We start from the raw sequence: 115,343 nt of genomic DNA, 5'->3' as shown, positions 1-115,343 counted from the left end.
CCACTCAACCGCAAAGCCCTTGCCGCGTTGATTTGGATTTTCACGAACACATGCATATACTCCATCATAACTATTTACAACATCGACTGTACCATCGGTGCAATTATCGCAAATTACAAAAATATCATAAAGCTCCCGTGGATATTTCATTTTTTGCAAGTTTTCAATCAGTGCGCCAACAACCTGCTCTTCGTTATGAGCTGCTATCAGCAATGCGAATGTCTTTTTCGGTGCATGAGAAAGATCTTCTTTTTTACGCCGCCATCCGAAAAACGTTAAAAACAGCTGATACACACCTAGCAATGCAAATAGAATTTGAACCACAAACATAATCGTATTGAACATGCGGCATTACCCCTTTAGACCCCATTTTTTTTGCTTTTTTTCAGCATCCACCCGTGGCTGCCGTAAGCTTTTTATTATATATTTTCTCTTTGTATGAGTGTTTCTCTGCAAACACTCTCGGACCTTAATTGATTCTCCACAGAAACAACTTCTTTGTCAAAAGTTGAATTAGTCTTCATTGCGCTTAATCTCGGCAGAAAAACGCTTGCATTGCACACGGATGAATACATTACCTCCTTTTACGACGACTCAGCCTTATTTTCAACCAATTGCTAAGTTTTTAGCACTAACGTCCTTATTTACGTTAAAATGTGTGAAAATGTTTCTTAAATCGAAATAGGTCTATGTGACGAACAAGTGAACGAGAAAGTTCCGTTCCGACATCTTTTGCGGTTTCGACAGACCCTGTCACAACCGCGTGGAATTTGTCCATTACAGTTTTACCATCAAATGCACATTATTAAACAGTAATTTGAAATCAATATTTATTCCCTGTATTTGGAGTGGAAATAGGATACCGATAGACGAATGACAGCGCATTCTCATCAGGCAGCACCCATGGAAAGCAAGTTAGTGCTATAATACTTACTTATCCTTAATATAGGGACAAGAAATAGTTTACGCTCAGCGAACAAAAACATGCTAAAATTAAGTCTGGAATTGATAAATGTTATAGAAGTAAGCCACCGTTAGGAGGATGACAGCGATGGAACGAATGATAGGCTGGCTGAAAACGAGTGAGCAAAGATTATTAATTTGGGCAAACCGGAGACCTTCAGGGAGAAAAAGACATCGAATTCTGGGGAAATGGTTAAGCACGGTCACACATATGGGCGGCGCAACCTTTACGCTCGCAACCGCCCTTCTATATGCATTACTTGCACCTGCTCCTTGGAGCCTTACTGGGTGGCAATGCTTGACTGCGGTCGTCATAAGCCATTTGCCAGTAGCAATTGTAAAGCGTAAATTCAAACGGCTTCGACCTTATCAAGCGCTGCCTGATGTAAATACATGTCATAAGCCGCTTGTCGATTCTTCATTTCCATCCGGACACACAACAGCGATCTTTGCATGGCTAGTCCCTATATTGCTGACTAGCGGGATATGGATGACTCTGCTGGTGCCGCTTGCGTTAATAATTGGACTATCCGTTGGATGGTCAAGAATGTATCTAGGGCTGCATTACCCATCTGATGTTGCAGCTGGCGCACTGATCGGAACGATAACAGCTTTGGCAGTCAATTATTCTTGGGTATCCTCTGCAGTAGGACTAAATTAATTATCCTCGTCATCCGAATCATTCGATACGGATTCTGATGCCTCAGCTTCCTCTTTAAGCGACTTCTCATGTTTCGCTTCACGATGCTTCCGAATAGCCTCGGAGCCGATAACCGCTTCAACACGATAAATATTTTGTCCTTTTTCCATAAACTTCATCTCATATTCCGTAAACACAAGGTCCTCTCGAGGGCCTTCTTTGTGTAAATGAAGCGAAATATTGCGCATGATAAGCTCCATTTCCGCGAAGCTGTTCAATGAAAACTCAAACAGAGATTGTGAATCCGTCTTAAAGTGGATCTCGCCGCGCTCGTTGAGCAGTTCAATATACTTCGCAACAAGTCTTGGATGCGTTAGTCTTCTGCGCGCATGCTTAGCCTTTGGCCATGGATCGCTAAAATTCAGATGGACGCGCTCAAGCTCACCCGGAGCAAACATCGTCTCGATTCCTTCAATATTAGCGCGAAGCAGCGCAAGATTGGGCGGATGAGACTCCCCTTTTTGCTCCCATACGATGCGTGCCTTCTCGCTTGCGCGGCGAAGAAGCTCATCATACATGTCGACACCAATAAAATTGATGTGCGGGTAGCGCGCACTCATTTGACTAATAAAACGACCCTTGCCCATGCCAAGCTCTACATATATAGGCTGGTCGTTGCCAAAAAACTCACGCCACTTGCCTTTGTGCGGCGCAGCATCAAGCACGACTAGCTCCGGCTGACCCTCTAAACTTTCACGAATACCTTTTCTTCCTCTTAAACGCATATGCAGTGATTCCTCCATTTATCGTAGACGATGCAACGAATAGACTAGTCCTTATTGTGCCCAAGAAATTGAGCATTGTAAAGAGGATAGAAAAAAGCCGCAGCCAATTATCGGCGATGCGGCTTTCTTATCGTGTCATTGGATGTATAGTCGTTACAGCAAAAGCTGATACGGAATCGGAGCGTTCTCTTTCTGTTCACGCTCGTATGTTCCCACTAATACTTCATTCAACTTCTTGCGAGCGGAAATTTCTACACCATGATTATTGTGAAAGCGGACGCCTGTAAGCGCCATCAATTCTTTTACAGTCAGCTCAACAGTTACAGTATCGTCGCCGTGCGGGATTTTGGTTACATTATTCATCTCTAATCACCTCATCGATTTATTAGTAAGAGTATTTCCATTTAATCGACGTTTCATGAATGCAGGTACATATGGGCTATGTTAGGTTTATTTGTTGTTTTGTCGCACTTTTAATATAACACTTCATGTAAGGTTACGCAAGTCTAAAAACACCCATTTCAAAAAATATTTCCAATTAAAGCGTTTTCCGAACATTCAATATCTATTCACATGACAAACGTGGCTTTTCCACTCGTTTTTCGCTAAAATATAGGGTGTAGGTCTTGAATGAAGGGGAAAACGATGATTAAATTATCAACATCGCAACAGCAGCAGCCACTGCTTTGGGGCGATAAACGATTTCATACATGGAATTATGAAATGCATGAGCAGTTGGGAGGCAAGGTATTCAAGGTTACGCTTGATGCCGGCTTCACTTGCCCAAACCGTGACGGGTCCATTGCAAAGGGCGGCTGTACATTTTGCAGCGCTCGCGGCTCTGGTGATTTCGCGGGCAGCAGGCGGGACGACCTCGTTACACAATTCAATAAAATACGGGACCGTCAGCATCAGAAATGGCAAAATGCGCAGTATATTGGATATTTCCAAGCTTATACAAATACGTATGCGCCCGTTGAAGAGCTGAGGGAATATTATGAAGTCATTTTGCAGCAGCCTGGCGTTGTTGGTTTGTCCATTGCAACACGTCCTGATTGCTTGCCCGATGATGTAGTCGATTATTTGGCTGAGCTGAATGAACGAACCTACCTTTGGGTGGAGATGGGACTTCAAACCGTGCACGAATCTACTTCAGAGCTCATCAACCGGGCACATGATACGGCCTGCTATCTCGATGCCGTAAAGCGTCTTCGGGAACGCGGCATTCGCGTATGTGCGCATATCATTTACGGTCTTCCTCAGGAAACGCATGAAATGATGCTTGATACAGGTCGCGCCGTCGCCAAGATGGACGTGCAAGGCATTAAAATTCATTTGCTTCATCTCATGCGCAAGACGCCGATGGTACGTCAGTACGAGGCTGGTCTGCTTCAATTTCTTGAGCAGGATGAATATGTGAAATTAATTGTTGATACACTTGAGTTTCTGCCGCCGGAAATGATCGTGCATCGCCTTACGGGAGATGCGCCGCGTGACCTGTTGATTGGTCCGATGTGGAGCATGAATAAATGGTCAGTGCTGAATGCCTTCGACGGCGAGTTGAAGCGCCGCAATACGTGGCAAGGCAAGTTATGGCAGCAGGAGGTTTAGCGAGATATGGGTTTTCTATCAGTCCTAAGCATGGCTCACAAATGGATCAACGAGCGTACCTCACCGGGTGACATCGTCATTGATGCTACTGCCGGCAGCGGTGTCGATACACTTGCGCTTGCCGAGCTTGTTGGACCTAACGGCACCGTATATGCCTTTGATATCCAGCAGGAGGCGCTTGATCGCACGCAAGAGCGCCTTTCTTCCCTAAAAAATAACAATAAGCTTCCCGATATTAAACTTGTGCTGAGCAATCACGCAAGTATGGCTGAGACTGTTGATCCTTCTATTATCGGACAAGTCTCAGCCGTAATGTTCAATCTCGGTTATTTGCCGGGAAGCGATGATCTCACGATCATAACCGAGCCTGCAACAACACTGGCTGCGCTCGATGCAGCTATCATGCTGCTGCGTCCTGGAGGTATCGTAACCTGCGTATTGTATCCAGGGCATCCTGGCGGTGCTGAGGAAGCCGCCTCCGTAGAATTATGGGCAGAGCAGCTGCCTCAAACCCTAGCGCAGACCGTTATTTACAGGCAGACCCAGCGAAAGGCAGCCCCTTACCTTATAGCGGCCGAGAAACGTCCAACTGCTCGTTAATCTTTTGCAACGCGCTCACCTTACAGCTCTTTAAAGCCAATTGCTCTGAATGTTATTTTTAACTGAAGTAGAACGACATACTACCGATATGGGAGAGATAAATAATGACAGTAAAACCTTATCCATTACAATTTAAAGCAGAAATGAAAGAACGCATTTGGGGAGGACGCGCACTCGAAGGTTTTGGCCTTGAAATGCCTGAAGGCTCAATTGGCGAAGGCTGGATGATCAGTGATCACCCTAACGGCATTACAAAAGTAATGAACGGCGAGCTTGCTGGCGTTGGACTTGACCAAATTCGTGAAACTTACGGACCTGTATGGTTTGGCTCACAAGGCTTTTCCGAGAAAAACGGACGTTTCCCGCTCCTTATCAAGCTGCTAGATTGCAATGATGACCTATCCATTCAAGTCCATCCAACGGATGCATACGAAGGGCTGCCTGAAGGCGAGCTTGGCAAAACAGAAATGTGGTACATCCTCGACGCTAAGCCAGGCGCAAAAATTATCTATGGCCTAAAAGACGGCATTGACCGTGCGGAGATGGAAGCAGCAATCACAGAAGGCCGCATTATGGACGCGCTTCAAGAAGTAACTGTTGAAGCCGGTGATGCATTTTACATTCCCGCAGGAACCGTTCATGCTCTCTGCTCTGGCGTTGTTGTCGCTGAGATTCAACAAAACTCCGACACTACTTATCGCTTGCATGACTACAATCGCCTTGGGCTTGATGGTCAGCTCCGCGAGCTTCATATCGAAGATTCCCTTAATGTCATTGCCTATGAAGGCGCAGGCGCTGAGCGAATGAAAACAGACAGCGCAGTAGCTGGCCAGTGGCTGACCATCGCTTCTTCTCCTTACTTCATCGTTGAGAAAGGTATCGTAGCCGCACCTTGGAAGCTGTCCACGTCGCTTGATAGCTTCGTTATCCTTGTAGTTGCCGATGGTGAGGGACAAGTAAAATGGGCGGATGGCGAGCAATCCGTTAAAGCAGGCGAGTGCTTCCTCCTTCCAGCTAACCTTGGCAACTATGAGCTCTCCGGCAGCATGACTGTACTTCGCAGTATTGTACCTGCTTCTGTTTAATTTCATATTTTCAAACCAATAACAAAGAACCTCCAAACCCTTTTGCTTCATGGGTTTGGAGGTTCTTTTCATTTCAATCAGGACTACTTAATCATCGCTTCTTGACCAGCTTTAATCTTTAAAGTGAAAGGACGCGGCTTCGGTTTGCTGCTGCCCGCTTCAAGTGCATATAAAACTACAAGCAGGGTATGATGCTCGCGATCAACCTCTCCTGTAGCAAGGAATGCTGCAAGATCAAACGGCAGCTTCTCAATAACCGCATGTTTGTGAAGCTCCTTCTCGCCAAATCGCAGTGCTGCGAATTCAGGAGATACATCCTCTGGGCGATCCGCTAAGTGGCGCATCCAGCCGCTCCACAGCGACTTGTCCATCGTAAACTCCCACCAGATTTTGCGAGGCTTATAATTATGATTAAGGAAATAATCGTATTTCATTAGCCCCAGCACAACGTCCTTATCTAAGCGTTCGCCTGCTATTGCGAGTATCTCTTCTGGTGAAGCAGAAACTCTCTTCGTATCCTCTTGCAGTGCTGGCACATGCTCGAAGTTCTTCTCTGCTGAGATAGGCAGCGATCCAAGAAATGCCGAGAGCCGCGAGAACAGATCCTCCAGCTGATGGCCGATCTTTTGCCAGCCGCTTCGTTCCCAGAAATCGCCGAACGCCTGGAAGAAGTCGAATGGCGATGGAAACACACGATCAACTAAATAAAGCAGCGTATGATCCATTCGGTGCGCATTCCAATATTTCTCCAATACATCCTCTACCCGTTTAATGCGAACGATATCGCCAAATGGCATCAGATCATTGCCTAGCATTTCATAAGGCGATCTGTCCATATAAATATAGCCCCATTTATCTGCTTCACGGCGGAGACCCGTACCGCGCAGCATTTTGAGAAAGCCTAGCTGCAGCTCCTCGGGACGCAGCTCGAATACATCATTAAACGTTCCGCGGAACGTATCATAGTTTTCAAGCGGCAGACCGGCAATCAAATCAAGATGCTGATCGATTTTTTGAGAATTTTTCACTTTCATAACGGTACGCACCAGCTTCATCCAGTTCTGACGACGCTGAACCGCTTCATTTGTTGGATCATTTGTAGATTGTACGCCAATTTCAAAGCGGAATATGCCTGGAGGAGCATTTTCAGCCAAATAATCAAGCACCTCAGGTCTCATGATATCTGCTGTTATTTCAAATTGAAAAACACAGCCCTGATGGTTTTTGATCAAAAACTCAAAAATTTCAAGCGCGTAATCCCGTTTAATATTAAATGTTCGATCGACGAATTTAATAAGCTTGGCGCCTTTTTCGATCAAATACAAAATATCTGCTTTCGTCCGCTCCATATCATAATAACGAACGCCAACCTCGATACTGGATAGGCAAAACTGGCAGCTGAACGGGCAGCCTCGGCTTGTCTCAAAATAAACGACACGGCTTCCCAAATGAGGAATATCCTCCTCAAAGCGATGCGGGGATGGCAGCTCATTCAGATTCAGCTTGGGACGCGGCGGATTAATCAGCACCTCGACACGATCCTCGCGCTGCTTCCGATACGTAATTCCAAATACCATATGGTATTTGCCATCGCCTTCAATCTCAGTAAGCAAATGATGGAAGGTCTCTTCGCCTTCGCCCACCACGATAAAATCAACCTCTTGCACACGCTCCATCCAATAGTCCATATCATAGCTGACCTCAGGACCGCCTAAAATAATTTTGATTTCAGGCATGATTTTGCGCAGCATATTAATAACCGTAATCGTTTCTTCGATGTTCCAAATGTAGCAGGAGAATCCGACTACATCAGGTTTTCTCGAAAAAATATCGGACACGATGTTCATCACTGGATCTTTGATGGTGTACTCTGCAATTTCAATATCGAATCGATCGCCGCTAAACGCCTTCAAACAGCGCAGCGCCAGTGATGTGTGTATAAACTTGGCATTTAATGTGGACAGTACCACTTTCATAAGTAATAACCTCTCTAACTTAAGCATTTGCCTATAAAGCACGTTTGCGAAAGCCTTCAGTGCTTATAGCAAGATGCCTTCTATTGTACAGAAAAAAATCAAAAAAAAGAAGAGGCATCCCTTGCCGCAGATCGCAGCAGCAGATGCCTCCATTTTTTTACACTCTTACTTTAATATAAAGTTCATTTTTGAGCTGCATATCGATAATTGGATAACGAACACGCCATTTGTCGCCGCCAAGTGCTGTGACCTCGCCCGATTCAAAGCCGCGCGGCTCGAAACCATAATCGCGCTCGAAGGAAATGAGCACTTGAATTTTCTCATCCGGCAGCATCTTATGGAACTCATTCCCTAGATTAATTGCCCAAAGCCTGAGTTCCTGAGACATCGACGCCCCGTATAACATATAAAACCTAGGATCAATATCTGCTGTCAGTACGAGCCAGCCAGCGGAATCACGTTTGGCTTCCCACTTCGTAAACTTAGCCTCGCCTTCTGTAGTAGATACAGAAGAGAATTGATCTTTCAGCACCTTCTCGATATCAGCCAAAGGAGCGCCAACGAGCGTATCCGGCAAGCTTGAAGGTAAAAACTTGGCGTTCTTTATTTTCTCCTCTGTCACTTCGCTATTCAAACTAGCAGCATGAATAACGGATACAGCAAAATTCAAATCCGCGCTCGTCCCAGAGTATCCAAGCGTGGTGATACCAATAAGATCTCCGAACTCATTAAACAATGCCCCGCCTGAGCTGCCGTGATCGATCGGAGCACTTGTCTGAATGTATCGGATACCGTCTTCATAGGTGATGTTGCTAATCAGACCGTCTGAAACTGTATTTTGCAGTCCAAGCGGACTTCCAATGGCAACGACTTTGCCGCCTTTATACGAGTTTAACCCGTAACCTAGAACGACCGGCGGAATGTCAATTGATTTTTCTGTTTTAACAATAGCTAGATCTGCTGCCTTATCATAATGAACGACGCCTGTAATCTTCAGCTCATCACCATAAACATCCAGCATAGTAGCAGAGGCTGCATCTCCGATAACATGATAATTAGTAAGAATCAGGTTATCACCAATAACAACGCCGCTGCCTTGAGCGCGATTGGTCATAATGAGAACAACGCTCTCATCATATTTATCTACGATTTCTTTAGGAGTAAGTCTAGGAATGTTTTTCTGCTGCTCAAGCCACTCGTTGTATTCTGCTTGCTCGGCAGCCTCTTGCGATGTGATTCGAACCGCGTTAGCGGCTTTATCCCATTTCACATTTGCGTTAAGAGCTTCCGAGATGAACCGAACGGGTACAAACGTAACGCCTTTGCGAACGACAGCAGGTGAATCGAGCTTGACTGTTTTACCGTTAATGACCGCTTGCTTCATGCCTACTTTAAGAGAAATAGAACGATTGCCTTTACGTCCAATAATCGTCTCCGTCTTTCCTTCCCAAGTTACGGTAGCGCCCAGTGCTGTAAAAATATCGCGCATCGGAACAAATGTGACGCCTTTCTCTGCAAACGCGCCGGCTGATAGAGCTAATTTCTTGCCATCTACAAACACCTGCAGTTGTTGCGTCGATACGGCAACCGTCTTGCTTGCAGCGCTGGCTGCCGCTACAGAATCTACGCCAAGAGTTGACAAAGGGGCAAGCAATAACCCGGCAATGAGCATAGGACTTAGCATAGTCTTTATAATTTTTGTTTTCACGCGATCATTTCCTCCAAACTTTTCCTTTTTCACCATTTGGTAAATCTATCATTAATCCTACCACTCCTCTTAACTCTTTGTCTATTAGATCGAGATTCATAGAGCGTTGTTAAACTGCCAAACAGAAGATTAGAACTGAAGCCCATACTCATGGTATAGTAGGAGCATTGAATCTAGGAGGTTTTTTGGCATGCATAGGGGAAAAAAGCGCGGAGCTCCTCAATCACAAGCAGATAAGAGCAAGTCCTACCCGGTTAACGAACCGATGGAACTGCTTCCCTTTCTCATAAAAAATATTTCAGGTGCTGGACGCAATGTAGTGAAATCCATATTAGCGAACGGACAAGTATCTGTAGGCGGAAAATCAACGACCGCTTACAACTATCCGCTTCAGCCCGGTCAAACCGTTACGGTAGGCAGAGACCGGCCGCAGGATAAAATACCGTTGGAAGGGCTCGCGATCCTTTTTGAGGATGAGCATATTATCGTTATAAAGAAGGAATCGGGGCTTCTGTCCATATCATCTGATTCTGCGCCAGAAAATGAAGTGACCGCCTATCGTCAGCTTATGGCGCATGTACGGGTCGAAAATACGAAAAACCGGATTTACGTTGTGCATCGTCTGGATCGTGATACGTCAGGTGTCATGATGTTTGCAAAGAGCGAGGCGGTTCAGCAGCAGCTGCAAAACAGCTGGCAGGATTCGGTTCAAGAACGCAGCTATATCGCGCTTGTAGAAGGATTGGTTAAGAAGGAGCAAGGTACAATCAGTTCGTGGCTGAAGGAAAGCAAAACGCTCAAAATGTATTCCAGCTCCTATCCGAACGATGGTCTGCACGCCGTTACCCATTATAAGGTGCTTCGTTCCAATAAAAACTTCTCGCTACTCGAAGTGAATCTCGAGACAGGCCGAAAAAATCAAATTCGCGTTCATATGGAAGACATCGGCCATCCCGTTGTTGGCGACAAAAAATACGGCGCACGCACACGCATCATTGGCCGCCTTGGCTTGCATGCCCGCGTATTGTCCTTCACGCATCCGATAACCGGCAAGCTGGTCAAGTTTGAAACTGAAATTCCTAAGCTGTTTCTTAAGCCGTTTCATGTGACGGAGTAAGCAGCAGCAAACAAACAAGCACCAGTCGTTATACAGGAATGCCCACTGATTGTGAATCAGGCGGCATTCCCTAGTATAAAGCGGCTGATGCTTTTTTTTGTTATACTACTATGGATATTTAATCTATCTATGCAGGAGGAACAGTGTAATGCCACATTTATTATTCCGCGGAGTACCGTCCGAGCAGTTAAAATCTGTTTCGGCACCGCTTGCTGCTGAGCTTGCCGCTATTTGCGAGTGCGGTACCGATAATTTTACAATGGCTTGTCTGAATACGACCAGCGTTTTTGGCAGTGAGGCAGATGATCAAGGGTTTGCATTTATCGAGGTCGGCTGGTTCGAGCGGGGACAGCAAGTAAGAAATCGATTTGCACAGGCAGTTACCAAATACGTCAGCCAGATTGGCCTATCTGAAATTGAAATCGTGTTTCATGCCTATCGTGAGGACAGCTATTATATTAACGGTGAAACCGTATCGGAATAACCTCATTCCATCTTTCGTGTGATGGACGTTATTTTCCAGTTATCGTTGGAATCTTCCCACTCCCCGGAGTCCCAATCCAAAAGGTTTTGAGACTCCTCCATCTTTCTATTTGGCATGCTTGCTCCACGCCACATCATCGACATTTAACCAGCCCGCCCCTCCGGTAAAAGAGATAGAAACGGTGTCACCCATGTTCACGGATACTGCAGGCAGCTTAACTTCTAAATATTGCTCTTGTGCGTTAATCGCAAGCTCTTCAACCTTTGCTCCATTGATGGAAACCCCGATCATTCCACCAGCAGCGCTCGTACTCACTTTAGCAGAAAGAATATAGTCACCGTCATCAGCAGCCGAGAAGGTCTGTGAAACGACACGACCGTTGCCTGGGTCAACATACATTAAGTTGGAACCGCTGTAAGGACGGTTTGAGCCTATCCCCGTTCCGGAAGTAAATGACCAATACTGCTGCCCTTCCTCAAAGCCGCCGTTCTGAAATGATTCATGAACCTTCTGAGCCACCGCTGTTCCTGTACCGCTCACGACCGTATAATGTTTAAATCTTTTCATCTTATAGCCTGAATCCTCACCCGGAATAGAGTCGCTATTTTTGAAAATATAAGCCGCATCCTCATTTGGCCTCAGCTCAGGCTGCCCAAAATGGTATCTGCCGAATGAGCGAACAAACTGAAAGGGCTCGCCCGGATTGAAATAGTCGACTGTGCTTATAAACTGCTTCGGATCAATTTGTTCATAAAACAATACATAAATATAAGGCATCATCACTTGATCCGTCACATATATATTGCCTTCCGTTTCATCCGATGCGTACTGTACTGCTTCTCCAAAGGATTCATAGAAAAGCGGGCTTATTTGCTTCGCATAAGTCGTGAAGTAGTTAGCGCAGAAGAAAATAAAGAAAATGGAGAACGCCGCTATAACGATAGGGAAAGAATATTTAATCCGCTTATGCAGCCACATAAGGCCTGCAACTGCCAAGTATACCGTCGGATAAAAAATAATATTAATACGATTGATATTCACATCTGTAATCAATGTCATTAGAATTGCCGTTCCGAACCAGATAGCGATGACTGCTGTCTCTATGCGGAAATTATTAATCAGCTTCATAACACCATATAAGATGCCAATTCCGATCAGCGGTAATGCTAACGGATACATATACCCAAATTTAGGCATAGCATTCCACAGCAAACCATCATTTTGAGTCAAGTACATTTGCAAAAAAGATTTGAAATTGTCCGCAAACGTTGAGAAAAAATGACCGCCAAATGCGGTAGAGATTTGCTCTACACGAGGAACGGTTAGCTTAGGAATAGAAAACAGAAATTGTATCGTTGCCATGCCATATCGATTAATAAGAAGAAACAGACCGATAGGTGCTGCTAATATAATGAGAACTGCGCAATTCCAAAGCAGAACTCGAAGCTTGAACGTCTTTTTAACAACGAGCAGAGCCAAAACGCCTACTCCAAAAACAGGTACAAAAAAATAAGCCGTTCCATAAGCATAAAGCGAAGCGGCTAGTGTTAATGTAAAGCCAATCAGCCATTTCGGCTGCTGCAGCGCTTTGAACAAAAAAAACACTGCGATCAGCACTAGAGTAGGAAAAATATTCGACTCCAGCGCCCATCGTGACATCATAATATGCCAAGGGCATATGACGATAAAAAAAGCTGCAGCCGCAGCTGCATGCTTTCTTTTAAATAGCTGATTTGCAATCCGATAGAATAGCACCATGCTCAGTAGGCCAAATAAGATGCTAACCATTCGAACTGACAGTTCATTTAGTCCGAATAAATAGATAAAAGGCATAGACAGGTAAGCATAAAGCGCGTTCTGACCGCTTCCCCATGCAATAAGATGAACCGGCAGCGATATGCCATTGCGATCAATGCCATAATGCAGAATAGAATAAGCCTCATAGCCGATCGATGCCTCATCCTGATTCAAGCCGCCTGGTACGGCGCCCGCATATACCACTCTCACCGCAGCCCCAACTAGAAACAGAAGCAGCAATAATGGGTTCTTTTTTACCCAATCTATAAAACTAGTCATTACTATGGGTCACCGCTCCGCTTTTTGTAATCATATTCGTAGGACGAATAGGGTATAAATAGAAAAATAGAAGAGCTACAAGCAAAGCTATGAACGGAATGAAGCTGAGCATTGAACGAATGCCCCATACAGCCGCTTCCGCTTGAACCGCGTCCTTCACATAACCGGTAGCCTCCAGCACAACACCCAGAACAACAGCCTGCAGTGAAATTCCCCATTTGACGATAAAGCCGTTCATCCCAAAGTACATGCCCTCTCTGCGTACGTTTGTCTGCTTCTCATCCTCATCAATAATCTCAGACAACAGAACATCCAGCAAAACGAGCAAACCAGCTAAACCGATGCCGATCACGACCGCCGCCATGGCCGCAGTTGCAACGCTGGATACGAATAAAAATGGAATCGTTGCAAATGCGTAAATACTAACGGCAATCATAACGGTCTTGCGCGGGCCCCATCTCTGCAGTAATTTCCCCCATATGTAGACGCACGGGATGGCAGCGACAAAAATAGCGCCAAGCAAAATCGTATTGCTGCTATCTTCAGCTCCGAGAACGTATTTGGTGAAGAAAGGGATCGCCGCGGGCAGCATGGCAAAGGTAAACTGGACGAAAAAGCTGCCGATAACGAATAAAACAAACGCCTTATTCGAGAATGTGAATTTCAAGGATTGAACGAAACCGACCTCTTCACGCGAAACAACCATTTTCTCCTTGCTCGCCGATACCATAACTATAAAGAAAATAAGCGCGATCCCGGCAAAAATCGCTCCCATCGGTCCCCAGCCCATATTCGCATAAACGAGGGGAGGAAGAGCCACACCAATAATCATCCCCAAGATACCGAACATTTGACGCCATGAGGACACCGTTGCCCGCTCTTTCATGGTTGTAAACATTTCAGGGAAAAGTGCAGAATAGTTCAATACAACCATAACGAACATAATGTCATAGAGGAGCACGATCGTTAAGAAGTACCAGAACAGCGCTGATCCGGTGCCAACTGGAAACCAAATCGCAGTAAACAAGGCCACCAGCGGTACCATGCCAAACAGCATGTACGGAATGCGCCTGCCAAAACGGGAGCTCGTACGGTCGGAAATGTGTCCGAACAACGGGTTTAGCACCGCATTGACGATGCCGTGAATCACCATGGCCAGACTGATTAAAGTTGGTTTTACTCCAAGCACATCCACATAATAAAAAACGATGTAGGATGCGAAGGCCTGTGCAATTAAGTTGACTGATAAATTTCCCGAGCTGTAAGCTAATTTCGATTTGAAGCTTGCCATAGCCATAAATAAAACGCCCCCGGTTACGATGAAAGTCTATTATAAATTACATATAACTCTCTCATCTTACCGCACAAACCCTTTTTATTCCATAATTAACTTATTGAACAATTACTTCATTTTCACCATTCGGATATAAGGACTTCCGCTCACTAAAATCGTACCATCCTCAGTAAAACCAAGCTTTTTGTAAATCGCATAAGCTCTCGTATTTTCTGGCTCTACAATCAGCGACAGCCTGCTGCATCCAGCCTCTTCACCCTTCTGTTCAAAAGCGCTAATTAGCGCCTTAGCTATGCCCTGCCCCTGATAACGTTCGGCGACTGCGATGGAATCCAAGTAAAAGTCGCCTTCTTGTGCCTCAACGGCAATCGTTTCATCCGCACGCACACCTTTATCTCGCCCAGGACGTGTAACAAATGGCACATCCAGCTCTGCAGCTCCATCGCCTGAATAGCTAAGAAGCATTCCTGCAATGCCATCTTCTCTCCTATCGACAAGTACATGCTTATAGCTAATCCGATTGTCCTCGCGAACATAAAAATCGCCAAGGATGCGCTCTACTTCAGAATCATCCTCAGTTCCTGCCAATGTGTAGGCAATATGGCCGATCGCAGATAGCAGCAGCGGCATTACTTCTTTTAAGTCTTCTTTCACAGCTTGTTCAATCATGATGTCATCCCTCATTCTTTTAATGTTCTGTTATAATAAGTGAATATTATTCTTAAAGGTGATGAAGTAGTGAGTCATGTCTATTATACATTTCCCATAGGCATTCGGAACAGTCAGGTTCCTTTTGCCGAGCAAGCAGAAGCCAAAACGAGCCTTCAGCTTGTTGATCCAAGCCAGAAGGATGCCGGCTTCTTCCGATCTTTAGAGCAATTCGGCATATCGCTCAATAGGCCTCAAATTGCCGCAGTTCGCCATAACAAAGGAGCAGCGCTAACGCTGGCAGGAGCAGGATCGGGCAAGACGTCGGTACTCGTATGCCGAACAGCTTATCTGCTTGCTGTGCAAGGCGCCTTGCCGCAGCATATTTTATTAATGACTTTTTCCAAAAAAGCAGCCGATGAAATGCGAAGCCGCATTCGCGCTCTTCCTGTGCTTAATCCGCAAGCAGCAAGCGGCGTAGAGGCTCGTACCTTTCATTCCTTCTGCCTTCAACTGCTGCGAGGGCGCGGCTATCGCCAAGGCATTTTGGGTGAAACCGGACAAAAGCATATTTTTTTCAAACGTCTGATGCGGGAGCTTTTGCTGCAAAACGAATATGAGCCCGAAACCATTCTTGCACAGCTCTCCGCCATTAAGCTGCAGATGATCAACATCGAAGACCTTCCCGCTTCTACAACGGAGGAAAGAGAGCTAAAGCTGCTTTTCACCCGTTATGAGCAGTGGAAGAAAGAGATGGATAAATTCGATTACGATGATCTGCTGCTTGAAGCGTACAAGCTTCTGAGGGACGACAAGGCGCTGCTTGCTACCCTTCAGCAGCGCTTTCAGTACATCATGATCGATGAATTCCAAGATACGAATCAAGTGCAATACGTGCTCGTCCAAATGCTTGCCGACAAGCATCGCAATCTTATGGTCGTCGGCGATGACGATCAGACGATCTATTCCTTCAACGGTGCAAAAAACGATTATATATTGAACTTTGAGCATCAGTATCCAGGTGCAGCAACTTATGTACTGGATATTAACTACCGCTCAACGAGCACAATCGTCGGACTTGGAAATGCTATCATTCAATATAATAAGCTCCGCAAAGAGAAATCGCTCTTTGCTGTCAAGCCCAAAGGAGTTAGCCCCTCCTATGCACGGCTCAAGACGACGCAAGACGAGGCAAAGCTCATTACGGACACAATTAGCATGCAAATTGCTCAAGGCAATCGCTCCTTTGGCGATTTTGCTGTTTTATTCCGTACTGCGAGCAGCAGCAGGGCACTCGTCGAGCTGCTTCTTACAAAAGAGCTTCCATTTATCGACTTCGGCGACGGCCAGCTCTTTTATGACCAGTGGGCAATAAAGCCGCTAGTTGCCCATCTGAGGCTTGCAATGGATCGCCGCAATTTCGATGCGATGGAAATTTTGCTGCCCTCGCTTTATGTCAATCGGGAACAGGCTATGGCTTTCATATGGAACCAAGACAAGCAGCGTGCTAAGAAATGGCCGCTCATACATCTGCTTGAATTTCCGCAGATCAAAGAATTTCAGAAAGACAAAATCAAAGAACGAATCAAGCTTATTAAAGCGCTGGCCGAATTAAAGCCTGCTGAAGCTATTATGCAGCTTCGCCAATCCTTTTATGACCAATTTCTTGAAACGAGCAAGCGTCATGAAATGACGGAGCATAAGGAAGGTCTAAAGGAAGTGCTTGATGAGTTCGAGTCTGCGGCGAGCACATATGATACCATCGAAGCTTTTCTGGCCTACATTGATGATATTACGGACAAGCATGCTGCCGTGCAGCAGCTTCAAAAGCATAATCATAACCGCAGTGCGATATCTTTGATGTCCATTCATAGATCCAAAGGACTTGAATTTCCTGTTGTATTCGTCATCGGTGCCTCAGAAGGCATTTTACCGCATAGCTCTGCATTAGCTGCGGATAAGCATAGTGACCGGAGCTCCATTCAAACAGGCGACAACGCACTGGCAGAAGCGCTGGAGGAAGAAAGAAGACTCGCCTATGTTGCTGTTACTAGAGCCCAAGAGGAGTTGTATATCAGCTCCCCTGCTCTGTACCGGGGAAAACCAGCTGAACTATCAAGGTTCATCCGCTCTGCCTTTATGTCTGGTGAAGAAGAGGACGGTGATACAGAATCTGCTCTTGCATGGTTATGTACTAGCGATTCCTGCGAGGTATGGCAGCGTATTATTACGTACGAGGATTCACAATCAGAGACTCGTGCTTGCCCATTATGCCAGTCTCCAATGGAGCAAGGCACAAAGATATTGCCGAAGAAAAAGAAGTGAGGAGAAACGATTTGCAACATGAATGAACACCTAGTCCATTACCTTAAACTAGCTGATGCTGTGATCATCACAGATATAGAACATCATATTCTAGCAGTCAATCCGTCCTACGAGAAGGTTACGGGCTACTCATCACAAGATATAGCAGGGAAAAAGGCTGGCATCCTGCGAACATCCTATACACCAAAGGAAACGCATGATCAGATGAAGCAAGCTCTTAAACAAGGCTTGCCATGGTCAGGCGTACTAACAAATCGGCGAAGAGACAGCAGCATTTGGCATTCCTCCATTACCATAACACCTCTGCAAATCGAAGGGGTAACCTATTATATCGGTATTTTTCGTGAGCTGGAGAAGTTAAAGAGCGGCTTCTATTTACCAGAGGAGCGCATCGGCTCCATTCAAAGCTCGATGCTTAAGGTGCTCGCCATTTCTTGCGAAATTCGTGATCCGGGCATCGAGCAGCATCTCGTCCGTGTGCGGGATTTAACGGAACGGCTCACTCACTTCCATAATGAACGCATGCAATTATGCTGGACGGAGGAAGCCGTGAACCGCATTTCGCATGCGAGCATTTTGCACGATATCGGCAAATCAGGAATTCCGGAGGGTATTCTATATAAACCGGGTCCTCTCGCTTATTACGAACGAAATATTGTTGAGATGCACACCCAAATCGGCGTTGATATCATTGATAAAATTTATGCTGAGCTTACAGATGATTTATTTAAGCTTGAGCTCGAAATGGGTAAAAATATTATTTTATACCATCATGAAAAATGGGACGGCACCGGCTACCCGCATCAGCTTGTCGGAGAAAACATTCCTATTGAAGCACGTATCGTCAGCGTCGTTGATGTTTATGATGCATTGACCAGCACTCGTCCCTACAAAGAAAAATGGTCCGAAGAACGGGCGCTGGAATATATTAGTGAACAGCGCGGGCTGCATTTTGACCCTGAGCTCGTTGACTCCTTCCTTGCGCTCCATTCTAACGAGATGTAGCTACAAAAAAAAGCGCCAATCCCGTACATGGAATGAACCGTGTCCTCGATTGGCGCTTTATTTGTTTGTTTTATGCTCCATATAGCGCGTCGAACTCATCCTCTAATATAGACATTGTAATGAGATCATGAAACTTCCCATCCATAAACAAAGCGTCCCTCTCTACTCCCTCGCGGTGAAATCCGATCTTCTCATATACATGAATGGCGCGCGGATTAAAAGCGTAAACGCCGAGATGGATTCGGTGCAAATTCAACTTTTGAAAGCCGTATCTAAGCATGAGAAGCAGCGCTTCTGTACCATAACCTTTGCCGCGATGCTGCGTCCCTTGAATACCGATACGTATATTCGCGCTGCGATTGATCGTATCCATATCATTTAGTACAACCTCGCCGAGCAGCTCTCCTGTTTCCTTCAATATAATCATGGAATCAAATCGGTCTTCGTTTATGACGCTAATTTTGCGAATCCAAGCTTCGATTTCCTCACGTGTAAAAGCTTTTTGTGACCCTGTCAGCAGGTTCATCTCCGTATCTTGTAAAAAAGTTAAATATGCCTCTATATCGGACTCCTTTGCTGGACGCAATAATACCGAATTTCCCTCAATGATGTGTTTTGCATGTTGTGTCATCACAATAATCTCTCCTATTTTTACTCTCAGCATTAATAAATCAACTCATGATTTTCCTGTATATTATTTTGTGCGCAAAAATCCTTATACTTCTGTAGTACAGTGAAAATATCATCTTGTCCGGTAATCTCATCGTTGTCATCGAAGTATTGGAGCGCTCCCCCTAATATAAAGAGCGTCAGCACTTCCTCGACTTCCGTTGTGAGCGTATGAATATCTCCGGGCGGCTCATAAATAAAGGTTCCCGGGGTGGCTGCCCAATCGCGCCCCTCATATCGCCATTTCCCTTGAATGTTATACCCGATCACAGATCCGCCGGTATGCCTATGCTTGCCTAACACTTGATTGCTTTTTATTTTGAATAAATAAATCCATGTTCCCGTGCTCAGATCAAAACGTAAAGGTTTGAAATAACAGGTATGATTTTTATCAAAAGGAACCCATGGCAAATCATCTATTTTAAATATGCGTTCAGGCAGTTGAAAGGCTTCTGCTAATTTTACAACGGTCTCGTCAATTAACTTCAAATGAAGACACCTCCCTCATGATGATCCGCCAGTATACAATTTCAACAGTTTCAGCTTATCCGGATTTCTTACAATGTATAGATGGAGTGCGCCCCCCTGCACCACATGGAAAAGAGTAACCCCCTCGATTCCTTTATCTGATCGTAAAACAAGTCCCGTCTGACCGTTCAGAATTCTAAGCTCGGCTTTCACACTGCCATCAGCAAGTGGTCCTTTTTGAACCAAACCGAATAGAAACCGAGAAACGTTTTCGCGTGTTTTAATAGGATGAATAGCAGCAGACACTTTACCTCCGCCATCTGAAAGGAGTACAACCTCCTCTGCAAGCAGAGAAAGGACCTCCTTCACATTGCCCTCCGCAAGCTCCAATACAAAACGACGAACCCATTCTTCACCTGCAGGCTGCGCATGAACAGGTTCAGCCTCGGAAATCCCCATTTTGTCTCGCGCACGGCTCAGCAGCTTTCGACAATTGACTTCGCTTTTTTCTATTAGCTTTGCAATATCCGAATAATCGAAGCCCAGCGCTTCACGAAGCACAAATACGGCACGCTCCGAGGGGGTTAACCGTTCAAGCAAAACCAGCATTGCATAAGACAACAAATCGTGGTGAATAACGGCATCCAGTGCATCCGTCTCTTCTGTAATAATGGGTTCTGGGAGCCACGGCCCAACGTACCGCTCTCGCTGCTTTCGGGCAGACTTTAGCAAATCCAAGCTGCGGTTTGTCGCCATTTTGCACAAATAAGCTTTCGGCTCGGCTATGCTCTCTGGATCTATATCATATGCCTTCACGAAAACATCCTGCACGATATCCTCAGCGTCAGCAGCCGAACCCGTAAGCTGGTATGCGATTTTGAACAAAAGCGCTTTATATTGCAGGTAAAGCTCTTTCATTTCACCATCCCTCGTTTCATAACAAATGCTGCTTTTATCATTTTATGAGACTCGCATAATCCCAAGTCATTTTCCGTACCTTCCATCCAAGCTTCCCCGTTATGACAATGTCGAGGCCCCATTGCCTTGTCCATACCATTCCCCGCTCTGACCCGAGACCAAAACAGAAAAAATCAATATAGCTCTTGTGAACAGGTGCAGAATGACCCATTACATCTGCCGTTATGACCTTCCCCAGCCTATCTGCTTGTGCAGTCGCTTCCTTGCACGTCATCCCATCCGTTAGCCCACTCACAGGGTCAACAATTTGAGCACAGTCGCCAATGCTGTATATCCCAGGTGCTTCTTTCACACGGTAATTAGCGTCCACAATGACTCGACCATGTGCGGTAAGCGGCAGCCCCATGCTTCTGAGCATCGGATTAGGCAGTAAGCCAAGCGTCCAAATACATAAGCCAACCTTTAAAATCTCACCATCCGATAAGAGAAGCTCCCCTTTACTCTCACGAATAGCTTTGCGTCCATGCAGAACGGTCACTCCGCTGCCCTTAAGCAAGCGCTCCAGCTTCATGCCAACCTTTGCCGGTCCCTCCTGAAATAATCTATCCTGCGCATTTAGCAAGTAGAGAATCACCTCTGACGGATCAAGTCCGAGTGCACTTGCTTCCTTACGCAAAGCATAGACAAGCTCAGCAGATGATTCGATTCCACTAATCCCCGCCCCTGCAACGGCAACAGTCATCCATCTTTGACGCTCAGCACGGCTTGTTTCCTTTACCGCTTTTCTCAAGTTTTCATGCCAAAGCTCTCGAATATGAGCTGCGCTTGCGAGTCCAGTCAAGGCAATACCGCCCTGATCGGCATCGGGTTGACGAATAACGCTGCCTGCTGCCAATATGAGAATATCGTATTTTAAATTCTGCTCCTGCCCGCTCTTATCTTGATACAATAACCGCTTATTCCTTTTTTCTATGGTCACTACCATTCCTTGAATAAATTCCACGCCATCTGGAAACAAGCTGCCAAAAGGAACAACAATATTATCATCATGGACAGCCGGCTTGAACAGCAATACCTTCCGAAGATGGTATGGCTGCTTATCAATTAGAATTAAACGGAGCTTCCCATCTCCTAATTCCGGCTGCAATGTTTTTCGTATTGCCTTAAGGGCGTTAATGCCTGCATAACCACCGCCAATAATGACACATGTTATTTCCTTTTTCTCTTTCATCTCCATCAGCTCCTGTGCATGTTTGCACATAAAACGATGAGATAAGCTCTTTTGTGACATCTACTCTAAATTTCTAAAATACTCCATCTTGCTGTCGATAAATCCGTCATCAAAATCAGCTGCTCCGATCAACTCAGATTCACTGAAGCATAAGCTAAAGAGCCAAAGCTGTCTAAGCGCTACGAATATCGGAACAGCTTGAATATCATTTTCGCCTATAGATCTGATTTCTCTGTATCCGCAAATAAATGCATCCCAAAGACGTTCAACCTCATCTTTATCGTGCCTGCTATGAATTTCTCTTGCCAGTCTAAATTCTGCAATGTCATAAGCTCGCCAGCCATAACCGCAAATATCAAAATCATAATGCGTCAATGTCCCATTTTCCGTAAAAGCGACATTCGTATTGCCATGCAAATCCCCATGACAAATTCCAAAGTCCAGCCCTGCTTTCAGATGAATGTTAAGCTGATCTTTTAAGCGCATAACCAGCTCATATAGAAATTGATAATCCTCTTGCCGATTTTCCATATGTTTCTTAATTATGCGAAGCGGTTTGTCTATCAAATGCTCCAAATCGAGCTCTCCCCTTGTGTGCTCAGAGGTGAAATCGTCAGCAGCTTGATGAATTTGAGCAACGGATGCGCCAAATAGACGACTGTCTTCTGGATGCTGCATACGCTTTTCTTGACCATCAGCAAAACTAAACATTACTCCGTACTTCATACCCTCAGGGACCAAAAACTCATTAATAAATGTGCCGTCATTTTTCTCAATCGGTACGGACACGCTTATCCCTTTTGCATGAAGATCGTTTAATAAATCTAATTCAAAAGCAATCTCTGATTGGTTTCTCCGGTCGGCTCGGTACACTCTAAATATGTATTTGCCTTGCTCCGTCTCTAAAATATAAGTATCGTTCATCCCTCTCAGAAAATAGTGCAGACGAGCGGGTTCATGAATGCCATAGTGGGCTTTAATATGCGACAATAAAGCTTCGGTTGATAATAGCGAGTATGCTACAGGAAATAAATGCAATTGTACCTCATCCTTTTTCATTATCTATTTTATATCGTGAATCCATCCTAGCTGTTTGCAAATGATGAATCTATTCCATTCCACTATAACAAATTATTTGTGCCCGATCTGGTAGAGAATTACTATGATTAATTTTGCCCGCTTTATTGGTGCGGCTTGGGACACATGACGTAGCTCATGATAGCAGCAATGAATACACTACATACAAGAAGCGCGACAGGCAGACCTCAAAGGAGGAATCCACTTGGATGCATGGAATCAAAGCTATGAGCAGCTCATCTTCCTCCAGGATCGTTCTATCGGTTTAAAGGCAATTATTGCAATAGACAGCACAAAGCTTGGTCCTTCCCTCGGCGGTTGCCGGTTTTGGCAATATGCCAGCGATGAAGCTGCTGTCCTCGATGCGCTGCGGTTAGCGCAGGGAATGACCTATAAATCAGCGATCTCAGGTTTGCCATTTGGCGGCGGCAAAGCTGTCATTCTAAGCCAACCCGGTCAAAGCTCGCGGGAAATATTGTTTCGGGCGCTAGGCCAGCATATTCAAAACCTGCAAGGAAGCTATATTACCGGTATGGATCTGGGTACAGATGTTTCGGATATGGACTGGGTTCGCCTCGAGACACCCTATGTAACTGATGTATCAGGATCGCTCGGTGCAGTAAATGATTTCACAGCTAAAATGACCGCATACGGCGTTTTCCTTGGCATTCAGGCCTCTCTCAAAACGGTTTACGGTTCCGAAAATATGCAGCAAAAAATCATTGCCGTTCAAGGATTAGGAAAAGTAGGCTATCAGCTATGCCGCTATTTAAAGCATGCGGGCGCAGAGCTCGTTGTAACGGACGTTGATTCAAAACGAGTGAAGAAGGTTGTCGAGGAGTTTGGGGCAATTCCTTGCAAGCCAAACGTCATTATGCGCATACCTTGCGATGTCTTCTCGCCATGTGCCTTAGGTGGCATCCTAAATGATTTTACATTAGGCCAGCTAGACTGCAGCATTGTTGCTGGGGCAGCGAACAATCAATTAGCTGAAAGCCGCCATGGCGAGAAGCTTCATGAGCTTGGCATTTTGTATGCACCGGATTATGTGATTAACGCAGGCGGCATCATCGTAACCTCTGTTGAGCTTATTGGCGGGGATGCTGCGACAGCACAGCAGAAGGTTGAGAAAATAAATGGTACACTGATGAACGTATTTCAAGCAGCTGACGAACATGGGATTTCTACCGCAGCAGCAGCCAATCGAATAGTGGAGCAATTGCTTAAAGGCTGAATAACCACTCAATCGAAAAAAGGGGATGTATCGAAAGTAGATTTCTCTACTTCCGGCACATCCCCTTATTATTCATTATTGCGGTGTCCAGCTTAAACTGCTGGAGGAGTGAAGGAACGTCCAGCGAACTCAGCATCAAGCATATAGAATGCATTGCTATCCTTGTCGATGCGTTTCAGCTTATGGATAATGTTATCAAACAACGCCTCTTCTTCAACCTGCTCATCGATAAACCATTTGAGGAAGTTGATCGTTGCATGCTCGCGATCGTTGATCGCAAGGTCAGATAAATTATAGAAACGTTTTGTATTTTGCTGCTCATGTCCGTAACCTTGCTCGAAAGTGTCCAAAATGGAAGAGTATTCGTTATTCGGCTCTCCAAGAGCAGACAGCGTAGCACGACGACCACGGTCATTCAGAAACTTGTATATTTTCATTGCATGAAACCGTTCTTCCTCAGCCTGTACAATGAAGAAGTTAGCGAAACCATCAAGACTTTCACCTGAACAGTAAGCCGCCATTGCCAGATACACATGCGCTGAATAAAATTCAAAATTCATCTGTTCATTTAATGCTTCTGCTAATCCATCATTCATGCTTATGCACCTCAGCTTTCCTAGATTGTACTTATTCTAACATAAAAATAAAGAACGGCAAATGCCGTTCTTGTTAATTTATTGAAATTTAAGCTACCCGATCATTTTTTTCAATCGCTTATAGAGCTTCTCTGCGGACGGCGCGCTAACCGTCTTCGACTTGACCACGACGAAGCACTCTAGCTTGCAGGTTTTGCAATCGCCAAGGCAATCACTTTTTTTCTGCTTAATATCCGGATATCGATTTTTCATCGCCTTATAAACCGGCTCCAAACCGTTCTTGAGATTCCGTTTGCAATACTTAATCTTCTTCATAAGATACACCCCGCAGCGCAACGAAGGATTTGCTTCCTATTTAATGATAATGATTATCATCCCCGTTGTCAACTGCCGTTTTTGAGAACCTCTAACCCTTTAATCAGCTGACTGTCCTCGCGTCCAAGCTTCTCGCGTAGACGCTCCAGCAGCTTATACCCCGTTTTGTCATTGAAACTGCCCGTAGCCTCCAGCTTCTCGGCTTTTTGGAACTTAGTTAATGCTGCTGCTGTTTGTTTATCGAACATGCCTTCTTGTCCTGTAAGAGAATAACCGAGCTCCTTCAGCATCATCTGCAGCGTCTTTACATCCTCGCCATAGCTGCCTATCTTCATATGTGTACCAATCGCAAGCGGTCTTAGTTTCGTATATTCGGGAAGGGCTACTGCAAAATCCGGTGAAACGCCTGTTTTGTTAATCCAAGTGCCGCCCGGCGTCTTCCACTGCGCTTCCGTTAAGCTTAAGACAGAACCGTCCTTAAACTGATTAAAAGCTTGTACAACACCTTTGCCATACGTTTTTTCACCGACAACTGTTGCTCCCGCTGATTCCTTTAACGCAGCCGTCAGCACCTCGCTCGCGCTTGCAGATTGTCCATTCACGAGTACTACAATCGGCACTTTCCATTCCTTCTTCTGATCAGACTTATACGAAATCGTTTGCCGCTCATTTTTGTAAACGACATTCAAAATAACCTTGTTTTTTGGTATAAGCTTGCTCGCAATCTTAATAGTTGGCTGCAGCAATCCCCCGGGATTGGATCGCATATCCAGCAGCAATCCTTTAAGCGGCTGCTTCGCCTGCAGCTCCGTAATTGCAGCTTCAAATTCATCCGCAGTTTTCTCAGCGAAACGGCTAATCGTAACATGCCCGATACCGCCTTCAAGAAGCTCAGACGTTACCGTATGCACTGGAATAGCTTCCCGCTTCAGCTTTAATGTTATCGGCTCAACTTGATTCGGGCGCTGAATCTGCAGCGAAACTGATGTTCCTTCCTTGCCTCTAACAAGGCCAAGCAGCTCCTCAAACGTCTTTCCAGCCAGCTTCTGATTATCTACCGAGAGAATGATATCGCCCGTCAGTAAGCCTCCTCGCTCGGCTGGAGCTCCCTTCGTGAGCCCGGTAATGATGAACATGCCTTCCTCTTCGCGCAATTCAGCACCAATTCCATATATTTCGCCCTCATAGGACTGGGTATAGGCACTGCCCTTTTCCTCAGCCAAATATCGGGAATACGGGTCCTCAAGCGAGCTAACCATGCCTGCAATTGCGCCATTAATCAGCTTCTTCGGCTCAGCTCCGTTTAAATAGTCATTCATAATTTTGTTGTATGAAACCGTAAATTGCTTAAAGGTCGGCTCCTTGATCATCGGATACTGATTCCCCATCCAGAAAAACCCTATTGCAAAGCCAAGAGCAGTAAATAATACAGCTCCCATGACGCAGAGAGTCAGAAATCTTTGTTTTGCTGCCGCTGATGTAAAATAGTTCATCTGTTCATCTCCTACAAAGTTTTGTGAAGCAAAACTTACTTCGAAAGCATAAGCCTAGTTTTACGAAGTAAAACTTACTTCGTAAGCATAAACCTAGTTTTGTGAAGCAAAACTTACTTCGAAAGCATAAGCCTAGTTTTACGAAGTAAAACTTACTTCGTAAGCATAAGCCTAGTCTTGAATGTCTGGATCATTTTAGCTACAATCAACCTAATCAAAGCGCAAACGGCCAACGCCGTCTTTGGCGGCGTCTGCAATCGTTTCGCAGCGAAATATAAGCCTAGTTATACATGTAGAACTTATAACTTCTTATATTTAAATATAGAGAGCTGGAGAGGAGCTTTACCGCTAGTATGTATAAACTTATCGCGATTGATGTTGACGACACGTTATTAACGGATGACCTAACCGTAACGGAAGGCACGAAGCGTGCCATGGAAGCTGCTATTGCCCAAGGTGTAACGGTTACACTGGCAACAGGCCGCATGTTTGCTTCCGCTCAAAAAATTGCTAAGCAAATTGAACTCAATGTTCCTATTATTACCTATCAAGGGGCACTCGTCAAAACACTGCTTGATGGACAAGTCCTGTATGAAAGAAACGTACCGATTGATGCGGCTAAAGAGCTTCACGCTTTCGCTGAAGAGAACGGCTTGCACCTGCAGCTTTACGTTGACGATGAGCTTTACAGCACTCATGACAATGACAAAATCAAAGCTTATTCTAAGCTTGCCAATATCCCTTATAAAATAGAGCCTGACTTCAACAAATTGCTCGACTTTCCGATGAACAAAATGCTTATTATCGATGATCCGGCTCGCCTCGATGAAATCGCTGAGCAGCTTAAGCCTCTAATCGGTGATCGCGTGCATATTACTAAATCCAAAGCGCACTATTTAGAGTTCATGCATAAGGAAGGCACTAAAGGGCATGCACTGAAATTTATGGCCGAGCATCTTGGCTGTACAATGGACCAAACAATCGCCCTTGGCGATGCATGGAATGATAATGAAATGATTATCGCTGCCGGACTTGGTGTAGCAATGGGCAACGCCATTCAATCTCTGAAGGACATTGCAGACTATGTAACGTTGTCAAATAACGAGGAAGGCGTTCGCCACGTTATTGAGAAATTTGTGCTTAACGTCACTGAATAACAAGCAAGGAGGCGACTGCATTCATGAATTGTCCCCTTTGCAATGGGCCAAACGATTGTGCCATGGAAGAAAACAATGCAGCGAAAGATTGCTGGTGCTTCCAGAAATCATTTCCCAGCACGCTTCTAGAGGCCGTTCCTGAAGAGCTCAAAAACAAAGCCTGCATCTGCCGAAATTGCTTAAGCAAAGTAGTGGAAGAACAAAATTAAGAAGCTGTCTCTGGAAGGTAATCACCTTTTAGAAACAGCTTCTTTTTTTTAAGCTTGCTTATCGCGCTGGCACAAAAAAACGTTCTTCCACAGCACTTGCAGACAACGGCTTGCTAAAATAATAGCCCTGAATCTTTCTGCATGAATTGTCCGTTAAAATATCCAGCTGATCCTTCGTTTCAATTCCCTCCGCAATAACTTCCATGTTCAAATGCATAGCCATCGCAATGATGGTTGAAACGATCGCTCTATCATCACTGTTATTTGTAATATCACGGATAAAGGAGCGATCTATTTTAACTTTTTGAATCGGGAACATTTTCAAATAACTGAGCGAGCTGTAGCCTGTTCCAAAATCATCTAAGCTAATGCGAATACCATATTCATTCAACTGATTCAAAATGCTGCTGGACAATGCAGCGTCCATCATCATGCTTTCTGTTATTTCCAGCTCTAAATATTTCGGCTCCAATCCCGTTTCCTGCAGTATAGCCATAATATAATCCGCAAGTTTAGGCTGATGGAATTGTTGCGAAGACAAGTTGACGGATATAGGGATAAGCGGCCCTCCCTGTACATGCCACATCCGCATTTGTTTGCAGGCTTCGCGCAGTACCCATGTTCCCATTTCATAAATGAGACCGGTCTCCTCCGCAAGCGGTATAAAGACGTCTGGACTTAGAAGCCCCCTAGTTGGATGCTGCCAGCGTACTAGCGCCTCCATCCCAATCATCGCACGATCCTCTGTTCGGATTTGCGGCTGGTAATGGAGCAGCAGCTCCCCTCGTTCAATCGCTTTTCGAAGATCGCCCTCTAATTCGATTTTTTCTTGCAGCACTCGGTCGAGCTCGCCAGTGAAAAATTGATAATCGTTTTTACCTTTTTTCTTCACCTCATACATCGCTGTATCGGCATTTTTAAGCAGCTGTACAGCATCCTGTCCATGGCTAGGGAACAGGGCAATTCCGATACTTGCGGACACATAAAAATCACTGTCCTTTAATCGATACGGCGCTTGGATGCAGCTGATGATCTGTTCCGCTAACCGCTTAATCGTGTCTTGCGTTTCATAATTGCGGCACAGCAGCGTAAACTCGTCTCCGCCTATGCGAGCAAGCATAACGTCTTGCCCTGCAATAGCTTGTTGAATGCGTCCGCTAACTTCCTGCAAAAACTGATCGCCGACCATATGCCCGAGTGAATCATTTATAATTTTAAAACGGTCGATATCGAGTACCATTACAGCAAAATGCGAATCGCTTGTACTGCTCTGTTCAATGGTCTCAGCAATCTCTTGATTAAATTTGCGACGATTCGGCAAACCTGTCAATTCATCATGAAAGGCTAAATGATTGACTTTCAGCTGCGCCCGCTTCTCAGCGGTTATATCTTTAAAAATAATATAGCTGCCTACGACTTCACCATCCACAACAACCGGTACATTAGCTACGTTGAGCTCAATTCTCATGCCGTCAGCACGGATGATGGCGGTTTCGTGATTCACAGTCTCCCCCGCAAAGGATCTTTGAAACATTTGTTTCACACGTTCTTGATCCTCATGAACAATAATCCCGCTTAACGTGGATATCGATTGATGCATAACCTCCTTGCTGCTGAAACCTGTTATCTTCAAAGCATTCGTATTATGGCTAGTCACACGGTAATGCAAATCAACAGACACGATGCCATCCTGGCTATTTTCATATAAAGACTTGTACCATTTTTCATTTTGTTCAATTTCTGAGTCCTTATGGGCAAATCGCTTCGATATATAGATCCCAAACAAGGATAATCCAAGTGTAAAAAATATACCTAACGCAATAATGTAGGCCAGCCACGTTTGATCCAAAATAACGCCAAAAAACAAAGCAGTCTTATTGCTGGAATGAAAATTAGCTGCGACCATTCCCGTATAATGCATGCCAACTATCGCAGCCCCCATAATAGCGCCGCTTCCAAGCTTTTTCCACCATTGTCCTTTCTGTCGTCTATCCTTACGGAAATAAAACGATAGCCAAAGAGCTGCAATGGATGCGACAAACGCAATAAGAATAGAGAGCATAACGATAATCGGATTATAGGTTATATGTATAAGCATTGCAGACATGCCAACATAGTGCATGATCGTAATGCCTGTGGCAAGCAACAATCCGCCAGCTAGCAATTGCGATCTCGAAAGTTCACTACGACCGACAACATACAGCGCAGTAAAAGCCGCTCCAATCGCCGCAATTACCGAGATAAGCACGATAACCAAATCATATTTTATAGGGAAAGGAAGCTTTAACGCGAGCATGCCGACAAAATGCATTGACCAGATTCCCATCCCCTTAGAAGCCGCTCCAAACATAAGCCAGCTTAGCTTTGTGCTTCCTTTGGAGGTGCTCACTCTTCCTGCAAGATCCAGTGCTGTATATGAAGCCATGACTGCTATAATATAAGAGAAAATAACTAATAAACTATCATAGGTTCCATGAACATGCTCCATTAAATCCCCTCTATTCTATGTAAGATGTTTATCTGCGAGAGCATTCTTATATTATACAATAATGTTTTGAAACATTTTTGAAAATTTCGATGATGGCTAGACATGCAACGACCGCATAACCAAACAAAAAAGAGCCTCTCCCACATAGTGGAGAAGCCCTTCTTATAACTTTTATGAAGTTAAGATACAGCTTTATTTCTCCGTTTGCATTGACCCTTGCTGCATGACTTATAGTTGCCTGTAAAATCAAGCCGATGATCCGTCACTTTAAAGCCATACTCCCGTTCAATTCGCTGCTCTAGCTCGAGCAGCCAATCCTCTTTAATTTCTGTCAGTGAGCCGCATTCATCGCATATTAGATGATGATGCATATGCTCATGATCCTCACCGCGAAGATCATAGCGGGCTACACCATCCCCGAAATTCATTTTCTCAACAACATGAAGCTCAGCGAGCAGTTCGAGTGTCCGATATACAGTCGCTAGACCGATATCAGAGTTTTTCTGCTTTACGAGCATGAAGACACCTTCTGCACTCAAGTGATCCATTTCGTTCTCAAGCAGCACTCGCAATATAATCTCACGCTGAGTTGTCAGTTTATATCCGTTCGCCATCAAATGTCGATTTATTCGATCCGTTTCTGCTGTGATGTTTAACATGCAAAGCTACCTCCTTTTATTGAAAAGCCAGTACATGAATGCATTCCACTTTATGTAAAGGCTTACTTTTAGAATGATTATAATTTAATGGTAGTATACTTTTGCGAAATTAGCAAATACCATATATTAATAAGTGTTTAACCATACTCCTTGACACAAAAATCGTATTTCGAGTATGATACAAAATAGTTATTCGTAATAATTACAAATAGAAGGAGAGAACAAAATGAAAATTGGCATCCATCCCGTTTACCATCAAGTATTATTTTTTGATGTGAGCAGCGGCTACAAATTTTTGACGGGCTCAACCAAATCGTCCAATGAAAAAATGGAATGGGAAGATGGTAATAGCTACCCTGTCATTCGCGTAGATACAAGCTCCGCTTCGCATCCTTTTTATACAGGCAAACAACGCAATACCGATAAAGGCGGACGAGTTGACCGCTTCAACCAACGATTCCAACAAAAGAAATAAAAAATTAGTAATAATAATAGCTCCAAACAGAACCGTTCAATACGGCAATCTGTAAGGAGCTTCTTTCGTTTCTTATTTCAGCAGACAGACTACAGCACCGCAGAAATGCCGCCATCAATATTTACAGACGTACCCGTTACGAAAGATGCGGCTTCCGAAACGAGAAAACCGATAACATTTGCTGCTTCCGACGCCCTGCCAATTCGACCCAAAGGTATCCCATGGCGCTTGTCCGCTGAGAATTCATCCCAGCTAAGCTCAGGGCTCGCAGCTTGCCACATCCGCTCGATTTGTGCGCTGCGAATCAGCCCGATGCAAACTGCATTTACACGAATTTGATCCACAGCCAGATCCTTGCTCATCGCTTTGGTCAGTGCAAGGCCTGCCGCGCGGCTAACAGAGGTTGGGAGAGAGGAAGCACCTGGCGTTTTCCCGCCTATAGCTGTCACGTTGACGATAGCTCCTCCACCTGCTTTACGCATATAGGGAAGTACCGCACGCGCAAAATGAACCGCTCCGAGCAGCTTCAAATCGAGGTCCGCTGTCCATGCATCAGTCTCCACCTTCTCAAAAGGCTGCGCCGCAGAAACCCCTGCGTTATTCACAAGAATGTTGACACCGCCAAAGTGTGCTGCCGTTTGCTCAACCGCTCTTGCGGCATCTTCCGGCCGACTTACATCCGCGCTGATTGCCAACGCTTCTTTGCCTGTTCGTTCCTTTATAAGTGCTGCCGCGCTGCGCAGAGACTGCTCCTCCCGTGCAACAATGGCTACCTCAGCACCTTCCTCTGCCAGCAGCAATGCTGTTGCAAGTCCAATTCCTTTGCTCCCGCCTGTAATGAGTGCGATTTTTCCTTTTAGCCCAAGCTCCATCTATAACTCCTCCTTCTCTGCTGCTTTATCGTTTAAACTTTACTTCCCAACTGCTTTGATTACCTTTTGCACCTCATGGTTTATATCAATTTCTGAATGAGCAGGTAAATTTACAATAAAAATACCGCCAAACACTTGCTGCGACTTGCCTTGGCACTCTCGAATTTTATTTTTTAATAGTTTAAGTTCTAATGAATAAATAACTTCTTTGCTTAGCAGCCAATTATGCCTGGTGAACGTTGATTTCTCTATCGTTTCTATGTACATGGATACATCCTTGAATGCTCTTACGCGAATAACGTCTCCAAAGGCAACATTTTCAGTAAATACAGGATTCTCCTCAATGCGATACAGGTCATCACCCAGTTGTACAACGTCCAGTATCTCGACCTCTTGACCTACACCATCGAAGCAAAGATGTAACGGAATAAAATCTTGAATGCTTCTCACCTCTATGTTTATTTTCAGTGATGGCTCTTACCATTCACTCTAGCTAATATCCACATTCGAATAATGCTCCACCGCTGGAAATGGATCATAGAAATGATGCAGAAGACTCTTCCACTCCAAATATTCCGCCGATCCGCGAAAGCCAACGGTATGATCCTCCAGCGTTTCCCATCGTACAAGCAATATATATTTATTATCCTCTTCTAAGCATTTCTGAAGTTCATGACTGACGTAACCGTTCATGCTTGAGATAATTTTTGATGCGGCTTTGAAATTGCTTTCAAATTGTTCGGACAGCCCTGCCTTAACCTGCAATGAAGCAACCTCTAATATCATGATAGCAACTCCTTGTTAAATCTAGTTTTAGCAATAGCCTAGCAATCCTAATTAAGATGTTATGTATATATTATAAGTGGTACTGCAAATAAGGCAAAGAGTAAATCAAATGATAGAATATCTTGTTTTCCAAACTGTCTAATCGCTCCATGTGATCCGTAATTTTCAGAGCGAGTTCAATATAATCGATTCTTCCCCCTTAAATTGCGGCATCATTTACCGAAATCACCTGCGACCTTTGCTCTTAATCCGTATTTCCCGTCATGATCCGACATTTGTATTTGACTGTTATTTCATAAAAAAAAGCCCCAGAGAGTGGTCTCTGAGACTTCAATCGTATCCCTAAGTAGCTGGCTCCTCTTTAGGAGCGCATTTTTGAATAAGCGAGATTTGGCCTGCATGGATGCCGGTATGATACATCAAACGGCCAACAGCCTCAAGCGGCGTGGAGGGGCCGATCGGACAGTCCACGATTTGATGCCATTTCTCCTCCGGAAGCTCTTTCATTGCATCCATAAGATGATTGTTGGAGGATTCAAGCAGCTCAATAAGCTCCTGTAAATTATCATAGGTTGCTTTGCTCCCAGCAGCACCTCTGCTTGTCGAGATCTGCAATCCCTCCGGCATCTTTTTCCCGAAGAACCAGTCTGCGAACATATATTCAACCTCAGCGTTATGTCGAAGCATATAGCCAATGGAGGATGCTCCAAGCTGTAAAGACAAATCCTGCTCCGGCAATGCTTTGACCGTTTTATGGAATCTTTCTTGAATAGCACGCCAAATAGGCAGTACTGTTGTGATCGTCATAATAGAGTCCGCTCCTCTGCTCTTATTAAGCTTTCTTCGCTTGTGCATGCCCATCTCTTGCTACATGCTCAAATTTCTCGCCTGACAAGTCGATATCGTAAGCCTGGCCAAAGCCTGCTACATAACGGCCTTCCGAAGCCGTCAGCTCAAACAAAGAGAAATCAAGGCCGCGAAGCATGCCAATCATGTTTTTGCCGAAGGTTTGCTCAAACCGTTCAAATATCTCAATATGCCCTTCATTTCCGATATTAACCGCATTACAAACGAAGCGCGCACGCTGCCTAGCAAATAAATTTGTAGTCTGCGACTCATCCTCCAGCAGCATAACGTCCACTGATGGATTGGCTTCCATGTACCGGAAATGATGAGCGATTCTGCTAATATAAATGTAGAGCTTTCCGTTGAACTTCACAAAGGGAGCATAGGAAACAAAAGGTTTTCCCTCATCGTCAATTGTACCGAGCACGACAGATTTCAAGCTTTCCGTAAAGTTTAAATAATTCACCTTAATCATTTCAATATCCATCGCCTTCATTCGTCATCCCTCGCTTTTTATAAGACTTTTTTTAATACGTGAATTCGTGGACTAGCGTTTTCGGGCATTTGCTGAATTTCTGTTTCCACACCGTAGACACTGCGAATCAGCTCCATCGTAAAAACATCCTTCGGCTTGCCAAATACATGTTTATCCCCATTCTTAATCACACAAACCCTATCGCTATAAGCGGATGCATGGTTCAAATCATGCAGCACCATTATAACCGTCAGCTTCAATTCTCGATTTAGTCGTCGCACAAGTTCAAGCACTTCCAGTTGATGTGCGATGTCCAAATAAGTAGTCGGCTCATCGAGTAGAAGCACCTTAGGTCTTTGAGCGAGCGCCATAGCAAGCCATGCCTTCTGTGCTTCTCCGCCAGAGAGGGATACAATAAGCCTGTCTTTAAACTCCATCATGCCCGTCTGTTCAAGCGCCCAATGTACGACCTTATAATCTTCGGCATCCAGACGCTCATACCATTTCTTATGAGGAATTCGCCCATAACCAACCAATTCCTCTACTGTCATGTCAGACGGACTGACGTTCTTCTGACAAAGCATGCACAGCATTTGCGATACTTGCTTCGTACTAAGCGAGCGAATCTCTTGATCGGCAATACAGACGCGTCCGCTTTCGCAAGGAATCATTCGAGATACAGCCTTCAAAATAGTCGACTTTCCCGAGCCGTTCGGTCCAATAATGGACACCACTTCTCCCTCATTCACATCAAGAGAAAAGTCGCTCACTATTGTACGATCCGCGTAACGAATATTCAACGATTGGACCTTTAACAACTTAGACCCCTCCTTTTCGCATCAAATAGAGGAAGTACGGACCTCCTGCCAATGCCATGACGATACCTGCAGGCACCCCTACAGAGCCGAAGGCAGTCCGTCCAATCGTATCTGCCACTAAGAGAAGCAGTGCCCCAAGTATTAAGCTAAGCGGCAACGTGTGGCGATAATTTGTGCCAATTAATAAACGAGCCATATGTGGCACGATTAAACCAATAAACCCAACAAGACCTACTGTCGACACTGAAACAGCAGCTAAGTACACCGCCACAAAAGACAAAATCAAGCGGCTTCGATTAAGGTTTTGCCCCAAGTTATGTGCTACTTGCTCGCCTAAACGTAATATATTCGCTTGCCGAATACATAGAATCGCCGCAATCCATCCAATAATCGAATAGGGCAATATCATGAGCACATCGCCCATTCCTTTGCCTGCCAAACTTCCGTTCATCCATGCAAGTGCGCCAGGCAGCTTATCGCTGTATTTGATAGAGAGCAGGCCGATCATTCCTCCAAATACCGCATTTACGGCAACACCCGAAAGAATGATACGAACAGGTGTAAAACCTGTTTGCTTGTTCCATGCCCAAGTATAAACCATTCCGGCAGCAATACCGCCGCCAATAATTGCAGCTAACGGAATAAACGATGAATAGCTAGGCATGACTAGCATAATGAATAATACGGTAACCGCTGCCCCGGAAGAAACACCAGTTAGCCCCGGGTCTGCCAGTGGATTTAGCATAACCGCTTGCAGCAAAGCTCCTGATGAAGCAAGGTTCGCGCCGATAATCAAAGCAAGAAATACTCTAGGGATTCGAATATCCCAAAGCACAGAATTTGCCGCTTCATTCCCATTGCCTAATATCGCTTGAAAAGTAGAAGCTAGATCGAATCTTGCACTACCAAGCGCAACTGAGAACAAAATAGCCACAATCAGCAACAAAAATGAGAGAGCTAGAAGCGTGGCCGTTCTCATTTTTTTATTATCCGTCACCTCTAAGCTCCCTTTCATTAGTTATACAAAATTTTCGCCATATCTTGGTATGCATTTGGTGCATTTACTAACGAAGCTACTCCATATAAGCTATAATCAAGTGCAATCAGCTTGCCGTTTTTGAATGCGTTCAGCTTCTCCCATGCTCCGTTCTTCTTCACATCATCTTCAAGCTGCTTCGTAACAGCAGAAGGATCACCATGAGCAACTAGCAAAATAATATCTGGATTAGCCGTTACGATGCTTTCCATATCAAGTGGTACATAAGCATCTTCTTTTTTCAATACTTCTGATAATACGTTTTTTGCTCCTAGCTTCTTCGCCAAGCTGCCTACAAAAGTACTATCGTTCATGAACATTAATGATTCAGCAGAACCGAATAGAACCATTACGCTTGGAGCATCTTTGCCTTCGGAAAGCTTAACAGCTTCCGCTTCTTGTTCGCTCAGCTTCCGCAATACTTCATTCGCTTTATCTTCTTTCCCGTACACTCGACCTAGAACTACCGTGCTGAGTTTCAACTCGTCTAAGGAGTCCGCAGGTAAATAAGCTGTAGGTAAATTCGCTGGTTTAAAGGACTTATCCAAACTATCCTTAATAGAGCTTGGTCCAAGAATGACACCAGGCTGCAGCTTCGCAATTTGCTCTAGATCCGGCTGATGAGATGAGCCGATGCGAGGCAGGTTAACGAAAGCTTCTGGCAATTTGTTCTTCGTCGTTGGAACACCTGCTGTCTCAATTCCAAGCTCATTTAAAAGCTCAGCAATAGCTACTGATATGGTTACCGTTGATGATGGCACTTGGTTATTGAACTGTGCAATCAGTTCCGCTGCTTTTGTTTCATCTACTTCTATTTTTGAATCAGACACAGGAGTTTCCGTTGCAGCCGGGCTTGGCTGCTCTGTTTCTGTGTTTCCAGTCACCTGTTCTGGCTTATTTACATTGTTTCCGCATGCTACCGTAGTCGCTAATAATAAAGTCATAATACCAATCTTCCATCCTGCTAGTTTCACTTTATTTCCTCCTGTATGATAATGATAATTAGTATCATTATATTGATACCGTTTCTCATTATACAGCGAATGAAAATCATTTTCAATTAGTATTTTCGCTAAACTTTTATTTATTTAATTGTGTGGTTATTTCCCCATCCCCCCATCAGACATCCTCTTTTGATTCCCATGCTAAAGATAAAAATATCGAATAAAATCCTACGTACATTCGTCTCATCATACGCTGATCAAAATAAAAAAATGCCAAGGGCAGCTGTTCGCTCCTTGGCATGCTTTTGACTCCTATTGCCAGATCTAATCTTAATTTCCCCATAGCCTAGCTTCAATCAAGCAGCTCTTCCGAGCCATGCATGTCCATGTTATTGACATCCTTGCTCTATTTGATTACGCCTGCATGACAGATTGAGATGATTTCCCATACGGCTCCGCCAAAAAATAAGTGAAATCCTCGCGTTTATTCAAAAACTGCTCATATTGCACCAAAGCGATCTCATCATCCGGGTTTGTCTCCAAGTAGATTTCCAATTCCGCAATCGTTTCCTCAATTTCAAGTAGGATGTCCCTGTGGCTATGGCTCATCTGTGTACTTAGCTGTAAAGGCTTCCTTGCTTCGTTCAACTTATATGCCTCCTGTTGCCCTATTCTATTGTTTTGCAAAATAAAGGTGTACCTGCAACAATAGGGCTTCGTTAACTAAGATATTCAGAACTTCGTAAAAAAGAACCTCAATTCTCAAAAAAAGGGTAAACCCCTTTTACTCGCTGTAAAAAAAGAAATGCCATTTCCGTTATTATCCATCTTCCTCATGACAGATTCAATGGTACAAAATGATTAGGTTACCATTTACCTATCTCGACTATTTCCCAAGAAATGATCGAAAAACATCGATATATAAACAATTTTCTGCATGCTATTGATTCATCATTACCACAGCAGGGTATTCAATATTATCAAACTCACTGAGGGAGTGATTCAAATGACGACAAGGCAACAAAATTTAGAGATTGAAGAAAGACATGTTGAAAAGAAATCAGATTCAAGTTTAGTGGCGTCTACATTCATTAAATACGCTGCCTACATTATCATCTTCTTCGGGGCTCTCTACTTTCTTGTTCGATATGTATTTCCAATGTTTTAAACAAAATAAAAACAGGCAGTCTTTCAGCAGATTAAGCTGCTTGGAGACTGCCTGTTTCGTATGTACGTTTTTTAAAAAAGATCATCCGCAGTTTTTGAGATCATTGTTTGATTTCCTTTTATAAAATACTCATACTTGCCAAAATGCGCCAATGCCGCGCTGTCTGCTTCCCATACCCATTCGTCCATTTCGGTTTGACAGCGATGCGCACGAAACGCAGCAAGCTTAGCTTCTAACTTATGACGAACATCTATTTTGACAATGTCCTGCTTCGTGTAACCAAATCGTTCCGGAGCATTCATCATATCGCCGAAACTGATGAAATAGAGCGACCCTGGCTGCTTGCTGCGGTGGAAAGCGGTAGTTGTTGCTTTTCCAATTGCACAGTGATCAGGATGTCCGCCTAAAACTTCATGGAAAGTAAGGACTACATCCGGATTGATCTCATCCATGAGTACGCCTATTTTTGAGATGAGGCTCTCTGAATCGTAAAATTCAACCATCTTGTCACGGATACCAAAAAAAATAAGATTTTGTATGCCAAGTGCCTCGCAAGCGTTCCGCAGCTCTTTTTCCCGAATATCAGGCATAGTCTCTCGATTCACATAAGGCGGATTTCCCATTCGACGTCCCATTTCGCCTTTTGTCGCACTTACGAGAGTAATTTCAACTCCCATGCTTGCATACTTTGCCAATGTTCCTCCGCAAATAAAAGACTCATCATCAGGATGCGCAAACACAGCTAATAGCTTTTTAACTGCTTTTTCACTCATTCCGGAAACGGCTCCTTTCCAAGCTGCAGAGCAACGTTCATTCTGCCTTTATCATCGTAACCCGCCAGTAATAGCTTCCCATCCACCGTTGCTTCATAATGGGTGAGTGCTTCTGTACGCAGCCAGCCAAGCTCATCAAAGCGAAGAGCTATCCGGTATGAACCCTCCCCAGCAATATGAGCTTCAGTGAGGCTAACCTTGAAATTTCGGACAAAGACGAAAGAGGTCGCTTCACTATGAATATAAACTTCCTTGCCAATAAATGCTTGAAAAGCAGCGTTCAATTCTGAACTGTTTATTTTGATCATCGTCTCTTCATTCCTATTCTATAAATTTGATAGGAGTTGCCAGATAGGAGGAGTTAATAAAAAGGAGGAGTTGCTTCATGAGACCAAAGGCCTGATGTATGAACTCCTCCCCTTATAATACAATTCCTATTATCTGCTTACGAAAAAAGGCAATGTTTCGACGCCCAGCAAGCGCAGATAAATGAACAATTGACCTTTATGATGAATTTCATGATCCTTGCCATTCTCGAGCAAAACGATTCCAGCCATTTTCATGCCATGGAAGTCGATCTCTTTTTCTAATTGCTCATCCGTTAAAGATTCTAGCAATGCTTTCGTTGAAGCGGTATCCGCTGCTACGATCGCTTTCAGCTCTTCAATCGTTTCAGCTTGTTTAGCTGTTGAAGGAGGCGTGAACAAACCGTTTTTTACCGTTTGTGCGAACATGTCCATTGATCCATTGATATGGAGAACAAGAGTTGACAACGACATTGCCTTTTCCCAAGGCTTATATTGGAGGTTTTCATTTTGTACAGTATCAAGCATAGCAAGCAATACTTTACGATGATTCAACCAGTTTGTAACAAATACATTCATTGTTGACATAGGATAATACTCCCCTTTTTCATTCGAAAATTAATTAACCATAGAAAAAATAGTTAATAGCCTATTCATTATACAATGGTTGTCCGACAATTGCATTTTTCCTGAATAAACTTCTATTATTAATAACTTGATCCTCCTTAGTTGGTGTTATTATTCCACCAATTCCCTTTTACATTATCACGCCCTATTCCTCAGTTTTTATCCTTATCCTTATCTTTATCCTTGTGCCTCTCTTTCTTTCTCTCTTTTTCTTGTTCTTTTTCTTTTTCCTTCTGTTTTTTTCTTTCTTCCCTGTCCTTTTTCCAATCCCGTTTCTTATCAGAATCATCATCTTTGTTCGATATATTATTTTTTTCTTTTTCCTTATCCTTCTTCTTCGGCAAAAGATCTGGTGCCTTAGGAAAAGGTATAACCGGCTCATCCTTTAATGCATCTGCGAATAAAGCTTGAAAGACAACAGCCGCAGCCTTTGAGCTCGTCGACAAATAATGGCTGCTGTCACTTTGATCGTACCCAAGCCACACCGCGCCTACAAGCTGCGGAGTGTAGCCAACGAACCAATTGTCCTTTGCGCCGTAGCCTGTCGTGCCTAACATTTGTGTCGTTCCAGATTTTCCTGCAACTGGGCGGCCTTCAAGCATTGCAGCAGCACCCGTCCCATCCTTTATGACTCCCTCTAGCATAGCTGTCATTGTTCGGGCAATTTCTGGCTCCGTTACTTTCACACTGCCTTCACTCTGCTTGAATTCAGCCAGTACGCTGCCGTCTGCCGATTCGATGCGAGTAATGGTATGCGCATGATTACGAACGCCGTCACTTGCGAATACGCCAAAAGCTTCGGCCATCTGAAGTGGCGATACACCCTCATGAAGACCGCCGAGCGCAAGCCCCAGCGAGCGATCCTCATCTGTCAGAGGAATGCCGAAACGTGCCGCCGCATCCATTCCTTTTTCAATACCCATTTCGTTAAGCAGCTTCACAGCTGGTATGTTGTAAGAGTTAATAAGCGCTTCATAAAGTGACACTCTGCCATGAAAGGAGCCGTCTGCGTTTTTTGGCTCATAGCCGTTAATATTGATCGGTTCATCAACTAGATCATCGCTTGGCTTATAGCCAAGCTCCAGCGCAGGCGTGTATACCGCGATGGGCTTGATCGTTGAGCCTGGCTGACGGCTTAGCTGCGTCGCTCGGTTAAAGCCGCGAAATGGCTGCTCCCCTCTGCCGCCAACCATCGCCCGAATTCCGCCGTCACGCGGATCAATCAGAACAGCACCGCTTTGAATGAGCTGGTCTGCAGCACTATTTGGGAATAGAGATTCCTTCGCATATACCTGTTCCGCCGACTGCTGCATTTTCGTATCCAAAGCGGTATAGATTCGAAGTCCGCCCTGCAGCACTTCATTTTCCGATAACCCATATTGCGTCATCGCCTCACGAATGATCTGGTCCACATAATAAGGATAGTTGATATCATCTACTCGATTAGGCTTTGCGCTCAGTAATTTCACAGGCTCATGAATGGCCTTATTATATATATCCTCGCTAATTAGTGCTTGATCCTTCATAAGCTGAAGAACCACATTTCTTCGATCAATCGCTTTTTCTAGATGTTTATAAGGAGTTAGGGCGGATGGCGCCTTGATTAGACCAGCAAGGAGCGCTGCCTCCGCTACGCTAAGCTGATTTGGCTGCTTGCCAAAATACGTATGCGCCGCTCTATCGATTCCCCATGCTCCATCACCATAGTAGATCTGGTTGAGGTACTTCTCCATAATATCCTCTTTGCTGTAGCTTTCCTCAATCTTTTTCGCCAAAAGCAGCTCATCCCACTTCCGCGACCAGGTTCTCTCCTGCGACAAAAAGACATTTTTCGCGAGCTGCTGTGTTATCGTGCTTCCGCCCTGTACTGTCCCGCCTGATGTAATATTTGTCCAAATCGCTCGGCTAATTGCCCGCATATCCATTCCTTCGTGCTCGAAGTAACGTCTGTCCTCTACCGCAACAACGGCATCAACCATATGTTTTGGTATGTCTTCATAGGCAATCTCATCAATTTTATTGAAAGAAATACGGGTGGCTTCCGTTCCGTGCTGATCATACAAAATCGTAGCTGCCGGCAGCGGCACCTCAAGCTGTCCAATATCCTGCTTGCCGATCAGGAAACGAAATGCCCCCCATCCGCCCAAAGCAACGATGATCAACAAAGCTGTACCTATGATCAAAATGTATTTTATCCTTTTCATTTTCTTATTCGACGTTTTATTCGTCTTCATCATTTCTCCCCCTTGCCCTTGCTTCTCTCGGTTCTACATCATTCGCAGCGGAGTATCATTTTTAGTACGTTCGGCCCATGAAGTGCCTTTACGCACAAAAAAAAGCCCGGAAACTATGCCTGCTCCCCAGCATCTTTTAGACTTATTTTAACAATCGTAAACAAATCGCTCATATTTCGTTTTGTCGATGGCAGCATCATGCTTTCATCAAAAAAACCTCTGTGCTCTATGTCTCTCGTTTAAACGAGAGACATAGAGCACAGAGGTTTATTAAGAACTTTCCTCACACATCGTATTAAAGATCAGCGAGCACTTGATACCAGACACCTTTTTTGGAATAAAGGTTTTCTCTAACCTCAGACCAGCCGCCTAGGTATGAAATGTCAAACAATCCTTCCGGCACCACATAACGGTCTTTCGTATCCTCAGCTACCTTCTTGTCTACGGAGCGGAATCCATGATCCACAAAAAGGCGCTGCGCCTGCTCCGTTTGCAAAAAGGCAATAAAAGCCTCGGCTACCTTACGAACGCCATGCTTATCTGCATTTTTATCCACGATCGCTGCTGGATTCTCGATCAATATCGTGTCTTTTGGAACAACGATGTCATACTTGACGCCTTTCTTAATTCGAGCGAGCAACTCATTCTCGTAAGTGACGATGACATCTCCTACACCATATTCGAAGGCTGCCATCGATGCGCGACCGCTCTTATCAAGCGATTCCACATTGGCATGGACTGCTTTTAGAAAATGCTTCGCATATTCGGCATCCTTTGTACCCGTCTGCTCCTCTGACTGCTTAAGGCCAGCGCCATATATGGCATTAATGTCCCACTGAGCGCCGCCGGAAGTTTTCGGATTCGGATACAGCACCTTCACACCCTCGCGTGTTAAGTCATTCCAATCCTTAATTCCGAGCGGATTACCGGTACGAGTCCCCAATACTACGATGGAGTTCGTGATCATACCATTATTGCTCTGTGCCTTCCAGTCATGCGTAATGAAACCCGCCTTCGCTATTTTGTCGAGATCACCTTCCATAGCTAACACGGCAACGTCGGCTTCAAAACCTCCAGCGATCGCCCTTGCCTGCGTTCCTGAAGCCTCATACGATTCCTGAAATACGACCTTTTGCCCTGTCTCCTGCAGCCAATATTTTTGGAATGCAGGCAGCAAATCCGCGAAAGCATCCTTCACTACCGAATACGCACCGATTACAAGTGTAACATCGCCGTCCTGTACGGTAGACCCAGCCGCATGGTTACTCGTTTGCTCCTCTTTACTGCAGCCTGCCGATACGATCAGCATAACCGCAGCAAGCAGCAGCACGAGTATGCGCTGACTTGTTACCAGATTGATTTTCATATTCGCATACAACTCTTTCTACGTAGCATATTGGTTAAATATGAATAGGCATGGGGTCAACCTTCAACTTATTTTCCGCAATCCAGCTTTCGTTGTCATTGAATAAATAAGCCCGATGGACGAGTACCCTTACCTCATCTCCGGGATGGAGCACTTCTTGCTCCAGCGAACGGTACGTAATCAGCTTCGTATCGCCAACAAGCAGCTCAACCATCCACTCGCTGCCGCGGAAATGCAGCTGTTTTACTTTACCGGCAAGCGTAGCTGAAGCCAGCTTGATCTCGCCCGGTTTGCCAATCTCGATATATTCAGGCCGGATAAGCGCTTTGGTGCCCGGACGGCTCGCTGCATCCTCAAAACCTTTAAGCTCCGCGATATTGTCTACAATAGTAGATTCGCCAATAAAGCTTGCTACAAACGGTGTCTCTGGATTTTTGTAAATGTCCCACGGGCTGCCTTTTTGCTCTAGCTTGCCTTTGCTTATAATCATGATCTCATCGGCAACTTCAATCGCTTCCTCTTGATCATGCGTAACGAAAATCGATGTGATGCCGACACGCTCAATCATTTCTTTAAGCCATGTGCGAAGCTCGGTCCGGATCTTCGCATCGATAGCAGCAAACGGCTCATCGAGGAGCAGCAGCTGCGGCTCAGGCGCGAGCGCTCTAGCGAAAGCAACACGTTGGCGTTGGCCTCCTGACAGCTGATGGGCGTAACGATGCTCGAAACCCTTTAGCCCCGTAAGCTCTACCAAGTACATAACGCGCTCGCGAATTTGCTCCTTCGATTGCTTCTTCACCTTTAAGCCAAATGCGATATTGTCATATACGGTCATATGCTTAAAGAGCGCATAGTTTTGAAATACGAAACCGATGCCGCGCTCCTGCGGCGGAAGATCATTCACACGTTTGCCGTGGAACAGAATATCGCCTGAGGAAGGAGACTCGAGCCCCGCCAGCATTCGAAGTATGGACGTTTTACCACCGCCGCTCGGTCCGAGCAAGCCGATCAGATGACCTTTTTCGATTTCAAAGCTAACATCCTTCACTGCATGAAAATCGCCAAAGTTTTTATTTAAGTTCCGTACTTCAATATGCATGGCTTAATGCACTTCCTTTCGTTTTTTCGCCCATTCCATTAGCAGCAGCAGTCCAACTGAAAATGCCGCAAGAACTAGAGCCACGCCATTGGCGGCAACAACGTTAAAATTTTCAACATCTTGATAAACGAGTGTAGTGGCTGTTTGTGTTTTATTCATAATATTGCCGGATACGACGAGTACAGCTCCGAATTCACCCAGTGACCGTGCAACAGTCAATACTACGCCGTAGATAACCCCCCACCGAATCGATGGCCAAGTTACTTTCCAGAACGTGTACCAGGAATAAGCGCCGAGCGTTGATGCCGCTTCCTCCTGCTGTGCTCCAATCTCCTGCAGCACGGGCATAACCTCGCGTACCATTAGCGGGAACGTGACGAACAATGTCGCTAAGATCATCCCTGGCAGCGCATAGACGATTTTGAAGCCCGCATCCTCAAACAATGCACCGATAATTGTATTAGGTCCCAAAATAAGAACGATCATTAAACCGCCGATAACTGGTGATACCGCAAAGGGCAAATCGACTAAGCTGTTAAGCAGCCGCTTCATCCTTTTCCCAATCCATTCGGCCCGGACGAGATACATTGCTAGCATAATGCCAAACAACGTATTTAAGGCTGTAACGACAACAACGATAATTCCCGTCATCATAAGAGCATGCAGCGACTGCGGCCTAGTAATGCCTTCTACAAAGCCGCTCCAGCCATCTGCCCAAGAGCCTGTAAAGATTTTGATCAATGGCGCGATGAGCAGCAATCCAAAAATAATATAAGTTAATGTAATCCACAATCTTCTCATCATAGGTCGCCCCTCCTGCCTTGAATGAGGTTGACCGTCCATAAGATGAGGAAGGACAGCGTGAGCAGCAGCACCGATACAGCGGCGGCTCCCTGCGGATTACTGCTTTCAATTTCTCCAAAAATATAAACGGAGGCAATTAACGTCTTGCCTGGAATATTGCCTGCAACGAGCACAACTGCGCCAAACTCCGCAATTCCGCGGGAGAAAGCCAGCATAGCGCCGCTCAAAATTCCTGGCAGCATCGTAGGAAAAATAACGCTAAAAAACGTTTTCGCGCGCGTTGCGCCTAGCGTATAGGCTGCTTCTTCCTCTGATTTATCCATTTCCTCAAGCAAAGGCTGAATGGCACGAATAACAAAAGGAAAGGTAACGAACAGCATAGCGACAACAATTGCTGGCTCATGGAACACGATTTCGATGCCAATCTTTTGGGCTAGGCCGCCTACTAAACTATTAGGCCCTAGCAGAAGCAAGATCATTAGTCCGCCTACTGCTGTAGGTAATGCAAACGGCAGGTCAACTAGACTGTTGAGCAAACGACGTCCGGGAAAACGGTAACGAATAAGCACCCATCCGATCATCGTCCCCAAAAACATATTGAGTATCGTTGCGATAACCGCCAACTTTACTGTAAGCAGCACCGCTTTCCAAGCCAGTGGATCGGATACGCTTTCCCAGAAAGGGGTCCATCCAAGCGAAAATGATTGCGTGTAAATGCCAACGATTGGTAAAATAATTAAGATGACAAAATAAAGCATTATGGTGCTTCGAAAACCAAAACTCCACCCTTTACCACGAAACAAAGCATTCACTGTGACTTTACCTCCAGACCATCGGCTCGTGCCGTAGGTGTAGCAAAACAATTAAAAACACAATTCCTATTAAGATACTAGGTATTGATAATGTAGCATCCAAACTGGGATTAAGTCAATAATAAATTTGGAAATTCTTATTGCTTTTATAGCTTTTTCTTATGATTGTTCGTTACGCATGCCTCTGAGTACAAAGAAGAGGAGTATCAGCCTAAGCCGATACTCCTCTTCTTCTTATTCACCTTCAATATAATAGACCTTTTCTCCTTCGGAGAGGATCGCTTGTCCTTGTGTTAGATCGGTTACCCAAGCGATAAAAGCATCTGCTTTAGGCTCTTCCGGCAGGCAGCGCACGATGACACGATCGGTAAAATCCGTCCCGCCAACGCGTGTACCTTTCGTATGCAGCTCATTTTCCAGCTTGCCATACCAAGTGTAGTCCACATCAACAAATACTTCGCGGTGAAGCACATTGACGATTTCATCTGCTGCTTTAATGCCAGCTACAGCACCATCCGTATAAGCTCTAACGAGACCGCCTGCTCCGAGCATAATGCCTCCAAAATATCGCGTCACAACGACAGCGACATTTTTAAGCCCCTTATGCTTGATAACCTCGAGAATCGGCTTGCCTGCTGTACCGCTTGGCTCTCCATCATCCGATGCCTTCTGGAACTGGTCTCGCTCACCCACCATATAAGCCGAGCAGTTATGGGTCGCCTGCTTATGCAGCTGCTTAATCTCATTGATGAAGGCAACAGCTTCCTCTTCGGATTCCACTGGCTTCGCAAACCCGATGAAACGCGATTTTTTGATGACGATCTCTGCGCTAGCCTGCGACCTGACTGTTCTATACTTCTCAAGCATAGGCTATGACTCCCGTATACCGTTCAAGCCGGTTGATTACAGCCTTGCTTCCAGCTCGGCTTTTTCTTTCTCGAAGCCCGGTTTGCCAAGCAAAGCGAACATGTTCTTTTTGTATGCTTCAACACCCGGTTGGTCAAATGGATTAACACCCATCAGGTAACCGCTGATTCCGCATGCTTTTTCGAAGAAATACACAAGATAGCCGAATGTGTATGGTGTCATGTCTTTGATGTTGACGATAAAGTTCGGAACTTGTCCATCCGTATGAGCAAGAAGCGTTCCTTCAAAAGCCTTCTTGTTAACGAAATCCATCGTTTTGCCTGTCAAGAAGTTGAGGCCATCAAGATCCGCTGCATCGTGTTCGATAGCGATATGCTCAGACACTTCTTGAACTTGAATAACAGTTTCAAAAATATTGCGGTTACCCTCTTGGATAAACTGACCCATCGAGTGCAGATCTGTCGAGAAATCTACAGCTGCTGGGAAGATTCCTTTAAAGTCTTTGCCTTCGCTTTCGCCAAACAGCTGCTTCCACCACTCGGAAACGAAGTGAAGCGATGGCTCGTAGTTAACGAGAATTTCAGTCACTTTACCTTTGCGGTACAGCGCGTTGCGTGCTGCTGCATATTGGTAAGCTTCGTTTTCTGCAAGATTAGGGTTGCTGTATTCTTTGGATGCGTCTGCTGCACCTTGCATAATGGATTCGATATTGATGCCTGCAGCTGCAATTGGCAGCAAGCCTACTGCTGTAAGCACGGAGTAGCGACCGCCAACATCGTCAGGAATAATAAACGATTCATAACCTTCCTCAGAGGAAAGCTTCTTCAGTGCGCCCTTCTCGCTGTCTGTCGTTGCGTAAATGCGTTTGCGCGCTTCTTCTTTGCCGTATTGTTTCTCAAGTGCAGCACGGAATACGCGGAATGCAATCGCAGGCTCAGTTGTCGTGCCTGACTTCGAAATTACATTAATGGACCAGTCGCGGCCTTCAACCAATTGCAAAAGGTGAGTCACATAGGTCGAGCTGATGTTGTTGCCGGCAAACAAAACTTGCGGTGTTTTACGTTGTTCTTTTGGCAAAATATTATAGAACGAGTGCGACAGCGCCTCAATAGCTGCACGTGCACCAAGGTAAGATCCACCGATACCGATAACGATTAGAACTTCGGAATCCGATTTGATCTTCTCAGCAGCCTTTTGAATGCGAGCGAACTCTTCTTTATCGTAGTTAGTCGGAAGATCGATCCAACCAAGGTAATCTGATCCTGTACCTGTTCCGTTATGTAATTGCTCGTGTGCGAGACGAACGGATTCTGTCAAATAATCGATTTCATGCTGGCCAACGAATGCTAAAGCCTTGCTGTAGTCAAACTGAACTGTTTTGCTCATGTAAATGGAAACCTCCTAGAATGTTGTAAACCAATGTGGCTTCTACACCTGAAAATGCTTTTCAACTTAGCATCTACAATATCGGATTTGCCTTATAAAAACAAGCAACAAACGATGAAAAATTAATGAAGTGTCTGTATAATTAAACAAAAATCGATTCAAAGTGGAGGATATGATTATGAAGAAGATCGGATTTATCGGGTTAGGCGTAATGGGAATGGGAATGGCTGCTAATTTATTGCGCAAAGGATTTGAAGTTATCGTTTATAATCGGACTCCTGGCAAAGCAGAGTCCTTGCTCGCCTTAGGTGCCTCCGAGCTTGAATCACCGGCTGACGTTGCGCGTGCTGCACAAATCGTCATTACAATGATTAGTAATGATGCTGCAATCCGTGAAGTATACTTTGGTGAAAACGGTATTTTTGCAGGTGCTCGCGCAGGCATTACGCTAATTGACAGCAGCACGATATCTCCAACGCTTGCTAAGGAGCTTGCCGCAGCGGCGGATACTATTGGAGCAGTATTCCTAGATGCGCCGGTTACAGGCAGCAAGCCAGCCGCTGAAGGCGGTACACTCGTATTTATGGCTGGCGGCGATGCAGGCAAGATTGAAGAAGTCCAAGACGTTTTGCTCGCTATGGGACGTAAAGTCATTCCAATGGGCCCAAGCGGCAGCGGCTCCATTGCCAAGCTCGCCCACAATACGATTGTTGGCATCAACGTTGTGGCACTTGCAGAAGGCATGGCGATAGCAGCAAGCGGCGGCATTGACGGCAGCTCGTTCGTCGAGCTCGTTCAATCTGGCGGTGCAGCGAGCAGGGCAGCTGAAATGAAGGGACCAAAGCTGCTTGAAGGCAATTACGACGTTCAATTTTCGCTCGAGCTGATGTTAAAGGATTTAAGGTTATCCTCTGCCCTCTCGGACAGTCTGCATGTGCCGACTCCTCTGCTGGAAGCAACGAAGAGCCTATTCCAAATTGGTGATGCAATGGGACTTAGCCAGCTTGATATGTCTAGCGTAGGCCAAGCTTACGAGCAATGGATCGGCCGCAAGCTTAGCGGACGGGATTAATTTAAGAAGGGGTTGTCCGCGTGTATGAATCACTGTGGACAACCCCTTTTTCTTTGAAATACTGCTTAATAATATGGCGAGATCATTAAGTAAACAATTACGCCAGTAAGACTTACATACAGCCAAATCGGCATCGTCCATCTTGCGATTTTACGATGCTTCTCCACGTTCATCTGCAGCCCGCGTACAACCGATATTAAGGCAAGAGGAACGACAACAATCGCTAGCAGGATGTGTGTAATGAGGATGAAGAAATAAATCGAGCGAAGAACGCCTTCTCCTCCGTATTTCGTTGATTCTGTTAAATAATGATACGCTACATAGGAAACTAGGAACAGCGTTGTGGAGACAAATGCAGCGCCGATGAACGCACGGTGCATCCGAACATTTTTTTTCATAATCGCCGTTAGCGCTATGCAGAGTGCAATAAAAGTAAAGCAGTTAAAAATCGCATTCAGCAATGGCAAAATCGTTACGTCAAAGTGAATTTCTCCCTCGTACGCCGGCAGAAAAAACAAAACAGCTATCAGCCCGACAAGGACGATTGTTAAGATCGATATGAGCGGTGTATAGTTTCTTTCCTTCATCCAAAAAATCCTCCAGTCATGGAATACGGTGCATATAAATTAACTTTATCCGATTCTACACCTCAAAACAATTCGCTTTGAACACGTTTTGTCACGAAATAACGAATATTATAAGTCAATGCTGCGAACAGGCATTAAAAAGGCTTCTTCGCCGAAGCGAAGAAGCCTTTTTTTCAATATTTAGTGCTTACTCGTAAATATACGAGCAGCAATAATCCGAAACTTCAGCAACCTGAAGCTTGAATTTTGTGTTCGCAGGCACAGTGAATTCGCCTTCGCCTTGAATGTGCAGCCACTCGGTTTCACCAGGCAGTAGCACCTTCAAATCGCCAGCCAAAATTTCCATGATTTCAACGCAGTCTGTTCCAAACTCATAGTCACCTGGCAGCATGATGCCAAGTGTTTTTTTGGTGCCGTCAGCGAACAGTACAGCGCGGCTTGTTACTTTACCGTCGAAGTAAACATTTGCCTTCTTGACGATCGATACATTTTCGAATTGAGACATCGTAGACGTAATCTCCCTTATATATCGGATGCTAAAGCTTTGATGATCTATTGAACAAGCTATTACAGCAATGCTTTCACTTTGCTAACAACGTTTTCGACCGTAAAGCCATACTCTTTGATTACGCGATCGCCAGGTGCTGATGCGCCGAAACGGTCGATAGCAAGAATATCGCCTTGATCTCCTGTGTAACGCTCCCAGCCAAATGGATGAGCCATTTCAATCGCAAGGCGGGCTTTAACTTCAGGAAGAATGACGGAATTTTTGTATTCCTTCGATTGCTTCTCGAACAAATCCCAGCTTGGCATGCTGACAACACGTACTTGAATGCCCTCTTCTGCAAGAGCTTTTTGAGCTGCTACAGCAAGTTGAACCTCGGAGCCCGTTGCAAGAATTTGTGCTTGCGGCTTGCCATTTGCTGCATCAGATACAACGTATGCGCCGCGGCGCAGGTTTTCATGAACACCGTTCACTGTACCTTCAAGAATCGGCAGGTTTTGGCGAGTAAGCACAAGTGCTACTGGGTTGCCAGTGTTCTCAACAGCATAAGCCCATGCAGCGGAAGTCTCGTTGCCATCAGCTGGACGGATAACCGTTAGATCAGGAATGATGCGGATCGAAGCAAGCTGTTCAATCGGCTCATGTGTAGGGCCGTCTTCCCCAACTGCGATACTGTCATGCGTCAATACATAAACGACAGGCAGCTTCATCAATGCAGCAAGACGAACAGCAGGACGAAGGTAATCTGTGAATACGAAGAACGTACCGCCGAATACTTTCAAACCACTGTGAAGAGCGATACCGTTCATCGCAGCAGCCATACCGAATTCACGTACGCCATAATAAAGATTGCGGCCATCGTAGCTGCCTGGTTTGAATTGTGTCAAACCTTTCAAATGAGTCATTGTTGAGCTTTCAAGGTCAGCCGATCCGCCGAAAATAGTCGGAACGTTTTTCGCAAGACCGTTAAGTGCATTTCCTGAAGCTACACGAGTTGATACCGCGTTGTCCGCAGTTGTGTACACAGGAAGGTCAGCATCCCAGCCCTCAGGCATTGCGCCAGAGATAGCAAGCTCGAACTGAGCTGCAAGCTCAGGGAAAGCTTCTTTATAAGCTGCGAAGCTTGCATCCCACTGTGCATTTGCTTGCTCGCCGCTGCTTTTCACATCTGCAAAGTGAGCGCGAACTTCGTCAGGCACGTGGAACTGAAGTTCTTCAGACCAGCCGTAAGCTTGTTTCGTCAATTTTGTCTCATCAGCACCAAGCGGTGATCCGTGAGGACCAGCATGTCCGCCTTTGCCGCCTTTGTTCGGGCTGCCATAGCCGATTACTGTTTTTACTTCGATCAAAGTTGGTTTGGATAGATCTGCTTGCGCCTCAGCAACGGCTTTGGACAGAGCATCTAGATCGTTTCCATCTTCTACGCGAAGCACTTGCCAGCCGTAGCCTTCAAAACGTTTTTGAACGCTCTCGGAAAACGAAAGGCTCAATTCGCCATCAAGCGAAATATCGTTGGAATCATATAGAACGACCAACTTGCCGAGCTGCAGGTGGCCTGCGAAGGATGCAGCCTCATGAGAGACGCCTTCCATCAAGTCGCCGTCGCCGCAAATGGAGTATGTGAAGTGGTTAATAAGCTCGTGGCCTTCTTTATTGTAAGTAGCGCCCAGCTGTGCTTCCGCAATTGCCATACCAACCGCCATAGCGATACCTTGTCCAAGTGGACCCGTTGTTGCATCAACTCCAGCCGTATGGCCAAACTCAGGGTGTCCTGGTGTTAGGGAGCCCCATTGACGGAAGTTTTTCAATTCCTCCATCGGCAGATCATAACCGGAGAGGTGAAGCAAGCTGTAAAGCAGCATAGAGCCATGACCCGCAGACAAAACAAAACGATCACGGTTTACCCAAGTAGGGTTCGATGGATTATGCTTCATGTTTTTTGCAAATAATTGATAGCCCATTGGAGCAGCGCCCATTGGCATACCAGGGTGACCTGATTTCGCTTTCTCGATGGAATCGATCGCAAGTGTACGGATCGTATCGATAGAAAGCTGTTCAACCGACTTTTGTGAGACTGACATTACAATTTCCTCCTATGGTCTAAGCTTGTCTAATTTCATCTCGTTATATGGTTTCTAAAAACAACGATACAGCGTCATACCAGTACGCAATAACTTTGAATATTGTATCACTCTGCATGCTCGTTTTCCATCAAAAAAAATAGATAATTCGCATAAAAATACAGTTAGTTGAATACAACAGTTTTATTATTATGCACGATTACACGATCTTCAATATGCCATTTCACAGCTCTTGCGAGAACGACCCGTTCAATTGTCCGACCGATTCTTTTCAAATCATCGACGTTGTCACGGTGGCTGACGCGTTGAACATCTTGCTCGATAATCGGCCCGCCGTCTAATTCTTCTGTTACATAATGCGCTGTCGCGCCGATAATTTTTACGCCGCGTGTATAAGCCTGCGCATAAGGCTTGCCTCCAACGAAAGCGGGTAGGAATGAGTGGTGAATATTAATAATCCGATTTGGAAATTGTTCAATGAACTTAGGCGAAATGATTTGCATGTACCGCGCCAATACAATGATATCCGCTTTATCTGCAACAACTTCCATTTGCTTGCGCTCGGCTTCTTCTTTTGTAGTCGCTGTAACTGGGATATGGTAATACGGAATGCCAAAGGATTCGACCAGTTCGCGCATATCAGGGTGGTTGCTTATAACCATTGAAATATCGGCATCAAGATCCCCTGCCTTCCACTGCCAAAGCAGCTCTAGCAAGCAGTGATCCTCTTTCGAAACGAATACAGCAAGACGTTTCTTGCGGCTGGCACGGAATGTATGCCATTTCATATCAAACCGATCGGCTACTCTGGTGAAGTCCTCCATGAGAAGTGGAAGCTCCTTGTCCAGATCAACTAGATCAAATTCAAATCGGATGAAAAACATTCCGCCTTCCGGGTCCATCGTATATTGATCCGATTGAACGATGTTAGCCCCGTGCTCATATAAGAAATGAGAAACAGCAGCTACGATGCCCGGGCGGTCCGGACAAGAAATAAGCATGCGCGCACGCCCGCTCTTTCCACCTGCTTCAACGGTTATTTCAGATGGGGTGGATGGTGATGACATGGACTTCAAACTTCCTTTCGCAATGATCTATATGAATTAATGTTAACTTTAATTAAAGTCTAGCAAGCAGCTCTTTGCCGCCAAACCAAGCCGTAATACGCTGATTGATTTGTTCTTCTGTTAGTCCTGCCGGCAATGCTTCGCCTGCCATTACAAGATCGAACAGACGCTCCATCGGCTCGCGCGGGTCTGCTTTTTTTGCTTTTGCATCATTTTTTAGCAAATCCCAAGTAGAGAGTACAAAACCTCTGGAATCAATTTCTTGCTTGCCGAAGAAATGATGCAGGCGCTCCACATCTTCAAAGAAGCTTTCACCTAAGCGAGCTCTGCCATTGCCGCTGAGCAAAGCGATCTCCGCTTCATACATCGGACGTTCAGTCTTGTCTTCCTTGCCAATCCAAGGCGTTTCCAGTATAAATGGACGCCCCTTAAGGCCCTCATGTTCAACGATTCTTTGAATGGCATCGTGACCAAGCCAACCTGCGCCAACTGGAGCATGTCTGTCTTTACCAGCACCGCGTGAGTTCTTGCTATCGTTCACGTGAACAACGGCAACGCGGTTTAATCCAACAACACGATCGAACTGCTCAAGAACGCCGTCCAGATCATGAACAAGGTCGTAACCAGCATCATGCATGTGGCAAGTATCCATACAAACAGTTAACCGTTCGTTATCCTGAACTTTGTCAATAATCGCCGCAAGCTCTTCGAAGCTGCGGCCAATTTCTGTGCCTTTGCCTGCCATCGTCTCAAGAGCGATGTTAACATTCGTTTCTTTTGTGCCTGCAAGCACTTCATTCAAGCCTTCAGCTATACGAGCGATGCCATATTCTGCATCCTTGTCCGTATAGGCACCTGGATGAAGAACAATATTACGTACACCGATGTAATCGGTACGGCGAATTTCTTCTTGTAAAAAAGAAACCGCAAGCTCGTACGTAGAATCCTTATATGAGCCAAGATTCACAATATAAGGCGCGTGAACCACGATCTCATTAATACCGGATTGCTCCATAAGCGCTTTTCCTTCTTCAATATATAACGAATCGATCGGCTTCCTTCTTGTATTCTGAGGTGCGCCGGTGTAGATCATAAATGTACTTGAGCCATACGATACTGCTTCTTGTGCTGCAGTGAGCAGCCCCTTGTCCGAAAATGATACATGGGAACCTATTTTCAACATAAATATTACGCCCCTTTCGGTTGATCAAACCTTATTTTACAAGGAATGTCGAAATAAATCTAGGAATACGGTATAATTCATTATTGAGGTGAAAGACACGTATGAAAGTTGCCCCCGACTGGTTTATGTATTTTATCGTTTTTTGGGCGGTCGTCATGGTTGCGGCTATGTCGATTGGCGGATTTTTCATGTTTCGAAAATTTCTCAAGGTGCTTCCGATGCGAGACGGCAAGTCTAAGCTCGATTGGCAAAACTACTGGGTAGATCGCAGTCGCAGCATGTGGAATGATGATTCCAAAAGTTTGCTGGACGAGCTTGTTTCCCCAGTGCCAAGCGCTTTTCGTGATATAGCTAAACATTCTATCGCAGCCAAGATTGGTCAAGTGGCGATTGAACATGGCGCATCATCCGTTACGCGCGAGCATTGTATCGAAGGTTACATACGAGCAACTCCTAAACGTGATTACCGTAGTCTTGTTACTTTTCTTGACCGTCAAGGAATCGACTATACTCCCTATAAGCATCTACTTAATAAATAAGTTTAAGCCGCATCAGTGCGGCTTAAACTTATTTATATTTAATCATCAATTAATACCCCCCTTATATACATGCTTCATACTCGTATTTTATGGTTATATATAAAAATGTAACCTAATACTCATCTATTTCGTTATTAATTACAGGAGGTGGTTCTCATGATGAACTCATCGAAGCGAAGAAGAAACAAAAAAGCAGCTACAGCAGGAGCCGTTCTTCTCGCTGTTATGCTCGCAACATCCGCATGTGGCGGTGGCAATACTAATGCAGGAAACGAACAGCAAGGCAGTCCAACCGACGGACCAGTTATTACTCAGTTGCCAGAAGATAATGGTGTCATTGATCCTGATCTTTCTTCACCGGAACCGACAGATACTGCAACAAACAATAACGGTACGATCGAGGATCCAGCAGCGCCAAACAAAGTGAATGAAGGTATTTATAGCGGTCTAAGCGACTCGCACTCTATAGAAATAGAAACAGCTGCCGGTGCAATTGCACTTCAAGTAACAGATGACCAAAAAAGCACGTTAGAAGCATTGCCGGACGATGCAAAAGTGAAATTTGAGTATTCGGAAAAAGCCATTGAAGGTGAAGCGACCCTCAAACAAAATTGGTTAGTTAAAATTGAAGAAATAAAGTAATCAATGAACCGAAGTAATGGGTGAATTGAAGGAGCGAACGAGGATGCGGGTTGCAATAGCTGGAGGAACTGGGTTTATCGGAAGTGCGCTTACCAAGGCTTTGCTTGAGAGAAATGATGAGGTATGGATTATTTCCAGAACTAGTTCTAAAAATCAATCCAATCGCAACGGGTTTAACCAATTAACTTGGGATGAACTCGAAGCTGCTCCTGCTTTGCTGGAAGGCATAGATGCCATAGTCAATCTCACAGGTGAATCCATTAATCAAAGATGGAATCAAGCTGCCAAGAAGCGTGTCATGGACTCAAGACTAACAGCAGCCGCCCGCATCTCAAAGCTTGTACAATCGCTCGAGCACAAGCCGCCGCTTGTCATTAATGCATCCGGCATTTCTGCGTATGGCATATCAGCAGACGGTATTTTTGATGAATCAAGCCCAACTAAAGTTACCGATTTTTTATCCGAAGTCGTTCAGAAATGGGAACAGGCCGCAGACAGCATACCAGCTGAGCGGCTTGTTAAGCTTCGTGTTGGCGTTGTTCTAGACAAAAAGGAAGGCGCTTTTCCTTTAATGGCTATGCCTTATCGCTTGTTCGGCGGAGGTAAGATCGGCAGCGGCAAACAATGGTTGTCTTGGATCCATCTCGAGGATATGATACGGCTAATCCTATTTATTTTGGACAACAACTTTATTGAAGGACCCATCAATGCTTCTTCACCTGAACCTGTAACAAATGATTCATTTGGTCGAGCCATTGGCAAAGCAATGGGCCGGCCTCATTGGTTCCCGGTTCCAGCTTTTGTGATGCGAACATTATTTGGTGAAATGTCCACACTTCTATTAGACGGACAGCGAGCTTTGCCAAGCAGAGCGCTTGAAAACGGGTTCGTGTTCCTTTATCCAACGGTAAATAGTGCAATGGAAGAACTTGTAGGACAAGGTTAGCTTCGTTTCTTAATCCGATTTCAGCACATACGCTGGTCCTTGCTCGCCTGCAAGATGGATGACATCTCCTATCGATAGCTTATAGCTTTTATAAGGGATCATCATTTGTCCATTTAGCAGGCTCCCATTACGGGAACCTAAGTCTTTCGCTTTATATTCACCCGCTAAGATTTCAATTTCCAAATGAAGCCGCGATATACCGCTTGCCCCCTCTGCATAACTCACCTGCTCTCCCGAACGCCCAATTTTAAAGCTTCCTTCTTGTAATTCTATCCTGTTCTCCTGACTCTTCCATCTCCTTTGGAGCCATACTGACGATTCACCTAAACCCTCCAATGACTGATTATTTCCTAGCAATACTGTTGGTTCTGCTATATGAGAAACGGGATTTGCTGCAACAACATGCAGAGCAGCCGCCGACTGAGACTCGAATAATTCGCTCTGATCCTCTGGCGGTTTAATAGCTTGCGCCTCGACAGAATCAAAATTTGCATGAGCACGATTAAGCCCGGGAAATAGTCCAGAGTGAAACGATGCCTCTTCTATCATTTTTTCCGATTCGTCGTAGTCTGCTTCGTCATTTGTTTTCTTTTTCCAAACTAGCATAACGGCTGCTAGTAACAGCAAGGAAATGCCCGAGCTGATCAATAAGCTCTGCCTACCAGCTGCTTCAAAATAAACAAATCGCCAAACACATGCAAGTGCTACGACAATAATTGCTGTTCCGATCCATTTTTTCTTTGTTTCCGGCTCATCCTCTTCCCTATCCAAAGGGTCAGCATACTGTTTTGAAAATAATTCATGATCCTTAAACTCTTCCATTATCGGGGCGGAGTATGAACGCAATGAAGGGTTTGGTATTTGAACCTGCCCTTTTTCATCGCTATTCGTCAACTCAGATCGCTGCTGCCAATCTAATAGTGGATTTTTTTGCGTTGGAGCAGGTTTTGCTGCTTGCTGCATCTCCGGCTTCTCTATTGCCTCGTATCGCTGGTTCGATGAAGATGAAGCTTCCCCTATGAGTTCCAACAGCGTCGCCCGCAGCTCTTCAAGAGGCCATCTCTTGCCGAAATGCTGAAGCACACGCTTTAATCCTTCCCCATCAATGCGGTCTACATAAGAGGTGAAACGCACAATTAACGCCAAGAGATCGCCTGCTCCTTTTGTTTGTTCAGCAGTCCCTTCCATTATTGGAATATAAGCAAGCCGGATATCATGAAGCTTCTCTCCAATAAAAATATATTGTTCATCAAGCAGACAGCCCTCTGGCCGCAGCATATAATGTCTGCATTCGAATAACGCATCCGCTACGCCTAATATTAGCGTGTAGTATTGCTCCATCGAGAGCTGCTGTTGCTGCAGCCTGTGCAAAAGCATTCTCATTCCTGAAAGCTTGTATCGGAATGTAACCTTGCTATCCAGCTCGAACCAATCAATAGGCAGCAGATAGGGAATTCGCTCGCTATGGAGCATATGAAGCTCAATTTCATCAAGTTCGCTTCTATACAAGCCGCTCTCTCGATCAATAATCATCTCATGCGACTGATCCATAGCAAAATCAATCCGAAAGCTTTTCATTTCTCAAATTCCCCCCTTGTAACATGAAAACTTAGCTGAAAATGGACCATACCGTAACAGCAGCGGGTGCAACCGCCAGCATAAACGGAAATTTTTTGCCTGATTCCGCCCATTGCAGCCACTGAAGTTTCCTATACCCTGCCACTGGCACGACAAATGCGGTTACGTCAGCAGCCATTCTTTTCCCGAATGCACGATTTACAATGACAAGACACACGCCAATTGCACCAGCATATAAGATGGCATAAAACATCACCTGCAGCACCAACCATACTCCTACCCAAGCTCCTAATGCGCCAAACAGCTTTACGTCGCCAGCACCTATTCCTCGGGCAAGATGAAGCAGCAGCAAAGGAATAAATCCAGCTAAGGCGCCAACTGCTGCAATTGCAGCTCCTTCCAAACCGCTGATACCAGTATGATAAATAAATGCAGCGGAGAAAAAAGTCACGGTCAGCCAATTCGGTATAATTTGAGCCTTTAAATCCGTATAAAGAGCGATCATTAAAAACACTGCAACTACAGCTGTCACAATAAACTCCATGGCGACTCTCCTCCAAGGCGGCTAAGTCTTTCCTTACTTTCTATCGCTGCTCTTCTCTACGACAAAATGCATCGATACTTGATTGTTTTCCTTATTCACCTCTGAAGCTTTAAGCTCCCATGTGCCAGGAGTTGTATTTCCGGACACATGCCAGGTCCATTTGATATAACCATCTGCATCGGCAATTGCCTCACCAAGGTGCTTCGCTTTACTTGAGCCGCTTTTATAAGTAACACCCAAAGAAATCGCAGCACCCGGCAGCGTTTTTACTGTAACGGCAGCTTTCTTGCCAGGCCGGAGCGGATTTGGCTCAATAGAAACGATTTGTATCGGAATGTTTTCTTGATCATTTTTGTTTTCACCATATCTTGCTGGTACGGCGTCACTTATCCAAACACGTTCGGAGGCTTGCTCTTTAAGGACAATCGGTTTACCGTAAAAAGGCAGCTTTAACGGAAAGTCATATTCCACCTCGATAGCTAAATACGGCTCATGCTCTTTAGTTAGATCCGGAAGCGATAACCAGCTCAGCCTTATCTTCTGGGGATCAATAATGGCTGCATCAGAAAGTTCACTTATTAACGGCTGAATAACAGATCTGCCTATTTCAGTAGCGGCCATATTTTGAATCGGACGAAAATCTCCTCGCAATGTAGATGAAACCAAAGCTCCTGCGGGTGAAGGCAGCCATTCAGCCGCTTCTGCGGCAATCTCACTCCATGAAGATAAAGGAATATTTCCTTTGGAAGGCAGCGGAACGACAGCTGATGCCTGCTGCCAGGCAAGTTCTACTGGATAGATATGTGCCGCCATTTGCCTTACCGTCTGAGAAGCAGCAGAATGCAGTGCCAACTGTACCGCACATAAACGAATGAGCATGACGAAGACTAGCAGCACAACAATAACCATAGGCATAACTAATGCAGCTTCTACGACTATCGAACCTTGTTCCTGCTTAAGGCGTCGACATTTAATAAGACCAGCCCATCGTTTGTGTCGTCTCATAACGGTTGCCTACAACCTTTCCTTCCAGCAGCCCAACTGCCCCCAGCGTCCGAATTAATCCGGGAATGAACCAAAGCTCCATCGAAACGGCTGCTTCACCTGTCACTCCGCTCGGGACTGCAGAGAGAATCGTCCCACTGTTTAGTTCGATGGCTGCAATCATCCGGGCCAGACTTGCCCCATCATCGGCACCATGCATCAGTATAAAAAGACGTAAATAATCCGTATATGAAAGCTCTACTTTTATGTATTTGGAAAGTGGGGCAGACCCTCGTTCAGTGAAAGCAAGCATATCCTCGATCGATTTCTCTAATCCATAAATAAGCGCAGCTGATAAGATAAGCAATGGATGGCCTAATGTTTTGCTTTCAAGCAGCCCCTCCATCGTTCTCACAGCCAGTCGAGCCGCAAATAATTCACCATATGCAGCAGCTATATTCCCTACTGGATTGTTGAAGCCATAAATAATATATTCCGCTTCCTGATTATGAAATGAAATGGCATGTGACAACTCTGATATTTCTCCTCCAGTCATCATTGAACGTAAATGCTGAGGAGCAAAAGAAGTGAAGCGTTGAATAACGTATTCACCAAAGTATAATGAATCTCTCGTTTTCTCCAGCATCCCGGCCATACCTGAGAACAATCCACCCATAAGCGTATTAGACTGCTCAGCTGCCATATGCGCATCACTTGCCTTCTCCATGTCGACAATCTCTATTGCTTCATCAGTCTGCTCATTGAATAATAGGTTATCGTTATAACGAAGCTGTACCTGTTCGAACACCTTTTGATGTTCTTCCATTTGCGGAATACTTGTCAGTCCATGCAGCAAGCTGCGTGCCTGATTCCAGAGAGAACCGGCTTGCTCCTTTTGCTGTTTAAGCTGTTTCGAGATCTGACCCTGATCGAGTGCTTTCTGTCGATCAACGATGATACTAGCAGGTCGAATATATTTCTGTTCATATGCCCCATAAGCAAGACGCAGGCTTGTGACGCTTTCAAGCAATGTATCAGCAGTTATGCTCTTAACCGGCTTAACTATAGAGGCAAGGCTGCTGGACTGATATGCCCCTGCTTCCATATCGATTGAAGCATCAGACGAGCCCTGCGCCTCCACCTCCTGACGGTACTCCGTGAACCATCCATCCGTCTTTACAAGCTCATCCGCAGCTTTCCTTACCTGCTCAATGTCGGAAGCAGCATCAGCGGGAACCTGATGCTGTTCAGTATTCGTTGCCTTATGCTTGGACACCGTATCATATCCACTATGCTGAGGCTGTTGATTAGCTTGTTGAACAATTCTCAGCATATCGTCATTTAATGCCCTTGCAGCTTCCAACTCCTGTATTGCTTCTCCCTGAAGCTTCACATGCTGTCTATGTATGTCACTACTCACTTTGCGCAGCTCCATAGCAAAAGCTCTCACTTTCTCCTCGTATGCTTCTATTTCCGCTGTATGCAACTTTTTCTCCCCGGCAGTTAACGATTGATTATATATAACTTTGGCCGCATATGAGCTGTATTCCCCTGCAATGCTCAGAGCAGAATTACCCTCTATTGCTACTACATCTGGCTGGACAGGAATTAACATAGAAATACTGCTTCCACTTATCGTCGAGGCCATCTGCTTTTGCAATTGAAGTACATTCGCTAGATGAATTTCCCGTTTCTCATAAAGCTTCCGCATACTCTCTAGCAAACTTATTGCAATCGACGCCTCCTTCATTGCACCTGCCATTGGTACAAACCTTGCTGCGAGATCCAATGTGAAATCTACTGGCGCCTTATACTTCATTTCTTCGAGCACCTGTCTTGAGAATACATTATGGCTGCCTAGAAACGTCGCTGCGTGCAGTGCTGCAGCATCTGACTTAGCGCGAACCAGCTTCATCCCTGATCGACCCGAGTCATCTGCTGTTTCTGTATTCGCCTTCATCATTTCCTCGAATATGATTTGACCGTCTGTACCACCACGGCCAAATAGACCATATCGCTCATAAAGAGCATCATCATAAGCAGAGAGTACAGATCTTACGCTTGACCTTACAGCATCCTCTGTTAACTTATGCAGAGCCGCAATTCGGGCATAATCAATAAGCAAAGTGAAAAACAAAAGCAGCGAGGATAAAACAATAACCGAAAACACAGTCACTGCCCCATTTTCTCGAAAGAAAAGCTTGCAAACAAACTGCCGATAACGATGCTTCGAATCTTTTTTTATGCTCACTGCTGCCTTGCACCTCCATCGTTACCTTTCAAGCCTTATTTGTTCCGCTACATTATGGCTTTGTCGCCTTCCCCTGACCTTTATAAGTATCCAGCACTTGACCGGCCTGAGACTTTGCTTGCCCCGCTCCTCCAGCCCGATTTGCAAACCTTGATGAATAATAGCGTACGAGATCAACACTCCGAATAAACTCAGTTGGATCAACTACCATGGAAGAGGCTGCACTTTTGGGTTCACGCTTCAACCAGCTTTTCTCAATGGATTCAGCCGATAAAGGCTCCTTCAGTTTGACTTTGATCACTCTTCTCAGAATGCTGCTTGAATAGCTGATTTCTCCTTCGTATGTTAGGCCTGCTTGTCCCAACCATCTAGCAGACTGCTCTATTTTCCGAATAGCTAAAGCATTCTTTTCTCCATCACCCGTCTCTGCAAGTGGGAGCACGACTTTCGCTGCATCATTTTCTCCTCTCAGTCCAAACAAGCTGCTGAGCACGCCATCCTCGCCAATACGCCAATATAAACCATCATAACTTGGCTCATTGAGCATGCCGCTCCTTGCATCTCGATTACTGTTATCCCAGCTGAAGGCCGCACGCTCTGCTGTTGAAGACGCTGCATAATAGACAATGATCTTCTCGTACATGTACATTCCAAACAAAATAAACAACAATATAAGCCCGAACAGCATCGGAAATACGATCGTAGACTCCAGCGTAAAACTGCCTTGCTCCTTCTTAAGCAAGCGAAGCAGCCCTGCATTTATTCGCAATCTGTTCAAAAGCCTCACCCGCTAACTGAAAATTTTGTCCGCCTCGTCATCTGCTTTGCCCATCAAACGCTCAATTAGCTCAATAATCCAGTCTTTAAACAACAGTGCAATAATGATAACAACTGCAATAATCAAAATAATTTCAAGCGTCCCTAAACCATCTTCCTCTTTCCAAAATGAACGCAGTGATTGGCCTATTTTTCTCATCTTCATCTTCCTCTCTAATTTAAGTTAAGACATGAGCAGTACTGCGGGTGCAGCTACCAAAATCATGAGTACTAGCAATATACCTACAAGCGGAAATACAAGCTTTGAGGAGGCTTGCTCCCCGCGCGATCTAGCGATTGCCTTGCGCTTCTCCCATAAAGTGTAAGAGAGCTCTCGCAATGCAAGAATAAAATGCTCTCCTCCGCGGCGATAATTTAATAAGAGCACCGTTGTGAAGATCGAAACCTCCTGCACCGCGCATCTTCTATTAAAGCGCTCCATTACCGTACTGAACGATTGACCGTTGCGAAGCATAGACACCGTCTCTCCCCATTCCTTGTAGAGAGGATGCTGCGTAGCCTCCTTTCCCTCTAAGCATCTTGCTAGCGCTTGCTGTACCGTCTCACCGGCGCCGACCAGCAGCATTAACTTGCTGAGCATAACGGGGAGCTCCATAATGATTTGCTGCTTTCGTTCCTCAACTTGCCGCCTTGCATCTACGAAAGGGCGTATCGTTAGCACGATGCCGAATACTACCCCCATGACTAACAATGTAGGCTCCTGTCCAAGTAAACTCATCCAAGCACAACCTGTTAAAGCAGCATATCCCGTACCTAGAGCAGCAGTTGCTTCACCTTTTGTCCGCTCGATTGACCAGCTGCTATCCTTCAATAAGAGGAGCTTCATATGGTAGCTGCCCATAGGCAGATGCAGCGTATCAAATAGCTTGAACCGTTCTAGCACACGCATAAAAGGGTCAATCAAACTTAGCTGCATTAGCTGCTGCCGCGTTTGGTCATTCGTTTGTTTTCTACCCATTAGCTGACGCCATATGGCATACAATGCTCCTTTTCCTGCCAAGTACACCCAAATCACCGTTAAAGTAACCGGTGCAATTGCCGCGAGCATGCTTTGTCCCCTTTCATCTTACATTCGGATACTCATCATCTTTGCCATCAACCAAAAGCAGAGAAGCAAAAGCAGCAGCGCTCCCGTCAATAGCAAATATCCGATTCCTCCATATAAAGGAGCCATATAGTCGGGTGCAGCTAGGCTTAAAAACGCTAAAAAAACAAAAGGCACCGCCATCATAATTCGACCTTCGAATTTTTTTTGAGCAACCATAACTGCAATTTCCTGCTCAATTTCAAGTTTCTCTCCAATAATGATCGAGGTTTGTTTCATCACCTCAAGCAAATCTCCTCCAGAGCGCTTGCAAGCAGCTAGTGCATCGACGAACTGAGTAATCTCATCAATTCCTGCACGATTAGCAAAGTTGCGCAGCGCGTATTCTAAGGGCTCGCCGTTATCTAGACGAAAGCGAATGATTTGAAACTCCAGCAGCAGCTCCGTTCGAGCATCAGGGTAAATTAGCTTCAAATCATCGTGAGTAGATAAAAATGCATTTTCAAGAGAGCGCCCTGCTGCAAGCGAGGAGGTCAGTGAAAATAAAGCTTCTTTAAATTGCAGCTTCAGTCTCTCCTTGCGCTGTTCCAGAAGAAATTTTCGTCTAATTCTAGGAGCGAGTATACCCAAGCTTGCCGCTGCAAATGAAAGGAACACAGAATGATAAAATAAGAAGACAGCACCATAGAAAATCACAGCTGCGATTAAGGACGTAGCAATAAACTGGTTTCGATTAAGCGGGTATTGTTCATAATTGGTAAGGGTTCGGCCAGCTCGAAGATTCGCTAGCGTCGCATCGCTTTCCCAGCCGCACCATAAGAGCATTCTCTCTATCCGTCCCCCATGCTGACGATGAAGGCTGCTGCTTTTATTCACGCCGCTTGAATTGTTCATATCGCCACTCCTTCGACCATTCTTTTTCCAGCAAGCGTCAATTTGTCCATTCTCATTACCGGATTCGCTGTACGTTTTAGCCCGCCAAGCACTCTGCCATTCCGCTCTCCCTCCTCCTCAAAAATAAACAGTGGATTAAGCAATATTTCTCCATCTTCAACGCCAATGACCTCGCATATCTCCGTCACTTTGCGGGTGCGATCACGGAATCTTGATAGATGGATAACAATATCGATGGCTGAGGCGATTTGCTGGCGAATAACGAGCACGGGCAATTCTGCTGCACTTAGCACCATCGACTCCAGCCGAGCCATCATATCCTTCGCGCCATTACTATGGCCCGTTGACATGCTTCCGGCATGGCCGGTATTTAATGCCTGCAGCATATCAAGAGCCTCTCCTCCCCGCACCTCACCGACGATAATGCGATTAGGACGCATCCGAAGCGAGGCACGTATGAGGTCGCGAATCGTAATCTCCCCTTTCCCCTCTGTATTCGCATTGCGAGTTTCCATCGCTACTAGGTTAGGGATGGAGCGAATTTGCAGTTCAGCGGAGTCCTCGATCGTAACAATCCGCTCATCCGGCTGGATAAACTGCGACAATGCATTTAAAAAAGTTGTTTTGCCTGTTCCTGTTCCGCCGCTTATAAACATATTGTATTGAGCCCCGACAAGCTCTTTCAAAAACGATGCCGCTTCCTGCGAGAGCGAGTGGAATGCTACTAGCTCCTCCATCGTTAGAGGCTGATCAGGAAACTTCCGAATGGTCATGCATGGTCCTTTGAGCGCAACCGGCGGCAATACGACATGCACCCTAGAGCCATCTTTCAGACGGGCGTCAACAATCGGCGTAGACTCGTTAACGACACGATTCACACTCGCAACAACGGTCTGGATTAGATCCTCGAGCCGTTCTCTACTTTCGAAAGAAACCGGCAAAAGTGTCATTCTCCCTCTTCGCTCCACAAATATTTCTGCATGATGATTGATCATAATTTCACTAATGGAGGCATCCTCCATCAGCGGCTGCAAAATATCAAGACCTCTAAACGAATGGAACAGCCTCCGTACAAGCTTCACTTTCTCGGTTGCGGTAAGAGGATGAAGATCGCACCATTCGAAAACGATTTCTTCTGCTATTCTCATCAAGCTTTCATCTGACAGTGATCCGCTAAAATCAATTTTGGCTCGTACCTTGTTGCGCAGCTCAAGCACCGTTTCATCGCTCAGCAATTGATCCGCCTCCTTCCAAATAAAGCTGCTTGAATAATTGATCTGCAGCTGCTCGGTATAACGGCGATGACAGCAGAGCAAGATGGCTTGCTCCTCGCCATTCTGGAATCTCCGGCAGCCCCACCTTGGCGCATGCCATGCCATCAATCTCGTTATCAACGGTATGCTTCGGATTAACCACATGGTTTTTTACGCATTTGAATTTATTGGACAAAGAGCTAAAGCGATCACTCCACTTTTGCGCTCCATAACGCAGGGCCATTTTTTGTTTATCCCTCACAGACGGATTATCGCTTGCAACCCAAAGCACATGATTTGATCGTTCAAAAATAGCAAGGTGCAGCTCATCCAGACCGCCCTCCAAATCAACGACAATGAGATCATACTGCCCGCTTCGAGCAATCGTACTCACTATTCCGGCCGCATCTTCCTCATTAAGCGTCAATCGATCCTCCAAATTGGTGCATGGGGCTAAATAATCACCCTTAAGCTGCGAATCCCGTTTTCGATGCTCCATAAGCCAATTGACCGACTGCCCCGGCTGTGCCTTGAGTCCATAAAGCAGTTCTGACAAACCCTCCTCTTTCACCTCTCCTTCACTGAGGCCATCTGTATATTGCTGGTTGTGCAGCCAAGCTTCAGAAGAGTTCCACCGCTCAAGGTTCAGATAAAAGGCACGACATTGATGCACACTTGCAGCATGTACCAAATGCAGCGCCAAAGCCGTCTTCCCAACTCCCCCCGACGCCGAATAAACAGATATAATATTCATGCCAGACGGCCTCTCGTAAGCGCCTGACGAAGAGGCAGCATGTCCTATCGCTTGGGAATGAATCTCCGAAAAACGCTTCAGCAGCTGGGGAATGGGTTGATATTGCAAAAGCTCATGCTTCTCCTTGCTCTCTCCCAGCTGTAGCACTAGAGCAATTACAGGAATACCCGCTTGCTCTGCATCCATTTCTGCAAGCAGCTCAGGCTGAGCAGCCAATAAGTCAATCTTGTAGCCTTGCTTCACATAGAGCTTCCAAGAATCTGCGTGCGTGAACGCGATAATCTGCCATTGCTCGCCAAGCTTGCTGCCTTGCATATAATCAGCCAGCCGCTTCAAGTATTCCGGCTCCCTTACCGCCACAGCAAGTTGATATTTGTTCAGCCCTTTCACCTTCCTTCCGCTTAGAAAACACAAAAAAAGCACCGTAGAAGGCGCAGATATCTGCGTCCTTATACGGTGCTTCCGTGTTTGATCATTAACTTTGTTTAAAATTTACCATACCCATATTCCATTCGTCAACTAAGGAATTTTCTGCTGTTTATCTTATTTCTTTAACTTACAATTCCGTTGACTATTGGAAAAAGTTTTTGATCTCGCGCTCTGCGCTTTCGATAGAGTCAGATCCATGAATAATATTGCTAGCTACATCGATTGCAAAATCTCCGCGGATTGTACCTGCAAGGGCTTCAGATGGATTCGTTGCGCCAATAAGACTCCTTGCGTTTTTAATAGCGTCTTTGCCTTCCCATATCATAGCAAACACAGGCCCCGAAACGATAAAATCGACCAACTCGTCAAAAAACACCTTTGAGCGCAAATGCTCATAATGTGTCTCGGCTTGCTCTCTTGAAAGGCGCATTACCCTTGCATCTACTAGTTTAAAGCCCTTCTCTTCAAATCGAGCAACAATACGACCTACTAAACCACGCGCGTAACCATCTGGCTTAACCATTACAAACGTTTTATCCATGTTGAATCCCCCTTTGTCTCTATCGGTATAGCCATTTATTTGTTAAGCCATTCAGTAATAATACCTGCAGTCTCTTCAATAGCACGATTTGTAACATCTATAACAGGACAATTCAATGATTTCATGACGGACTCTGCATAATCAAGCTCTTCTTGAATGCGCTCGGTTGTCGCATACTGCGCAGATGCCGGAAGTCCCAGCGTCTTAAGCCGTTCAGAGCGGATCTCCAGAAGATGCTCAGCTTGCATCGTTAAACCTATAATGAGCCTGCCAGGTGCAGGCTTCAATTCTTCGGGAGGATTAACCTCGGGCATTAACGGCAGGTTAGCCGTCTTAATTCCTTTATGGGACAAAAAGATGCTCAGCGGCGTCTTCGACGTTCGAGATACGCCAATCAGGACGACCTGCGCTTGTACAAAACCTCGAGCATCCTTGCCGTCATCATATTTCACAGCGAACTCAATAGCATCCATCCGGCGATGGTAAGCATCGTCAATGGAGTGCAGCAGCCCCGGCTCACGCTTCGGGAAACTCCCAAACGTATCAACGTATGCTTGCATCATCGGTCCCATGACATCAACGGCTCTAACTCCAGCTCTAAAAGCCTCTTCCTTCATTTGCTCCCGAAGCTCCGGCTGGACAAGCGTATAGCTTATAAAACCGCCAGTACTAGCGGCCTCAGCCACGATACGGATAATTTCATCCTCGGATTTAATGTGACCGTAACGCTTTATTTTCACTTGTTCTGAGGAGAATTGACGTAAAGTCGCCTTTGCAACTGCTTCCGCCGTTTCACCTACAGCATCGGAGCATACATAAATGATCTGCTGTTTCATAACTCTGGCTCCCCCAATTTCCCATCCATCGCGATGTCCGCCATAAGACGTATAATGTTCGACTTCGATACCCAGCCAGTAACCTCTGGATCAGTCACCTGATCCTCTCGCGGAACGATAACTGGTAAACAATCTACTTGATGAAGCGACATTTTGCGAATCGCTTCCATCACAGATTCGTCGGGCATTAGCGTCACAATATTAGGATAACGGGTCATCACCATACTGATAGGAATAGATGCAGCACCAGCGTTGCCAAGCGTTATTTTCAGCAAATCCTTCGGTGTTACGATTCCAACAAAACGTTTCTGCTCATTAACGATTAGAAGAGTATCTGCATTTTCAGTAAATAACGTAATAACAGCGTCATGCACGGACAATGAGTCCGGAACATTAACGGGAACACCTTGTACTTCTCTCACCTTCATATTGTTCAATTGCTGCAAAGGCTCGCTGCTTGAGCGATAGGTGTTGCCTAGAAAATAACCAACTTTGGGCTTCGCATCAAGCAATCCAAGCATGACGAGAAGTGATAAGTCCGAGCGCAGTGTGGGCCTGCTGACACCTAGAGATTCTGCCAACTGCTCACCGGTAATCGGCGCATGCCTCTTCACAAGCTCAAGAAGCTCCAATTGCCGCGAAGATAATTGAATCGTACTCTCCCCCGTCCTCTATATGAGTCATACTTGTATTATATAGTACTATTATTTAAAAATAATATATCATATTAACAAATAATGTACAATATATGGTCGTCCTACTCTTTAAAAATAACTTTATATAACGCTTGTGTACCGCTATTTTCTTCACCAAGTGAAATAAGTTGCTCATATAAAGAACGTGCTAATGTTAGTCCTGGCAAAGGAAGACCCATCTCATCAGCTGACTCGATGGCGATTTTAATATCTTTCACGAAATGTTTTACGTAAAAGCCTGGAGCAAAATCTCCGTTGATAATGCGAGGTCCTAGATTGGATAAGGACCAGCTTCCCGCAGCGCCGGCTTCAATGCTTTTCAATACTTTGCTAGGCTCGAGTCCCGCTTTTTTGGCATAGGCAAGAGCTTCACTCACACCAATCATATTGGATGCAATCGCGATTTGATTACACATCTTAGTAAATTGACCCGCTCCTGCCTCACCTTGATGAACGATGTTTTTACCTATGAGCATAAACAATGGCAATATCGCATTATAGGCTTGCTCCGAGCCTCCGACCATGATTGACAGTCTAGCCTCCCTCGCACCTACATCGCCGCCAGAAACTGGGGCATCCAGCGCCTTAAGCCCTCTGTTGCCAGCCTCTGCTTCAATGCGTTTGGCAAGGGCAGGGCTTGAGGTAGTCATATCAATAAGCACCGCATTGGACCTAGCATTTTGCAATAAACCATCAGCTCCAAAATAAACCTCTTCCACGTCGGCCGGATAACCTAGCATCGTAATAATAATATCCGATTGCTCCGCAACCAACTTCGGCGAATCCTGCCAAACAGCACCCTTTGATACCAAGAGGTCTGCTCTTGACTTCGTTCGGTTGAACACATTCACTTCATATCCGTGATCAAGCAAATGGCCCGCCATGCTTGCGCCCATAATACCCGTTCCAATAAATCCGACAACTTTTTTGTTTTCTTGCTCTTTCAATTCCATTCCGCCTCTCTATGTTTCTCAATAGTCGAACATAATCTTATTATAATATAATCTGCCTCGCTTCCCACAAATCAGAGAAATGCACTCCTGTTTTTGCAGAAGTTTTTGCAGTAGCTAGAATACTATCCATCCCAATTCCATAAAAAAAGCCGTAGACCAATGGTTTCCCATGCCTACGGCTAATGCTATTGCTACTACAGCACTTCTGAAGAAGCGCTTTACTCGTTTGTCATTTCGATGAACTGATCTACATCAACAGCTGTCAATGCAACCGCCTCGCGCCAGAAGTCCATCTCTTCCACATTTACGCCAAGATGCTCTTTAGCAAGCTGCTCTACGGTCATGCGGCCAGTGTCACGAAGCAATGCAACATACTTGTCTTTGAAATCTGAACCTTCCTTCAGTGCCCTTGCATAAATACCCGCGCTGAATAGATAGCCGAATGTATAAGGGAAGTTGTAGAAAGGAACATCCGTTAAGTAAAAATGCAGCTTCGATGCCCAGAAATGAGGATGCACCTCACCGAGCGTATCGCAATAAGCTTCCCGCTGTGCATCTTCCATTAAGGAATTAAGCTCTTCAACGGATACTAAACCTTCGCTGCGACGCGCATAGAAACGAGTTTCGAATAAAAAGCGCGCATGAATGTTCATAAAAAAAGCAACAGACCGCTGAATTTTATCTTCAAGCAATCCAAGCTTCTCCTCGTCCTCCGTTGCTGTTTTAAGTGCTTGATCCGAAACGATCAGCTCCGCAAACGTCGAAGCGGTCTCAGCTACATTCATTGCGTATTCTTGCGACAACGCGGGTAGATCGTTCATGACATGCTGGTGGTAAGCATGACCCAGCTCATGCGCAAGCGTCGAAATATTCGAAGCTGTACCTGAATACGTCATGAATACACGAGTTTGACCGCTCTTTGGAAAAGCGGTGCAGAAGCCGCCTGGACGTTTCCCTGGACGATCCTCAGCTTCAATCCAGCCATCTTTAAAGGCAAGCTCCGAGAATTTCGCCAGATCGGGACTAAACGTCCTGAACTGCTCGATTATAAAAGCTGCCGCTTCGTCATAAGGAATTGTTTTTGTCGCAGCTCCGATTGGCGCTTCTACATCATGCCAGTCCAGCTTCTCCACACCGAGCAGCTTCGCTTTACGATCTAAATAACGAACGAGTACCTGTTTGCTTTCTTGGATTGCAGACCACATTGCTTGCAGTGTAGCTTCGCTCATCCGGTTCATTTGCAGCGGCTCCTGCAGCACCGAATCCCAGCCGCGCTTGTCATACAGCTTTAAACGAAAGCCTGAAATTCGGTTTAACGTCTCTGCACATAAATCCGCCTGCTCTGCCCATTCCCGCTCCCACTCTGTGAATGCAGCCTTCCGAACATCGCGGTCTCCATCGGATAAGCGGTTGTGCATTTGACCAGCTGATAAAACTTTTTTCTCCCCGTCTTTTCCTACATCGTTAAATTTCGCTCTGGATACAATGACGTTATAATAATCGCCCCAGCCATGGTAACCGTCTACCGCTAAATCTCCAGCCAGCGCTTCCAGCTCAGGAGCCATTTTTTGCTTCGCAAGCTCGCGGCGTTCAGTCAAGCTAAACGCTACCTCAGCGAGCTGCGGGTGTGTCAGCAGCTTTTCCCACTCACTATCATCAAGACCTCGCAGTACGTTGTCAAAGCGAGTAAGCACCCCTAGAAACTTCGCAGCAAGCGTCTTTACGCGATCGCTTTGTGAGTTCGCGGCTGTGTCTCGCATATTCTGAGCCAACAAGCAAGAAACAAACGACTCTGTTTCACGCAGCCTAATGATGATGCTTTGTAGAAGCTCCGTCATCGTCGCAATTCCAGAAGCTCCAATGCTTGCTTCCGTTAAAAGTGCGGCATCAAGCTTCTCAATGTCCTCATCCATGCCCTTCAGCTCCTGCAAGAACGCTGCTGAGCTTGAGCCACCCTCATAAAAAACTTCTAAATCCCAACTTTGCGGATATCCCTTATTCATTGCTCTCATCCTCTCTTCCATAAAAAAAGCCAAGATGCGGCCGCGTTTTTATTTGCGCAAACCTTCTCGGCAGTGTATAACTTAATTATATCCAGATTGGAGGAATTACACCATGTCTAAACCGTTGCAGATTTCTGCTGATACAGCTGTTAAGCTTTCCGAGCAGCTTGGCGTCCCAATAGAGCACTTAATGCATATGCCGCGCCATATATTATTGCAAAAGCTTGCCGAGCTTGCTAAGCCTAACGCTGCACCTGAGAGCGAAAACAAATCATGATTCCGTTCGAAAAAGCCTGGCCTTATGACATTATTATGGGAGATCTTTATGTATCGAGCTGTCCCTTCTGCCAAGCAGAAAACGTGCTGCTTCCAGTAAAACCAGAAGAGCTCCAAGACATACAAGGCGGTACGAAACGATTGCTCGTTTTCCCTTGCTGCCATAATAAAGTGACTATTGTTGATGCAGACCGCGATTATTTGCTGACAAACCGTGTTCTAAAAAAGGCGCTCCGCTAAGCAGAAGAAGAGACCGACTGCTTCAATAAATCTGTGCCGTCGTCAGGAGAAGTGTTGCCGGATGCATGTTTCGATCTGGCTTCCATCTCCTCGCGTATAAGCTGCCACTGTTCGCGGCTCGCACGAATCATTGCAGCATCCACGATTTTTTTATCATTCACCACGCGGGAAAACCAACGTACAGCATCGTTTAATTCTCCTATACGACGATTCAGCTCCCCTATTAAAAACATTAGCTTCGCATTGTTAAGCGCAACACCCTCTGCCTCATATACACGAATATAGGCTTGAAGTGCAAACGTAAGAAACCGTTTCTCGTCTTTCTGATTGTCTTCATAACGATACAGCCAAGCAATGTGATGCAAAATACCAGCAAGCACGCGATCCTTCTCGTCAATAGCTTGGGCTGATAAAAGTGCTAGCTTGTAGCTGGCCATCGCCTTCTTCAGATCTCGTTCCCCGCCATAATCTTGATTGTTCCAATGCATTCCAATTTCATCATGATATTTCTTTTTTTGCCGATCATTCAACCGCTCCATCCCGTTCTCAGTTGAGGCAAAGCCGCAATTAGGACAAACCCGTACAACATAAAAATCAGGGTTTACGTCCGTTTTATAATATCCGCAAAAGTCAGAATCCATTCTTGCTGCTCTTTTGAAGCTGGGTCTAACACGCGAAGTCATAAAAGTCTTTTCACAGCAAATGCATATGATTTTGGATAGGTAGAGCGGTTCCATACAATCACGTCTCCTCTTCAGATGTGTTTACAAAGTGGTGTGCAGGTCCGGATAGTCTGTTGATAACGATCTCTTGCAGCTCGTCATTTATGCCTACCTCTTGCAATGCTCTTTGCATGCAGTCAAGCCATGCGCCAGCATGTTCAGGGGTTATTGGAAAATGCATATGTCTTGCTCTCATCATTGGATGTCCATATTCATCAGAATATAAAGAAGGCCCGCCAAAAAATTGCGTCAAAAATAAATATTGTTTTTCTATAACCGGATCAATATCTTGCGGGAACAAAGGCCCAATTAACGGATGTGCTTGTACCTTAGGATAAAAAGAGTTCACAATCAGCCTTAAAGTCTCAGATCCACCTAAAGCCTCATAAAGGCTTATATTCCTATTCATCGTCAAATTCATCTCCATTGTGTAGGTATTTAGTATTATATCACAAATAAAAGTACGGACTTAACAAAAAAAAGCCCGCGGGATGCTTATCCGGGGCTCATCATATAGTGCTTATTACCCATCAACCTTCATAGTCCTCTTCCCCTGGTGCTGTAAGAGATTCTCGAATGACATAGACGAAAGCACAGACCAAGATGCCAGCGATTATACTCATACCCATCACTCCAACCGTTTCAAAGGTAATTCCATTGTACCATAAAAAAAACAGGAATCCAGCGTTTTGCAAGCGTTTTCTTTATCAAACTTATTTATTTTTAAAGCATATCCAGTGATGGATATCCTTATTCCTACATATACGTTTAGGAGGGGTTGTACAGCATCTTATGGCATCTGCTCGGCTCCCCTTTCTAATTATTTGAGGAGGCGGTTTATCTGCTGCGAACGATCATTCATCCCTTATCTATAACCGCGCTTGGCGCATTTATAATCGTGCTTTTAATGACTGTCTTTCCTACAGAAACCCTTCACTCCTCGCTCCGCGGGCTTTCTATTTGGTGGGAGGTTCTATTCCCAGCGTTGTTCCCTTTCTTCGTCATATCAGAATTGCTGCTCGGCTTCGGTATTGTACATTTTTTCGGTAAGCTGCTTGATCCGCTCATGAGACCTATATTCCGGCTTCCCGGCATCGGAGGTTTTGTCGTGACAATGGGTTACATTTCCGGTTATCCGGTAGGCGCAAAGCTAACAGCACAGCTCTTTGAGCAGCGGCTCGTCAACCGAGCAGAGGGTGAGCGGCTTGTTGCCTTTACGACTACTTCTGATCCTATTTTCCTAATTGGCGCCGTGTCCGTTGGTTTCTTCCAAAATGTAGCGATTGCTCCTATTCTCGCTGCTGCGCATTACGGAGGCGGTCTACTTATCGGTCTTCTCATGCGCTTTCACGATAGACATGCCCCTTCATCTGGAATCAAAAAAACGGCGATTACAAGGGATGGGTTCAGAAAACGACAGCCCTCTCGCATCTCCGAAGCACTCAAGGCGATGCATGAAGCACGATTGCTGGATGGGCGCGGACTAGGACGGCTGCTGCAGGATTCTATTCAATCGGCACTGCGGCTAATGATCGTCGTTGGCGGACTCGTCGTTTTTTTCTCCGTCGTAATGGAGATGCTGACGCATGCAGGCATCATTGAGGCGATGGCTGAAGCTCTACGATTTTTGTTTGGTTTAATCGGCCTGCCTAAGCCGCTTGCAGACGCTGGGATATTCGGATTGTTCGAGGTCACATTAGGCTCTCGTTCGGCAGGTACAGCTGGTACTGGACTCATGCATCAAGCTGCAATCGCTGCTTGGGTGCTCTCTTGGGGCGGCTTATCAGTCCATGCCCAAGTAGCAAGCCTGCTCAGCAAAACAGATTTGCGCTATCGTCCTTTTTTTATAGCTAGAATGGTTCATGGATTAATTGCAATGACTCTCGTTTACTTGTTATGGGGGTGGCTTGGGCCATGATTAGAGCCGCTCATTGAATTTAAACACAATTTCCTTTATCATCTTAAGTACTATGGAGATCGGAAGGAGATTTACTTTTGAAGTATGCGGTAATTGATCGAGGCGATGATCTATCTAAATCGTTAGCGGAAAAATTTCATAAACTAGCCGCGGAGCGAGGTTTCACTCGGAATGATGAATCACCGGAAATCGTTATTTCCATCGGAGGGGACGGTACACTGCTCCTCGCTTTTCATAAATATGTAGATCAAATTACTAATGTTGCATTTGTTGGCATTCACACCGGCCATCTTGGATTTTATGCCGACTGGAAGGCAGACGAGCTTGAAGATCTCGTCGCAATGATGGCAGAGGAAACACCACGAATCGTTAGGTATCCGCTTGCCGAGATTGAAGTTGAGACACCAAGTGAGACCCGTCATTACTTATCATTAAATGAATTCACACTAAAAGGCGTTGACGGAACGCTCGTCGCCCAAATCAATATAAATGATGAGATGTTTGAAATGTTCCGCGGTGACGGCATTGTCATTTCGACCCCTTCGGGAAGCACCGCGTATAACAAAAGCTTAGGCGGAGCGATTGTCCATCCATCGATAGAATCGCTGCAAATTGCGGAAATCGCTTCGATCAATAATCGTGTATATCGTACACTTGGATCATCCGTACTGCTGCCGCAACATCATCACTGTGATATTATCTCTAAGAAAGAGCAGCGGCTGCAGCTGGCAATTGATCATATCAGCATCATGAGCAGCGATATCCGTTCCATCCGCTGCAGTGTATCCAGCCGTAAAGTAAGCTTTGCACGATATCGGCCGTTTCCTTTCTGGAACCGAGTACGTGAAGCATTCCTTGGTTACGACGTCCGATAAGATCTGTTATATTCATCTAAAACCAAAAAAAAGACACAGAGCGTATTATACGCGCTCTGTGTCTTTTTTGTTTGGTCGATTCGTTTCTACAGATGAAGCCGCAGTTTCATTGGCTGCAAGGCGGAACGGTTTCTTGGAGCGGTTATCGTTATTGCCTTTATAGCCGCCTTTACGCTGCTGTTGCTGCTCACGTTTCCCGCTGCCCTGCTGCTGCTCGCTGCTATTTTTACCTTCGCCAGCACTATTCGCGTTGTCGTTGCCTTTATCCGCTTCGTTTTTATTGCGATTGGAGCTTCTATGGCGATTTTCCCTTGTGTGATTGCGAGTATGCCTTTCATGTGTTGGAGCGGCGCTTTCTTCCTTTGCACTCGCAACCTCATCATGTTCAAGACCTTCAGAAATATCCACAAAACCGGCAGCTGCTGCAAGAAGATCAGCTGCTTCTATACGCGGACGCTCATCGTCTGCATCCAAGTCATAGTCGTCTGGCTCACGAACGGTACTGTTTGTTTTTTCTAAAATAAAATAAGCGCAGCCAAAGTTGCAATACTCATTAATGTAATCCGGCATGCCAGATAGATTGCTTTCCTTCGTAGCTTTCTGATGGCTGTCACGAAAAAAACCTTTCAGCCGCAGCTGACTATAGCCCCAGTCGCCAACAATATAATCGTAGCGCTCAAGTACTTCGCTATATCGATCACGAAACGCTTCAGGATTCCAGCCATTCCTATTTTCAAGCACAATTTCATAAGATTTTCCGCCGATATGAATCAAAGCCATATTTTCCACCTCATCTTGAGCGTCAGTTACAAGCTGCTCGAGCAAGCACCGGAAGAAATCTCACGGCTCGCTTCGGCTTCCGCTGCCATTGCTGCGTGTGCCGAATCGGTCTGCTCATGTGCATGATAAGAGCTGCGTACTAATGGTGCGGATTCTACATGCCTAAAACCGCGCTTCAGCCCTTCTTCTTTTAGTTTTGCAAATTCGTCTGGGTGGACATAACGTACGACCTTTAAATGTTTTGGCGTTGGCTGCAAGTATTGACCTAATGTCAAAATATTCACATCGTTTGCGCGAAGATCATCCATAGTCTGCAAAATTTCATCCCATTCCTCACCCACGCCAAGCATAATGCTCGATTTGGTTGGAATCTTAGGCTTCATTTCTTTGGCACGCTTCAACAGCTCCATCGTACGGCTGTATTTGGCTTTGGCACGAACACGATCCGAAAGCCGCTCCACCGTTTCGACGTTATGATTTAGAATATCCGGATTTGCATCCATTACAATTTGAAGCGCATCTTTATTTCCCAAGAAGTCAGGAATAAGCACTTCAACTCGGCAAAACGGCATACGTTTGCGAATCGCATGTACAGTAGCTGCAAATATGGATGCGCCGCCATCCTTAAGATCATCGCGAGCAACCGATGTAACAACACAGTGCTGAAGATTCATTTGCTCTGCTGCCTCTGCTACCCGTTCTGGTTCGTCCAAATCCAGTTCAGTCGGCATACCTGTCTTAACAGCACAAAAACGGCAAGCGCGCGTGCAAATATCACCCAATATCATAAATGTGGCTGTTCGATTCGACCAGCATTCATAAATGTTTGGGCAACGTGCTTCCTCACAAACCGTATGTAGCGTTTTTGAGCGCATCATATTTTTAATTTCGGCAAAGTTACCGTCTGTCGCTAATTTTATTCGAAGCCAATCAGGCTTTTTGAGTGTTTCTTGTTGTTTCATTAGGGATTACCTGCTTTCAAGTTCATTTATAATTCCTAAACTCATGCGTTTATTATAACATGTTTCGCACAAAAAACAGACTTTCATTTAAATTCATATTTAATCGTTTATCCTATATGTTCCTCTTAACTTCACAAATACGAAGAACATTTTTACCGTTCACATTCGCTCGATAACGTAAACAATGTGATTTTCTTGTGATTAATTCTAAATAAAAAGCCCTGCTATTTAAGCAGGGCTTTCTACTTTCATTATATCCATAAATGGCACTTTGATAATATTCCCTAGATTTTTAACATAGATCCATCTTCTCTGTTCCCCTTTATTAATTACGGAATCACATAATTTAATTTTATTATAGTTTTTGTCAATTCCTTCTGCGATTTCGTCTTAAATTCGTTGTCTAAATTAGAATACGTAATAATGTTTTTTGATTTTAAGTCGAATGTTGTGCTTAAAATAGTGTCTTCATGACCATTCATTTATTTCTGCATAATTTATTAGTTAAACTAGAGGTGCTTGAATCAATGTTGCGAATTTAAATTGGTGAACATGACCATCATTTAATGTCGTTTGGCCTGTTACAAAATGTACGTGTTTGCCATTCCCGACTGGAATGGCCGGTCCAGTTACAATCTTTTTCAATTTATGAAAATGGTTTAAGAAATCTGTGTTCGTAAGATCAATTTCATGAACATGACTTTTTCCCACTCGAATCGCTTGTCCGGTAACTCCTGCAAAGCGATGATTATGTCGATCATTGCCCTCTTCAGCAAGTTTAGTACTTCCTTCAAACTCGTGAACGTGCCGCTGTACCTTTTTACAAGATCTAGCTTTCTTCACTATACTAGCTTTTTTCATCTTCATACGTTGCTTACCTCCTAATGATTACGTGACCCATAACTGATTATGTGATTCACAACATTCTATTAAGGTAACCAAATGAATGTGCTAGGCAATTATCAACGTCTCTAATAAAAATATTATCTGTTTTTTGAAATTCACAATTGCTTCGAATTATGAAACATAACTGTCAAACCATTTGTTAATGTACTCTGACCATTCATCCTGACGGTATCGCCTGTCCTCATCCAACTCTAATCGCCGTAAACATTCCTCTCTACTAACATCACAGAAGATAAGCTCAGCACCTAAGTCATGCACCAACCGCTCACGCTTGTTTGATCCCAATGTAACGTAAAGTTATGGATTGTTCACTATGATTAAAGAGCTCCATTAGTAACGCTATGTCCTTTGTTTAAAGGTAAAAATGATAACCAAACGATTTCCTCATGGAATACGTCCCAATCTCTTCTACTCCATTAGCGCGAGCTGCCTTGCTTAATATTTTGTATGCTGTGCTGCTATCAATCGGTTCACCTGCATTACCTGTATGTTTCTTACTACGACCTGTAAACAAATATTCGTAATCCTGTTTGCCCTTTATAAAATCGTCTAATGCCTTCCTGAGTGTTTTACGAATCTTTATTTTCTTAATCTTTATAGTCTTGCCTTCAATGATTTCGATGTGTGTTCCCTTAACGTCCTTAACGGTTAACCACTGTATGTCTGATATACGGAAGCCAATGTTAATACCAATCATAAACAATACATAATCACGTTCATTACGAATTCTTAAATAATGTTTAATCGCCTCAACCTTACGTATATCGCGAATTACCACTAACAATAATCCATACATTGTATCTACTACTGCTGTTTGGGTGATTGGCGATATTGGACACACCACAAGTTTAATCCTATCAATCCTCTTGCCTGATTTAATTACTGGTTTAAGTGCTTCGTTAATCATTTGCATTGCTTTTGGCCCTAACGTTGACATATTAAATCACCTTTAAAGTTATTCAATATTCATTCAACATTGTCTCAGTAAATCGTTCGCACTTATTGTCCTATCCTTTTAAATAAGGCTAGTATCATTCAGGAACAAACATCCAATCATTAAATTCTATCAATACATATTCTACATGGTAGTCAAAACACAAGGGGGTGAATTGAATAATGCACAATAACCTTGGTACGATTCTGGTGCTTTTCATTCTATTAGTGATTATCGCTTGTAGTTGTGGCGTCCTCGGCCGCAACGAGAGAAGAGAAGAAAGAAGAGAAGAAAGAAGAGAAGAAAGAAAAGATGAAAGAAGAGTTGAAGGTATCAACATAGGCTGTAACTGCTGAGACTATTAATTTTGCAGCTCGATTTCAACTTTTACCTTCTTACAAAATATAGAATTATTCGAACAAGATCTATTCAGAAGGCCCATTCTATGGGTCTTTTGCGTTCTAATAATTCATATCAAAATCTTCAATATTCAATCTGGTCACTCATCACTGCAGAGCAAACGCCCAATCCCAAATTGTCAATCGCATATAATCTGCATAGCGTATTAAATATTGGGAGGTGAATATTTGATGGGTGAATTTGTTGGTGGTTCTAATATCGTTATTATCCTGGTATTGTTCACTTTGTTGGTGATTATAGCTTTCATTTCAGTAATCAGACGGTGTTTATAAATTCAAATCTTTCAAATACAATTCGATAACCTCGCAAACTACTTAATATTCAGCGAATGTTCATTAAAATAATGCTGTTTGCACTGCCTGCAGTCTTTGTTTTGACTTACTCACGAAATCATCATTCTGAAAGAATAAATCCCTTATTTAGCCCAGGTATTAATCTTCTAATGCCATTTTTGTAATTCTGGTTAAGGAATAGAACAAGTTCTCCTTACATACATTTCTTCTGATGATTAATATTACAAGGGAGATGCTGCCATTGTTAGATCAGTCATTTGTAGCTCGTTCTTTAGAAGAAGTTAGGTTTTGGTCTCGAATTATGAAAGAGCATTCTCTATTTCTTAAATTGGGTTTCCGTTGTGAGGATACCCAATTAATTAATGAAGCAAATCAATTCTATGCCGTCTTTGAAGCAATCGAAAATAGATCAAATGCATTTACATTTGGAACAGATCCCTCTGTAATTAAAAGATTTAATGAAGAGGTGCATACTGCTGTATCTTATATTTGGGCTTTCAAAAGAAAAGTGCTCGGTTTAATACTGACGTGCCAACTTCCAGGTGCAAACAACTTTCCATTGTTAGTTGATCATGTGAGTAGAGAAGCTAATTATTTCAGAAATCGTTTGTCGGAATTAAATTTAGGTCGGTTGGAGCCGCTGCCCGACGCTATTATCGACGAGAATGTTTTCTTTCTAAGAATCATGGCTGACCACGCCAAATTCATTAGTCACTTGCTTGATCCATCCGAGCGGCAATTAGTTGAACAAGCAAATAACTTTAGTCAAGAATTTGATACATTACTATTTCAAGCAAAGGATTTGGAATCTATGCGTCCTCAATCGCAAACTGTTCCGCTACTTGACCAATTTCTTGATCAAAATAGAGTATCAGTTAAATCGCTTCGTGATTTTAAGAGAACAGCTCGAGACCTAATTGAAGCCTGCCGAATAAAAAGTATCATTCATCCGTTATTGGCGGATCATGTATTTCGAGAAGCAGAACATTTCCTCGTTATAATTGATATGTTTGAAAATAGTCTGACAGGTAAACCAGCTTAATCTATTGAATCATCGGGTTATTTCCCTTTTCATATTTATTCCTTATTCAGTCGGTATTAGTTAGATAAAATCAAATAACTATACATTACGGTTGCTAATACCTGACTGGCTATGGATAAATCAGGAAATACTATCATATCTCGCACTTCCCATGTATTTCTTTATTCATGCGAATCCCATTATGATATATCCGTCTTTCAAATATTCGAAATCATCAAGAATATAAAAGACATAGACTTTGGCGGCATTGCCGCTATACCCTGTCTCCGGACTCCACTCCTGCAACTCAGTGTATCTCCTACTTTAAAATTACGATCTTTTCGCCGTACCTCAAATGTCTTCACCCCACTAACGACATCCTTGTACCATTTTGGCAAAGTTTTAAGAATATGCTGCATATTCACCCTCCAAGTTCCTCAATATTCAAACCTGTCCATTAAAAAAGCTTCAGTTGTTCGCCAATTGCTTCAGCAGCTATTGTGTTGATCCAGAGAACTTCGGTTCGCGCGGATCCATTTTCGATAATTTGTTTTTGCTCCTCACGCATCCAGCCAGAAAGCATAGATTCATAAAGAGGATGATTTTAGCCTGATAAAATTGCTGGACCAGAGTGCTGCAAGAGTGCATGAAAAAGTTCAGTGTGATCCTCATCGGACATTTCGTTTTCATAAAGCTTTCCATTTCGTGTATCCATCAAATATGGTGGATCTGCGTAAATCAAAACGTCTGATCGATTATATCTATTAACGACCTGCAGGGCTGGTCTATTCTCAATCTGAACGTCTTTCATTCACTCAGCCACATCAATGATTTTTACAGGTAGATTGTTCCACTGCTTTACCCGATAAGAATCATCTGCGGTTCCTCTACACTTCCAACCCGATATCGATCCAGTCTTTACCCTGATCGACTGCCAGCAGCGAACTAGGAAGCGCCTCGCCCGTTCAATTTCATTTTCAGAAAGCTTGTGAGAAACTAAATATTCTTGCCATGAGTACGGTGTCCAATGAACTGCGTCAGCATTTTGATCTTGGTAATCTCGAATTACTTTAAAGAGATTAATTACATCACCGTCGATATCATTGATAGTTTCCAACCCAGAAGGTTGTTTGTTAAACAAAACCGCGCCAGATCCAAAGAATGGTTCCAGATAAACAGAATGCGATGGCATATGCTCAATAATCCATCCAGCCATGTTCCACTGGCTACCTGGATAGTGCAAGATTCTCGGTGCTCCCATCGATCCACCTCCCATGTACTTCTGTATTCAACGATTCAACTTCTAAACTCATACATTTCTAAAATACATTTTTGACCAACGGGCATAATAACCTCGGAGGTGAGTTTTGAGACGTGAAATGCTTAAACTGTGAAAATCTAAAAAAGCTAAAAGGTCTTAAGCATACCTGCTACATTTGCGCTATTATTATGGCTCGGTAACAACTTTTGTCACTCCAGTATATACTCTTAATGAAATCCCCCCTATCCTAGGTACAACTGCCATGGATTTGATGAATTTCATCTATGTTCAATGCTGCCCATCACTCGAATCTTTCTAATGGAATGTGAATTGTTTTAAACAGTTAAATAATCCTCATTGCCTCGGTTATATAAGCCGAGGATTTTTTTAAGTACTTCAATATTCATTGAGATACATAAAAGCAGAATATTTTATTTTCAGTAAGGGAAACTTATAAACGTAATAAATTTGAATACAAGGAGAATTAGTGAAAATGAAAAAAATTTACTCGTTGCTATTTGCCTTTACAATCCTATCATCCGCACTGTGTTTCCCTGCCTTCGCGGAACAATCAAATCAAGTAGATAGGATGACAACAGATAACAATCGCATGAACAGTTATGGAACAAACAACACAACCACTAATCAAATGAATGGCTATGGCGATGGCTATGGAGCAAATAACACGGGTATGAATGCAAACAACTATCGGACAAATGCGACAACAGACGATAGAAGAAATAATTGGGGCTGGCTTGGTTTGCTTGGCTTAACGGGCTTAATCGGATTAAGAAGCCGAGATCGGGAACGTACTTAAGCAAGAATAGAGAATCGTTTTTCATGAACCCCTGCATTTAATGGGGGGTTCATTTGAGTGCAAAATAGCTTCGTTCATTTTTTCTGCCTAATTCGAAGTGTTTCCAAGTATTTTTGTGAATTTCACCCTTATTCGTATTATTTCTGTGTAGTTAAGCATATTAAGTCAGTTCAAAAAATTAATGAATCAAAAGGAGCAAATCAAATGGGAATTTTAAGTGGTAATCCAAAGGATGAACCAATGCACTACGGTGAAATATTTAGTGTTTGGCAGGCTTCAACTGTAGCAAAAGGCGCTGTATCCTGTTACCAAGCATACTTAAATCACGCTGGAGACAAAGACTTAAAAAAAATACTGGATGCTCTCATTGATCAAGCAAAGATGGAAATTAAAGAATGTGATACATTGCTTACTGATAACGGAATTGCTTCCGCACCTATGATGCCTGAGAGACCCCCTGTTAAACTCGAAGACATCCCTGTAGGCGCAAGATTCTCTGATCCCGAAATTGCTGCTAAAATTGCCAATGACACATCACTTGGACTAGTTGCTTGTAGCCAAGTTATGGGTCAGTCTATTAGAGAAGATATTGGAGCTTTATTTGCGAAATATCATCTTACTAAAACAGCACTTGGCGTTAAAATACTTGAACTGAGCAAAGAAAAAGGTTGGCTTATACCTCCTCCACTTCAAGTTAAACGACCAGAGACTGTTAACGCATAAAAATAAGTTGCCCAACCTGCCCATTGGGCAGGTTTTTTAATCCTCCTACAAATTTCCCTTTCAAACTACTTAAAGATTAATGTAACAAGTTTGCTACTCCCGTAATCTTCAACGTTCAACTTACCTGTATACTCCTTAACGACCTTCGGACATAATAACTCAGGAGGTGAGTGCCTATGAAATGTGCATATTGTGAAAACTTAAACCTTATAAAAGGAAGCAGAAAGTTATGTTATATTTGTGCTATCATCAAACGTTAAGAGAATGACAATCTAATTCCAGAGGTCCCGTACATTAAATACGGGTCCTATAGTAATCAATATTCACTGAATTACATCGCAACTTCTGACAACAATCTCTTTAATCATATGACCATTGCCTTTTTGAATCTGTCCGTTTTCTGTCCTGCGGATTGTATATCGCCAGCTGGGGCTATTAATTCCTTATTAATGATCACTCCTTCGACAAGCTTCCGCCCATCACGGATATAACCACCTAAGAGCGGATTTTCACGAAGCATCGGCACACGGACGGTGTCACCAATATTTGCAGCGTCACGCATATAACGAATATCTGCACTACGCTTGATAACTTCTTTTTTCAGTAAATTCTTTTGCTTAACATGCATCTTGGTTGCGTAATATGCAAATTCCGATAATCGTACTGATCATAATGCTGTATCAAACTTACCGCCGTTATCCGCACACTCAAATGCTAGGATCTCAACTAAAGCTAATTTATTATTCAATTTAAATTACACAGGTACTTTAGCCCCGTGACCGCTTTAGCCGTCACCAAGAGTCACTCGGCATTCATTTACCTACACTTAAGGATTACATATATACAAAAATTAAAAAGGAATCTGAAAACATAGAGATACAAGATATTTCGTCGTCTATTATTGCGAATTCATGATATTGAGGAAATTATGCAATGCGAGATTAAATCCCATCTTCGGTGGAGTTAATTTTAGAAAGAAGGAGAGTTATTATGGCTTCTTTTACTAAGGTAAAAGCTAAAAACAAACAAGGTTATAAATGGATTTGTGTTGCCGATGGACCACCCGATCCTATTACTGGTGAAAGAAGACAAATATCCAGGAGAGCAGACACAAAAAAAGAAGCAAAAGAACGTGTGGAGGACCAAAAAAGAAAAAAACAAGTAAGAATTTAGAAAATGAAAGTCTAGATAATAAATATTTAGAGAAAAACGAAATTGCTGAGTTTTTGAATATTGTAAAATTATTTGGTCGTTTCAATGATCTTGAAATGTTCTATTTATACATTTTCTCAGGTATGCGTTCGGGTGAATTATGTGCCTTACAATGGAATGACATTAATTTTGAAACTAATGATATACGTATTAACAAAACTCTCTACACTCCAAGGGGCAATATGAGCGAGTACAAGTTAACCCCATCTAAAACAAAAGGTTCCACTAGGACATTCGATATTGATGGAAGTGTGATTGCACTAATCAAAGCACATAAATTAAAACAAATCGAAGCCAAAAATTCGGCAATCAGCCAAGGTATTAAATGTGTTGATTCTAATTTTGTAATCTCACGAATTAATGGTCATCCTTATACACAACGTATGATTTATATCCGCATGCAACGAATTATAAGAAGGACAAGCATAAAGAAGAACGCAACACCCCATATTTTTCGCCACACACATTAGAATTCATTTTGGTGAAATACTAGAACTCAAATAAATTTTAGTGACAGTATTGTGATTTTTTATGTGACTTTATTGTCGATATCATCCTCCAAACCCTTACATTGCCTGTACAACGGACTATAAATTTCAAATATGATAACATGTTTCGTATAAAAACTAATGATTTGCAAAACATAACGTTATAACCGTCATGCTTTTGGAAGGGTGAGACGTTTGAAACTGACTATTCCTATTGTTGCAGCAATAACCGCAGCTTCTCTGTTCATTGTCACGCCCGTCAGTTCTGTAAAAGCAGCTCCTGCTGTCAAGCAAAAAACTGATAAGGCCCATGAGCAAACAGTCGATGCTGAGACCGATCCCTTTTCCGTTAGAAGAGGCTTGTATGACAAATTAAGCTTATTTACCGAAGTGCCTTGGTTCTGGATTGCAGCCATCGATCAGTATGAGCGATCCATGTCTAAAGCACGTCCAAAGGCTCGTCCAATGCTTGGGAACACCGTTGGCGTGTTTATCGACCAGGAACGCTGGGTCGGCCCGCTCAATCCGAATACGGATGACAGCTCGCCGGTATCGATCAACTTTTTTAACGGGATTGGCCGCGATGGTGACGGGAATGGACAAGCGGAACGAACAAGCGACATCGATCTTCTCTATTCACTTGTTAGCCGCGTTGCCGCGTACGGTATCTCCAATGATGATTTCGCAATCGGACTTTGGGAGTATTATCAAAATAATCGTTCAGTGCAGCGCATCCAGCAGTTCGCCCGAATCTATGAAGCATTTGGCCAGCTTGATTTGTTCGAGCATGCATTCCCGCTGCCAATCAGCACTCATTATGCCTATAACAGCACCTGGGGAACCGGGCGAAGCTGGGGCGGCAGGCGTACCCATGAAGGTACCGACATTTTCGTAAGGCATGGCGTCCCTGTTCGGAGCACCTGTTATGGCATTGTTGAGGTGCAGGGCTGGAATCCCTACGGCGGCTGGAGAATTGGCATTCGTGATCTAAACAATTTTTACCACTATTACGCACATTTGTCCGGCTTTGACAAAACCGTTAATATAGGCGATGTCGTAAAGCCTGGACAGGTTGTTGGATGGGTAGGAAGCTCTGGTTACGGCAAACCCGGGACGCAGGGAAAGTTTCCTCCTCACCTGCATTATGGCGTATACAGCGACCGCGGATTAATTGAATGGTCGTTTGATCCATATCCGATGCTGCGCCGCTGGGAGCAAGCCGAGCGTAAACGAATGCGTTCCGGAAATTAAATCAAAAAATATAAAACGACTTTATCGTCCTCTTTGCAGAAGACAATAAAGTCGTTTTTATATGTATGCTATTCAGAAGATGAATTTCCCGAACTATTTGATCCTTGGTTAGAACCTTTAGAATGATTAGAGCCTTCGTTCGTTGCTTCTGTTGACGGTCCTGCATTAGTTGCTCCAGTGCCTGAAGACTCTCCATTATTGTTGTTTTGTGGACTGGATGTAACTCCGCCTCCCGCACCTTCGCCGAGCGGAACCGAGATGTTTGGCGCCTGCGCAGCCGACTCGCCTACAGGTTTGCCCGTATTGTCGTAATAGTACATCGGCACGTCGCCGACTACTAGCAAATATGAAATCGGAATATCCGTTTCGACCAGCTCCGGCTCGGTATCAAACGGAATAATGATCGTAACCTCCGCTATTATGCGAATGTATACCTCAACCAAAATCATATTGATGCCGGCATCCTTCTGACGCGTGCTAAGATCTACCTTAACAGCCCCAACCGGCTCGAATTTCACTGGAACTCTTGGGCCATATGAGGAGATGATCGCACTACCCAGCGCATGCCCAATCGGGATATGCTCCGGTATATCCTTCATTTCATTTAAGGTGTTTTGGACGGTGTTTATCGTTTGCGAGGTGATCTTCATATGCTCCGCGTAATTAAGCATGAAGCCAGATATTTTCCCATTGCTGTTCATCTTCCAGTCAATAAGGTTGCTGCTGTCCGATCGGCTCGCTACCTGCTCGGTTATCGCTTTATTGATAGCCTGCGTGGCGATTTGCTTTACTCTGATTTTCGCTATATTCATCAGCGGCGGCCGTAAATTTTTCTCAATATAGACGAAGGATTGGATCGAAAAAACCATAAAGACAAGCAGGGCTATAATAAAGATTGTGCGGCGTCTTATACGAGGCTTAGCAGGGCGAGAGCCCCAAGTGCCGCCTGATCCGCCATTGCCGCTGCTTCGGCTGCTGCTGTATTTTACGGCTGGACGCCTAATGCCCCATTTTCCGCTGCTTGCACTTGTACGAGCTCCCGAACCCCATTTCTTTGGTGCTGGCCTTGATGAAGCTGAGCTTCCTCGACTGCCCCAAGTGACTGATTTTACTTTAGAGAATGGACGGCCAGACCAAAGCTGCATACGGCTGCCGCCAAATCCTCGAAAATGCCAGCCTCGCCTTCCCCATTTCGCCAATCCGATCCCCTCCCGCACCAAGCTGCACACTCTTTATTACCCATACTTATGCAGAACTTGGTCAAAAAAGAAGACGACCTCAGCAAGTTGCAGCCTTATTGACATTATGGAAACGATATACATAATTGTAACTAAGGGAGATGAATCTAGTTGAGTGAACGCAATATTAGCACAACCGTTTCAGGAGATTTAATTGTTACTCGTCTGATTGGAAAAATAAGCACAGATGATGTTAATGACTGGTTTAATGGTTTCGAGCAGGCGTTTCAGCCATTCATGGCAGAGGGGCGAAATTACCGTTTGTTAGTAGATCGAAAAGGCTATACACCCGACCATTATTCGGTTCAAAAAGCATGGAAAGATAAATTTTTTAATGAAAGCATTTTGAGTCATAGCAAAGCCATCGCATTCCTATTGGAAGATGGTGAAATTCTGAATCACTTGCAGCAAACCAATACCAAACCGTCTGTACAATTTTTTAGCGATGCTGAGCAAGCCTTCCACTGGTTAAATAACTATAGCGTACCGGAATAGTCTATTTAATCCGCCTAAATCGTTAGCCGATACCCTGCGCCCCAAATGGTTTCAATATATTGCGGATTCGAAGGATCCGCTTCTATTTTTTCTCTTAACCTGCGTATATGAACGGTTACCGTCGCAATCTCGCCAAGTGAATCCATCCCCCACAGCTGCTCAAACAGCTCTTGCTTGCTGAATACATGATTGGGGTTCAACGCTAGAAAGGACAGCAGATCAAATTCCTTTGTCGTGAACTGCACCTCGTGGTCGTTGACGTACACGCGCCGGGAGGAGGTATCAATCTGCAAGCCGCGTATTTGGATCTTATTTGAGGCTTTGGTATCGCGGTTTCCCATCAATCGCTTGTAGCGCTGCAAATGTGCTTTCGCCCGGGCGACCAGCTCACTTGGACTAAACGGCTTCGTGATATAATCATCCGCCCCTAAGCTTAACCCGCGAATTTTATCGATCTCTTCTTTTTTGGCAGATACGATAAGGATAGGAACCTCCTTTACCGCACGGATTTGACGACAAATCTCATACCCATCCATGCCTGGCAGCTGCAAATCTAGTACGATCAAATCATATTCACCTTCTACAGCAGCGCGGAGCCCCTCTGTTCCTGTTAAGCATATGTCCGCAGAAAAACCATGCAGCTCAAAATAATCCTTTTCCACCTCAGCTATCGACACTTCATCTTCAATAATGAGAATTCTCGTCATGTTCGTCCTCCTATGCTCCTCGCGAGCGGCAGCTTGATGATCATACTAGTTCCTGCTCCAAGCTTGCTCTCAGCATAAATGCTGCCGTTATGCCCTTCGATAATTTGTTTCGTAATCGCAAGTCCTAGGCCGCTTCCACCCGTTTGCTGGCTGCGTGAGAGATCCTCGCGGAAAAAACGTTCAAAAATAAACGGGAGAGCTTCCTCCGATATTCCTGAGCCGCTGTCGCTAATCATTAATCTAACAAAATCAGTCTCCACACTAAGCGATATCGCTATTTGCTTTGGCTCGTCCAACATAAATTTCATGGCGTTGTCCATAATGTTGGTTAGAACCCGCTTCAGCTTATCTCGGTCGGCAAGCACATTGGTAGATTCCGAATGAACAATGTCCCACGTCAGCGCAACGCCTTTGTCTTGCAAATCAAATTGCAAATCCTCGGCATAGTCCTCTATGAATTGCCCCAAGCTGATTTCCTCGAATGTAAACGGCAGCTGCTTCAAATCAAGCTTCGAGTAAAGAAATAGCTCGTCAATCAGTTGATCCATATGCTCGGCCTTCGTCAAAATCGTGTTCACATAACGCTCCATCTTTTGCTTCGTATCCGGTACACCGTCCCGAATGCCTTCGATGCTTGCTTTAATTGAAGTAATCGGCGTTTTCAGATCATGCGTAATGTTCGCGACAAGCTCCTTGCGATTTTGCTCATATTGCAGCTGCTTCTCTACCGATTGCTTCAGCTTCATTCTCATATCTTCAAAGGCTTCGCTTAACCTTGCAATCTCATCGCTGCCTACCGCTTGCAGCTCAAACTCCAAATCGCCTTCCTTAATACGCTCTGTCGACTTCCGAAGCAAATCAAGCGGCTTAATAATACTACGCGTCAAAAAATAATAAAGCAGCATATTCATGAGCAAAAGCACGATAAACAGCACGCCTAATATAATAGGCAAGAGTGTACGAACAACCTCTGCAAATGGACTGCGCTCCCTTACAACGAGTACGCTTCCCTTGGATTGATCTGGAAAACGAAAATCAAATTTCGCATAAGCATAAAAATGGTCCCCTATTTGCAGGGTGTTGCGGATTGCATTGTTTTCCATCTCATAGTCAGGCAAAAACGTGATGAATTGGGGCTGTTTTACGGACAAAGACGAATATATCGCCTCGTCGCCTTTTCTTATAACCAGCTCCGCTTGTACCGAACGAAGCTTGTAATTATATTGATCGAGCAGTGTATGATCAAGAAGCGAGTCGGGTTCATTTTTCGCCAAATACTTTAGATCAAGGAAAATCGTTTCCTCCTGCTCAGACAATGGATTAACGGAATAATGAATATTGTAAAAGTCCTTTACGCTTCGCACATCGCCTGTTATCGCTACTACAAAGAGCAGAGCAGCGGCAAGAAACAATACGATCGTAACGATAAGAATACAGCTGTAGGACAATAGCAGCCGAACGCGGATGGACATACTAGTATCTCCTTCTCCTTTTTGACAATTCGTTTTTCGTGAATACAATGTAACATAGGTTGCCTGAGGAGACAAAGAGAAACAAAGACAACTTTGCAACACGATCTAACATGGGATAGACTATAAGAAATCATTTTCCGTATTAAAGGAGTATATATGGCCATTAATCGACGACTCAGCACCGATCAGGATTTTGAAGAGGTTATCGAACTGCAGCAGCGCATTCGCGTGTTTCAAGACAATCAGCTCATCGATGCCAGCTCGCTGGTTGTGCGGTTTGATGATAGCACGATTGTGACCCAATCGGGGGTAAGCGATATTGCCTATCATAACCGAAAAGAATGCGAGTTTTTTCTACTTAGAAAACGCTAGGTTATACAAAAAAACGGTGTCGCCCTGTTAGCCCTCGCGGGACAGGTAGACACCGTTTTTCATTGCATATTACTTATCCAGCAGCTCTACGAACTGCAATAACCGTGTGATCATCGTTGCTGCTTCGGCGCGGCTTGCTAGATCTAGAGGCAGGAATGATTGATTTCCTTTGCCCTCCAATATTCCTGCTGCTGCAACCTGAGTCACCGCATCAAGCGCCCAGCCATGTATAGCTGCTTCGTCTTTAAAGCTGGCAGCCTCATTAACTGCTTTCTTGACGTTAGCTCCTGCTGCTTCCGCAAATTTTAATGCGCTTGCTGCCATTACTGCCATTTGCTCGCGCGTAATGGTCGTATTCGGACGGAAGGTTCCGTCCTCGAAGCCTTTAATCAGTTCAAATCTTGCAGCTGTTGCAATCGCATCCGCATACCAAGCGCCCGGCGCAACATCGCTGAACGCCGACGCCTGCTTGCCTCCACTATTTTGGAGGCCAAGCGCTCTTACAAGCATTGCCGCAAATTCAGCGCGCGTAACTGTACGGTTAGGAGCAAAGCTCGACGCCGTTGCACCGCTCACAATTTGTTTGGAAGCGAGCAGCTCAATATTCGATTTTGCCCAGTGGCTGCTAATGTCTGCAAAAGTTTTGGGATTTAAAGCGACTACGTAGCTGCTGTTGCTAGTACTCAAAATGGTGACAGTGGTTTTCCCTTCAGCTGATCGGAACAAAGCCGGAACGTAACGGAAAGCTCCCGTTGCCGGATCAAATACGAGCGCTGTTGCTGTTTTGGCATCCAGTTCACGGTCTACTGTCATCGTACGCTTCACATATTTGCCGCCAAGGTTGTGTACTTCTGCTGATGCGCTTCCATCCGAGACGGAAATAATAAAATCAAAAGGATCACCTGCAAGCTCAAAACCTGCGGCTTTGGCTTTAGCTCGAATGTTATCAAGCACCAGTTGACTAACCGGCTTAATTGAGAAAGTTACAATTAGCTTACCGTTATTCGCAAGCTTTGCCTCCTCCAGAACGCCGTTTACAAGCTCCAGCGGGAACTCATACGACGCTGTACCCTGCTCCATGACGACAATCGCATTTGGACTGCTCTTAAGCGCGTCAAGAAGAGCTTGTGCGGAGAAGGAGAGATCTCCATTTGATGTTAACGCACCTTTGGCGAAAATGATCCGCTCAAGCTTGCTTGCGGCATCTGTCTTTAGCTTGCTGTCATTTTGAGCTGTATTAATCGCACCGCCGATTTGGCCTGAGCCTGAACCGCCAGTGCTGCCTTCATTACCTTCCTCTGGCAAAACGACCGCCTTCACTTCCACCGTATAGACTCTGCTTTGCAAGCCATGAGTCACAGTAAATGTCGTCTGGCCGATCTTTAGCGCACTAAGCTGTTTATCTTCACTAATTGCTGCAATGTCTGCTTTCGCAATCGTTATGATCGCATCCGCTGTGACATCGACGCCTGCTTGATCAAACACCTTTATGGCTTTTGTATCACCCACAGTCAACGACAGCGGTCCTCTATCGCCATTCTCAAGAGCTATGCGGAATGGCTTCGGACGATTGGCAAAACCTTCATTTTGCTCGGTGAACGATAATTGATCATTTAAGCTTGCTAGTGTCGCTATCCGCTCGCCACGCACAATGACATTATCCACCTGAATATTGCCCGACACCCCGCTTGTCACATCTATTCCGTTTGTACCCATACCGTCGAGCACGATATTATGAAGCTTCACATGATCAACGCTGAATCCGCCGCCGTGTACAATTAAACCGGCATACGTACTGTCGAGTGCGACGTTGTCCCGTACAATGACCTCGCCATTCAAATCCTTCTCGCCAGCAAAAATCCAGATCGCACCTAAGTTAATGTTGTACGCAGAGTCGGCGCTGCCCGTACGAACCAGTGTATTGCGCTCCACTACCGTTGTGCCGCTGAATGCCACAGGATTAAAGCGTGTCGATACGGCAATGCCCGCTCCGTTCGTAATTGTATCTGTACCGATGTTATCTTGAAGCTTATTGTCTTGCCCGCCAAAAACAACGAAGTTATCGGCCAGCCAAGGCAAAGCCACCGTATTAAAACGCGCCGTATTGTTGATGCTTGCGCGTCCTTCCGCCGACCACATCGCCAAACCATCGTCGCCTGGATATCGGATATCCGATTGCTCCATCACACTATTGCTCGTGCCCACGGAGAAGTTGATGCCGTCGGCCATCAAATTGCGCAAACGAAGGCCAACCATATGCAGGCCATCCGTTATTTCGTCGCTGCCCCTTACCTTGGACAGCCATAGCCCTGTTTTTGAATGTTCGACCCAAACATTCTGAATGACCGAGCCTTTGCCGAAGCCGCCATAAAAAGCATGGGTCAACGCTTCATCATCACGGATATTCAGGTCGCCGTCGATGAGTAGATCATATACGCCAATATTAGCACCTTTGCCAATAAACCTCGCACCGATCAGTGACGTATACCACATCCCTGCGCCGCGAATAGTGATTTGATCCAATTCAATCACATCAGCCTTAAGCTCAAATACCCCTTGAGGGAACCATACGCCTTTCCCTTGTTCTTTGGCTGCATTCATTGCAGAATGGAACGCTGCCGAATCATCAATGCCATCACCAGGTACAGCTCCGTATTCGGCAACTGACAGGAATCCATCAGGCTTTGCAAACGGACCTTCCACCTGCTCCATATCGACAAGGTCAATGACATAATAATCTGCCGCATTCTCCGCATCCTTCTGCAGACGGATCGTAGCTCCTGCGGGTATATCACCGATCAAAGCATGTATTTCATCGAAGAAACGATGTGCATTGCCCTGCTTTGGATCATTAGACCATGGATAGCTGCCGTACTCCCAGCCATGCTTCGAGCTAAGCTCTAAATTTTGCTTAAATTTTCCGTTTACGTACAGGCCCAACGTTTCGTTACGTCCAGCCCCGTCTGCGCTGTCTGGGATGACATAACGCAGCACAAGTGAATTAGCCGCCTTTGCTAATGTAAATTGTACATAATCACCTTCATCTACCAGCTTAACCGCCTGCCTGCCCGATGCCTCAGAAGCGATTTCGCGGTAGCTGCGCGACGGTCCAATCAGCTCACCGTTCGTTAATCCATGTTCCGCTTCATAGGTAATATACGGAACTGTCGCTCCGCGGTAAGCAATGCCGATGCTTTGTCTGACTAGAAGGCTATCCAGCCATACTTGCCCCGAATCCGCTGAATCCTTTTGCAGCGTAATCGTATTAATTCCGCTGCGCAGCTGCATTTCAATAACCGCTTCGGACCAGCTTTGTTTTTCTCCAGCTGCATTAAACGCCACTTGTTTGATCCGTATGCCATTCACATACAGGCTAAGCTGGCTTGGCACATCGGTGACGTTCAAGGAACGAAGCTCCGTTAAATAGCTGCCTGCTGCCCCAGCATGAACAGTAAAGCTGATTTTATCTCCCGTTTCTGTGAAGTTCCCAGCGTACCCTGCACCTTTAAAGCCTGTTAACTCCTTACTTACCTTCATGCCGCCAGACATAAAAGCGTTCTCTGCTTCATATCGCTGATTGGAGGCAACGGGCTCAAACTGCCAAAGCGCCTCATCCGCTTGACTCGGCGTACCGTATTGCAGCTTGCCAGCCGTTAGCAGCAGCAATCCGTCTTTCTGCGAAACATTTATCATCCGTTTATAGCCAGTACGATCCTCAATCGTCCATTGTGCCGCATCAATGCCTATAGCCTCACCCGCGATTGCCGCCAGACCATCTGCTTGTAGCGTCAATAGATGTCCGGTAGCTTTGTTTTTCAACAGCCTCCGGCCGTTGAAATCCTGAAGCAGCCATTGGGAGCTCGCGTTATCTGCCCTCACTGAGCCGCTGAGCACCTTGCCGCTGTTTTCATATAAATAACCTGTGCCTGACTTTTCTTTAATACGAATATAGTTCGTGTCGTCAAATGTTGGGGTAGCCGTGTCATTCGTCTTCTCCTCGCCCATTGGCGGCGTCTCGAATTGCTCCGGCGCATTCTCAAACGTCCACTGCACCGATCCAAATGATGCTGGGTACAATCCACGCTCTGCGTAGCCTGCATTATTTTGAACATGAATGAACTCATCATCGTATTTCCCATTCAAGCTGCGAATCATATATTCCGCACCGCTCGGAGTGCTTTCAACTGCCCACTCTAAGAACGCATCGCCTTGAATGGCTTGCTTGCTCTCAATAAAAGCATAATCCCCGGTCATTGTCATGTAATGTCCTGTAGCACGGTTTTTCAACCTTTGTTTCCCGCCCTCTGACTCTATAATCCAATGACTGTAGCCGTTGTTCTCTGCCAAGTTGCCATATAGAACAATTCCTCCATTGTTTTCATATAAAAATTGGCCGTTTGCCTTATTTTTTATACGAATCGGAGCCTCTGGCAAAGGTTTCTCTGGAAGTGCTAGCGGCTCAACTGCATATTGTGCGCTATCCGAATCAGTAACAAGCTTACTTACTTTCGTATATCCCTCACCATCTGAATATAGAAAATGACGAGCCCAACCACTCCGCAGCACTACAAATTTATCAGAAGATCCAGGTTCCATGTTCCACTTCACGCTGCCCCAGCTCTCGTGAATGCCGCCTTGTGCGATAATTTGCTGTGTCGGGGCATCCTTTTCAACATCCCCGCCTACGTGCTCCATTGACACATAGTGGCCAGTCTTGAGGTTTTTCAACCGAACCGAGGTTGCTCCATCGCCCGTGCGCTCCAAATACCAAACTGAGCTAAGATCCGTTTCTGGAAGATCACCATACTTAACCTTGCCTTGATCATCACCCTCAGCGGTCACTTGATACAAATAACTGCCGGTTTGCTTGTTCTTAAGTCTTACATTCGTTAACGCCGCATCTGTCACAGGTATAAACTTCCATTTAGGACTTCCCCATCCTGGATTAATTACGCCGTATTCCGCGTATTTCGTCAGATTTTGCAAGCTAATATACTTTTGTTGTCCAATAACATCATTAGCATCCTGCAAGCTGTGAATGAGCTTTGAGCCACCGGCATCTTCGATGACCCAAATCGCACTCGTCCAGTCATCAGCCACCTCAGTCACATCAATGCGTCCATCCTTCATATTTTGCAAATTAATGTAGTGGCCTGTTGCTCTATTCTGGATGCGTTTGCGACCGTTAAAACGTTCAACTAACCATTGTCCCTTATAATCGCCTTCAGAGACATTGCCGTATTTCAGCTGTCCTGCTGCATCCTCATATAAGAAGAAATTTTGCCATTCATTCTGAATTCGAATATATTGCGGCGAGCCATCCCCGCTAAATGCTGGGTCTTCAAACAACCATTGCGCCGCATTCTCATTTGGCTGAATTGCACTTGCTTGGGCTGCGCCCGTATTGTCTTGAATATGCAAATATTCGCCTTGACCAACATAGCTCTGAATGCTTTGATAGTCATCATAAATGGCTGATTTGCTAAAGGACCATTGATCCTCTGCAGAGCTTTCCGTTAATAAAGATACCTTAAGCGGATCACTGATCTCATTAACTCCTGCACGCGTAACATAATGACCAGTTGCTAGGTTGCGCAGCCGTTTTTTGCCGTTAAAATCTTCCCTTACCCACTGGTAAAATGACTTCTGGCCTGCCTGTGTTGTCAGTGCGCCTACCTTTGCCAGCCCAGCATCTTCATACAAATAAGCAGTACCTACCTTCTCATTTGTAAAATTCACGATACGGTATGGCTGCGTATCCGGCGCCAGCTCTATTCGCCAGTGTGCATTGTCTCGATCCAGAACGGACCAACTGTTCGAGCGTACATGTTTGTCATCAGGAAACTGCGTATTCAATACGTAAATGGTCGATGGAACCGCCTGATAAGCTGCAACGTTCTGGAAGGTGATAAAATCTCCACCCGCTGTGTCAGCTACCAGCCACTCGCTTTTATTCGTGTTGTCCAGTCCGATAGCTTTAATAGGCTCATAGTCTATTCCTTGCGTAATGTAATGACCGGTTGCACGGTTTTTAATCCGATAGGAATCCGGTGTTGCTCCCGGGACAAGCACCCAATGAGATTTGCGATCCGCAGCAGGCACCTCGCCAAAGTCAACGAAACCATTGGCTCCCTCGTACAAATATTGTCCTGCTCGGAACTTGTTTGCAAGACGAATTGGAGCAGCAGACTCCACTGGCTCGAGCGCCCACTGCGGACTCTCGAACGTTATATTGATGTCATTGCTTACTTCCGCAAAGCCGAGCAAATCCTCTTGATGAATAACGAGATTGGCATTCTCCGGCACAGTTGCACTTTTAATGACCACATAACCCTCGCGGCTGGACGCATGAATGGTCCATTGGTCTGCAAGCGTACTCTCCGTTATCTCGCGGCTGGTCAGTGCATCGCGCCGCTTCCCAACCTCTGAGACCGTAATGTAATGTCCGGTTGCACGGTTTTGAATTCGCTTATTGCCATCATGCTCCTCGATGAGCCATTGCGAGGACTCATCTTCATAGCTTGGAAAGCCGTACCGTACGATACCATTTTCATCCTCATACAAATAATTGCTTTGCCATTTGTTCTGGATGCGAACATAGGTTGATTCCGTTACGGATGACACAGCCGCCTCGGGCTGCCCCCCGCCTTCCGATACTACCGCCGTCTCGTCCGCATAGACCGGAACCGCCATAAGCATAAGCAGCAGCGCCAGCATGAATGCCAATATAGACCTTGCACGTTTCATTGCACAAACCTCCCCAAAGGTATACAAGTGCAAACGCATCTCGAAAGCACTCGCTTATGTAAATCCTTCATTCTCTTTCATCATAATTTGGAATCGCTTACATATCGATGTGCATTTCTAGAAATAATAGGTGTTATATTACGAAGTGTAGAGGCATGCAAAAACCCCCTGTCTTAGACAAAGGGTTTCTATACTTATATGGGTAATCTGCTGATTGCTGTGAAGCACTCGCCTTCTAATCGAATGGTATACTATTCTTCTTCTACTACGCCAAGCTCCCGATTTTTCTCCTTAAAACGCTCGTTATGAGAAGAAACATAAGCCATCTCTGGAGCTTCTGGATCCATATACAGCTTCGCGCTGTTGAGTGCCAAGACGCCGTCCGTGAACGTTCCTGCAATAAGTCCAACCTTGCTGCCAAAGCTAGCGAAATCGCCTGCGCCGAAGATGCCCGGAATATTAGTAGCCATCCGCTCCCCAACGTTTGCATTCCATACTCCCATATCAAGACCCCAATCACGGATAGGCCCAAAATCACTCTTCATTCCATGATTGACGATGACAGCATCGACTTCAATCTGCTTGCTTTCCTCCGTTTCCATATGTGCAATCGTTACCTTCTCGATACTTTCCCCATTACTGCTATGAAGCGCAAGCACTTGATAAGGCGTAAGAACATTTACTGAGGATTGTTTCATCCTGGAAACATTTCTTTCATGCCCGCCGAAGCTGTCGCGGCGATGCACGACCGTTACGCTGGCTGCAATGGATTCCAGCTCATTAGCCCAGTCTACTGCGGAATCGCCGCCGCCGGAAATGAGCACTCGCTTATCGCGGAATTTTTCCAGCTCCTGTACGGTATAGTACAAGTTCGTTACCTCATAGCGGTCAGCCCCTTCAATCTCCAGCTTCGCTAATTTTTTTATTCCGTAACCGATTGCCATAATGACCGTTCTTGTATGATGCTTCTCGCCGGTTAATGAAGTCAGCATAAATGTTCCATCAGCCAATCGTTCATAGTCCGTAATTTGCTGTCCGAGCACGATCGTCGGATCAAAGGTTTTGGCTTGTTGGATCAATTGCGCAATTAATTGTTCGCAGCGAATCGGTGTTACCCCGCCTACATCCCAAATAATTTTCTCAGGATAAGTGAGCATTCGCCCGCCGAGTTGATCCTGCGCTTCAATTAATTTCGTTTTTAAATCGCGCATGCCGCTATAGAAAGTGGTATATAACCCACCTGGGCCACCACCAATTATCGTTACATCATAGAGTTCCAATTGTTCGTTCATCGTTTGCCTCCAAACGTCAGTCATGATCAATTTATTTTTGATATTGATTATCACTATCACTTATTAAAGTTTAGGATACCATCCACATTGTGACAATGGACAAAAGTCACCATTTTTTTGTACAAAACTGACTTTTGTTATCTCTATCAATGCTTTCAACGATTCGTTTATTTCGCACCTGCGAGCCAATTAGCTAGTTCCTCTGTCTGTGATAGCGTAGCAATCGGATCAAAATACCATGAGCGTTCCTTACTCCAAATATAGACACGATCATTTTTAACTGCATCAATCAGCTTCCAGATCGGCTCGGTTTTCAAATCTGCTAGCGTTAGCGTATCAGACGTTAATATAATATAATCCCCTGCAAAGTCAGACAGCTTCTCGCCAGAAACCTCAACAATTTGTTCCTTCATCAGCTGCTCCGCTACTTTAGCTGGCGGCTTAAGTCCAAGTGCTTGATAGACTGCTTGTCCGCCCCTGCCGAAATTATCGCCGAATACGCCCGTATTCCCTCCCCAATCCTGCATAACTGAAAACACAGCATCGCTTGGAATGACACTTTCAACCTTTGCTTTGGCTGCTGCAATACGCTGGTCGTAATCAGCTAACCATGCTTCCGCTTCTGCCTCTTTCCCTAACAATTTGCCGAAATAGGTCAATTCTTCATGCGTATTTTTTAGTTCGCCATAAGGGACAACGATCGTCGGTGCAATTTTGCTATACTGCTCATAAGCTGCTTCATTTCCTGTAACGATCATATCCGGCTGCAAATCTATTATTTTCTCTAGCGATACACTCTCGTATTCGCCAATATTCTCCACACCTGCAAGCGCCTCTGAAAAATACGGATTTTTCAAATTCAATTCTGGCGTACCAATTGGTTTAACATTAAGTGCAATAAAGCTGCCTAAGTAGAGATCAACAACGATCCGTTCGGGATGCGAAGGAATTTCGATATCACCTTTTATCGTTGTGATTACTCTAGTCTGAGCCTCCGTTTGCGGCTTATTGGAGGGAGCTGCTTCCCCCTTCGTCGTTAATTGTGATTCCACGGTTGTCATATTTGTATTTAACGTCCCCGTAGAACATGCACTCATAAATAAAGCAAAACAAAACAACAGGGTTGCTGCCATTGATAATTTCAATCCTTTGTACATGGGCAATTGATTCTCTCCTTTGTATTGATAATGATTATCATAACGATACACATTGTAACGCCGGAGCCTCCCTGGAACAATGGACGATCGGCTCGATCTATATAGACGATCTGCGCCGCTTCTAGTATTTTTCAAACTGTCCTTAAACCTACCTGGAGAAACGCCAGCAACCTTTTTGAATATCCGTGTAAAATATAAGCGATCGGAATAACCAACGCTTTCCGCAATTTCCTGAATGGTCGCGCTCGTATTTTTCATTAGCTCCTTCGCATGATCAATTCTCACCTGAATGACATAATCAATGAGACTATGCCCTGTTTCCTTTTTAAACACCTTGGACAAGTTTTTGGCGCTATAGCTTAAGGCCTGCGCCAACTGCTCAAGCGTAATCGGCTCCATATAATGATCATGAATATAACGAAGCGCTTGTGCTGCTAGGTCGGGCTTCGATAGAGATACATCTTGCTTTTGCAGCTGAATGAATACCTCATAAACAAATTGATGAAATAACGTATTGACATGAAACCTCTCCAAAGAATGCGATATTTGCCACTCTTGTGCCATTACGTTAACCATTCGAAACAGTGGGATCGGGTATAGCGGGGCGAAGCCATATTGCATATGGAACGGGTTGTTATTTTCAATAAGTGATAAAATCTCTTGCCTGCAAGGATGCGGAATAAGTGCTTTATAGAAGATTAAGTAATAATCAAAATCCTCCTCCAGCCTGTCTATATCCAAGCACATTCCTTTGCCCCCATGCAGTACATGAAATCGCTCCGCCTTATATAGATGACCGTCCAAACATACATTTGCGCTGCCAATAGTCGTATATAAGAATCCGCTTGCTGGAAGACGGTAGGATTGCAGCCTATCGCCAAGTTTCATCCTATGGTGACGAACATCCAACACCTTAATTGAGGCGTGGTTCCAAAGCCTAATAAGATCATTCCACTCCACTTTCCGAGTTCAGCTCCTCTAGCGTTTACTTTGTGCTGCTCACAGATCGACCGAAGAAAAGCCGACTACTTGATCATGATGGTTCAGCCTTTTATGTATGGTTCCTTGCAGAGCATATTAACAAGCATTCTAATGATAACCATTCTCATTGTCAATTCCTTTCTTACTAGTACCTGGTACTACAATAAGTTGGTACTTTTACGTTTTGGAATATGATGTAAACTAAAGACATGAACAACAAATCGACTCGGGAGGCTTACTCAAATGGAAAAAATGGAAACGATGCAAGTACGCAAACCAGCAAATTTTTATCGCCGCCGCAATACCCCAACATATACCTTCATGGCTTGGGCAGCTTTTCTTATAGCATGTGGCTTCGAATTCATCGGTATTTACACGCTTAAACAGCCAATGTCTGTGCAAGGGTATTACGCTGTAACCGGCATACTTTTAATTATCACTTCATTTCTTCTGCAGAAGGTTGCGCGCGACAATGACGAGGATAAGTTTCTCAAAGACTACAACCCGGGCTACAGAAGCCGCAATACACCCGCTTTTTCGTTCATGGCTTGGGCTGGCTTTATCATTGCTATTCTCGCTCAATATATAGGTATTTACACGCTAGAGGAGCCGCTTTATGTCAAGGGCTACTACGCGATTGCCGGTGCTTTCTTAATCGTTTCTTGCCTCGTTTTGCAAAAGACCATTCGAGATAATGAAGAAGACAGCGTGCATACGAAAACAGAAGATTTAGAAAGCTAGAAAATAATAAAAAGCCTCCCCTTTAAAGATGAATTGGGGAGGCTTTCTTTCGATCAATCCGTTTAGCTATTCGACTTTAATAGAATCAAAAAACTTCTCTTGCACGACCTTGGCAGACTTGTCGAGCAAGCCTTGAAGATCTGAACCTTTTTTGGAGAAAACCTCTTGCAGCACATTCGTTACTTCGCCGTAGTAATCCTGCGTGTTGTATTGCGCTTCAGGTTTGCCGTCAAGCAAAGAATCGGATTCAGCGTTATATTTGTAGACGTTATCGTATTTATCAAATATAGCCTGTGCTTTTTGACCATATTCCGATGAAGGGCTGTAGTAGTTCATTTGCGGCGGAATATAGTATTTGCCTTCTGTTTGGCGTTTTTGGATATCGGTTTCAAGTGACTCTAGACCTTTATCGGTAAAGTAATCGAATGTAATATAGCGGAAAGCAATTTCTTGTTCGTCCTTCGTTGCATTTGGATTGATCACGAGGTAATCGCCGCCAAGCACGCCTGTATGTTTGCCGCCTTTCTCCGCAGCCGGCATCGGGAATGTCAGTACATCCTCTGGCTTCAAGCCGCCTTGGTTGAGCGCTTGCTCAAGTACACCCTCAGCTCCTGCTATAACCATAGCCGTACGGCTTTGTCCGAAAGCGCCGACAGCATCGCCCCATCCAAGTGCCCAGTCCTGCGGAATTGCGTTTGCTTCCCATCTAAGCTTGTTGTAAAACTCTAGCGCCTTCAAGCCTGCCGCAGAATTAAAGGCTGCTGTTACTTTGCCGTCAGCGATCGTCTGAACATCGCCGCCTGCCTCAAACAAGAAGTTGGTCCAGTTCCAGCCTGCTTCTGTACCTTTGCCCATCGGCGCAATACCCGCAATGCCTTTCTTCGGATCAGCTACTGCTTTCGCAGTGTTGTACATATCGTCCCATGTCCAGTCATACGATGGAATCGGTACACCTTTCTCGTCAAGCAGCTTCTTGTTTACAACCGTAGTTGTAACATAGGCTTTCTGGGATACCCCGAACACCTTGCCGTCAATGATAAATTGGCTTTGCAGCACGGGATTGATTTGATCCTTGAATGGATAACTGTCCCACAGCTCCGTAATATCGGCTACCCAGCCGCGCTCTTGCAAAAACTTAGCTTCTGTAGCCCAAGTGTTGAAAAATGTCGGCGCTTCGTTTGCTGCCATTTTGATGCCGATTTCGCTTGGGTTGTAGTGCCAGTCGCTTTTTACGATTTCCACGTTAGGATAAACCTCGTTAAAACGTTTGATTTTGTCATCTTCCAGCTTGCGGTTCTCAACCTGATCCGGCAATGGATAATAAATGCTGATCGTAATTTTTTTGTCTTTAATATCTTCCTTCGGAGGGTCTGTTTCCTTGCTGCCTGCATTGTTTGTCGCTGCATTCGTTGGTTTATCGGTTTCTTTTGGATCGTTGGTCTCCTTGCTGCCACCGCTGCAAGCTGCAAGAATTGAGCATATCATGACCAAACAAATCAACACTGCCACGTTTTTCTTTAGCATCGATATTCCCCTTCACCATTCGTATTTTCACTACATCCTCATCATAAAGGAGACGTTTTCATTTGGGCGAGGTGTATTCTTATTCCGATCATGTGTATGTCTACGAACTGCTTATCCCTTAACCCCGCCAAGATGAAGTCCGCGCATAATGAACTTTTGGAACACCAGAAACACGAGAATCGGCGGCAGCATCACCATCGTAAGGATCGCGAAACGAATGTTCAGATTGAGCCTTTGCGCACTGATGACGTATTTATATACGGCTGTCGCAAGCGGATATTTCTTATCGCTGTGCATCACAAGCGAAGGCCAGAACCAATCGTTCCATGCCGTTGAGAAAACAAATATTGCGAGCGTGGAGAAAATAGGAATGGAAAGCGGAATCGCGATAAGGCTGAAACATTTCCAGTCTGACGCACCGTCGATTCGAGCCGCTTCAATCATTTCATGATGGATACCATCGAAGAAATTTTTAAGCAGCAGCAGATAGAATGCACTCGCACTGGCTGGCAGCCAGAAAGCCGCATACGTATTAAGCAAACCAAGATCCTTCAGATTAAGAAAGTTCGGAATGATATAAGTGCTCGGCGGTATGAAAAGTGTAATCATGAAAAAAAAGTAGATTCCCTTCTGATACGGAACATTAAGCTTGGATAGGCTAAAGGCCGCTAAACCAAGCACGACGATGGTCATAATCATGTTGCCGCCAAAAATCATAAGCGTGTTTTTCAAAAACTGCGGCAGATTAATAAAATTCCAGCCTGTTCGGTAGTTGTCGAAATGCCACTCCGATGGCAAAAAGTGCGGCGGAAACGAGTTCACTTCGGTGTTTGCTTTCAAACCGTTAAATAATGCAGTTGCAATGGGATACAGCATCGAGGCAACCATTGCAATAATGACAAGGATAATAAGCAGAAAACCTACCTTGTTTTTATTTCTGCGCAAATCGTGACTGGATAATATCCCTCTGTCTAAGCTCTTCATCACTTGTCCACCCCCCTGTTGTTCAGCCTGAATTGTAAAAGTGCCAAACCGCCAAGGACGACGAACATAAGTACACCCAGCGCAGAAGCTACCCCGTAATCAAGCTTCGTAAATGCATATTTGACGATAAACAGCGAGTAAGTGAGCGTTGCTTTGTTCGGACCGCCGTCAAGCAAGGCCAGCTGAGATTGGAAGCCTTGCGTCGTTGCAATCAACTGCAAAAGGAACAGAAGCAGAATCAAGCCGCGAATCGACGGAAGCGTAATATGCCAGATACGGCGGAATATGCCTGCGCCATCAATTTCTGCTGCCTCATACCAGTCCCGCGGGATACTAAGAACAGCAGCCAAATAAATGAGCATGCCTGAACCGAACTGCTGCCATGTTTCCATGACGACAAGCGAAATCATAGACCAGCTTTTATTCGTTAGGAATGCTATTTGGTCAAGTCCCGCTTCCGTCAGCAATCCGTTAATTGGACCTACCGGATCATAGAACCATCTCCATAAGCCGTATAACACAACAGCAGGCACGACGTTCGGCAAATATGCCGCCACGCGAACGAAGCCTTGAAAGCGACGCAGCTCTGATATCGCGATTGCAAACAGAATAGGAACCCAAAAGCCGATAACCATACATAAAAACATGTAGTACAGCGTATTTTTCACACCAATCCATACATCAGGATCGTTAAAAATCGTCTTGTAGTTATCAAACCCCACGAACGTATTTCCCTTTACAAAATCGATCGTATAGAAGCTGTAAATAATGCCTTTCGTTATCGGCACCCACAAAAATAAAATAAAAATGATAGCTGCGGGCAGCAGAAACAAATAGCCCGAAATATGTCTTTTCCACCTGCCAGCCTTCCTCTGCACCTTGCTATCGAGCGGCTCGCCTACTACAACGGATTGTTCCATCTGAGTTTCCCTCATTTCTTTTCTATTGCTCTATACCATTCTAGAAGCAAGGCGGCTAACTGGTAATGTGCAAATCTAAGACAATGATAGCTATTTTTACTTCATCTTATTTCTTGTCGTCCTTCTTAAGCTCGCTTGGGCTCATCCCATAATATTTTTTAAATATTTTGCTAAAATGCTCCGGAGATTCGTAGCCGACGCGCTCCGAAATCTCGTATCTTCGCAAATCGGTAAACAAAATAAGCTTCCGACTCTCCTCCATTCGAAGCTTTATTACATACTCCCATAAGTTATAGCCTGTATCCTTCTTGAACAAATAGCTTAAGTAATTCGGGCTGACATGATTTTTTTGGGCGACCTCATGCAGCGTCAGTCCCTTTTGAGCAAAGTTGCGATCGATATATGCCTTCGACTTCTCTACAATGAGGCTATTTTGTTCGCTTAGCTCTTCGGCAGTAGGGTCCTGCGTATAAGTGCTCCAATTAAAATCACCGTAATAAAAAACATAATGATCACGATGCTCACGGTTCCACAAGATCGCTTTGCGCGCTTGTTCGCTGAGCATGCCTACGAAACCAATACCTCGCACAATTTGACTAATGCCTATGACACAGTGCAGCCCGATAAATTTATGAATGTTGTAATGGAGGCTGCGCCCGATCATATCCAATTGATTAATTTTGTTGACACTAGCTTCTCCAAACTCGTTCTCGTCCCATTGAATTAGTACACTAATCTCCTGATTGGGGGAATAGAAGGCCACATGATTCCATTCCTTATCAAGCAGCTCGTTCGCAATGTTCAATGCAGCATATTGCAGCAGCAGTGCATCCCTACTTTGGATCTGCCGATCCTTATCCGATAAATTCAGGCGCAGCTTAATGACCGCATAATAAGGCCCGTTCAGCTTGATTGCGTAGCGCTCATACAGCTTCTTCGCTATTTCCTCGGGTGTCTCCTCGGAGCTTGACAGCAGCTGATTAAACAGCTCCGTTCGCTTCGGGAGCGGCTCCTCCATATGGAAATGCTCTTGCAGCTTGGATAAGAACTGATCCTCCGTTGCCGCAGGCTTATTCATTTTGAGCAGCACATTTCGGACGGAATCCAGAAATTGATCGTTATTAAGCGGTTTAATCATATAGTCCTTTGCACCGAGTCGAATCGCCATTTGAGCATATTGAAAGGTTTCATAAGCGGAAATGATGATCGTCTGAACCCAAGGCTTCAGCAGCTTAGCCTGATGCATTAGCTCAATTCCATTCATCGAACCCATTTGAATATCTGTGATCAGCAGGTCAATTTCTTCAATTCTCAAATAATCGAGCGCTTCATATCCACTGTGTGCCATATAAACATTTGCTAAACTAATGCCGGAAGCAGACAATAAACTGCATAAACCCTCACATATTAAAGGCTCGTCATCTACGATCAATATATTGTACATTTATCTTCCTCCCCGTCTGCATTCCAATGCTCACTTTGTCTCATCATAGCTCGTTGGCAAAATAATCGTCACCGTCGTGCCGCCGTTGTCCCCGCGCTTGTAGCTCATTCCATATCCATTGCCAAAATGAAGCTGAATTCGTTGTTGAATGTTACGAATCCCATAACCTAAACTATGATCCGACTTGTCATTGCTTAACAAACGCTCAATTGAGGCATAATCAACTTCCTTATGTCCGTTGTCCTCCACCTTGATCGTAACCCGCTCGCCCTCAACTACGGCCGAAATTTGGATTTCGCCATCCTCGCCCATAAATTTAACGCCATGGATAATCGCATTTTCGATAAGCGGCTGCAGCGATATTTTCGGAATCATCATCATTCTTGCTGCATCGGAAATGTTCCAGTGCACTTGAAACTCATATTTGTATCGCTTCTGCTGCAAGCTGACATAAGCGGATGCATGCTCAAGCTCCTCATCCAGCGGAATGAGCTCTCTCCCTCTGCTTAGGCCAATTTTCATCAGCTTCGATAAGTCCTTAATCATTTCTGCCGATTCCGTATTGCCTTCAAGCGAGCTCTTCCAGTAAATACTCTCAAGCGTGTTGTACAGTAGATGTGGATTAATTTGCTGGTAAAGCAACTGAAGCTGCGACTCCTTCTGCTTGATATCCATATGGTATTTATAATGAATAAGCACATTCAGCCTGCGGGCCATGTCATACAAAGCGGCAAAGAGTACGCCGACCTCGTCATTCCGGCCTTTTCCCGGCGTCTCCGGCACTAGCCTGCCTGGCTCATAGGTGCGAACAAATTGCGCCAGCTTCTGAAGCGGTGTCATAAGCGAGCGCCAGAAATAAACAACAACGACGCAGCCGAACAATATATAAGCAATAGAAATGAGCTGGATGACATGCTTGAGCTCGCTTTGCTGCTTTAATAACGAGCTGATCGGAATTTGATAGACAAGTTTATTGTTCAAGTTGCGGTTATAATTAACCACATAGATGTAATCAGAGGTCATGACATCAAAAGTGCCCACCGCTTCCATCCCATCCTTAATCTCTGTTGCAGGCGGCAGTACATACGTCTTCCCCATCAGACTTGAATCAGTCGCTGCGAGCACGCGGTTCGACCAATCCATAAACATGATCTTGCCGTCTGGCAATGAAACGGATTTCAGCGATTCGCTAATTTTCATATCCATCTTTGTTGCGACCAAAACGCCAATGATACCGTTTCCAATAGATACATTGCTAACGGCACGAATATAAGCAAGCGTGCTGATCTGCGACAACCCTACATTTGAATCAATAATTTCCATGTAACCTTTGCTCTTATAACTGACCGCATCATCGTACCAGCTTGGCTTCTCTGCATCGGAGAAAAAATAAACCCCGGTTTGAGTCAACTGACGCTTCGGTGCAAAAAAATAGTAATCATTCGGGTCATAAATATACAGCGAATAATATACGGCTTCTCCTCCATTAAGAGGAATCGAATTACTCGCAAGCAGCTTGTCGACCTTATCGTATTTCCGTACTCTCTCAATAACCGTCTCAGCCCCAGTAGGGACAAGCTGCTGCGTAATTGGATTTTGAATAATCGTCGTCGTTATTTTGCTGATCGTATCCATGTCACGATTAATGACGGTATCGTTTTGTTTAATGAGCTCCACATATGCGCTCGTCACATGGTTTTTGAGCAAATGCTCTGCTTTCATATTGCCGTACCAATGCAGTAGAAAAATCGGACTCACCATCACGAGAAACAAAAGTATCAATTGCTGCTTTATGTTCAATTTTGTCAAAGGATTGCTAAGACCCGATCGCATGCAGGCACCTCCGGTTAATAATTGTACTATAGCAAAAAAAACAGCCAAACAGAGTGGCTAGATCTACCCTTTTCAAAAAGGGCAATGGAGCAAAATCGTAGAAATACACATACTTCATACAAAAAAATGCTGCTAGTCAACAGATGTTGGTTAGCAGCACTTAGGATGGTATATTTTAAGCGATAATAGATTTGATATGTATATTTCTCTCCTGGCTTAAATCCAAGAAATAATCTGCCAGCTTGATAAGAGGCGTCTCAATATTGTGCGGATTGATGTACACGACCTCGCCTTCTCGGCCATCCGTCAGAAGCACTTGTTTGCCGACTAATCGCTTCATCAGGTTTTCAATAAATACCGAGATAATTTGCGGGTTAAGAACGCCAAACTTCCCATCTGTCATCTGATTAACAATTTCATGAAAGGATAATGGCTCGTGATAAGGACGCTTGGAGGACATCGCATGAAAAATATCCGCAACTGCTACGATAGAGCTGAATAAATCGATATTTTCCTTTTTCAGTCCGAGTGGATAGCCGTTCCCGTCCTCGCGTTCATGATGCTGAAGCGCAACACGGGCGATTCGGAGGCTTAAGCCCGTCGTACCCTTGAGCAGCTCATAACCGTAAATGGTGTGCTTCTTAATTAATTGGAATTCAACCTCATTCAGCTTGCCCGGCTTGTTTAAAACCTCTAGCGGAAGCTTTACTTTGCCAACATCATGCAGGGTAGCAGCAAGTGACAAAATCGAAAGCTCTGAATTGTCCAGATTCATCCATCTTCCGATAAGCGTCGATATGACGCCCACACCTACGTTATGCTCATATACATAATCATCCTTGGCTTTCACCGCTTCGAATAATTCGAAAATATCCTGATTTTTGGATAGCTGCAAAATAGCTGGCAGCACCTCATTGCGAATCTCCATTAACGGGACCTTACGTGATACTAATATCGATTCAAAGAGCTCTTTAGAGATATTAACCGTTTGCTGAACAAGCTCACCAATTTGAATGCTTGATTGCTGAATCGGCTTATCCTCATAAGCTAGGGCAATCGATGATAAATCTATCCGATGGTTTATTAATATTTGTATTGATTCACGAGTCAGAACAGAGTCAGCAGGTACAATCGTAACGCCATAAGCGTTCAAAATATCATATTTCATTTTTTTTCCGATCAACTGTTCCATGACTTCACTCCCTCGGACTTGACGTTTCCAACTTTTAGTTTACCATATCTTATTTAGGAAGGGTCTATTAAAATTAGAAAGATGAGAATATATAGAAAAAGCCAACGGATTAGAAAGACTAATCGGTTGGCTTTTTCAGAATCAAGTCCTGTACAGCTATCTTAAAATCCAGCATAAAACATTAAATATTGATCTGTATTCGCTTTAGTTGAGCAGCATTTTATGAATTATAGTTCCAACCATACTTCCATTAGCTGATCCAGCTGCTTTTGCCGTTCCTCCTGCATATTCCAAATGGATTCAAGCGCAGCTGGATCACCCATTGTCGCGATTTGCTCCATTTCCATATTGCCCTCCAGCAGACTTGCTTCAAGCCTCGCAATCTCTTGTTCCAGCTGCTCCTTCGTACGCTCCACTCTTCCACCATGTTTCGGCTTTGAATAGTTAGCTAATTGCTTCGGATCTCGCACAACATGCTCCGTTTTAATGGTAACAATGTTCTCGTTCGTTTTATAAGGCTTCCGCTTTGACTTAAAGTCATCGTAATTGCCCAAGTAAGTGTGAATGGCTCCCTCATTAAGCTCCCAAACTCGTTTAGCCAGCCGATTGATAAAATACCGATCATGCGAGATTGCCAGCACCGTTCCATCATAGTTTTCCAAAGCTTCCTCCAGCGCCTCGCGGGAGCTGACATCAAGATGATTCGTTGGCTCATCCAGCAGCAATAAATTCGGTTTTTTGCGAATAAGCAGCGCGAGGCGAAGGCGTGACCATTCCCCGCCTGACAGCAAATGAAGTGGTTTAAATACATCCGTTCCATAAAACAAATAGCTAGCCAGTATATTCCTTGCCTCGCCTTCCTCTAAACCGCCCTCCGTTTTAAAAAATTCAAGTACGCTGAGCTGCTTATCGTCAACCTTCTCTTCTTGAGCCAAATAGCCGATATGAAGGCGAGCTCCAAGGACTAGCTGTCCATCATCTGGCTGAAGCTCGCCAAGCAGCATCTTAAACAACGTCGTTTTGCCTGAGCCATTGTCCCCAACCAGCACAACCTTCTCACCATAGAACAAGCTGCCCTCTGCTTTTTCCAAAATAACCCGATCACCGAATTGTTTAGTTACATTCTCAAAGGTAATTGCCTTACGACCAGAGCGATCAAGCGCTGTAAGCTCGAAATCAGCGGTCTTCGGATCAAGAACCGGTCGTTTAATCATTTCCAGCTTTTCCAAAGCTTTGCACATGGAAGCGGCGCGTTTAAAAAACTTCTCATTGTCGCCGATACGCCCCCATTCCTCCAAGCGCTTAATCGTTTCCTTCATCTTCTTTATCTGCTTCTGCTGCTCTTGAAAATTTGCAAACTGTTGCAAGAGAAGCTCCTCTTTCTCCTTCACATATCCGCTATAGTTTGTAAGAAAGGTTTGTGCTGTACCGTCCTCAAGCTCGATTATTTTGGAGCACACCTCATCAAGAAAATAACGATCATGCGATACGATGACACATGCGCCATCATATTGCTGAATAAATTGCTCCAGCCACTCCATCCCCCGCAAATCCAGATGGTTCGTAGGTTCATCAAGCAGCAGCAAAGCCGGTCGGACAATCAACTGGGAGGCAAGTGCAATTCGCGTTTTCTCACCGCCGGACAGGCTACCAAAGCCTCGTGAATAAACAGCTCGATCGATACGCAAACCCGTTGCGACCTGCTCAATTGCCGTATCCATCTCATAACCGCCGCTTCTCTCGAATCTTTCCTGAGCCAGCGAGTATGTTTTCAGCAAACGCTCCAAAGCAGCTGAATCAGCAAGCATTTGCGGACTCGACATCTCTATTTCCATCTGCGTCATCTGATGCTTGCACGCCATTAAGTCTTGATAGCCATAAGCCAAAACTTCATAAACGGTCAGCTTATCAAATTCGGCAGGTGTCTGCGGCAAATATCCGATTGCCAGCTCCTTCTGTACTGTAAGCATTCCCTCATCTACCTGATCATGACCTGAAATTAGGCGAAGCAATGTCGATTTTCCGCTTCCGTTGCGGCCAATCAACCCGATCTTCTCGCCTGCTTGTATTTGCAGCGTAAGTCCATCAAATATCAGATTTGCAGCGTGGTATTTCTTTATTTCCTGTATATTAACAATAATCATGTGAAGAGCCTCCTGTTAGATGAAGACCCTGACTCTCAAACACAACAAAAAAAGAGCCGCAGCAACAAGCCTGCGACCCTTCGGATGGTAAAGCTATCCGTAGTGGTTAAAGTAGGCGTCTTCTCGCGAATGGTTTAATCGTATGAGCATAATTGGACAGACCTCTCCCGTTCGCGGAAAATGTATGAACAATGCCAGCCATAGCAATCGGCAGCTGGCTAATACGGTTATTGACCATTTCGTGATTCACCTACTTCACCTCCCTTTCATTCATTCTTTTTAAAATAACATAAGGGCAAGTGTTATTGCAATAGCCAAACCAAATTTTGTATTTACAAGGAGTAAGCGCACTTGATGTCGAAGATGACATTGTGAAGGAGGCTTATATATGGATAGATTTACACATCTTGGGGTGTACGGCGTCTTGAAGAAAGACGATAAAGTATTGCTCATTAAAAAAGGCAGAGGGCCGCATACAGGGAAGTGGGATTTCCCAGGAGGGTCGATTGAATTTGGAGAAGAGCCTTATCAAACACTCATTAGAGAGTTTGAAGAAGAGACAGGAATTACAGCGTTAACTGGCACCATCAAAACGACAATGTCATATACGCTGATCTGGCCATTTAAAGCGGATAAATTAGAAGAGATGCACCATATCGGCATTATTTATGATGTAAAACTAGTAGATGATACATTTAATTTAAGAACGGATGGCGATGGTCAAGACTCGTTAGGCGCAAAGTGGATTCCTATGTGTGATTTAATAGATATGCCCATAACTCCGTTTGTAAAAAATATATTTGGCTAGCCGTACATTCCTTATTCTTAAACGGAAAGGGGGTATTCAAGTGGAGCTTTATTTTAAAGACAACTTCTTTAATGCTGGTGAAACAACGATTATGGATGCAAATGGAGCCTCTGCTGGAAGTATAGACTATGAGCTTATTGCAGTTGTGATGGGTGTTCATAGCATTCAGAACGAAGCGACAAACACAGCGGCTACATAGTATTCTTCTTCGTATGAGTATTTTTAAAGCTTTTTGATCATTTTAAAATTGTTTAATTTCACACCTCTCCGTTCCACGACTTGTGACTCAACTTCCCGGTATTCATGACGTTCAAAAAATGGTTTTGCTGTTATGCTCGCATCTGTTTTTATCTCATTTACCCCTAGTCGACCAGCTTCAGCTTCAAGTTTTTTCAATAGGGCTGAAGCTACGCCTCTTCTCTGATAATCCTTATGGACATACATTCGATCCAGTTCCCCTCCATAGGTTATGTCAGCAAATCCTACAATTTGACCGCTGTTCTCAGCGATAAAAGTAATATTTCGAACCATGGATTCCTTCCAAGCTTCGATTTTTTGGTCTGTCTCATCTTGTGGAGCCCAAGCGTTAAGCTGATCTTGTGAATAATGTTGTTTGTTTACTTCATGCACCGTTTCATAGAATAAGGAAACAACCTCACTAATATCCTCTTTAAGGAACCTTCTAATATTCATACTCATTCCTCCAGCTGGATTTTTTATGTATAAAAGTAATCGTTTTGCACACTATAAGCATATTGCCGTTTTCTATGCGGCCAAAACAAAAACATGATGAATGGGAGAATACGATGAGAAAAATATCTATGTTAGTCTGTTTGCTATTCCTGACCCAAACATTTGGAATTGTATTAGCACATCCAAATCCAAATGCTGAACCTGCTGGAGTACTTGTCACTATAATTAACAGCGAAGGCCAACATATTGGATCAGCTCAGCTCACCCAAAAAGCTGACAAAGTATATTTGCACATTGAAGCGGAGAAGCTTGCTCCAGGCAAGCATGGTATTCACTTTCACAGCGTGGGCAAATGCGATACTCCTGATTTCAAAACAGCTGAAGCTCATTTCAATCCAGTGAATAAGCAGCATGGCTTTAACAATCCAAAAGGCTACCATAACGGTGACCTCCCCAATATTACGGTAGATGCCGATGGCAAAGTGAAGGCTGATATCGTAAGCAGCGATGTGACGCTCTTGAAAGGCAAACCAAATTCCTTATTAAAGGACGGCGGCACATCCATTATCATCCATGAAAAAGAAGATGATTATGTTACCGATCCATCCGGAAATTCTGGTAATCGTATCGCTTGCGGAGTTATCCAATAAGCTAGCGTGAAAAACGAGAGGCTGTCACAAGGAAATAACCTTGTAGCAGCCTTTTTTTGATTTCGATATTTATTTGTTATAAGCCCTGTAGAAAACTAAAAATAACT

At 44.6% G+C, this 115,343-nt stretch carries 110 protein-coding genes and 5 pseudogenes (1 of these 115 running past the window's edge); 34 read left to right on the top strand and 81 right to left on the bottom strand.

Annotated features, from left to right (window positions below; genetic code table 11):
- Nucleotides 1–345, bottom strand: partial view of a glycosyltransferase family 2 protein gene (locus tag ACIFSR_RS11590; protein WP_076268014.1) — the start only. 894 nt of this gene lie to the left of the window's left edge; the window shows 345 of its 1,239 coding nt (coding positions 1–345); it begins with the start codon at nt 343–345; the stop codon falls past the left edge of the window.
- A gap of 706 nt (nt 346–1,051) precedes the next feature.
- Here ACIFSR_RS11590 and ACIFSR_RS11585 point away from each other — a divergent pair.
- Entirely contained in the window at nt 1,052–1,624 is a 573-nt protein-coding gene (locus ACIFSR_RS11585) for a phosphatase PAP2 family protein (protein ID WP_076268015.1), read from the top strand.
- On the opposite strand, the gene trmB is transcribed toward ACIFSR_RS11585, so the two are convergent.
- The gene (gene trmB, locus ACIFSR_RS11580; protein WP_076268016.1) at nt 1,621–2,388 is read right to left on the bottom strand and encodes a tRNA (guanosine(46)-N7)-methyltransferase TrmB; all 768 of its coding nucleotides are present in this window, start codon (nt 2,386–2,388) and stop codon (nt 1,621–1,623) included. The genes ACIFSR_RS11585 and trmB overlap by 4 nt on opposite strands.
- Nucleotides 2,389–2,541: 153 nt before the next feature.
- Nucleotides 2,542–2,751 (bottom strand): hypothetical protein, encoded by a 210-nt coding sequence (locus tag ACIFSR_RS11575; RefSeq protein WP_076268017.1) that lies wholly within the window; start codon nt 2,749–2,751, stop codon nt 2,542–2,544.
- 282 nt (nt 2,752–3,033) lie between these two features.
- Between ACIFSR_RS11575 and ACIFSR_RS11570 the strand changes: the two genes are divergently transcribed.
- The 3 genes from ACIFSR_RS11570 (at nt 3,034) to ACIFSR_RS11560 (ending at nt 5,684) form a co-directional block, all read left to right on the top strand.
- On the top strand, nt 3,034–3,999 hold the full coding sequence (locus ACIFSR_RS11570; protein ID WP_430057486.1) for a TIGR01212 family radical SAM protein: 966 nt from the start codon (nt 3,034–3,036) through the stop codon (nt 3,997–3,999).
- A 6-nt stretch (nt 4,000–4,005) separates the two neighbouring features.
- Nucleotides 4,006–4,599: a class I SAM-dependent methyltransferase gene (locus ACIFSR_RS11565; protein WP_430057484.1), complete on the top strand. Its 594-nt coding sequence runs from the start codon at nt 4,006–4,008 to the stop codon at nt 4,597–4,599.
- A 104-nt stretch (nt 4,600–4,703) separates the two neighbouring features.
- Complete coding sequence (locus ACIFSR_RS11560; protein WP_430057482.1) at nt 4,704–5,684, top strand: type I phosphomannose isomerase catalytic subunit; 981 nt, start codon at nt 4,704–4,706, stop codon at nt 5,682–5,684.
- Between the two features lie 83 nt (nt 5,685–5,767).
- Here ACIFSR_RS11560 and ACIFSR_RS11555 read toward each other — a convergent pair whose 3' ends face one another.
- Both ACIFSR_RS11555 and ACIFSR_RS11550 read right to left on the bottom strand, forming a co-directional pair.
- Nucleotides 5,768–7,660: a B12-binding domain-containing radical SAM protein gene (locus ACIFSR_RS11555; RefSeq protein WP_430057480.1), complete on the bottom strand. Its 1,893-nt coding sequence runs from the start codon at nt 7,658–7,660 to the stop codon at nt 5,768–5,770.
- Nucleotides 7,661–7,817: 157 nt separating this feature from the next.
- Nucleotides 7,818–9,368 carry a stalk domain-containing protein gene (locus ACIFSR_RS11550; RefSeq protein WP_430057478.1) on the bottom strand — a complete coding sequence of 517 codons (1,551 nt, stop codon included), beginning with the start codon at nt 9,366–9,368 and terminating at the stop codon, nt 7,818–7,820.
- A 190-nt stretch (nt 9,369–9,558) separates the two neighbouring features.
- On the opposite strand from ACIFSR_RS11550, the gene ACIFSR_RS11545 reads away from it, so the two are divergent.
- Together ACIFSR_RS11545 and ACIFSR_RS11540 are read left to right on the top strand one after the other, a co-directional pair.
- Nucleotides 9,559–10,485: an RluA family pseudouridine synthase gene (locus tag ACIFSR_RS11545; protein ID WP_083681946.1), complete on the top strand. Its 927-nt coding sequence runs from the start codon at nt 9,559–9,561 to the stop codon at nt 10,483–10,485.
- A gap of 148 nt (nt 10,486–10,633) precedes the next feature.
- Entirely contained in the window at nt 10,634–10,969 is a 336-nt protein-coding gene (locus ACIFSR_RS11540) for a DUF1904 family protein (RefSeq protein WP_430057477.1), read from the top strand.
- Nucleotides 10,970–11,074: 105 nt separating this feature from the next.
- On the opposite strand, the gene ACIFSR_RS11535 is transcribed toward ACIFSR_RS11540, so the two are convergent.
- The 3 genes from ACIFSR_RS11535 to ACIFSR_RS11525 form a co-directional block, all read right to left on the bottom strand.
- On the bottom strand, nt 11,075–13,045 hold the full coding sequence (locus tag ACIFSR_RS11535) for a glycosyltransferase family 39 protein (RefSeq protein WP_430057475.1): 1,971 nt from the start codon (nt 13,043–13,045) through the stop codon (nt 11,075–11,077).
- A complete protein-coding gene (locus tag ACIFSR_RS11530; protein ID WP_339207548.1) occupies nt 13,038–14,342 on the bottom strand; it encodes an MFS transporter in 1,305 nt (434 codons plus the stop codon). The genes ACIFSR_RS11535 and ACIFSR_RS11530 overlap by 8 nt, the downstream gene beginning before the upstream one ends.
- A 105-nt stretch (nt 14,343–14,447) precedes the next feature.
- Nucleotides 14,448–15,008: a GNAT family N-acetyltransferase gene (locus ACIFSR_RS11525; protein ID WP_430057474.1), complete on the bottom strand. Its 561-nt coding sequence runs from the start codon at nt 15,006–15,008 to the stop codon at nt 14,448–14,450.
- A 69-nt stretch (nt 15,009–15,077) separates the two neighbouring features.
- On the opposite strand from ACIFSR_RS11525, the gene ACIFSR_RS11520 reads away from it, so the two are divergent.
- Together ACIFSR_RS11520 and ACIFSR_RS11515 are read left to right on the top strand one after the other, a co-directional pair.
- Complete coding sequence (locus tag ACIFSR_RS11520) at nt 15,078–17,312, top strand: UvrD-helicase domain-containing protein (protein ID WP_430057472.1); 2,235 nt, start codon at nt 15,078–15,080, stop codon at nt 17,310–17,312.
- 18 nt (nt 17,313–17,330) lie between these two features.
- Nucleotides 17,331–18,317 carry an HD domain-containing phosphohydrolase gene (locus ACIFSR_RS11515; protein WP_339207545.1) on the top strand — a complete coding sequence of 329 codons (987 nt, stop codon included), beginning with the start codon at nt 17,331–17,333 and terminating at the stop codon, nt 18,315–18,317.
- A 70-nt stretch (nt 18,318–18,387) separates the two neighbouring features.
- On the opposite strand, the gene ACIFSR_RS11510 is transcribed toward ACIFSR_RS11515, so the two are convergent.
- The 5 genes from ACIFSR_RS11510 to ACIFSR_RS11490 are packed head-to-tail and all read right to left on the bottom strand — an operon-like array spanning nt 18,388 to nt 22,641.
- Nucleotides 18,388–18,948 (bottom strand): GNAT family N-acetyltransferase, encoded by a 561-nt coding sequence (locus ACIFSR_RS11510; protein WP_339209529.1) that lies wholly within the window; start codon nt 18,946–18,948, stop codon nt 18,388–18,390.
- 32 nt (nt 18,949–18,980) lie between these two features.
- Entirely contained in the window at nt 18,981–19,475 is a 495-nt protein-coding gene (locus ACIFSR_RS11505) for a 2,4'-dihydroxyacetophenone dioxygenase family protein (RefSeq protein ID WP_430057470.1), read from the bottom strand.
- A gap of 15 nt (nt 19,476–19,490) precedes the next feature.
- Nucleotides 19,491–20,372 carry an RNA polymerase sigma factor SigJ gene (sigJ, locus tag ACIFSR_RS11500; protein ID WP_339207543.1) on the bottom strand — a complete coding sequence of 294 codons (882 nt, stop codon included), beginning with the start codon at nt 20,370–20,372 and terminating at the stop codon, nt 19,491–19,493.
- Nucleotides 20,373–20,409: 37 nt separating this feature from the next.
- The gene (locus ACIFSR_RS11495) at nt 20,410–21,603 is read right to left on the bottom strand and encodes an NAD(P)/FAD-dependent oxidoreductase (RefSeq protein ID WP_430057468.1); all 1,194 of its coding nucleotides are present in this window, start codon (nt 21,601–21,603) and stop codon (nt 20,410–20,412) included.
- Between the two features lie 60 nt (nt 21,604–21,663).
- The gene (locus ACIFSR_RS11490) at nt 21,664–22,641 is read right to left on the bottom strand and encodes a phosphotransferase enzyme family protein (RefSeq protein WP_430057467.1); all 978 of its coding nucleotides are present in this window, start codon (nt 22,639–22,641) and stop codon (nt 21,664–21,666) included.
- A 244-nt stretch (nt 22,642–22,885) separates the two neighbouring features.
- On the opposite strand from ACIFSR_RS11490, the gene ACIFSR_RS11485 reads away from it, so the two are divergent.
- Complete coding sequence (locus tag ACIFSR_RS11485) at nt 22,886–23,914, top strand: Leu/Phe/Val dehydrogenase (RefSeq protein ID WP_430057466.1); 1,029 nt, start codon at nt 22,886–22,888, stop codon at nt 23,912–23,914.
- Between the two features lie 92 nt (nt 23,915–24,006).
- Here ACIFSR_RS11485 and ACIFSR_RS11480 read toward each other — a convergent pair whose 3' ends face one another.
- The 3 genes from ACIFSR_RS11480 to ACIFSR_RS11470 all read right to left on the bottom strand — a co-directional run bounded on the left by ACIFSR_RS11480 (nt 24,007) and on the right by ACIFSR_RS11470 (nt 26,318).
- Nucleotides 24,007–24,510, bottom strand: a complete 504-nt coding sequence (locus ACIFSR_RS11480) for a ferritin (protein WP_076268034.1) — start codon at nt 24,508–24,510, stop codon at nt 24,007–24,009.
- Between the two features lie 93 nt (nt 24,511–24,603).
- The gene (locus ACIFSR_RS11475) at nt 24,604–24,825 is read right to left on the bottom strand and encodes a DUF1450 domain-containing protein (RefSeq protein ID WP_076268035.1); all 222 of its coding nucleotides are present in this window, start codon (nt 24,823–24,825) and stop codon (nt 24,604–24,606) included.
- A gap of 68 nt (nt 24,826–24,893) precedes the next feature.
- Nucleotides 24,894–26,318: a S41 family peptidase gene (locus ACIFSR_RS11470; protein ID WP_339207538.1), complete on the bottom strand. Its 1,425-nt coding sequence runs from the start codon at nt 26,316–26,318 to the stop codon at nt 24,894–24,896.
- A 353-nt stretch (nt 26,319–26,671) separates the two neighbouring features.
- On the opposite strand from ACIFSR_RS11470, the gene ACIFSR_RS11465 reads away from it, so the two are divergent.
- Nucleotides 26,672–27,475: a Cof-type HAD-IIB family hydrolase gene (locus ACIFSR_RS11465; protein WP_076268037.1), complete on the top strand. Its 804-nt coding sequence runs from the start codon at nt 26,672–26,674 to the stop codon at nt 27,473–27,475.
- A 23-nt stretch (nt 27,476–27,498) separates the two neighbouring features.
- Nucleotides 27,499–27,684, top strand: coding sequence for a cysteine-rich CWC family protein (locus ACIFSR_RS11460; protein ID WP_430057464.1), 186 nt, complete (start codon nt 27,499–27,501; stop codon nt 27,682–27,684).
- A 58-nt stretch (nt 27,685–27,742) separates the two neighbouring features.
- On the opposite strand, the gene ACIFSR_RS11455 is transcribed toward ACIFSR_RS11460, so the two are convergent.
- Together ACIFSR_RS11455 and ACIFSR_RS11450 are read right to left on the bottom strand one after the other, a co-directional pair.
- Nucleotides 27,743–30,172 (bottom strand): bifunctional diguanylate cyclase/phosphodiesterase, encoded by a 2,430-nt coding sequence (locus ACIFSR_RS11455; protein ID WP_430057463.1) that lies wholly within the window; start codon nt 30,170–30,172, stop codon nt 27,743–27,745.
- A 179-nt stretch (nt 30,173–30,351) separates the two neighbouring features.
- Nucleotides 30,352–30,831, bottom strand: coding sequence for a Fur family transcriptional regulator (locus ACIFSR_RS11450; protein WP_339207536.1), 480 nt, complete (start codon nt 30,829–30,831; stop codon nt 30,352–30,354).
- 226 nt (nt 30,832–31,057) lie between these two features.
- Here ACIFSR_RS11450 and ACIFSR_RS11445 point away from each other — a divergent pair, with 226 nt between their 5' ends.
- A complete protein-coding gene (locus ACIFSR_RS11445; protein WP_430057461.1) occupies nt 31,058–31,306 on the top strand; it encodes a type B 50S ribosomal protein L31 in 249 nt (82 codons plus the stop codon).
- An 89-nt stretch (nt 31,307–31,395) separates the two neighbouring features.
- Here ACIFSR_RS11445 and ACIFSR_RS11440 read toward each other — a convergent pair whose 3' ends face one another.
- The 19 genes from ACIFSR_RS11440 to ACIFSR_RS11350 form a co-directional block, all read right to left on the bottom strand.
- Complete coding sequence (locus tag ACIFSR_RS11440) at nt 31,396–32,178, bottom strand: SDR family NAD(P)-dependent oxidoreductase (RefSeq protein WP_339207535.1); 783 nt, start codon at nt 32,176–32,178, stop codon at nt 31,396–31,398.
- A gap of 39 nt (nt 32,179–32,217) precedes the next feature.
- The gene (locus ACIFSR_RS11435; protein WP_076268043.1) at nt 32,218–32,628 is read right to left on the bottom strand and encodes a DUF4265 domain-containing protein; all 411 of its coding nucleotides are present in this window, start codon (nt 32,626–32,628) and stop codon (nt 32,218–32,220) included.
- 39 nt (nt 32,629–32,667) lie between these two features.
- Complete coding sequence (locus tag ACIFSR_RS11430; RefSeq protein ID WP_430057459.1) at nt 32,668–32,964, bottom strand: antibiotic biosynthesis monooxygenase family protein; 297 nt, start codon at nt 32,962–32,964, stop codon at nt 32,668–32,670.
- Nucleotides 32,965–33,306: 342 nt separating this feature from the next.
- Nucleotides 33,307–33,771 (bottom strand): DinB family protein, encoded by a 465-nt coding sequence (locus tag ACIFSR_RS11425; protein ID WP_430057457.1) that lies wholly within the window; start codon nt 33,769–33,771, stop codon nt 33,307–33,309.
- Between the two features lie 25 nt (nt 33,772–33,796).
- Entirely contained in the window at nt 33,797–34,306 is a 510-nt protein-coding gene (locus ACIFSR_RS11420) for a HugZ family protein (protein WP_430057455.1), read from the bottom strand.
- Between the two features lie 17 nt (nt 34,307–34,323).
- Nucleotides 34,324–35,103, bottom strand: coding sequence for an ABC transporter ATP-binding protein (locus ACIFSR_RS11415; protein ID WP_430057453.1), 780 nt, complete (start codon nt 35,101–35,103; stop codon nt 34,324–34,326).
- 1 nt (nt 35,104) lies between these two features.
- Entirely contained in the window at nt 35,105–36,082 is a 978-nt protein-coding gene (locus ACIFSR_RS11410) for a FecCD family ABC transporter permease (RefSeq protein ID WP_430057826.1), read from the bottom strand.
- A gap of 35 nt (nt 36,083–36,117) precedes the next feature.
- On the bottom strand, nt 36,118–37,113 hold the full coding sequence (locus ACIFSR_RS11405; RefSeq protein WP_339207531.1) for an ABC transporter substrate-binding protein: 996 nt from the start codon (nt 37,111–37,113) through the stop codon (nt 36,118–36,120).
- 384 nt (nt 37,114–37,497) lie between these two features.
- Nucleotides 37,498–37,731: a hypothetical protein gene (locus ACIFSR_RS11400; protein ID WP_339207530.1), complete on the bottom strand. Its 234-nt coding sequence runs from the start codon at nt 37,729–37,731 to the stop codon at nt 37,498–37,500.
- Nucleotides 37,732–38,322: 591 nt separating this feature from the next.
- The gene (locus ACIFSR_RS11395) at nt 38,323–39,024 is read right to left on the bottom strand and encodes a PIG-L family deacetylase (protein ID WP_339207529.1); all 702 of its coding nucleotides are present in this window, start codon (nt 39,022–39,024) and stop codon (nt 38,323–38,325) included.
- Nucleotides 39,021–39,332, bottom strand: coding sequence for a DUF1806 family protein (locus ACIFSR_RS11390; RefSeq protein WP_430057451.1), 312 nt, complete (start codon nt 39,330–39,332; stop codon nt 39,021–39,023). The genes ACIFSR_RS11395 and ACIFSR_RS11390 overlap by 4 nt, the downstream gene beginning before the upstream one ends.
- A gap of 129 nt (nt 39,333–39,461) precedes the next feature.
- A complete protein-coding gene (locus tag ACIFSR_RS11385) occupies nt 39,462–39,917 on the bottom strand; it encodes a DinB family protein (RefSeq protein WP_339207527.1) in 456 nt (151 codons plus the stop codon).
- Between the two features lie 191 nt (nt 39,918–40,108).
- Nucleotides 40,109–42,193: a transglycosylase domain-containing protein gene (locus ACIFSR_RS11380; protein WP_430057449.1), complete on the bottom strand. Its 2,085-nt coding sequence runs from the start codon at nt 42,191–42,193 to the stop codon at nt 40,109–40,111.
- Nucleotides 42,194–42,485: 292 nt separating this feature from the next.
- Complete coding sequence (locus ACIFSR_RS11375; protein WP_430057447.1) at nt 42,486–43,556, bottom strand: sulfate ABC transporter substrate-binding protein; 1,071 nt, start codon at nt 43,554–43,556, stop codon at nt 42,486–42,488.
- A gap of 34 nt (nt 43,557–43,590) precedes the next feature.
- Nucleotides 43,591–44,655, bottom strand: coding sequence for a sulfate/molybdate ABC transporter ATP-binding protein (locus ACIFSR_RS11370; RefSeq protein WP_076271051.1), 1,065 nt, complete (start codon nt 44,653–44,655; stop codon nt 43,591–43,593).
- A 3-nt stretch (nt 44,656–44,658) separates the two neighbouring features.
- Nucleotides 44,659–45,456, bottom strand: coding sequence for a sulfate ABC transporter permease (locus ACIFSR_RS11365; protein ID WP_076271067.1), 798 nt, complete (start codon nt 45,454–45,456; stop codon nt 44,659–44,661).
- The gene (gene cysT / locus ACIFSR_RS11360) at nt 45,456–46,217 is read right to left on the bottom strand and encodes a sulfate ABC transporter permease subunit CysT (protein WP_430057824.1); all 762 of its coding nucleotides are present in this window, start codon (nt 46,215–46,217) and stop codon (nt 45,456–45,458) included. The genes ACIFSR_RS11365 and cysT overlap by 1 nt, the downstream gene beginning before the upstream one ends.
- 288 nt (nt 46,218–46,505) lie before the next feature.
- Nucleotides 46,506–47,138: a YigZ family protein gene (locus ACIFSR_RS11355; RefSeq protein WP_430057444.1), complete on the bottom strand. Its 633-nt coding sequence runs from the start codon at nt 47,136–47,138 to the stop codon at nt 46,506–46,508.
- A gap of 36 nt (nt 47,139–47,174) precedes the next feature.
- Nucleotides 47,175–48,524, bottom strand: a complete 1,350-nt coding sequence (locus tag ACIFSR_RS11350; RefSeq protein WP_076271049.1) for a glucose-6-phosphate isomerase — start codon at nt 48,522–48,524, stop codon at nt 47,175–47,177.
- 160 nt (nt 48,525–48,684) lie between these two features.
- Here ACIFSR_RS11350 and ACIFSR_RS11345 point away from each other — a divergent pair.
- Nucleotides 48,685–49,596 (top strand): annotated as a pseudogene (locus ACIFSR_RS11345) (NAD(P)-dependent oxidoreductase); the annotation flags it as partial.
- A gap of 65 nt (nt 49,597–49,661) precedes the next feature.
- On the opposite strand, the gene ACIFSR_RS11340 reads toward ACIFSR_RS11345, so the two are convergent.
- From ACIFSR_RS11340 to ACIFSR_RS11320, 5 genes are all read right to left on the bottom strand, one after another.
- Nucleotides 49,662–50,183: a DUF420 domain-containing protein gene (locus ACIFSR_RS11340; protein ID WP_339207520.1), complete on the bottom strand. Its 522-nt coding sequence runs from the start codon at nt 50,181–50,183 to the stop codon at nt 49,662–49,664.
- Nucleotides 50,184–50,370: 187 nt separating this feature from the next.
- Nucleotides 50,371–50,688, bottom strand: a complete 318-nt coding sequence (locus ACIFSR_RS11335) for a pyrimidine/purine nucleoside phosphorylase (RefSeq protein ID WP_076271046.1) — start codon at nt 50,686–50,688, stop codon at nt 50,371–50,373.
- Nucleotides 50,689–50,750: 62 nt separating this feature from the next.
- Nucleotides 50,751–52,769 carry a transketolase gene (gene tkt, locus ACIFSR_RS11330; protein WP_430057442.1) on the bottom strand — a complete coding sequence of 673 codons (2,019 nt, stop codon included), beginning with the start codon at nt 52,767–52,769 and terminating at the stop codon, nt 50,751–50,753.
- A gap of 164 nt (nt 52,770–52,933) precedes the next feature.
- Entirely contained in the window at nt 52,934–53,836 is a 903-nt protein-coding gene (purU, locus tag ACIFSR_RS11325) for a formyltetrahydrofolate deformylase (protein WP_339207517.1), read from the bottom strand.
- 52 nt (nt 53,837–53,888) lie between these two features.
- Nucleotides 53,889–55,019, bottom strand: a complete 1,131-nt coding sequence (locus ACIFSR_RS11320; RefSeq protein WP_339207516.1) for a deoxyribonuclease IV — start codon at nt 55,017–55,019, stop codon at nt 53,889–53,891.
- Between the two features lie 101 nt (nt 55,020–55,120).
- Here ACIFSR_RS11320 and ACIFSR_RS11315 point away from each other — a divergent pair, with 101 nt between their 5' ends.
- From ACIFSR_RS11315 to ACIFSR_RS11305, 3 genes are all read left to right on the top strand, one after another.
- A complete protein-coding gene (locus tag ACIFSR_RS11315) occupies nt 55,121–55,558 on the top strand; it encodes a DUF2621 domain-containing protein (RefSeq protein ID WP_076271042.1) in 438 nt (145 codons plus the stop codon).
- Nucleotides 55,559–55,714: 156 nt separating this feature from the next.
- Nucleotides 55,715–56,200, top strand: coding sequence for a hypothetical protein (locus tag ACIFSR_RS11310; protein ID WP_339207515.1), 486 nt, complete (start codon nt 55,715–55,717; stop codon nt 56,198–56,200).
- A 43-nt stretch (nt 56,201–56,243) separates the two neighbouring features.
- Entirely contained in the window at nt 56,244–57,146 is a 903-nt protein-coding gene (locus ACIFSR_RS11305; RefSeq protein WP_339207514.1) for a TIGR01777 family oxidoreductase, read from the top strand.
- Between the two features lie 9 nt (nt 57,147–57,155).
- Here ACIFSR_RS11305 and ACIFSR_RS11300 read toward each other — a convergent pair whose 3' ends face one another.
- The 15 genes from ACIFSR_RS11300 to ACIFSR_RS11230 all read right to left on the bottom strand — a co-directional run bounded on the left by ACIFSR_RS11300 (nt 57,156) and on the right by ACIFSR_RS11230 (nt 72,743).
- Nucleotides 57,156–58,724 carry a DUF6382 domain-containing protein gene (locus ACIFSR_RS11300; protein WP_430057439.1) on the bottom strand — a complete coding sequence of 523 codons (1,569 nt, stop codon included), beginning with the start codon at nt 58,722–58,724 and terminating at the stop codon, nt 57,156–57,158.
- Between the two features lie 31 nt (nt 58,725–58,755).
- Nucleotides 58,756–59,268, bottom strand: coding sequence for an A24 family peptidase (locus tag ACIFSR_RS11295; protein ID WP_339207512.1), 513 nt, complete (start codon nt 59,266–59,268; stop codon nt 58,756–58,758).
- A gap of 33 nt (nt 59,269–59,301) precedes the next feature.
- The gene (locus tag ACIFSR_RS11290) at nt 59,302–60,273 is read right to left on the bottom strand and encodes a TadE/TadG family type IV pilus assembly protein (RefSeq protein ID WP_430057437.1); all 972 of its coding nucleotides are present in this window, start codon (nt 60,271–60,273) and stop codon (nt 59,302–59,304) included.
- Entirely contained in the window at nt 60,239–62,503 is a 2,265-nt protein-coding gene (locus ACIFSR_RS11285) for a hypothetical protein (RefSeq protein ID WP_430057435.1), read from the bottom strand. The genes ACIFSR_RS11290 and ACIFSR_RS11285 overlap by 35 nt, the downstream gene beginning before the upstream one ends.
- Before the next feature lie 52 nt (nt 62,504–62,555).
- Nucleotides 62,556–63,281 (bottom strand): TadE/TadG family type IV pilus assembly protein, encoded by a 726-nt coding sequence (locus ACIFSR_RS11280; protein WP_430057433.1) that lies wholly within the window; start codon nt 63,279–63,281, stop codon nt 62,556–62,558.
- Nucleotides 63,282–63,293: 12 nt separating this feature from the next.
- Nucleotides 63,294–63,485 carry a Flp1 family type IVb pilin gene (locus tag ACIFSR_RS11275; protein ID WP_430057431.1) on the bottom strand — a complete coding sequence of 64 codons (192 nt, stop codon included), beginning with the start codon at nt 63,483–63,485 and terminating at the stop codon, nt 63,294–63,296.
- An 18-nt stretch (nt 63,486–63,503) separates the two neighbouring features.
- Complete coding sequence (locus ACIFSR_RS11270) at nt 63,504–64,388, bottom strand: type II secretion system F family protein (protein ID WP_430057429.1); 885 nt, start codon at nt 64,386–64,388, stop codon at nt 63,504–63,506.
- Nucleotides 64,389–64,406: 18 nt separating this feature from the next.
- The gene (locus tag ACIFSR_RS11265; protein ID WP_430057427.1) at nt 64,407–65,279 is read right to left on the bottom strand and encodes a type II secretion system F family protein; all 873 of its coding nucleotides are present in this window, start codon (nt 65,277–65,279) and stop codon (nt 64,407–64,409) included.
- Nucleotides 65,276–66,511, bottom strand: coding sequence for a CpaF family protein (locus ACIFSR_RS11260; protein ID WP_430057823.1), 1,236 nt, complete (start codon nt 66,509–66,511; stop codon nt 65,276–65,278). Before ACIFSR_RS11260 ends, ACIFSR_RS11265 begins: the two co-directional genes overlap by 4 nt.
- The gene (locus ACIFSR_RS11255) at nt 66,501–67,676 is read right to left on the bottom strand and encodes a hypothetical protein (RefSeq protein WP_339207505.1); all 1,176 of its coding nucleotides are present in this window, start codon (nt 67,674–67,676) and stop codon (nt 66,501–66,503) included. Before ACIFSR_RS11255 ends, ACIFSR_RS11260 begins: the two co-directional genes overlap by 11 nt.
- Before the next feature lie 181 nt (nt 67,677–67,857).
- Entirely contained in the window at nt 67,858–68,256 is a 399-nt protein-coding gene (ndk, locus tag ACIFSR_RS11250; RefSeq protein WP_076271032.1) for a nucleoside-diphosphate kinase, read from the bottom strand.
- Between the two features lie 35 nt (nt 68,257–68,291).
- Complete coding sequence (locus tag ACIFSR_RS11245; RefSeq protein ID WP_076271031.1) at nt 68,292–69,092, bottom strand: pyruvate, water dikinase regulatory protein; 801 nt, start codon at nt 69,090–69,092, stop codon at nt 68,292–68,294.
- The gene (locus tag ACIFSR_RS11240; protein WP_339207504.1) at nt 69,089–69,724 is read right to left on the bottom strand and encodes a CBS domain-containing protein; all 636 of its coding nucleotides are present in this window, start codon (nt 69,722–69,724) and stop codon (nt 69,089–69,091) included. Before ACIFSR_RS11240 ends, ACIFSR_RS11245 begins: the two co-directional genes overlap by 4 nt.
- A gap of 125 nt (nt 69,725–69,849) precedes the next feature.
- Complete coding sequence (locus ACIFSR_RS11235; protein WP_430057424.1) at nt 69,850–70,740, bottom strand: NAD(P)-dependent oxidoreductase; 891 nt, start codon at nt 70,738–70,740, stop codon at nt 69,850–69,852.
- Nucleotides 70,741–70,958: 218 nt separating this feature from the next.
- Nucleotides 70,959–72,743: a M3 family oligoendopeptidase gene (locus ACIFSR_RS11230; protein ID WP_430057422.1), complete on the bottom strand. Its 1,785-nt coding sequence runs from the start codon at nt 72,741–72,743 to the stop codon at nt 70,959–70,961.
- Between the two features lie 112 nt (nt 72,744–72,855).
- On the opposite strand from ACIFSR_RS11230, the gene ACIFSR_RS11225 reads away from it, so the two are divergent.
- Both ACIFSR_RS11225 and ACIFSR_RS11220 read left to right on the top strand, forming a co-directional pair.
- Complete coding sequence (locus ACIFSR_RS11225) at nt 72,856–73,020, top strand: YycC family protein (RefSeq protein ID WP_076271027.1); 165 nt, start codon at nt 72,856–72,858, stop codon at nt 73,018–73,020.
- The gene (locus tag ACIFSR_RS11220) at nt 73,017–73,259 is read left to right on the top strand and encodes a hypothetical protein (protein ID WP_339207500.1); all 243 of its coding nucleotides are present in this window, start codon (nt 73,017–73,019) and stop codon (nt 73,257–73,259) included. Before ACIFSR_RS11225 ends, ACIFSR_RS11220 begins: the two co-directional genes overlap by 4 nt.
- Here the strand turns inward: ACIFSR_RS11220 and ACIFSR_RS11215 are convergent.
- Both ACIFSR_RS11215 and ACIFSR_RS11210 read right to left on the bottom strand, forming a co-directional pair.
- Nucleotides 73,256–73,996 (bottom strand): DUF2225 domain-containing protein, encoded by a 741-nt coding sequence (locus ACIFSR_RS11215; RefSeq protein WP_430057420.1) that lies wholly within the window; start codon nt 73,994–73,996, stop codon nt 73,256–73,258. The two genes, ACIFSR_RS11220 and ACIFSR_RS11215, sit on opposite strands and share 4 nt — an antisense overlap.
- A gap of 4 nt (nt 73,997–74,000) precedes the next feature.
- Nucleotides 74,001–74,390, bottom strand: coding sequence for a globin (locus ACIFSR_RS11210; RefSeq protein ID WP_076271024.1), 390 nt, complete (start codon nt 74,388–74,390; stop codon nt 74,001–74,003).
- A 498-nt stretch (nt 74,391–74,888) separates the two neighbouring features.
- On the opposite strand from ACIFSR_RS11210, the gene ylbJ reads away from it, so the two are divergent.
- Together ylbJ and ACIFSR_RS11200 are read left to right on the top strand one after the other, a co-directional pair.
- Entirely contained in the window at nt 74,889–75,899 is a 1,011-nt protein-coding gene (gene ylbJ, locus ACIFSR_RS11205) for a sporulation integral membrane protein YlbJ (protein WP_430057821.1), read from the top strand.
- A gap of 77 nt (nt 75,900–75,976) precedes the next feature.
- Complete coding sequence (locus ACIFSR_RS11200; RefSeq protein ID WP_430057418.1) at nt 75,977–76,774, top strand: NAD kinase; 798 nt, start codon at nt 75,977–75,979, stop codon at nt 76,772–76,774.
- A 45-nt stretch (nt 76,775–76,819) separates the two neighbouring features.
- Here the strand turns inward: ACIFSR_RS11200 and ACIFSR_RS11195 are convergent, their stop codons facing one another.
- From ACIFSR_RS11195 to ACIFSR_RS11180, 4 genes and pseudogenes are all read right to left on the bottom strand, one after another.
- Nucleotides 76,820–77,554 (bottom strand): YutD-like domain-containing protein, encoded by a 735-nt coding sequence (locus tag ACIFSR_RS11195; protein ID WP_430057417.1) that lies wholly within the window; start codon nt 77,552–77,554, stop codon nt 76,820–76,822.
- Nucleotides 77,555–77,580: 26 nt separating this feature from the next.
- Complete coding sequence (gene lipA, locus ACIFSR_RS11190; protein ID WP_076271021.1) at nt 77,581–78,516, bottom strand: lipoyl synthase; 936 nt, start codon at nt 78,514–78,516, stop codon at nt 77,581–77,583.
- Between the two features lie 504 nt (nt 78,517–79,020).
- Nucleotides 79,021–79,383 (bottom strand): YmaF family protein, encoded by a 363-nt coding sequence (locus ACIFSR_RS11185; protein ID WP_339207496.1) that lies wholly within the window; start codon nt 79,381–79,383, stop codon nt 79,021–79,023.
- A gap of 304 nt (nt 79,384–79,687) precedes the next feature.
- Nucleotides 79,688–80,218: pseudogene (locus ACIFSR_RS11180) on the bottom strand (tyrosine-type recombinase/integrase).
- A gap of 320 nt (nt 80,219–80,538) precedes the next feature.
- On the opposite strand from ACIFSR_RS11180, the gene ACIFSR_RS11175 reads away from it, so the two are divergent.
- Together ACIFSR_RS11175 and ACIFSR_RS11170 are read left to right on the top strand one after the other, a co-directional pair.
- Entirely contained in the window at nt 80,539–80,712 is a 174-nt protein-coding gene (locus ACIFSR_RS11175) for a hypothetical protein (RefSeq protein WP_430057415.1), read from the top strand.
- Between the two features lie 598 nt (nt 80,713–81,310).
- Nucleotides 81,311–82,111, top strand: coding sequence for a DUF2935 domain-containing protein (locus tag ACIFSR_RS11170; RefSeq protein ID WP_430057413.1), 801 nt, complete (start codon nt 81,311–81,313; stop codon nt 82,109–82,111).
- A gap of 165 nt (nt 82,112–82,276) precedes the next feature.
- Here ACIFSR_RS11170 and ACIFSR_RS11165 read toward each other — a convergent pair.
- Nucleotides 82,277–82,509, bottom strand: a pseudogene (locus tag ACIFSR_RS11165) (DUF3850 domain-containing protein).
- A 185-nt stretch (nt 82,510–82,694) separates the two neighbouring features.
- Nucleotides 82,695–83,351: pseudogene (locus ACIFSR_RS11160) on the bottom strand (DNA adenine methylase).
- A 493-nt stretch (nt 83,352–83,844) separates the two neighbouring features.
- Between ACIFSR_RS11160 and ACIFSR_RS11155 the strand changes: the two are divergent.
- Together ACIFSR_RS11155 and ACIFSR_RS11150 are read left to right on the top strand one after the other, a co-directional pair.
- Nucleotides 83,845–84,168, top strand: coding sequence for a WGxxGxxG family protein (locus ACIFSR_RS11155; RefSeq protein ID WP_339207494.1), 324 nt, complete (start codon nt 83,845–83,847; stop codon nt 84,166–84,168).
- A 204-nt stretch (nt 84,169–84,372) separates the two neighbouring features.
- Nucleotides 84,373–84,891, top strand: a complete 519-nt coding sequence (locus ACIFSR_RS11150) for a DUF3231 family protein (protein WP_339209525.1) — start codon at nt 84,373–84,375, stop codon at nt 84,889–84,891.
- A 364-nt stretch (nt 84,892–85,255) separates the two neighbouring features.
- On the opposite strand, the gene ACIFSR_RS11145 is transcribed toward ACIFSR_RS11150, so the two are convergent.
- Nucleotides 85,256–85,453 carry a hypothetical protein gene (locus ACIFSR_RS11145; RefSeq protein WP_430057411.1) on the bottom strand — a complete coding sequence of 66 codons (198 nt, stop codon included), beginning with the start codon at nt 85,451–85,453 and terminating at the stop codon, nt 85,256–85,258.
- A gap of 428 nt (nt 85,454–85,881) precedes the next feature.
- On the opposite strand from ACIFSR_RS11145, the gene ACIFSR_RS11140 reads away from it, so the two are divergent.
- The 3 genes from ACIFSR_RS11140 (at nt 85,882) to ACIFSR_RS11130 (ending at nt 87,842) form a co-directional block, all read left to right on the top strand.
- Nucleotides 85,882–86,064 (top strand): Arm DNA-binding domain-containing protein, encoded by a 183-nt coding sequence (locus tag ACIFSR_RS11140; RefSeq protein WP_430057410.1) that lies wholly within the window; start codon nt 85,882–85,884, stop codon nt 86,062–86,064.
- Nucleotides 86,065–86,117: 53 nt separating this feature from the next.
- Nucleotides 86,118–86,573, top strand: a complete 456-nt coding sequence (locus tag ACIFSR_RS11135) for a tyrosine-type recombinase/integrase (RefSeq protein ID WP_430057408.1) — start codon at nt 86,118–86,120, stop codon at nt 86,571–86,573.
- A 213-nt stretch (nt 86,574–86,786) separates the two neighbouring features.
- On the top strand, nt 86,787–87,842 hold the full coding sequence (locus tag ACIFSR_RS11130) for a M23 family metallopeptidase (protein WP_339207491.1): 1,056 nt from the start codon (nt 86,787–86,789) through the stop codon (nt 87,840–87,842).
- Between the two features lie 68 nt (nt 87,843–87,910).
- Here ACIFSR_RS11130 and yunB read toward each other — a convergent pair whose 3' ends face one another.
- Nucleotides 87,911–89,041 carry a sporulation protein YunB gene (yunB, locus tag ACIFSR_RS11125; protein WP_430057406.1) on the bottom strand — a complete coding sequence of 377 codons (1,131 nt, stop codon included), beginning with the start codon at nt 89,039–89,041 and terminating at the stop codon, nt 87,911–87,913.
- Nucleotides 89,042–89,191: 150 nt separating this feature from the next.
- Between yunB and ACIFSR_RS11120 the strand changes: the two genes are divergently transcribed.
- Nucleotides 89,192–89,575, top strand: a complete 384-nt coding sequence (locus ACIFSR_RS11120) for an STAS/SEC14 domain-containing protein (RefSeq protein WP_339207489.1) — start codon at nt 89,192–89,194, stop codon at nt 89,573–89,575.
- A gap of 14 nt (nt 89,576–89,589) precedes the next feature.
- On the opposite strand, the gene ACIFSR_RS11115 is transcribed toward ACIFSR_RS11120, so the two are convergent.
- On the bottom strand, nt 89,590–90,282 hold the full coding sequence (locus ACIFSR_RS11115; protein ID WP_339207488.1) for a response regulator transcription factor: 693 nt from the start codon (nt 90,280–90,282) through the stop codon (nt 89,590–89,592).
- Nucleotides 90,279–91,754: a sensor histidine kinase gene (locus tag ACIFSR_RS11110; RefSeq protein WP_430057404.1), complete on the bottom strand. Its 1,476-nt coding sequence runs from the start codon at nt 91,752–91,754 to the stop codon at nt 90,279–90,281. The genes ACIFSR_RS11115 and ACIFSR_RS11110 overlap by 4 nt, the downstream gene beginning before the upstream one ends.
- A 156-nt stretch (nt 91,755–91,910) precedes the next feature.
- On the opposite strand from ACIFSR_RS11110, the gene ACIFSR_RS11105 reads away from it, so the two are divergent.
- Nucleotides 91,911–92,126 (top strand): hypothetical protein, encoded by a 216-nt coding sequence (locus ACIFSR_RS11105; protein WP_339207486.1) that lies wholly within the window; start codon nt 91,911–91,913, stop codon nt 92,124–92,126.
- 69 nt (nt 92,127–92,195) lie between these two features.
- Here the strand turns inward: ACIFSR_RS11105 and ACIFSR_RS11100 are convergent, their stop codons facing one another.
- The 3 genes from ACIFSR_RS11100 to ACIFSR_RS11090 all read right to left on the bottom strand — a co-directional run bounded on the left by ACIFSR_RS11100 (nt 92,196) and on the right by ACIFSR_RS11090 (nt 102,282).
- Nucleotides 92,196–98,873, bottom strand: coding sequence for an S-layer homology domain-containing protein (locus ACIFSR_RS11100; protein ID WP_430057403.1), 6,678 nt, complete (start codon nt 98,871–98,873; stop codon nt 92,196–92,198).
- 251 nt (nt 98,874–99,124) lie between these two features.
- Entirely contained in the window at nt 99,125–100,165 is a 1,041-nt protein-coding gene (locus ACIFSR_RS11095) for an NAD(P)/FAD-dependent oxidoreductase (RefSeq protein WP_076271014.1), read from the bottom strand.
- Between the two features lie 167 nt (nt 100,166–100,332).
- Nucleotides 100,333–102,282 carry an AraC family transcriptional regulator gene (locus ACIFSR_RS11090; RefSeq protein ID WP_430057400.1) on the bottom strand — a complete coding sequence of 650 codons (1,950 nt, stop codon included), beginning with the start codon at nt 102,280–102,282 and terminating at the stop codon, nt 100,333–100,335.
- Between the two features lie 282 nt (nt 102,283–102,564).
- On the opposite strand from ACIFSR_RS11090, the pseudogene ACIFSR_RS11085 reads away from it, so the two are divergent.
- Nucleotides 102,565–102,786, top strand: a pseudogene (locus ACIFSR_RS11085) (YiaA/YiaB family inner membrane protein); the annotation flags it as partial.
- A gap of 60 nt (nt 102,787–102,846) precedes the next feature.
- The gene (locus ACIFSR_RS11080) at nt 102,847–103,044 is read left to right on the top strand and encodes a YiaA/YiaB family inner membrane protein (RefSeq protein WP_256711064.1); all 198 of its coding nucleotides are present in this window, start codon (nt 102,847–102,849) and stop codon (nt 103,042–103,044) included.
- Between the two features lie 66 nt (nt 103,045–103,110).
- Here ACIFSR_RS11080 and ACIFSR_RS11075 read toward each other — a convergent pair whose 3' ends face one another.
- The 8 genes from ACIFSR_RS11075 to ACIFSR_RS11040 form a co-directional block, all read right to left on the bottom strand.
- The gene (locus ACIFSR_RS11075; protein WP_339207482.1) at nt 103,111–104,568 is read right to left on the bottom strand and encodes an ABC transporter substrate-binding protein; all 1,458 of its coding nucleotides are present in this window, start codon (nt 104,566–104,568) and stop codon (nt 103,111–103,113) included.
- A 111-nt stretch (nt 104,569–104,679) separates the two neighbouring features.
- Entirely contained in the window at nt 104,680–105,552 is an 873-nt protein-coding gene (locus tag ACIFSR_RS11070; protein ID WP_430057820.1) for a carbohydrate ABC transporter permease, read from the bottom strand.
- A complete protein-coding gene (locus ACIFSR_RS11065; RefSeq protein WP_430057399.1) occupies nt 105,552–106,472 on the bottom strand; it encodes a carbohydrate ABC transporter permease in 921 nt (306 codons plus the stop codon). The genes ACIFSR_RS11070 and ACIFSR_RS11065 overlap by 1 nt, the downstream gene beginning before the upstream one ends.
- 106 nt (nt 106,473–106,578) lie before the next feature.
- Nucleotides 106,579–107,916, bottom strand: coding sequence for a response regulator transcription factor (locus ACIFSR_RS11060; protein WP_430057397.1), 1,338 nt, complete (start codon nt 107,914–107,916; stop codon nt 106,579–106,581).
- A gap of 30 nt (nt 107,917–107,946) precedes the next feature.
- Entirely contained in the window at nt 107,947–109,749 is a 1,803-nt protein-coding gene (locus ACIFSR_RS11055; RefSeq protein ID WP_430057395.1) for a sensor histidine kinase, read from the bottom strand.
- A gap of 175 nt (nt 109,750–109,924) precedes the next feature.
- Nucleotides 109,925–110,941 (bottom strand): HD-GYP domain-containing protein, encoded by a 1,017-nt coding sequence (locus tag ACIFSR_RS11050; RefSeq protein WP_076271007.1) that lies wholly within the window; start codon nt 110,939–110,941, stop codon nt 109,925–109,927.
- 227 nt (nt 110,942–111,168) lie between these two features.
- Complete coding sequence (abc-f, locus tag ACIFSR_RS11045; protein ID WP_430057393.1) at nt 111,169–113,085, bottom strand: ribosomal protection-like ABC-F family protein; 1,917 nt, start codon at nt 113,083–113,085, stop codon at nt 111,169–111,171.
- 106 nt (nt 113,086–113,191) lie between these two features.
- Complete coding sequence (locus ACIFSR_RS11040) at nt 113,192–113,335, bottom strand: hypothetical protein (protein WP_179089924.1); 144 nt, start codon at nt 113,333–113,335, stop codon at nt 113,192–113,194.
- 138 nt (nt 113,336–113,473) lie between these two features.
- On the opposite strand from ACIFSR_RS11040, the gene ACIFSR_RS11035 reads away from it, so the two are divergent.
- Nucleotides 113,474–113,893: an NUDIX hydrolase gene (locus tag ACIFSR_RS11035; RefSeq protein ID WP_430057391.1), complete on the top strand. Its 420-nt coding sequence runs from the start codon at nt 113,474–113,476 to the stop codon at nt 113,891–113,893.
- Nucleotides 113,894–113,933: 40 nt separating this feature from the next.
- Nucleotides 113,934–114,092, top strand: a complete 159-nt coding sequence (locus ACIFSR_RS11030) for a hypothetical protein (RefSeq protein ID WP_430057390.1) — start codon at nt 113,934–113,936, stop codon at nt 114,090–114,092.
- A gap of 23 nt (nt 114,093–114,115) precedes the next feature.
- Here ACIFSR_RS11030 and ACIFSR_RS11025 read toward each other — a convergent pair whose 3' ends face one another.
- The gene (locus tag ACIFSR_RS11025) at nt 114,116–114,586 is read right to left on the bottom strand and encodes a GNAT family N-acetyltransferase (protein ID WP_076271004.1); all 471 of its coding nucleotides are present in this window, start codon (nt 114,584–114,586) and stop codon (nt 114,116–114,118) included.
- A gap of 113 nt (nt 114,587–114,699) precedes the next feature.
- On the opposite strand from ACIFSR_RS11025, the gene ACIFSR_RS11020 reads away from it, so the two are divergent.
- Nucleotides 114,700–115,236: a superoxide dismutase family protein gene (locus ACIFSR_RS11020; protein ID WP_076271003.1), complete on the top strand. Its 537-nt coding sequence runs from the start codon at nt 114,700–114,702 to the stop codon at nt 115,234–115,236.
- Nucleotides 115,237–115,343: the final 107 nt, after the last annotated feature.

Origin of the sequence: Paenibacillus sp. NRS-1760, assembly GCF_050467785.1 — a bacterium.
Taxonomy (GTDB): domain Bacteria; phylum Bacillota; class Bacilli; order Paenibacillales; family Paenibacillaceae; genus Pristimantibacillus.
The sequence above is the reverse complement of the archived record's forward strand: the minus strand, read 5'-3'. Positions and strand labels throughout refer to the sequence as shown.

Bases quoted from the DNA above. Each gene is read 5' to 3' on its own strand.
- ACIFSR_RS11095 (WP_076271014.1), bottom strand. From the start codon at position 100,165: ATGAACGAACAATTGGAACTCTATGATGTAACGATAATTGGTGGTGGC.
- ACIFSR_RS11560 (WP_430057482.1), top strand. From the start codon at position 4,704: ATGACAGTAAAACCTTATCCATTACAATTTAAAGCAGAAATGAAAGAA.
- ACIFSR_RS11065 (WP_430057399.1), bottom strand. From the start codon at position 106,472: ATGGAACAATCCGTTGTAGTAGGCGAGCCGCTCGATAGCAAGGTGCAG.
- ACIFSR_RS11380 (WP_430057449.1), bottom strand. From the start codon at position 42,193: ATGATGAAGACGAATAAAACGTCGAATAAGAAAATGAAAAGGATAAAA.
- ACIFSR_RS11290 (WP_430057437.1), bottom strand. From the start codon at position 60,273: ATGAGACGACACAAACGATGGGCTGGTCTTATTAAATGTCGACGCCTT.
- ACIFSR_RS11385 (WP_339207527.1), bottom strand. From the start codon at position 39,917: ATGTCAACAATGAATGTATTTGTTACAAACTGGTTGAATCATCGTAAA.
- ACIFSR_RS11480 (WP_076268034.1), bottom strand. From the start codon at position 24,510: ATGAATGATGGATTAGCAGAAGCATTAAATGAACAGATGAATTTTGAA.
- ACIFSR_RS11420 (WP_430057455.1), bottom strand. From the start codon at position 34,306: ATGAAGGCGATGGATATTGAAATGATTAAGGTGAATTATTTAAACTTT.
- ACIFSR_RS11530 (WP_339207548.1), bottom strand. From the start codon at position 14,342: ATGGCTATGGCAAGCTTCAAATCGAAATTAGCTTACAGCTCGGGAAAT.
- ACIFSR_RS11310 (WP_339207515.1), top strand. From the start codon at position 55,715: ATGATGAACTCATCGAAGCGAAGAAGAAACAAAAAAGCAGCTACAGCA.
- ACIFSR_RS11495 (WP_430057468.1), bottom strand. From the start codon at position 21,603: ATGAAAGAGAAAAAGGAAATAACATGTGTCATTATTGGCGGTGGTTAT.
- ACIFSR_RS11515 (WP_339207545.1), top strand. From the start codon at position 17,331: ATGAATGAACACCTAGTCCATTACCTTAAACTAGCTGATGCTGTGATC.
- ACIFSR_RS11080 (WP_256711064.1), top strand. From the start codon at position 102,847: ATGGCTTGGGCTGGCTTTATCATTGCTATTCTCGCTCAATATATAGGT.
- ACIFSR_RS11220 (WP_339207500.1), top strand. From the start codon at position 73,017: ATGATTCCGTTCGAAAAAGCCTGGCCTTATGACATTATTATGGGAGAT.
- ACIFSR_RS11155 (WP_339207494.1), top strand. From the start codon at position 83,845: ATGAAAAAAATTTACTCGTTGCTATTTGCCTTTACAATCCTATCATCC.
- ACIFSR_RS11225 (WP_076271027.1), top strand. From the start codon at position 72,856: ATGTCTAAACCGTTGCAGATTTCTGCTGATACAGCTGTTAAGCTTTCC.
- ACIFSR_RS11100 (WP_430057403.1), bottom strand. From the start codon at position 98,873: ATGAAACGTGCAAGGTCTATATTGGCATTCATGCTGGCGCTGCTGCTT.
- purU (WP_339207517.1), bottom strand. From the start codon at position 53,836: ATGTCATCACCATCCACCCCATCTGAAATAACCGTTGAAGCAGGTGGA.
- ACIFSR_RS11390 (WP_430057451.1), bottom strand. From the start codon at position 39,332: ATGATCAAAATAAACAGTTCAGAATTGAACGCTGCTTTTCAAGCATTT.
- ACIFSR_RS11375 (WP_430057447.1), bottom strand. From the start codon at position 43,556: ATGAAAATCAATCTGGTAACAAGTCAGCGCATACTCGTGCTGCTGCTT.
- ACIFSR_RS11510 (WP_339209529.1), bottom strand. From the start codon at position 18,948: ATGACACAACATGCAAAACACATCATTGAGGGAAATTCGGTATTATTG.
- ACIFSR_RS11195 (WP_430057417.1), bottom strand. From the start codon at position 77,554: ATGGCTTTGATTCATATCGGCGGAAAATCTTATGAAATTGTGCTTGAA.
- ACIFSR_RS11035 (WP_430057391.1), top strand. From the start codon at position 113,474: ATGGATAGATTTACACATCTTGGGGTGTACGGCGTCTTGAAGAAAGAC.
- lipA (WP_076271021.1), bottom strand. From the start codon at position 78,516: ATGAAACAACAAGAAACACTCAAAAAGCCTGATTGGCTTCGAATAAAA.
- ndk (WP_076271032.1), bottom strand. From the start codon at position 68,256: ATGGATAAAACGTTTGTAATGGTTAAGCCAGATGGTTACGCGCGTGGT.
- ACIFSR_RS11305 (WP_339207514.1), top strand. From the start codon at position 56,244: ATGCGGGTTGCAATAGCTGGAGGAACTGGGTTTATCGGAAGTGCGCTT.
- ACIFSR_RS11070 (WP_430057820.1), bottom strand. From the start codon at position 105,552: ATGAAGAGCTTAGACAGAGGGATATTATCCAGTCACGATTTGCGCAGA.
- ACIFSR_RS11265 (WP_430057427.1), bottom strand. From the start codon at position 65,279: ATGAACAATTCAAGCGGCGTGAATAAAAGCAGCAGCCTTCATCGTCAG.
- ACIFSR_RS11115 (WP_339207488.1), bottom strand. From the start codon at position 90,282: ATGACGAGAATTCTCATTATTGAAGATGAAGTGTCGATAGCTGAGGTG.
- ACIFSR_RS11395 (WP_339207529.1), bottom strand. From the start codon at position 39,024: ATGAGTGAAAAAGCAGTTAAAAAGCTATTAGCTGTGTTTGCGCATCCT.
- ACIFSR_RS11050 (WP_076271007.1), bottom strand. From the start codon at position 110,941: ATGGAACAGTTGATCGGAAAAAAAATGAAATATGATATTTTGAACGCT.
- ACIFSR_RS11445 (WP_430057461.1), top strand. From the start codon at position 31,058: ATGAAAATTGGCATCCATCCCGTTTACCATCAAGTATTATTTTTTGAT.
- ACIFSR_RS11245 (WP_076271031.1), bottom strand. From the start codon at position 69,092: ATGAAACAGCAGATCATTTATGTATGCTCCGATGCTGTAGGTGAAACG.
- ACIFSR_RS11545 (WP_083681946.1), top strand. From the start codon at position 9,559: ATGCATAGGGGAAAAAAGCGCGGAGCTCCTCAATCACAAGCAGATAAG.
- ACIFSR_RS11460 (WP_430057464.1), top strand. From the start codon at position 27,499: ATGAATTGTCCCCTTTGCAATGGGCCAAACGATTGTGCCATGGAAGAA.
- ACIFSR_RS11365 (WP_076271067.1), bottom strand. From the start codon at position 45,456: ATGAGAAGATTGTGGATTACATTAACTTATATTATTTTTGGATTGCTG.
- ACIFSR_RS11055 (WP_430057395.1), bottom strand. From the start codon at position 109,749: ATGCGATCGGGTCTTAGCAATCCTTTGACAAAATTGAACATAAAGCAG.
- ACIFSR_RS11430 (WP_430057459.1), bottom strand. From the start codon at position 32,964: ATGATATTAGAGGTTGCTTCATTGCAGGTTAAGGCAGGGCTGTCCGAA.
- sigJ (WP_339207543.1), bottom strand. From the start codon at position 20,372: ATGAAAGAGCTTTACCTGCAATATAAAGCGCTTTTGTTCAAAATCGCA.
- ACIFSR_RS11475 (WP_076268035.1), bottom strand. From the start codon at position 24,825: ATGAAGAAGATTAAGTATTGCAAACGGAATCTCAAGAACGGTTTGGAG.
- trmB (WP_076268016.1), bottom strand. From the start codon at position 2,388: ATGCGTTTAAGAGGAAGAAAAGGTATTCGTGAAAGTTTAGAGGGTCAG.
- ACIFSR_RS11295 (WP_339207512.1), bottom strand. From the start codon at position 59,268: ATGGAGTTTATTGTGACAGCTGTAGTTGCAGTGTTTTTAATGATCGCT.
- ACIFSR_RS11535 (WP_430057475.1), bottom strand. From the start codon at position 13,045: ATGACTAGTTTTATAGATTGGGTAAAAAAGAACCCATTATTGCTGCTT.
- ACIFSR_RS11105 (WP_339207486.1), top strand. From the start codon at position 91,911: ATGGCCATTAATCGACGACTCAGCACCGATCAGGATTTTGAAGAGGTT.
- ACIFSR_RS11275 (WP_430057431.1), bottom strand. From the start codon at position 63,485: ATGAAGATGAGAAAAATAGGCCAATCACTGCGTTCATTTTGGAAAGAG.
- ACIFSR_RS11185 (WP_339207496.1), bottom strand. From the start codon at position 79,383: ATGAAGATGAAAAAAGCTAGTATAGTGAAGAAAGCTAGATCTTGTAAA.
- ACIFSR_RS11145 (WP_430057411.1), bottom strand. From the start codon at position 85,453: ATGCGTGACGCTGCAAATATTGGTGACACCGTCCGTGTGCCGATGCTT.
- ACIFSR_RS11150 (WP_339209525.1), top strand. From the start codon at position 84,373: ATGGGAATTTTAAGTGGTAATCCAAAGGATGAACCAATGCACTACGGT.
- ACIFSR_RS11355 (WP_430057444.1), bottom strand. From the start codon at position 47,138: ATGCTTGAGAAGTATAGAACAGTCAGGTCGCAGGCTAGCGCAGAGATC.
- ACIFSR_RS11470 (WP_339207538.1), bottom strand. From the start codon at position 26,318: ATGAACTATTTTACATCAGCGGCAGCAAAACAAAGATTTCTGACTCTC.
- ACIFSR_RS11060 (WP_430057397.1), bottom strand. From the start codon at position 107,916: ATGTACAATATATTGATCGTAGATGACGAGCCTTTAATATGTGAGGGT.
- ACIFSR_RS11270 (WP_430057429.1), bottom strand. From the start codon at position 64,388: ATGCTCGCGGCAATTGCACCGGTTACTTTAACGGTGATTTGGGTGTAC.
- ACIFSR_RS11215 (WP_430057420.1), bottom strand. From the start codon at position 73,996: ATGGAACCGCTCTACCTATCCAAAATCATATGCATTTGCTGTGAAAAG.
- ACIFSR_RS11525 (WP_430057474.1), bottom strand. From the start codon at position 15,008: ATGATTGAACAAGCTGTGAAAGAAGACTTAAAAGAAGTAATGCCGCTG.
- ACIFSR_RS11575 (WP_076268017.1), bottom strand. From the start codon at position 2,751: ATGAATAATGTAACCAAAATCCCGCACGGCGACGATACTGTAACTGTT.
- ACIFSR_RS11370 (WP_076271051.1), bottom strand. From the start codon at position 44,655: ATGCATATTGAAGTACGGAACTTAAATAAAAACTTTGGCGATTTTCAT.
- cysT (WP_430057824.1), bottom strand. From the start codon at position 46,217: ATGCTTTATTTTGTCATCTTAATTATTTTACCAATCGTTGGCATTTAC.
- ACIFSR_RS11140 (WP_430057410.1), top strand. From the start codon at position 85,882: ATGGCTTCTTTTACTAAGGTAAAAGCTAAAAACAAACAAGGTTATAAA.
- ACIFSR_RS11025 (WP_076271004.1), bottom strand. From the start codon at position 114,586: ATGAATATTAGAAGGTTCCTTAAAGAGGATATTAGTGAGGTTGTTTCC.
- ACIFSR_RS11440 (WP_339207535.1), bottom strand. From the start codon at position 32,178: ATGGAGCTTGGGCTAAAAGGAAAAATCGCACTCATTACAGGCGGGAGC.
- abc-f (WP_430057393.1), bottom strand. From the start codon at position 113,085: ATGATTATTGTTAATATACAGGAAATAAAGAAATACCACGCTGCAAAT.
- ACIFSR_RS11075 (WP_339207482.1), bottom strand. From the start codon at position 104,568: ATGCTAAAGAAAAACGTGGCAGTGTTGATTTGTTTGGTCATGATATGC.
- ACIFSR_RS11315 (WP_076271042.1), top strand. From the start codon at position 55,121: ATGAAAGTTGCCCCCGACTGGTTTATGTATTTTATCGTTTTTTGGGCG.
- ACIFSR_RS11020 (WP_076271003.1), top strand. From the start codon at position 114,700: ATGAGAAAAATATCTATGTTAGTCTGTTTGCTATTCCTGACCCAAACA.
- ACIFSR_RS11425 (WP_430057457.1), bottom strand. From the start codon at position 33,771: ATGACGATCACAACAGTACTGCCTATTTGGCGTGCTATTCAAGAAAGA.
- ACIFSR_RS11210 (WP_076271024.1), bottom strand. From the start codon at position 74,390: ATGAATAGGAATATAAGCCTTTATGAGGCTTTAGGTGGATCTGAGACT.
- tkt (WP_430057442.1), bottom strand. From the start codon at position 52,769: ATGTCAGTCTCACAAAAGTCGGTTGAACAGCTTTCTATCGATACGATC.
- ACIFSR_RS11235 (WP_430057424.1), bottom strand. From the start codon at position 70,740: ATGGAATTGAAAGAGCAAGAAAACAAAAAAGTTGTCGGATTTATTGGA.
- ACIFSR_RS11585 (WP_076268015.1), top strand. From the start codon at position 1,052: ATGGAACGAATGATAGGCTGGCTGAAAACGAGTGAGCAAAGATTATTA.
- ACIFSR_RS11455 (WP_430057463.1), bottom strand. From the start codon at position 30,172: ATGGAGCATGTTCATGGAACCTATGATAGTTTATTAGTTATTTTCTCT.
- ACIFSR_RS11570 (WP_430057486.1), top strand. From the start codon at position 3,034: ATGATTAAATTATCAACATCGCAACAGCAGCAGCCACTGCTTTGGGGC.
- ACIFSR_RS11335 (WP_076271046.1), bottom strand. From the start codon at position 50,688: ATGTCTCAATTCGAAAATGTATCGATCGTCAAGAAGGCAAATGTTTAC.
- ACIFSR_RS11555 (WP_430057480.1), bottom strand. From the start codon at position 7,660: ATGAAAGTGGTACTGTCCACATTAAATGCCAAGTTTATACACACATCA.
- ylbJ (WP_430057821.1), top strand. From the start codon at position 74,889: ATGACTGTCTTTCCTACAGAAACCCTTCACTCCTCGCTCCGCGGGCTT.
- ACIFSR_RS11110 (WP_430057404.1), bottom strand. From the start codon at position 91,754: ATGTCCATCCGCGTTCGGCTGCTATTGTCCTACAGCTGTATTCTTATC.
- ACIFSR_RS11450 (WP_339207536.1), bottom strand. From the start codon at position 30,831: ATGTTAAACATCACAGCAGAAACGGATCGAATAAATCGACATTTGATG.
- ACIFSR_RS11540 (WP_430057477.1), top strand. From the start codon at position 10,634: ATGCCACATTTATTATTCCGCGGAGTACCGTCCGAGCAGTTAAAATCT.
- ACIFSR_RS11230 (WP_430057422.1), bottom strand. From the start codon at position 72,743: ATGAATAAGGGATATCCGCAAAGTTGGGATTTAGAAGTTTTTTATGAG.
- ACIFSR_RS11350 (WP_076271049.1), bottom strand. From the start codon at position 48,524: ATGAGCAAAACAGTTCAGTTTGACTACAGCAAGGCTTTAGCATTCGTT.
- ACIFSR_RS11465 (WP_076268037.1), top strand. From the start codon at position 26,672: ATGTATAAACTTATCGCGATTGATGTTGACGACACGTTATTAACGGAT.
- ACIFSR_RS11340 (WP_339207520.1), bottom strand. From the start codon at position 50,183: ATGAAGGAAAGAAACTATACACCGCTCATATCGATCTTAACAATCGTC.
- ACIFSR_RS11410 (WP_430057826.1), bottom strand. From the start codon at position 36,082: ATGAGAACGGCCACGCTTCTAGCTCTCTCATTTTTGTTGCTGATTGTG.
- ACIFSR_RS11320 (WP_339207516.1), bottom strand. From the start codon at position 55,019: ATGTTGAAAATAGGTTCCCATGTATCATTTTCGGACAAGGGGCTGCTC.
- ACIFSR_RS11300 (WP_430057439.1), bottom strand. From the start codon at position 58,724: ATGAAAAGCTTTCGGATTGATTTTGCTATGGATCAGTCGCATGAGATG.
- ACIFSR_RS11565 (WP_430057484.1), top strand. From the start codon at position 4,006: ATGGGTTTTCTATCAGTCCTAAGCATGGCTCACAAATGGATCAACGAG.
- ACIFSR_RS11175 (WP_430057415.1), top strand. From the start codon at position 80,539: ATGCACAATAACCTTGGTACGATTCTGGTGCTTTTCATTCTATTAGTG.